Below are 113,020 nucleotides of genomic sequence, written 5' to 3'. Positions count from 1 at the left end.
AGCCCTTGGCCTGCCCCGTCGGCGCGTACCACCGGACGGCCGCCCGCAAGCGCCGCACGGCGCTGGTGCGGCGCGTCAGCAGCTTGCGCAGATGGGCGAGGTCGGCCTCCGCGGCGTACGCGAACGCGGCCGCGACCAGCTTCTCCTTGGTCGAGAAGTGGTAGAGCACCAGCGCGTTGCTCACCCCGAGGACGGACGCCACATCGGCGATCCGCACGGCGGACACGCCACGTACCTCGATCTGTTCGACGGCAGCGCGCAACAGCTCCTCGCGTCGCTCCGCCACGCCCAACCGCACTCTCGCCACGCGGTCAGCCTAACGAACCGGCCGCCCGCGTCCAGGGCGGGGCGGACCGGGAGTGATCTTGACTAGCGGAACGGCCGCTGTCCAACGGGGGCCGAGGACGCGTTCACGCGGGTCACCGGTACCAGCCGAACCGCTCCGCCATCACCGGCAGCCGGTCGGCGACGAGGGCGTGGGCCGCCGCCCGCGGGGTGGAGCCGTCGGCCTCGGCCCGGCCCAGCATCAGCTCGATCAGCGCACGCATCGAGCGGCGGGTGTGCGCGAACGCCTGCTCGGCATCGGCGCCGATGTCGCCGAACAGGGTCCACCACCACCAGGCGTTCGTACCGGAGTTGACGACCACGTCGGGCAGTACAGTGACGCCGCGTTCCGCGAGCAGCAGCTCCGCATCCGGGAGTACGGGCATGTTCGCCGCCTCGACGACCCAGGGGGCCGTGATCTGTGCCTGGTTCGAGGCATCGATCGCGTACGAGACGGCTGCCGGGACCAGGATGTCGGCGTCCGCGGCCAGCCAGGCGTCGGCCGGGAGCTCCCGGTCCGCTTCCCGGAGTACGGAGCGGTCCACCGTGCCGTACGCGTCCCGCGCGGCCAGCAGCGCTTCGACGTCCAGGCCGGCCGGATTGGCGAGGGTGCCCTTGATATCGGCGACGGCGACGACCTTCAGCCCGGCCCGGGACAGGAAGCGCGCGGTCGCCCCGCCCATGGTGCCGAGCCCCTGAACGGAGACCCGCGCCCCGCGGTGGGCCACTCCCGCCCGGTCCAGTGCCGCGAGCGCCGACTCCGCCACTCCGCAACCACCGACCAGCTCGTCGAGTCCGATGCCGTCCACCGTCACTGCGAAGGCGTCCGCCAGACGCCGTCGCGCCGCCGACTCGTCGTCGAGCAGCGGGTAGACGGCCTGAATCGACGACACGAGTCCCGCCTCCGCCGCCGCGCGGTCGACCAGGTCCTGAGTGAGTCCGAGATCCTCGCCGGTCGTCCAGACGCTTTCGATGTACGGGCGCACCGCGCGGAGATACCGGACCAGGACGCCGTACGCGTCCGGGTCACGCGGGTCGCAGTCGATACCGCCCTTGGCGCCGCCGAGCGGGATGTACCGGGCCCGGTCGTCGTCGGCGTCGAAGTGCAGGGCCTCCTTCATCGTCATGCCGCGGGCCAGGCCGGTCACCTCGTCGAGGGTGCATCCCTCCCGCATCCGCAGCCCACCACTGGAGACGCCGCGCACCAGCCGGTCGACGACCAGATGCCCCTGACGGCCGGTGACGTGGTCCGTCCAGGTCAGCGAGATGTGGGGGGCGGGCAGGGGATGCGGTGGGTTCGTCGCCGGCATGGGGCGGGCTCCTCGGTCGGGCCCCGGGGCACCCCGTGGACCGGGATACTGAATGGCCAGTTAGTATCGGGAGGCGGGGCCGCCCCTGTCAAAGGGGCAGGCGTCCCCCGGCTCCCCGCAGCGGCCGGCGGACCCCGGGACCTCGCGGTGGTCCTTGAACCCCTGGCTGGTCAGGCCCAGCGCGGAATCGGTCCGCGCCCCCATGTTCTCCACGGAGATCATGGTGTTCCAGTGCCTTCCACCGGGCGGCCCGGCGGCGTGTGTGCGCCGCGGTTCACCCCCGGGACGGCCGGTGGCCCGCCGGATGTGACATACGGCCGTCCGTGCGCGGAATCCTGTGGCGCGCAGGGACGTTGGATCCGGTATGACAGGACTCGAATCCGGGCACGACGCGCTGCTGCGACTCATCGGTGAGCACGACTCCGGGGTGCTGGTGACGCTCAAGCGGGACGGCAGGCCGCAGCTGTCGAACGTCAACCACGCCTACGACCCCGAGGAGCGGCTGATCCGCGTCTCCATCACCGAGGGGCGGGCCAAGACCCGGAATCTGCGCAGGGACCCGCGGGCGAGCTATCACGTCACGAGCGAGGACCGCTGGGCGTGGGCGGTCGCGGACGCGAAGGCCGAGCTGACCCCGGCCGCGGCCGACCCCCACGACGCGACCGTGGAAGCGCTGATCGCGCTCTACCGGGACGTCAAGGGGGAGCACCCCGACTGGGACGACTACCGGCAGGCCATGGTCCGTGATCAGCGGGTGCTCCTGACCCTGCGCATCGAACACGTATACGGTCAGCTGCGTCCGTAGTTCCCGTGCGGCCGGGCTGCCTGTGGCGCGGTTCGTATTGCTCCGTTCACCGCCCCGATCTCGCCGCGACGGGCGGCGCGCACATAATGAGATGACATCCACCCCTCGGGAGACGTTGTGACCGGCGCCGATCATCAGCCCTCGCTCCGTACGAGACTCCGTTCGATGCGCTCCGCTGCATTCGGGGCGGATCCGGCCGGGGCCCGTATGGAACGCATTCTCCGCTCGCCCAACTTCGCCGACGGAGTGTTCCAGAACCCGGCGGGCGTCCGGACACCCACGTCCGGCACCAGGCTGGAGTTCGCGAAGGGCTTCTTCGACAAGGAGCAGCGGGGCCGCAGGTCGCCGGCCGGTGCCGTGCCCGTGCACGCCACCACCGCCGCCGATCTCGCGAAGCCGCCCGTCACCGGCCTCCGGCTCACCTGGATGGGGCATTCGAGCGTGCTCGCGGAGATCGACGGCCGCCGGGTGCTCTTCGATCCGGTCTGGGGCGAGCGCTGTTCCCCCTACTCCTTCGCCGGGCCCAAGCGCCTGCATCCGGTGCCGGTGCCGCTGGCCGCGCTGAGACCCGTCGATGTCGTCGTGATCTCCCACGACCACTACGACCACCTCGACCTGCCGACGATTCGCGCGCTGGCCGGCACGGACACGGTCTTCGCGGTTCCGCTCGGTGTCGGCGCCCATCTGGAGCGGTGGGGCGTGTCCGCCGACCGGACGCGCGAGCTGGACTGGAACGAGACCACCGAGGTGGCGGGAATCAGCCTCACGGCCACGCCCGCGCGTCACTTCTGCGGCCGTGGACTGCGCAACCAGCAGCACACGCTCTGGGCGTCCTGGGCGGTCGCGGGACCCGAGCACCGGATCTACCACAGCGGTGACACGGGCTACTTCCCGGGCTTCGCGGACATCGGCGCCGAGCACGGCCCGTTCGACGCGACGATGATCCAGATCGGTGCGTACTCGCAGCACTGGTCCAGGGAGCACACGGCCACGACGCCCCTTCCCGGCCTGTGGCCGGACATCCACATGACACCCGCGCAGGGGGTGCGGGCCCACCTCGACCTGCAGGGACACACGCCGCACGGGGTGCTGATCCCGATCCACTGGGGCACGTTCAACCTTGCCCCGCACGCCTGGGCGGAGCCGGCGGAGTGGACGAAGGACGCTGCCGAGGAGGCCGGTCAGGCGGTCGCGTTCCCCCGGCCGGGGGAATCGTTCGAGCCCGGCGGGGCCCTGCCCGTAGACCCCTGGTGGCGGGCCGTCTCCACCCCGCTCGCCCATCCGTGGCGACACCCCGAGCCGGTGGAGGCGACCGAGGCCGCCCCGCGTGGCGATCTCGACCTCGCGGGTGGCCGGTGACAGGCTGACGCGGCCCCGTCCGGCACAGGCGCGCCGGACGGGGCTGGTGCTCGCGCTTCGTGGCCTTCGTGATCGTCACCCGGAGGACCGGCGAGCAGGGCGATGTGCGGGGTCCTCGACCGCAAGCCCGGCCGGCCAGGGCCCGCCAGGACCGGCGCCTACGACGTCCGTGCTCATACGCGACGTGCGACCGAATCCGCCGTCGCTGGTCACCCGGACGTCCACCTGGGCCGTTCCCGGCGCGCTACCGGCGCACGGGCGTCCGGCAGCGCGGCACGGCGACGCCCTCAGTTGCAGGTGGTGGCTGAGCGAACGGCGTTGATGAGGTACGTGGTGGAAGCGGAACTTGTCTTCATGAGCGCGGTGACGTTGCCGCAGCCGCCCTTGGACTGGAAGACGGGGCCCGCGTACTGAGAGAAATTGCCTTCGTCGGTCGTGCAGGCGACGGCTGTGTAATTCGAGCACAGCTTCAGCTTCATCCACTTGGACGTACTGGTGTTGTTGTCGAAAATGGCGCACGTCGGCTGGTCGTTGATGCCCCCGGAGTACGGCTCCTTTCCGTAGGTGAAAAGAGTGCCCTTCCGGTCCGTGGACGTGGGCAGAGCGGAAGCGTTCTCCAGGACGTATCCCGTGCCGCAGAGGGTGGCCGCGGCCTGGACCGCTTCGGGATTCGCCGCCGCTTCCGCGCGAGTTTCACTGTTCGCGACCGACGACACGAGCGGGGTGCCGGCCAGGGGCCGCGAGCCGTCCGACGCGTGTGCCGGTGCTACGGCGAAACACAGGGACAAGGCTGCGCTGATCGCGATGAACGCGTGCGCGAGCGGTCGCATATGTCTGGGCACCGTTGATCTCCTGGTATCGATCGGGAGGGGTATGCGGGCAGCGACGGCGAGATCTGCGTCGCGGACGCGCGTGCAGTCGGGTGCCTCGCCGCAAGGGAAGTTATGTGAAAGCCCCGTGTGTGATCAAGAGTTCGAATTCGGCCATGGCGGCTTCCCCGTCCGGGCTGGTGTCAATCGTGCGTATTCGTCCGCGCGTGCGAGAGGTCATACCAGGGCGGGACGCAGGGCGGGCAAGTTCGACAACTGCACGTCGCGCATACGCGGTTGACGACTACCGTGTGTGCTCGGCGATCAACGGTGGGCTCATGTCTCTCGAGCCTGCCCAGCCATTGACCCGAGCCTGACCGACTGCCGTAGGTGTCACCACTGAACGCCGATTCCTGGTGCCCCACGTACCGAGGACGCTGATGTCTCAACTTCGCGCACCCGCCGCGCGACCGGAACGCCGAGAGAGCGGGCGGCACGGACGCCCGGGCGCCCGCTCCCACTCGGCCACGGCCAGGCCGCGCCCTGTTCAGCCGGCACCCGATGCCCGCATACGCCCCCAACTGCTCCGGACCGCGCTCCTGCCGACGATCGCCGCCGTGCTGAGTGGCGCCGCAGCCGTCATCTTCACCATCCGCGCCTCCGGCGAACGTCCGTCCGCCAGTCTCTGGGCCGCGCTCGGCGGCTCGGGAGCTCTGGCCGTCGCGGCCGTGGCAGCGGCGTTTCTCGGTGCTGGCCGGGTGGCCTCCGGGGTGCTCGACCGCTGCCAGGCACTGCGGCGCTCCAGCGCCCAGGGCCAGGCCGACCTGCAACGCCTCGTGGAACAGCTCCGCAACGGCGAGCCCGTGCCGGCCCGCCGCCCGCGGCAGCCCAACGACCCGGGGTCGGACGCCTTCGACCTGCTCGCCCAGGAACTGGGGCGCTCGCAGGACGGGGCCGTGGCGGCCGTCGTGCAGGCGTCCCGGCTCTTCAACAACAACGGAAACGAACAGAAGGTCGAGGTTTTCGTCAACCTCGCCCGGCGTCTCCAGTCCCTCGTCCACCGAGAGATCCAGATCCTGGACGAGCTGGAACACGAGGTCGAGGACCCCGACCTGCTCAAGGGCCTCTTTCACGTCGACCACCTGGCCACCCGCATCCGCAGGCATGCCGAGAACCTCGCCGTGCTGGGCGGAGCCGTCTCCCGGCGGCAGTGGAGCAACCCGGTCACCATGACGGAGGTGCTGCGTTCGGCGATCGCCGAGGTCGAGCAGTACCCACGGGTCAAGCTCGTGCCGCCGATCGACGGCACACTGCGCGGCCACGCCGTCGCCGACGTGATCCACCTGCTGGCCGAACTCGTCGAGAACGCCACCGTGTTCTCCGCCCCGCACACCCAGGTGCTGCTGCGCGCCCAGTACGTCACGGCGGGCCTCGCCCTGGAGGTGGAGGACCGGGGGCTCGGCATGCCGGGCCCCGAACAGAAGCGTATGAACGCCCTGCTCGCCGATCCCGACCAGGTCAATGTCGGCCATCTGCTGCAGGACGGCAGGATCGGTCTCTTCGTCGTCTCCGCACTCGCCAGGCGTCACGGCATCGCCGTACGTCTGCAGAGCAATATCTACGGTGGCACGCAGGCCGTACTGATCCTGCCGCACGCCCTGCTGGGCGTCGACGGCGATACCGACGGGGCGATGCGCCCCGATGCCGCACCGGTCCCGCCACCCGGAGCCGTTCACCGGCCGCCCGCCGATGACGTCATCGGACAGGCGCGGACAGGGCATCCGCAGACACCCCAGCCGCCCACCGTCCAGCCGCACACCTCTCCACTTCAGCCGCACACTCCTCCGCTTCAGCCGCACGCATCCTCGCTTCAGCCGCACACCCCTCCGCCTCAGCCGCACGCATCCCCGCTTCAGTCACCTCCGCCCCAGCCGCTCCGTGCCGAGCGCGTCGACCGTCCGGACACGGCCGGATTCCACCCGGGCGGCCGGACACCCGAAGAGCCCCGGGGACGACTCGGCGCCGGCACCGGAACGGCCTCCGCAGCGGGCGGCGCAAAGGATCGGCCGCAGCTCCCCAGGCGCAGCAACCAGGAGCATCTCGTCCCGCAGCTGCGGGAGGCTCCCGTTCCCCGCGTCGAGGACGAACACGCCGTGCACGACCCCGGTCTCGTCGCCGCGTTCCGGCGCGGAGTCGATCTGGCCGAGGCGCGGTCGTCCGAGGACACGGAACCCGGCACCACCTACGGTGCGAGCCTCGAAGTCCCCACGGCGGTCGCGCCGGTCCCCGGTACGCAACGGGACAACGGCCCGGCGCCGCTCCCCATCCGTGGACCGGGACCACGCAGAGGACCCGAGCCGCTCCGGCAGACGTACCCCGAGCCGGTGCACCCCGAGCCGCACCTGCTCGACCCGCACCTGTCCGACCCCCTTGTGCCGGACCAGCACCACACCGACCTGTACGTGCCCGACCCGCGCCCGTCCGACGCGCACCGCGCCGACCCGTACGTGCCCGGCTACGCGCCCGCACCGGTCAGCACCGCAGAGAACACCCCCAAGGAGTAGATGCACCATGGCGAGCGAAATGCCGTCCGGTCAGGTCGCCGACCTCGACTGGCTGTTGGGCGGGCTGGTCCAGCGCGTGCCCTATACGCGCAGCGCGGTCCTGCTCTCGGCCGACGGGCTGGTGAAATCCGTCCATGGCATGGACCCCGACAGTGCCGACCACATGGCGGCCCTGGCCGCCGGCCTCTACTCCCTCGGCCGCAGCGCCGGAGCGCGCTTCGGTGACAACGGTGACGTACGGCAGGTGGTCGTCGAACTCGACTCGACGCTGCTCTTCGTCTCCACCGCCGGGTCCGGCACCTGTCTGGCCGTACTGGCGGGGCGCGAGGCGGACGCGGCCGTGCTCGGCTACGAGATGGCCATGCTGATCAAGAGCGTCCGGTCCTATCTGATGACCCCGGTACGGCAAGCGGCCGGGGCACCGTACAGCCCGGGGCTGTGAGGATGCCGGCCCCGCAGGACGGGCCCCTGCTCGACGACGCGGCCGGCCGGCTCATCCGCCCGTACACCGTGAGCAACGGCCGTACGCGGCCCTCCACCGTGCTCGACCTGCTTTCTCTGGTGATGGCCACCGGCAGCACACCCCAGATCCATCTGGGACCCGAACACTCCGTGGCCCTGGGACTGTGCGACGGCCCCACGTCCGTCGCCGAGATCGCCGCACACCTCCGGCTGCCCGCGGTCGTCACCAAGGTCCTCCTGTCCGACCTGGTCGACTGCGGCGCGGTCACCGCGCACGCCCCCGCTTTCCATGACACGCCCACCGACCGATCCCTGCTGGAGGCAGTGCTCGATGGTCTACGACGACAGCTCTGACAGCCCCGGAAGCTCCGAGTTCTTTCCCGTGGCCCTCAAGGTCCTGGTCGCGGGCGGGTTCGGCGTCGGCAAGACGACGTTCGTGGGCGCGGTCAGCGAGATCGCACCGCTGAGCACGGAGGAACTGCTGACGCAGGTCAGTGTGGCGACCGACAGCCTCGAAGGCATCGAGTCCAAGACGGCCACCACCGTTGCCATGGACTTCGGCCGCATCACGCTCTCCGAGCACCACGTCCTCTACCTCTTCGGTACCCCCGGCCAGGAACGGTTCTGGTTCATGTGGGACGAACTCTCCAAGGGGGCGCTGGGCGCCGTCGTGATCGCCGACACCCGGCGGCTCGCGGAGTGCTTCGCCGCCGTCGACTTCTTCGAGCGGCGCGGTATCGGATTCATCGTGGCGGTCAACGAGTTCGACGGCGCCTACCGCTACGAGCCGGACGAGGTGCGGGCCGCACTCGATCTGGGTCCCGAGGTGCCCGTGGTCCTCTGCGACGCCCGTATCGCCAGTTCGGGCACCGGAGCCCTGGTCACCCTGGTGCAGCACCTCATCAACGCCACCGCCGCTCCGGCGTCGCAGGCACCCGTCGCCGGCTTCGGAGCCCATCCGTGACCCGTTACGCGACCGGCCGCCTGCTGCTCACACCGGTCGACCCGGACGGGTCGGCGCGGGCCGGGCGGCTGCACAGGCTGGATCTGGGAGAGCGGGCCGACGCCTCGTTCGAGAGCTTCGACGCCTTCGCCGACAAGGTGGCCGAAGTGACCGCGACGCCCTACTCGATGGTCAACTTCATCGACGAGAACAGACAGTTCTTCGCAGGTCTGCACACCCCCGCGGGGACGCAGAGCGGCTCCGACCTGGGTGCCGCGGCGGCGGGCAGCGGCCGGAGCGGGCGCCACATGGCCCGCGACCACGGCTACTGCCCGCATGTGCTCGTGCGCCGCAAGGCCCTCGTGCTGGACGACGTCTGCGACTATCCGCGTTTTGCCGGGAATCCCGTCGTCGACGAAATAGGCATCCGTTCCTATCTCGGGGCGCCGCTCATCGACCGTACGGGCATCGCCCTCGGCACGGTGTGCGCGGTCGACACCGTGCCGCGTCCCTGGGGCCGGGCAGGGCTCGACACGATCAAGTCCCTGGCCCAGGAGCTTGTCGGCCACATCGACCGCAGGGAGCGCCGGCGCGGCTGACGCGAGCCGCGCCGGCTCCGGGCTCCCTGGCGGTCGCGGTCACACCTCCACCGTCGTCCCGTCCAGGAAGGTCAGCGTCACCGAGGTGTCCCCGGCACCGGCCCGTACGGACACCGCGTCGCGCAGGGCCCGCGGATGGATCGTGTCGCGGGACAGTGCCAGCAACGAGACCCCCGAAGTTCAGCGAGTTCACGGTGAGCCTGAGCGCGTTGGTCGAAAGTCCCGCTGAGGTGGCGGGAGTCGCCCGGAGGGACGGGCCGTCGACCGGGGAGCGGCTCGCCCGCGCGGGCGAACAGAGCCGGCGTCCCCTCGCCTGTCTCGTCCCCTCGCCGGGTCGCCGGGTGCGACGCTCGATGGACTCACCGCGGCTTCGGCGCACGACTGACGGGGACGCGCGGCCGGTGGCCGCGCCATCCCGCTCACGCGAGGGCGAACGCGTCCGCCAGCATGTCCATCTGCGTGGCCAGCAGCGTCTCGCCGCGATGTTCCATGCCGGCGAACTGGCCGGCGGCTTCGAGACCCACCGCACCGTGCAGCTGCGACCACGCGAGCACCCCCCCGGCCAGCGCCCGGGCGGACGCTTCCCGGTCCCCGGCCGCATCCGGTGCGTAGCGGGCCACCCACCCGCCCACGGCCGCGTCCGCGCCGAGCCAGGCCGACATCTCGTCCACGACCGGGACGACCCCGGCGCCGGGCGCACCACCGGCGAAGACCGGCAGGAACGGGCCCAGCACCGCGCGGGCCCGTTCGCGGGTGTCGTCCGGGGCCACATAGCCGGGGACCGGTGCGCCCTGGATCAGGAGATAGCGGTGCGGCTCGCCCACCGCCCACGTCCGGTAGGCGTTCGCCAGTGAGTGCAACTGCTCCCGGGGGCCTTCCGACGCGCCCGCGGAAAGCGCGGTCGCGGCGGCCACGGCGGTCGCCGCGTCGTCGTAGGCATCTCTGATCAGCGCGTTCAGAAGATCGTCGCGGCTCGCGAAGTAGCGGTAGAGCGCCGGGCCCGAGAGGCCCATCTCCTTGGCGATCCGGGTCAGCGCCAGCCCCGCCACCCCGCCGTCGGCGAGCTGCCGCAGCGCCATCGCCTTGATCTCGGACCGGTTCTGCTCCTTGTACCGGGCACGCGGTCCCTGCTGGCTCTGGACCATCACCGGCCCCCTTCGCTAGGCAAGCTCACTTCAGTTACGGAGTCTAACAGCGGCTATTGCGAGAGGGCATCGCAAGAGTTACTGTCCCTAACAGAAGTAAGACGACATAGCTGAATGACCCAAAGGGGAATCGCCATGACCGCCGTACGCACCCTTCAGACCGTGCTCGGCTCCGGACCCGCCGGTACCGCCCTCGCCCGCGAGCTCGCCGCCCGGGGCCACCGGGTCCGGCTCGTCGACCGCTCGGGCAACGGACCCGCGATCCACGGCGTCGACCGGCTCGCCGCCGATGTCGCCACCCTGGAGGGCGCCCGGACAGCCGTGGCGGGATCGGCGGTCGTCTACCACTGCGTCAACGTCGGCTACCACCTCACGGTCGAGGTCATGCCGCGGGTCCAGCAGGCCGTCCTCGCGGCCGCCGAGGCGGTCGGCGCCCGTCTCGTCGTCCTGGACACCCTCTACCCGTACGGCGAGACGCACGGCGCGGTGATGACCGAGGACACCCCGTGGAACGCGACCACCCGCAAGGGCAGGATGCGCGCCGAGCTGGACACCCGCTATCTCGCCTCGCACGCCGAAGGGCGGCTGAGCGTCGTCCTGGGCCGCTCCGCCGATTTCGTCGGCCCGTGCGTCCTCAACTCGACGCTGGGCGGCGCCGTCTTCCCGGCCGCGCTGACCGGGGGAGAGGTCCCGGCCCTCGGCGACATCGACCTGCCGCACAGCTACACGTACATCGGGGACGTCGCCACCGGACTCGCCACCCTCGGAGAGAACCCGGACGGAGACGGCCGGGTCTGGCATCTGCCCACCGCCCCCGCGCTCACCACGCGGGAGATCTTCACGATGATCGAGGCACGCGTCGGCCGTCCCCTCGACCTCACGGTCGTCGCCGAACCGCGCCCCTTCGGCCCCTTCGACGAGGTCTTCATGGCGGAGTACGCGGAGATGTTCTACCAGCACACCGAGCCGCAGATCATGGACTCCTCCGCCATCGAGAAGACCTACGGGCTCGTTCCCCGCTCACTCCCCGAGACGGTGGACGCCACGCTCGCCTGGTACGAGGAGCTGCTCGCCGCCCACTGAGTACGGCCCGGCCGCCGGACGGCCAGCCACCCGGCATGTGCAGCGACCTGGCAGGATGGGTACGACGATCCACTTGCCACCGAGGGCGTGTACGTCCTCCAGCGCCCTCGGCAGGACGTCGTCCCCGAAGTCACAGTGGATGAGGCAGTTGTGCGGCCCGACCGTCGTACCCGGCGCCTCCTGGACGGTACGAGCACCCGTCGGTTCCCGGTGATTGTCAGTGCCGGGCGCTACGGTCGGCTGCGACCCGCCTCGCATCCGCCGGGGCCACGGCAAGGGACAGGGCGGGTCACGGCGAGGCCCCACCCACCCCACCCACTCCGTCCACCTCACCCGGCCGGCTCCTCACCGTCGTACGAAGCCGCTGATCCGCTCCCGCAACCTCCGCGGATCCAGCCCGTGCGCCACGAGGTGCTCGTCCATCCGTCCGTACCGGCGAAGCTCCGCCCGGCCCACACCGAGCCCGAGCACACGGTGCGGCAGCTCGGCGAGCGCGTCATTGGCCGCCGCCGTGGATGTGCCTGCCAGGTAGGGCTCGACGACCACCACGTCCGCGGCCTCGGTGGCGCCCACCGCCCGGCGCAGCCCGGCCGCGTCGAAGGGGCGCACGGTGGTCGCGTAGAGCACCGTCACGTCCAGGCCCTCGGTCGCCGCGAGCACGTTGTCGAGCATCGGGCCGACCGCGATCACGACACCGCCGCGCCCTTCGCGCACCGTCGCGAATTTGCCCCCGTCGACGGGGCGGCCGACCCGGTTCGACTGGAGGGAGAGCCGGACGTACACCAGGTCGTCCCCGGTGGCCGCGAGCCGCAGCAGCGCTTCGGCCTCGTCGGGGTGGCCCGGCACGTGCACCGTCCAGCCATCGAGTGTGTTGAGGAGCGCGACATCACCGGGCGACATGTGAGTGAAGCCCCCGGCCGGCCAGTCGTACGAAGCCCCGGCGCTGACCAGGACACCTCCCACCCCCTGGTGCCCGAGGTCCAGCTTCACCTGCTCGAAGGGCCGCTCCACCAGGAAGCTGGCGAAGGTGTGCATGATCGGCCGCATCCCGGTCAGAGCCATCCCGGCGCCCGCGCCGATCAGCAGCTGCTCCCGGATGCCCACGTTGATCACCCGGTCCGGATGGGTGCGCGCGGCCGGGGTGAAGCCGTCCCAGCTGATTTCGGCCAGTACGAGCGCCAGCCGGGGATCCTCGTCGAGGAGCTGCGACGTGGTGGCGATGAAACGGTCACGCATGGTGTCCATGAGAAATCCTTCTCCGTGGTCCGGTGTCTGCGGGGCGCGCTACTTGGGGGCGACCGTGGCCACCACGGCCCGGGGCCGGCCGGGGTGCGGCGCGGTGAAGGCCGCGTACAGCGCCCCGTGGTCCCGGCCGTCCACGGTCTCGACGGACCATCCGGCGCTCTCGAACCTGGAGGCGATGCCACCGGGCCGGCCGTAGGTGGCCGAGGCGTTGTCGATCACGAGGGTGTGCAGCTGCTCCAGCCCCGCAGGACCGGCGTAGGCGATCGCCTCGTGGTTGCTGCCCTCGTCCAGCTCGGCGTCCCCGATCAGCACCCAGACCCGAGGGTCGGTAAGCCCCTGCGCCCGCAGACCCAGCACGCTGCCCACGGCCAGCGGCAGCCCGTGCCCCAGCGACCCGCTGCCGATCTCGGCCCCCGGCACGAGCGACCGGTCAGGATGGTGCCCGAGCGGCGAGTCGTACGACCCGAAGCCCGGCAGCAGTGCCTCGTCGAAGAATCCGTGCGCGGCCAGAACGGCGTAGTAGGCCATCGGCCCGTGCCCCTTGGAGAGCAGGAACCGGTCCCTCCCCTGGTCGTCGACCGTGCCGGGCGTGACGCGCAGCACCCGGTCGTACAGCACCCAGAGGGCGTCCAGCGTGGAGGTGGCGGCGGGCCCGTGCTTCTCGTCACCCGTCATGAGGCTCATCAGCCGGTTCAGCTCGCGGTAATCGGGCGCCGGCCCGACGGTGGTGTTCGTCATGGAGACGAGCGTCGAACATCAAGTTCGGTTGAGGTCAAGGCCCCAAAGGTGTTCGTAACCACCGGTCCAAGTGCGGTATTGTTCTCATGCGCGTTCGGCCCAGGGGAAACCCCAGGTCAGACGGGCACCGGGACGTGGCGCAGCTTGGTAGCGCACTTGACTGGGGGTCAAGGGGTCGCAGGTTCAAATCCTGTCGTCCCGACGGTGCTTTTCGCATACGGAGGCCGTTCTCTCGTTCGTGAGAGGACGGCCTTCCGTGCGTCCGGCGCCGGTCCGTCGCGCAGCACGTCACTCGGTCTTCGCGCACGCCTCGCTCGGAGCGGGAGCGGGTGGTCCTCGCCGTCGTCACCCCGCGCCCCGGCACCGAGGCGGGCGGCGACGGCTTCGTCTTGGCCAGCAGCACGTCGTCCGCATCTTCGCGGTGATGACACCCTCCCGCAGGTCCAGCCAGGGGCCGCCGGTGCCGACGGCGGTCTCTTCCCTCTCCGCGCGGCCATCTTCACGCGCACAGCGGCCAGTTCCCCGCACTCCGTATCCGGCTCCGGTGGACCCCTTGAATGATCAAAGGGGGGTCGGGTTAGCATATGAGCGCCGCCTAGCTCGAAAGATAAACCTGTGACTGTCAATGACGACTCGTTCACCAACTGGAAGATCCGCGAAGAGATCGCGGAGTCGATGATCCCCGTCATCGGGAAGCTGCACCGGGAGCGGGACGTCACGGTCCTGCTCCACAGCCGCTCCCTGGTGAACAAGTCGGTGGTCAGCATCCTCAAGACCCACCGGTTCGCCCGCCAGATCGACGGTGAGGAGCTCTCGGTCACCGAGACGCTGCCCTTCCTCCAGGTCCTCACCACGCTGGATCTCGGTCCTTCGCAGATCGACATCGGCATGCTCGCCGTGACGTACAAGGCCGACGACCGCGGTCTCTCCGTCGAGGAGTTCACCGCGGAGGCCGTCGCCGGTGCCACGGGTGCCAACAAGGTCGAGCGTCGCGAAGGACGCGACGTCGTCCTCTACGGCTTCGGCCGCATCGGCCGCCTCGTCGCCCGGCTGCTCATCGAGAAGTCCGGTTCCGGAAACGGTCTGCGCCTGCGCGCCATCGTCGTCCGTCAGGGCGGCGAGCAGGACATCGTCAAGCGCGCCTCGCTGCTGCGGCGCGACTCGATCCACGGGCAGTTCCAGGGCACGATCACCGTTGACGAGGCGAGCAGCACGATCATCGCCAACGGCAACGAGATCAAGGTGATCTACGCCAACGACCCGTCGGAGGTCGACTACACGGCGTACGGCATCAAGGACGCCATCCTGATCGACAACACCGGCAAGTGGCGTGACCGCGGGGGTCTGTCGAAGCACCTGCGTCCCGGGATCGACAAGGTCGTCCTGACCGCTCCGGGCAAGGGCGACGTCCCCAACATCGTGCACGGTGTCAACCACGACACGATCAAGCCGGACGAGCGGATCCTGTCCTGCGCGTCGTGCACCACCAACGCGATCGTTCCGCCGCTGAAGGCGATGGCGGAAGAGTACGGCGTCCTTCGCGGCCACGTGGAGACGGTGCACTCGTTCACCAACGACCAGAACCTGCTGGACAATTACCACAGCTCCGACCGCCGTGGCCGTTCGGCACCGCTCAACATGGTCATCACCGAGACGGGTGCCGCCGCCGCCGTGGCCAAGGCGCTTCCCGACCTCGACGCGCGGATCACCGGCAGTTCGGTCCGCGTTCCGGTACCGGACGTCTCGATCGCGATCCTGAGCCTGCGGCTCGGTCGTGAGACGACCCGCGAGGAGGTCCTCGACTACCTCCGCAACGTGTCGCTGACCTCGCCGCTCAAGCGCCAGATCGACTTCACCACCGCTCCTGACGCGGTATCGAGCGACTTCATCGGTTCGCGCCACGCCTCGATCGTCGACGCCGGGGCCACCAAGGTCGAGGGCGACGACGCGATCCTCTACCTCTGGTACGACAACGAGTTCGGCTACTCCTGCCAGGTCATCCGGGTCGTCCAGCACGTCTCCGGGGTGGAGTACCCGACCTTCCCGGTCCCGGTCGTCTGATCAGGGTGGATCGTCGTCCCGGCTCGGGTGCGTGACGAGTCGCAGACCAGGAGGCCGTACCGGAGCGATCCGGTACGGCCTCCTCTGCGTGTGGCTGTGTGGACGTGGCTAAGCGGTCTCGCCCGGCCCGGTGCCGGCGTTCGAGGCGGCCTTGATGCCCTTCGTGATGTCGTCCAGGACGGAGAGCTTCGGCGCCTTGTCGCTGATGTCGAAGCCGGACCGGATGACGACCAACTGGCCCTTGGCGGTGGGCGAGGGGAAGGCCAGCGACTCGACGTACCCGTCGTCGCCCTTCTTCGTCACCACTTCCCAGCGCACCAGATAGCCCTTCTGGCCGGCCACGGTGACCGCCTCGGACTTGAGCGTCCGGTGCGAGGTGATCCCTTCGTAGATCTTCTCGCCGTACGACTCCTCCGCGTTGGCCGCGATGTCCTTCTTCGCCGCCTCCTCCGCCGTGGCCGCCTTCAGACCGAGAGCGGCCGCCGGCGCGGAGAACACCCCGCCGCGTACGCACTTCTGCTCGGCGTCGCCGGGGCAGGCGTGCTCACCCGTGGTGAGCCCGGCGCCGACGACGGCGGACGAACCGGTCCAGCCGTCGGGAACCGGGATGCTGATCCCGCTCGCCAGGTCCGTCGCGTATCCCTTTTCGGTCTGCGGCATCTGCCCGTCCGGGGTTTGGCCGCCGCCCTCCTCGCCGTCCTCGGGTACACCGGGCCTGCCGGGTGCGCCGTCGGACGGGCCGGAGGGGGAGGGCGTGGCGGCGGCGCTGTCCGGCTGGTCGCTGGAGTCCTGCCCCAGCAGAAACGCCCCGCCTCCGACGGCGGCGAGCAGCACCACACCGGCGGCGATGCCGGCGCCGACGCGCATCCGGCGGCGCCGGACCGTCGCGGGCGGCACGCGGAGCTGGTCCGTCCAGCGGCTCCCGTCCCACCAGCGTTCCTGGGCGGGGCCGATTCCTGAATGCCCGGGATCTGGATGCCAGCCGGGCGGGCTCATCTGGGTCACGGTGTGCACATTAAGCGGGCAGCGTGAGAATCACATGAATTGGGGTTCGACGGCGTGGGGGCGGGGGCGGCATCGGCAACTGTGCCCCCGTGGGGACTACTTGACCGGTGCGGTCGGGCCGCAGGTGTTAGGCGTCCCGGCGTACGCGCGAGAGCGTGGGTGTGTCTGCGGGGACGTATCCGCTTTGGTCCTACCACACGGCTTGTGTGACATAGTCGGATCATGCGTATCGCCAGGACCAGGGAGTAGCGGATGCCCGTCGAGTGGCAACCCGTACGGCAGTCCCGCACCCACGAACTCGTGCTCCAGAGCATCGAGGAGCGGGTCTTCGCCGGAGAGCTCAAGGCGGGCGACCGCCTGCCGCCCGAGCGTGAACTGGCGCCGGTTCTCGGCGTCAGCCGGTCCGCGCTGCGCGAGGCGCTACGGGTCCTGGAAACCATCGGTGTGCTGGCGGCCCAGCCCGGCCGGGGCCCGGATTCCGGGGCGCGGATCGTGCGCAACCCGGACGACGCACTCGGCCGGCTGCTGCGGCTGCATTTCGCGCTCGGCAGCTACAGCCTGCACGACGTGCTGGAGGCCCGCGTCGTACTGGAGCGGTCCAGCTTCGAGGCCGCGGCGCGGCACGCCTCGGCCGAAGACCTGGATGCGGCGGAGCAGTTGCTCGTACGCATGGGGGAGCCGGATATCGGCGTGCCCGAGTTCAACGATCTGGACACCCGCTTCCACGTCCTGATCGCCCGCAGCTCCGGCAACGAACTGACCTCGACCCTCACGTCCGCCGTGCGCGAGTCGGTGCGTCCGCTGATCCTGCGGGCGCTGGAAGAGGCCGAGGACTGGTTCGCCACGGCCACCGCACTCAACGCCCATCATCTGGAGCTGCTGCGGCTGGTGCGCGACGGGCGGGGCGGCGAGGCGGCCGACCTGGTGGAGCAGCACATCCGCGGTCTCCACGGAACGCTCGTCGACGAGAACGCCGGGGACTCAAGGGACTGAGATCGCCCACAGGCGGGGCGGCCATGGTCGCACGCAGGGCAGGGCAGGGCAGGGCAGGGCGGGGACGGTGCACGACGCACCGTCCCCGCCTTCGTGTTCCCCGCACTTCCTCGTACGGCCCGAGGCTAGTATGGTCCGACCATACAAACGATCGGGGAGGCCCCATGCGCATCGGACTCTTCGCCACCTGTCTGGGAGACACGCTCTTCCCCGGGGCGGTGAAATCCACCGCGATCCTGCTCGCCCGCCTGGGCCACGACGTGGTGTTCCCGCCGGAGCAGACCTGCTGCGGCCAGATGCACGTCAACACCGGTTACCAGCGCGAGCCCGTCCCGCTGGTGCGCAACTTCGCCGACCAGTTCGGCGACTCCTCCATCGAAGCCGTGGTCATGCCGTCCGGGTCGTGCGCGGGCTCGGTCCGTCATCAGCACGAGATCATCGCCGAGCGGTACGGCGACGCCTCGCTGCGTGCCGCGGTCGCCACCGTCAAGGCCAAGACGTACGAACTCTCCGAGTTCCTCGTCGACGTCCTCGACGCCACCTCGGTCGGCGCCCACTTCCCGTACCGCGTCACCTACCACCCCACCTGCCACTCCCTGCGGATGCTCCGGGTCGGTGACAAGCCGTTGCGGCTGCTGCGCGCCGTCGACTCCATCGACCTCGTCGAGCTCCCGGAAGCGGACTCCTGCTGCGGTTTCGGCGGCACCTTCGCCATCAAGAACGCCGAGACCTCCACGGCGATGCTCCAGGACAAGATGCGCAACATCGCCACCACCGCGGCCGACGTCTGCACCGCGGGCGACTCCTCCTGCCTGATGCACATCGGCGGCGGACTCTCCCGCATCAAGGCGGGCACGCGCACCCTGCACCTCGCGCAGATCCTCGCCTCCACCCGCACCTCGCCGTACGTCCTGACGGAGGCCGCCGCATGAGTACGTTCCTCGGTATGCCCGCCACCCCGCCCCGCTCCCCGTACGGGACGGGCAACCTGCGCGGCGAGCGGACGTTCCCCGAGGCCGCCCACGGCGAACTGCGCAACGAACAGCTGCGCCGCAACCTCGGCAGGGCCACCCGCACCATCCGCGCCAAACGTCTCCACGTCACCGGTGAACTCCCCGACTGGGAGGAGCTGCGCGACGCCGGCTCCGCCATCAAGACCGACGCCATGAACCGGCTGCCCGAGCTCCTGGAACAGCTGGAGCGGAAGGTCACCGGACGCGGGGGCACCGTCCACTGGGCGCGGGACGGCGACGAGGCCAACCGGATCGTCGCCCGGCTGATCCAGGAGACGGGCAGCAGCGACGTCATCAAGGTCAAGTCGATGGCGACCCAGGAGATCGGCCTCAACGAACACCTGGAATCGCTCGGCATCACCCCGTACGAGACCGACCTGGCCGAGCTCATCGTGCAGCTCGCCCACGACACGCCCTCGCACATCCTGGTGCCCGCGATCCACCGCAACCGTGACGAGATCCGGCAGATCTTCCTCGACGAGATCCCCGGCGTCGACCCGGGGCTCGACAACGTGCCCGCCCACCTCGCCGCAGCGGCGCGCGCCCATCTGCGCGAGAAGTTCATGACGACGAAGGTGGCCGTCTCCGGCGCCAACTTCGGTATCGCCGAGACCGGCACCCTGTCCGTGGTCGAGTCCGAGGGCAACGGCCGCATGTGCCTGACGCTGCCCGACACCCTCATCACCGTCATGGGCATCGAGAAGGTGCTGCCCCGCTTCCAGGACCTCGAAGTCTTCCTCCAGTTGCTGCCGCGCTCGTCGACCGGCGAGCGCATGAACCCGTACACCTCGATGTGGACGGGTGTGACACCCGGCGACGGACCGCAGGACTTCCATCTGATCCTGCTCGACAACGGACGCACCGCCGCGCTCGCCGACAGGATCGGCCGCGAGGCACTCAACTGCATCCGCTGTTCGGCCTGTCTCAACGTCTGTCCGGTTTACGAGAGGGCCGGCGGGCACGCGTACGGTTCGACCTACCCCGGACCGATCGGCGCGGTCCTCACCCCGCAGCTCGCCGGGATGCACGCGGCCAAGGACGACCCCAACAGCTCGCTGCCGTACGCCTCCAGCCTCTGTGGTGCCTGCTTCGACGCCTGCCCGGTGAAGATCGACATTCCCTCGCTGCTCGTCGAACTGCGTCATCAGAACACTGAGGAGTCCGGCACGACGGCCGAGAAGCTCGTCATGAAGGCCGCGGCCGGTGTGATGCAACGGCCGAAGCTGTTCACGGTGGCCCAGAAGGCTTCGGCCATCGGCCGGGCGGTCGCCGGACGGGACGGCACGATCTCCCGTCTGCCTGCCCCGTTCAACGGCTGGAGCGCCAGCCGGGACACCCCGGCCCCGCCCAAGCAGACCTTCCGCTCGTGGCTGGCATCCGACGAAGGCATCGCGACGATGCGTGCCGCCGCCGACGAGTACCGCAACCCGGTCCAGGAGGACGAGAGATGACTGACCCTCAGACGGGTGCGCGGGAAGCCGTACTCGGCCGGGTCCGCGACGCCCTCGCCCTGGCTCCCACACCCGCGATCACCATCCCGCGCGGTTACCGCACCGGGCGCACACTGCCCGACGACGAACGCCTCGCCCTGCTGACCCACCGGCTCGTCGACTACAGGGCGCAGGTGCACACCTGCACCGCCGACCGCACCGCCGACGTGATCGCCGACGTCCTGCGCGAGCTCGGCGCCCGGCGGGTCGGTGTGCCGGACGGGCTCGACGAGGCGTGGCTCGGCCGCTACGACGGAGAGGTCCAGCGAGACTCCGCCGACATCCCCGCGCCGAGTCTCGACGCGCTGGACGGTGTGGTCACGGCCTCCGCCGTCAGTTGCGCCGAGACCGGCACGATCTTCCTGGACGGCTCGCCCGGCCAGGGCCGGCGGGCGCTCTCCCTCGTCCCCGACCTGCATGTGTGCGTCGTCGACCTGTCGTCGGTCGAGGCCGGAGTGCCCGAAGCGGTCGCCCGGCTGGTTCCGGAACGGCCGACCACGCTGATCAGCGGCCCCTCGGCCACCTCGGACATCGAGCTGGAGCGGGTCGAGGGTGTGCACGGCCCGCGCACGCTGGTCGTGGTGATCCGCACGGACGTATGACGCGGCGAGCCCGTCCGGCGACCGCGGGAACCGGTCACCGGACGGGCTCGAACGGGCTGTTCAGGCGCGCGCGACCGTCAGCGGCCCGAATGCGAGACCGTCAGCGGTTCGAAGTCGATGCGTGTCGTGGAACCGTCGTCCGCCCAGTCGACCTCGATCCGGCCGTCGTCGACCCGCACCCCGCTCACCGCCGCCGCGAGCGGCTCCGGGGCGCCCTGTCCGGTGAGCGAGGCGAGCGCCAGCAGGATCACTGTGCCCTCCGCGTCCGCGGCCAGCCGCGGCACCACCGCCCACTTCGTGTACGCCGTGCCCTGTGGAGCCCGTATCTCCTCGTGCGTTTCCCAGCCGTGCAGGCCGTGCAGCGCGGACGTCAGCGCGTCGTCGCGACCGGTCGCCCACCCCGTCTGCTCGACCCGGGACCCTGCAGGGACACCGAGGGCGCGGTGGGCCCGGAGCTCGTAACGCCCCCGGACCACGGTCACGCTCTCCACCCGCATCCCCGGCACCATCGGCGCACCGGAGGCGAACACCGGCAGATGCCAGGACGCGGCCCACCCCCAGCCGTCGCCCCCGCCCGCGCCCAGCGGGCGAATACGGCGCCGGTGGCTGCGTCCGCCCGCGACGACCACCGCCAGGTGGTTGTCCGCCTGATTCGCCTTCGCCGTGGGACCGGTGACGGTCGAGTACGACTGACGGCCGTAGAGGGGGTCCTCCTGCGTCGCCGACTCGCCCTCGTGCGGCCGGACATGGTCGCTGCCGTGGTTGTGCAGCCGCACGATGCCGTCCGCCCGTGTGGACTGCACGAGGAAGCCCGGAGCGGGCAGCGCCAGCACCCGGTCGGGCCCCTCGCTCGGCGCTGGTTCCTCGGTCGCCGTCCACAAGGGGTGACCGGCGGGAGCGAGCAGTGAGACGAAGCCCTTGGACGCCCAGTACGGCGAGGCGGGCCCCGAGTACGTCTGGAGCGTCGCCTCGTGCGGTCCGTGCCAGCCCAGACTCAGGAGCCCGTCCTCGCCCACCGCGCCCCGGTCCAGGAAGTAGCGCAGCGACCCGCTGATCAGCCGGCGCGACGCACCGGGGGTGAGCGGGGTGTGTCCGGTGAGCGCACCGAGCCCGACGGCGGAACCGGCCGCGAAGCGGTACGAGAGCGACCGGCCGAAGTGGACAGGTGCCCCGTCCGAGCCGAACAGCAGCGAAAGTCCTTCGAGATGCTCGCGCAGTCGCTCGCCGTAGTGCGCGGACAGTGCCGGGTCGCCCGCCAGATGGGCGTGCAGCACCGGATACAGGTGCAGGGCCCAGCCGTTGTAGTGGTCGAACGCCCGGCCGTCACCGTCGGCGTACCAGCCGTCCCCGCGGTACCAGCCCTCCATCAGCTCGTGCGCCCGGTCCATCGCGCGGGCCGTCTCCGCGTCGCCGCGGCCGACCGACTCCAGGAATCCGGCGACGGCGTGCGGGAAGAGGTACCAGTTGTTGGGGGACGGCGTGTGCCGCAGCGCCCCGCGCAGCCATTCCTCCGCACGGTCCTGCACCCCGGTGTCCAGCCGGTCCCAGAGCCAGGGCCTGGTGAGCCGCAGCCCGATCGCGACGGACGCCGACTCCACCATCGGCTGACCCTGCACATGGTGATCCAGGATCAGCGGCCAGGACTCGGTGTCGTCGCGGCCCGGCGTCCGCGTACCCGCGGCCAGCCCGTCCGCGTACCGGTCGAGCCAGCCGTGCGGGTCCTTGCCCTCCGCGCCCGCCACCCGGAATCCGGCCGCGAGGAACGTACGGGCGTACCCTTCCAGTCCGTCGGAGCGGACACCGGAGGCGGACGGGCGGCCCGGCAGGTCGAGCAGAGCGCGTCCGGGGGTGGCCCACCGCCAGGCCGCATCGAGCAGACCGTCCGCGGCGGCTTCCCAGTGTGCCCGGGTGTAACCGGTGTACGGGCTTGATTCACGGTCTTTGGCGGGGAGTGCGAAGGGGAGGGTCATACGAGGGCGCAGCCTTTCTCGGGACACCCGAATCCTGATCGCCTGATCGGTGGGGGTCAAGAGATCGCTCAGAAGAAGATCGAAACGGTCAATCGATCAAATGGCCAAAGGCTGCTCGGAGTCGGAGGCTTCGTACCGACCGGTGAGCTCACTGCTGGACGCGGCCGGCCGCCGAAGAGCGGCGGTGTCTACCATCTGATCCGGCATGGACACTCTCACCCTGTGGCAACTGGCCGCCCTCGCGGCGGCATCCACCCTCGTCGGCTTCTCCAAGACGGCCGTCAGCGGAGCCAACACGATCAGCCTCGCGGTCTTCGCGGCCGTGCTTCCGGCCCGCGAATCGACCGGAGTGCTGCTGCCGATCCTGATCGCCGGTGACCTGCTCGCCGTGGCCGTCTACCGGCGCCACGCCCACTGGCCGACCCTGCTCCGGCTGTTCCCCGCCGTCGGCGTGGGCGTCGTGGCGGGAACCTTCTTCATGATGTGGGCCGACGACGAGGCGGTACGCACCTCGATCGGCGCGATCCTGCTCCTCATGTCGGGAGTCACCATCCGGCGCCGGCGCACCGCCGCCGGGAGCGGTGCGCACGCGCCGGAGGAGGAACCCGCCGGGGGACCCTCGCGCGCCGCACGCTTCAAGGCCCGGAGTTACGGAGCGCTCGGCGGATTCACGACCATGGTCGCCAACGCGGGTGGCCCCGTCATGTCCCTCTATCTGCTCTCCGCCGGATTCCGGAAGCTCGGATTCCTGGGCACGTCGGCCTGGTTCTTCCTCATCGTCAACGTGTCCAAGGTGCCGTTCAGCGTGGGCCTCGGTCTCATCGACAGGCACTCGTTGCTGCTGGATGCCTGCCTGGTGCTCTTCGTCATCCCGGGTGCCTGCGTCGGCCGCAGATGCGTGGACCGGATCAACCAGACGCTCTTCGAACGTATCGTCCTCGGCGCCACCGTGCTGGGCGGGCTCCAACTGCTGCTGCGCTGAAGGAGCCCGCCCGGACGGAAGCGACGGGTGGGTCAGACGATGCCCTCGGCGATCTCCGCCTGCTCGCGGGCGTTCCCGTACGCCTTCGGAGTCCCGTACGAGCGCCGTGCGACGAACCACCAGACGGTGGCCAGGACCAGCACGGCGACCAGGGCGATCGACGCGTAGTTCATCGACTCCATCGTGACCGGCGCCGACTGCGGGAGCAGGAACAGGACGGACACGATGCCGACCCAGACCACGGCGATCCAGCCGATCGGCTTGGACCAGCGGCCCAGATGCCACGGGCCGCGCTCGAAGCGGTCACCGGCCCGCAGCTTCAGGTAGATGGGAATGGCGTAGGCCGGCGTGATGCCGATGACGTTGATCGCGGTCACCGCCCCGTACGCGGTCGCGGAGTACAGCGACGGCAGGGCGAGGAGAGCGGCGACACAGACGGACAGCCACACGGCCGGGACGGGCGTCTGGGTGCGCGCGCTCACCTTGCGCCACAGGGCCGAGCCCGGCAGCGCGTTGTCACGGCTGAACGCGAAGACCATCCGGCTGGCGGCGGCCACTTCGGCGTTTCCGCAGAACAGCTGGGCGGTGATGACGATGAGCAGCATGGCCGTGGCGCCCGCCGTGCCCAGCGCGTCGATCAGGATCTGGGCGGGCGGCACCCCCGTCGCGCTGTTCTGCGTACCCGCGTAGTCCTGGATGGCGAAGGTGAGACCGGCGAGCAGGAAGAAGCCGGCCACCCAGGAGACCCAGATCGCCCGGACGATGCCCTTGGCCGCCGTGACGGACGCGTTGGACGTCTCCTCGGACAGATGTGCGGAGGCGTCGTAACCGCTGAACGTGTACTGGGCCAGCAGCAGCCCGATCGCCGCCACGTACAGCGGGTTCTCCCAACCGGTGTCATTGACGAACTCGGTGAAGACGAACGACGGCGACTGGTGGTCGGACGGCACGATCGCCAGCACGCCCACGATCACGGCGACACCCGCCAGGTGCCACCACACGCTGATGGAGTTCAGCACGCTCACGAGGCGCACACCGAACAGGTTCAGCACGGCGTGCAGCAACAGGATGCAGAGGAAGATGACCATCGTGGAGCCGGGTGTCGGATCGAAGCCCCACTGGAGGTTGAGCAGCGCTCCCGTGAACAGTGCGGCGCCGTAGTCGATTCCGGCGATCGCACCCAGCAGTCCGAGCAGGTTCAGCCAGCCGGTGTACCAGCCCCACTTGCGGCCGCCGAGCCGGTCGGCCATGTAGTACAGCGCCCCGGACGTCGGGTACGCACTCGTGACCTCGGCCAGAGCCAGGCCGACGCAGAGGACGAACAGACCGACACCGGCCCAGCCCCAGAGCATCACCGACGGGCCGCCCGCCGACATGCCGAAGCCGTACAGGGTCATGCAGCCGGACAGGATCGAGATGACGGAGAAACTGATCGCGAAGTTGCCGAAGCCGCCCATGCGGCGGGCCAGCACCGGCTGGTAGCCCAGCTCGCGCAACCGTTGTTCTTCGTCCTTGGGGGGAGCCGCCTGTGAGCTCGAACGGGTCTGGGCGGGTATGGACATGGAGAATCCTCTGGTGGGGCGACGGAACAGGGACAACGGTCGACGGGACGGGTGAGCCGCTCGCGGGTTCAGCCGTGCGGGCCGCGGGCCGGATCGTGTGCGGCGGTGAGGCATCTGCCGCGGGCCCGCAGGAACACCTCCTCGGCCCCGGCGGGGTCGCCGGGTGTATGCGTGCGGTACGCCCAGGGAGCCGACGTGTAGTACGGGCCGAGCGCACGGAACACCGGCGCCGCGTCGGCGAACCGGAGCGCGCCCCACAGCGCGTGCGCCAGGTGGTTGAGGTCGAGGAGCGACCGGGCGGCGGGCTCCGTCCGGTGGAACCAGAGATGCAGTGCCCGCTGGGCGTCCCGTTCCCCGTCCTCGGTGACCCAGTGCAGATCGAGCGCCTTCTCGTGGCCGTGCTCGCGGCGGTAGCGCTCCACCCTCACGTACAGCGGAAGTACGTGGAGTGCGGAGCCCTCGGGAGCCGACGAGGCCGCCCACTGGGCGAAGTCGACCGCCTCCGAGAGGGTTCCGCCGGCCCGGCGCGCGTACACGAACTGGAGCATCCGGTGGTACGCCTCGCGGTTGTACGGATCACGCTTGTCCGCCTCCGCGAGGAGTCCCCAGGGGCCGGGGAAGAGCATCGGCCCCGGCGGCGGCAGCCGGTGCTCCTTCAGCCGCTGCCGCACGTCGAGCTGGGAGAGGGCGAGCAGACAGATCCACGGCACCGGGTCCGGGGGAGCGGCGTGTGCGGCGGACCGGCAGCCCTCCCACGCCTCCTGCCACAACTCCTGTGCCCTGGAGTGACCTTCGCGGTGGGCGCGCACAGCTCGCTCGACGACGACCCGGGCGTGCATGACGGTGGCGGCGACACTCCGCGGCTCCTCGGCCTGCCAGGCGTCGACCGCATCGGAGCCGGCGGCCGCGGTCGCGAGCACCTGGGTCCGCTGGGTCCACAGAGACCAGTCGGGCGTGTTCTCCAGCAGGTCACGCATGGAGAGCCAGCGTCCGGTCTTCAGCTCCTGCAACGCTCCCCGCAGCCCGTGGTCGTGACCGGCGGGGTGGTAGACGGGCCGGAATTCACTGGGGGGCATCGGCTTGCCCCGCCCCGGTGCGACCTGGCGCGGCGAGGCGATGCGCCGGGCATCGGGATAAGGGGCACGGTCTGGTCGTCATGAATCCTCAAGGCGTGGGGAGTCGGCCTGGCTGCGGGCAGCGAACTGCCCTTGAGCGTCCGCTTGTTGCTCGGTGATGAGCGTGGAGCCTGTCGTGGCACTCCCCGGGCGGACTCGTGGATCTTAAAGGGTCGGGCACTCAAGTCGCCCGTCGCTCAGGGAAGTTGCCCAAGATCGTGGGTCCTTCGTCGCAGGGTTGACGTGAGCCGTGGTCTGCACAATTCTGTGTGCGGACGGCCAGTGATCACGATTGCGGCGGATTGCGTACGACTGGAGTGGTGATGACAGGCCCGGTGCTCGCCGTCGACCAGGGAACCTCCGGTACCAAGGCGCTGGTGATCTGCCCGGAACGTGGTGTGATCGGTTCCGGTTCGGCTCCGGTCCGGCCCCGCTACGGAGCCGGGGGCGTGGTCGAGGCGGACCCCGCCGAGCTGCTCGGCTCGGTCCTCGACGCGGGCCGCCAGGCCCTGCACGAGGCCGCTGAGCCGGTATGCGCCGTGGGCCTCGCCAACCAAGGTGAGACGGTCCTCGCCTGGGACCCCGCCACCGGCCGCCCGCTCACCGCGGCCATCGTCTGGCAGGACCGGCGGGCGCAGCAGGTCTGCGACGAACTCGCCGTTCACGACGACGAGTTACGCCACCTCACAGGACTGCCGCTCGACCCGTACTTCGCCGCTCCCAAGATGGCCTGGGTACGGCGCGAACTGACCCGCGAGGGAGTCGTCACCACCAGCGACTCCTGGCTCGTCCACCAACTGACGGGAGCCTTCGTCACGGACGCGTCCACCGCCGGACGCACCCAGCTCCTCGACCTTGACCGGGTCGACTGGTCGCCCGCCGCACTGGAGGTCTTCGGTCTCTCCGGGGAACGGCTCCCGTCCGTCGTCGACGCCGACGGGCAGGTCGGCACCACCACCGCCTTCGGCGCCGGCATCCCGCTCACCGGACTCCTCGTCGACCAGCAGGCCGCCCTCCTGGCTCAGCACGCCCTGGAGCCGGGCACCGCCAAATGCACGTACGGCACAGGGGCCTTCCTCCTCGCCCAGACCGGGCCGGAACCGCGCCGGGGCTCCTCCGGCCTGGTCAGCTGCGTCGCCTGGCGGCTCGCCGGCCGCACGAGCTACTGCCTCGACGGGCAGGTCTACACCGCCGCATCGGCCGTGCGCTGGCTCACCGGCCTCGGAGTGATCACCGGCGCGGCCGACCTCGACCCGGTCGGCCTGTCCGTACCCGACGCCGGTGGCGTCACCTTCGTACCGGCGCTCGCGGGCCTCGCCGCCCCCTGGTGGAGAGGCGACCTGCGCGGCTCGGTGACCGGCCTCGGCCTGGACACCACCGCGGGCCACCTCGTGCGCGCCCTGTGCGAGGGCGTCGCCGCCCAGGTCGCCGAACTCGCCGACGCCGCCGCCGCCGACCTCGGCTCGCCCTTGTCGGTGCTGCGCGTCGACGGCGGCCTCACCCGCTCGGCGCTGCTCATGCAGACGCAGGCCGACCTTCTGCAACGGCCCGTGGAGGTGTCCGCCCGGCCGGACGTCACGGCGCTCGGCGCCGGCGCCGTCGCCCGCCTCGGCCTGGACCCGCGCCTCTCGGTCAGGGAAGCCCTGCCCGCGTGGGAACCCTCGGCCCGCTACGAACCCCGGATCGGCGCGGACGAGGCGGCGACACGCCGCGCCCGTTTCCGCTCGGCGGTGAACACCCTGCTGGAGCACTCATGACCGCCAGGGCCACCGGGGGCGGAGGGGCCGCGCGGGGTGGCGCGCACGACGGGACGGCCGCCGGGGCCGGATGCCGGGCGAGCCGCGACGCGTACGACGCCACGATCACCCGGGCCGGAGCCCCTGCCGGGCCCACGGCGCCCGACGACACGTACGACGTGACGGTCATCGGCGCCGGCGTCGTCGGCACGGCCATCGCCCGTGAACTCGCCCGCTACCGCCTGCGTACCGCGCTCGTCGACGGCTCCCACGACATCGCCAACGGCACGTCCAAGGCCAACACCGCGATCCTGCACACCGGTTTCGACGCGGTCCCCGATTCCCTGGAAGCCCGGCTGGTCCGCGAAGGCCGGCATCTGCTGGCCGCCTACGCGGCCGAGACCGGCATTCCCGTCGAACGCGTCGGCGCCCTCCTGATCGCCTGGGACGGCGAGCAACTCGCCATGCTGCCGGCGCTGTTGGCGAAGGCGGAGCGCAACGGATACCACGCGGCGCGCATGCTCGACGCCGAGGAACTGGCGGCGCGCGAACCGCACCTCGGCCCCGGTGCGCTGGGGGCACTGGAAATCCCCGACGAAAGCATCATCTGTCCCTGGTCGACGCCGCTCGCCTACGCCACCCAGGCCGTCCGGGCAGGCGTCCACCTCCACCTCGACTGCCGTGTCCAGCACATCGCCGACGACCACGGCACGCATCTCCTCACCACGTCCCGTGGCACCCTGCGCACCCGGTACCTGGTCAACGCGGCCGGACTGTACGCCGACGAGATCGACCGGCGGTTCGGGCACGAGGTCTTCACCGTCACCCCGCGCCGCGGCGAGCTCATCGTCTTCGACAAACTCGCCCGCGACCTGGTGCGCCACATCCTCCTCCCCGTGCCCACCGCCGCCGGGAAGGGCGTTCTGGTGGCACCGACCGTCTTCGGCAATGTGCTGCTCGGCCCGACCTCCGAGGAGATCGACGACAAGAGCGCCACCGACTCCACCGCGGACGGCATCGCCTTCCTCCGGGAGAAGGGCCGGCGGATCCTGCCCGCGCTGCTCGACGAGGAGGTCACCGCCGTCTACGCCGGACTGCGGGCCGCCACCGGAAGCGAGGACTACCGGATTCAGGACCACCCCGCCCTGCGGTACGTCGCGGTCGGCGGCATCCGGTCCACCGGACTCACCGCGTCCATGGCCATCGGCGCGCATGTCACCGGGCTCCTCGCCGGGGCCGGGCTCGACCTCGGCACGCCGCACGACCTCCCGCCCGTCACCCTGCCCAACCTGGGCGAAGCCTTCCCCCGCCCGTACCGGAGCGCCGAACTGATCGCCGAAGACCCCGCGTACGGCACACTCGTCTGCCATTGCGAACAGGTCACCCTCGGCGAGATCCGCGACGCCCTGCACTCCACGATCCCGCCCGGCTCCCTGGACGGCCTCCGGCGCCGTACGCGCGCCGGGAGCGGCCGCTGCCAGGGGTTCACCTGCGGGGCCGAGGTCCGCGCACGGTACGAGGAGGCCCGGCCGTGACCCGGCTCGAACGGTCCGTGGACGTACTCGTCGTGGGCGGCGGCCCCGCGGGGCTGAGCGCGGCGGCCGAACTCGCCGCCTCGGGCGCCGGCCACGTCGAGCTCCTGGAGCGCGAACGGGAAGCGGGCGGGATGCCGCGCCTCTGCCTCCACGGCGGATTCGGCGGACGGGGTACGGGAAGAGGCCCGGCAACAGGGCCGAGAGGCGGAATGACCGGTCCCGCATTCGCCCAGGGGTGTGTGGCGGCGGCGATCGGGGCCGGAGTCGCCCTTCGCACCCATGTCAGCGTCACCGGCTGGGACGGGCCGCGCACCGTCGAGACGACGGGACCGGCCGGGCTGGAACGGATCACCGCCCGCGCCGTCGTCCTCGCCACCGGCGCCCGCGAACGCCCGCGCACCGCCCGCCTGGTTCCCGGCAGCCGCCCGGCGGGTGTCTACACCACCGGCGCACTCCAACGGGCCGTCCACGTCCACGGACAGCGCATCGGCACCCGCGCGGTGGTCATCGGCAACGAGCCCGTCGGCCACGCCGCCGCGGATACCCTGCGCACCGCCGGACTGGAGATCGTCGCCATGGTGACCGACCAGCCGGCGACCCCGCTCCCCGCCCTCGTACGCGCACGTTCCGGTTTCCCTCTCCTCACCGGCACGACCGTCACCGGCCTGACCGGCAGGACCCGGCTGTCCGGAGTGGAGCTGCGCCACGGCGACGGCCGCACCACGACCCTGCGCTGCGACACCGTCGTCTTCACCGGCGACTTCGTTCCCGAGCACGAACTGGCCAGGCGCGGCGGGCTCGTGCTCGACCCGGGCACCCGAGGCCCCGCATACGACTCCGGGTACCGCACCTCGCGGAGCGGGGTGTTCGCCGTCGGGAACCTGCTGCACGCCGCGGAGAGTGCGGCGGTGGCCGCGGCCGAGGGCCGCGCCGTCACCGCGCCCGTACTCCGCTTCCTGGCAGGCCAGGACAGACCCGCCGACCGCCAGGTCCCGCTGGAGGTGGACTCCCCGCTCCTCTGGGTGGCACCGAACCGTGTCGCCCCCGAAGCGGCTCTCCCTCTCGGCGGCCGCTTCGTCCTGCGCACCGGACGGCGGCTGCCGCGCCCGCACCTCGTCGTCAGTCAGGACGGACGTGAACTCCACCGGCAACGACTCCTGCTGCCCGCCCTGCCGGGCCGTCCGTTGCATCTGGGCGCAGGCTGGCTGGAGCGGATCGACCCGCACGGCGCGCCCGTGCGGATCACCGCTCTCTGAAAGCACCTGCCGGCACCACGCACCCAGATCTCACAACTGCCCCTCCAGCCCGTCGAGAATCAGGTCGAGTCCGGGCTCGAACTCGTTCGCGTAGGCATAGCCCGGCCGAAGGGCATGATCGGTGATCATCTCGGTGAGGTGGGGATACGTGTCGGCCGGCAGCTGCTCCATGATGGTCTCCGCCACGTCCTCCAGATCCTGCGACGTATCGAACGGCAGGCTCGATTCCTGCAGAACGAACCCGTACACGTAACTGTCGAGGGTGGAGAACGCCTGGGCCGCCTCCGCGATCGAGAACCCCGCGCCGCGCAGCCGCCCGATGACCCAGTCGTGGTGCCGCAGCGTCGCCGGCCCCGGATTGCGCCGGGACTCCAGCAGCCCCAGCGCCCAGGTGTGACGTGAGAGCACCGCACGAGCGGAGACGGCGCGTCGGCGCATGGCGGACTTCCAGTCGGCCGCGTCGTGAGGCAGCTCGATCTCACCGAAGACCAGATTGACGATGCCGTCGAGGATCTCGTCCTTGTTGGCCACGTGGTGGTAGAGCGACATGGCCTCCACCCCGAGCTGCTCGGCCACCTTCCGCATGCTCACCGAGGCGACTCCTCGCTCGTCGGCCACGCGCACGGCGGCCTGGAGGACGAGTTCCCTGCTCAGGGCGCGCCGGTGCTTCTGTTCTGCTCCGGGGGTCTCTGCTCCGGGGGTCGATGCCACCTGTCATCTCCGGGGTCTCTCCGACGTTTCGCCGCCTCTGCCGCTTGACGGCCTTACAGCTGTAAGGATAATAGCTCCAAGCACTCCCTTACAGGCGTAAGGGAGTGGCTTGCGAAGGTGTCGGCCCGCCGGAACATCCGGCAGCCGGCTGGAAGGGGGCACGCGTGGACACGCGACAGGCACAGGAAATGGCCGACGACCAGAGGCGGTTGAAGGTCTGCATCGTCGGAGCGTCGGGCAAGCTCGGCCGGTACATGGTCCAGCACGCCCTGGACCGGGGCTACGAGGTCGTAGGGGTGTGCCGTGAGCAGAGCGTCGGCAAGCTGGCCGACTTCGAGGGCCGCATCACCGTCCTCCCGGGAGCGACGGACGACAGGGAAGTCATCGCGCGCGCAGTAGCCGGCTGCGACGGAGTCCTGACGGTCCTGGCCCCGTGGGGCGTCCACGGCTACTCGACCGGAACGGCCCAGGCGGTGCTCGACCACGCTCCGGCTGGGGCGCGGCTGGTCTTCTCGTGCGGCTGGCACATCACGCGGGACGGCAAGGACGTGTACTCGCTGAAACTCCGCGCCTTCCTCAAGATCTTCGGCCCGCTGGCACGACTGATCCGCGTGGGAGACATCGACGATCAAGTGGAGGCGTGCCGCCGGGTGTTCGCGAGCGACACCCGCTGGACAGTGGTACGCGGCAGCAACCTCGAAGAGGGCGCGAGCCAGGGACTACCGGTCTGGACCCGCCGCGTCGGCGACCCGGTCCTCGCCGACAACATCACGCGCCGGATCGACTTCGCCCTGTTCATGGTGGAGGCGCTCACCGACGACGAACTGATCTGCGAGGCCCCGGCGATCGTCAGCTGCCGAACGACGTCGGCCCGCACACACGCCCCGTCGAGGTGACCTGCTGACGCGCGCACGGAGACCTCCGGCAAGTGCGGCCGGAGGTCTTCGCGGTCGGCTCCGGCAGGGCGCGAATCCACGACACCCGCCCCAGGAGAGCGGGTCTCAGGGGATCAGCAGCCAGTCCGCGCCCACCGCCGCGGCGAGGCCCGTGCCCAGGAGCCAGCTGGCGAGGCGGGTGCGGCCGTTTCTGCTGAGTTCGATCACGATGCCGCAGAGGATGAGCGCCAGCCCGTACACGCCGACGACCAGGACGGAGGACCGGCTCGCGATGCGCAGGGCGAGGACCACGGCCATGGCCGCCATGCCCACCGATGAGAGGGCGATCCGGAGGTGGCGGGCCTGACGTGGTGTCAGTCTGCCGGACTCGGTGTCCGGTTCGGATATCGGTGCGTCCGCGTCCGTGCCCTGGTCCTGCTCTTCGTGCTGGTCCCCGTCAGAAATGCTCATGACGACGGATCGTAATCGTTCACCGATTCGCCCGTGGACGGCACCGGTCCGGCCTACTCCAACAGGCGCGGTGCCTCCGCGGCCGCGTCCACCGCCTTCGGGCTCTCCGCCTCGACCCGGTCGGCCAACTCCTCGGCCCACGTGATCAGGGGGCCGACGCCGATGCCGTGCGCACCCGCGTCCCGGTAGGCGGAGACCGCCGCCGCTCCGCGTCGCAGCAGTCTCGCTCCGCCCGACGCGTTGCCCCGGGCGGAATGGGTCAGGCCCACGGCCAGCTGGGCCAGGCCGCGCCACAGCTCGCGCTCGGCGGCCGGGCCCGATTTCCAGGCGTCCTCGAACACTTCGTGTGCGTGGAACGGCATTCCCGCGTCCAGGAGTCGCTGCGCCTCCCGCACCGTTTCCTCGGGGGTGCGCACCACGCCCTCGGGCTGACGTTCCACCCCCGGAGCCCCGTAGGGCAGGGGGCGCCCCAGCCCGTCCCGGGGGCGTGCGCTGCGCGCCCGGCCTTCGGAATCACGGTCCCTGCGAGTCTCGTCCACCCTCCGATTGTGCCTCGCACCTGCAAGGAACTCTCAGAACCCTGTCCGCGAGGCGCCGCGCGCGACTAGTCTCAACAGTCGTCATAGCCAGACTTTGGGAAGGGTAGGCATGAAGCCGTCCCGGCCGTTGTACGAGCGCGAACCGGAACTCGCCGCTGCCGCACAAGCCGTGGACGCCCTGTGTGGCGCCCAGGCGTCCGGCGGGCTGCTGGTCTTCAGCGGGGAGGCGGGTATCGGCAAGACCGCGCTGCTCGCCGAGGTCCAGGCCATAGCGGCCGGCCGCTGCACCGTCTGGTCCGCACGCGGCGGCGAGACCGTCACCTCCGTACCGTTCCATGTCGTACGCCAGCTGCTGCAGCCCGCGCTGGACCGGTTCCCCGAGGACGAGACCCGGGCCCTGTTCGGCGACTGGTACGAGATCACCGCTCCCGCGCTCGGCCTCGCCGAGCCGACCGGACCGCAGCCCGACCCGCAGGGTGTCCGGGACGGCCTCGACTTCGTCGTGGGCCGGCTCGCCTCGCGGCTCAGCCACCGGCCGCTGCTGCTCATGGTGGACGACGCCCACTGGGCCGACGGCGAATCCCTCGCCTGGCTCGCCTCGTTCACCGCGCGTCTGAGTGAACTGCCGGTCCTCGTCGTCCAGGCGCACCGCCCGCAGGAGCTGGCCGAGCGCAACGCGGCCCTGACCGCCGCGCACGGCGAGCCCGCGGGGCACAAGGGCCTCGTCCGGGTCGCCCTGCGCGCACTCACCCCGGACGCCACGGCCGAACTCGTCCGCGCGGGCCTCGGTGACCACGCCGACGACCCCTTCTGCCGCGAGGTGTGGGCCGTCACCGGCGGCAACCCGTACGAGGCCGTCGAACTCGTCGCCAAGGTGCAGGACCGTGAGCTGCCGCCGGTCGAGGAATCCGCAGGCATGCTGCGTGAACTGGGCGCCTCGGCGCGCGGCAGCGGGCTCGTCGCCCGGCTCGAACGGCTGGGTACCAATGCCAACCGGTTCGCCTGGGCGGCCGCCGTCCTCGGTACCGACATCTCCCAGGAAGTGGCCGCCACCCTCGCCGGGATGAGCTCGGCGGAGGCCGCTGACTGCACCGCACGGCTTCGTGACGCCCGTATCGTCAGCGGTTTCGACCCGCTGGAGTTCGTCCATCCGCTGATCGCCACCGCCGTGTACCGCTCGATCCCGCCGGCCACGCGCACCGCCTTCCACGGCCGGGCCGCCTGGGCGATCACCCGGGCCGGCCTCGGCGCCGCCGCGGCCTCCCGCCACCTGCTCGAAGTCCACCCGGACGACGATCAGGAACTGGTCGCACAACTCCGCGAGGCCGCAGGCCAGCACCTCGCGGTCGGCGCCCCCGAAGCGGCCAGGCGCTGCCTCGAACGGGCCCTGGAGGAACCCCCGCGCCCCCAGGACAAGGCGGCCCTGCTGTACGAACTGGGCTGCGCCACGCTGCTCAGCTCGCCACCCACCACGGTGCAGCACCTCCGCGCGGCCCTCGACATGCCAGGGCTCAACGACGAAGTGCGGATCGACGCCACGTTCCGGCTCGCGGCAGCGCTCGCCCACAACAACCAGCTGAAGGAGGCGGCGATCTCACTCGCCGCCGAGGCGTCCCGTACCGCCCCCGGGCCCGGTCTGATGCGCCTGCAGGCCGGGCACTTCCTGTGGGAAGGCATGCAGGCGGTCGAGGACGACGGGCCCGCACGCTCACGCAGGCTCTCCCGCAACGCGGACCACCTGACCGGCCGGGACAACGCCGAACGGGCCCTGCTCATCCTGCGCGCCTTCGACGCCATGCTCCGCGGCGAAAACGCCCAACTCGTCGTCGACCTCTGCGAACGCGCCCTCGTCAACGGACATCCGGCCCGCGGTCTCGGCTGGACCGACACGGAGTGGGGATTCGAACTCCCCACCCTGGTCGGCATCACCTACGCGTTCACGGACCAGCTCGACCGGGCCGAGGAGCTGTTCGGCGAGGCCGTGCGCGCCTTCGAGATCTCCGGCTGGAGCGGTGCGCACCTCGCCTTCGCCCACACACTCCTCGGACTCGTCCACCGCCGGCGCGGACGCCTCGCCGAAGCCGAGGGGTTCCTGCGCGAGGGCCTGCGCCTCGCCGACCGTGTCGGCAGCGGGCTGCCCGTCCACTGGGACGCGGCCTGTCTGCTCATCGACACCCTTCTCGCCCGCGGCCGGATATCCGAGGCCCGGCTGGTCGCCGACCGGTACGACTTCGGTGCGCCCTATCCCAGCGCGATGGTGCTGCCCGACGGCCCGTGCGTCCGGGGCCGGCTGCTGCTCGCCGAAGGCCGTACGAAGGAGGCCATCGCCGAACTCGAAGCCGCGGGCGTCGCGATGGAGGCCCGCGAACGCTTCAACGTCGTCTGGGCGCCCTGGGCCTGCGACCTCGCCCGTGCGCTGGTCGACGTGGATCCGGTCCGCGGCGCCCAGCTCGCCGCCAGAGCCCGCGTCCACGCCGAGCGGTTCGGAACGGACACCGCGATCGGCGGGGCTCTGCGCTGCGTCGCCCTCTTCGCACCGGCGGAGGAGGCGGAGCACCTGCTGTCCGAAGCCGTCCGCCATCTGGAGATCACCCCGACGACATCGGCGTACGAGCACGCACTGGCCCGGTTCGACTACGGGGTCGCGATCCGTTCCGCACGGGAACTGGCGAGGGCCCAGAAGATGGCCACGGCGTGCGGAGCCGAGGGCCTCGCGACCCGCGCCCAGCAGGCACGGGCGTCATTGCGGACCTCGGAGTGAGGTAATGTTTCCCATGCGCGGCCACCCGGGGCAACCGGAGGGTAACGCATCGGGACGTGGCGCAGCTTGGTAGCGCACTTGACTGGGGGTCAAGGGGTCGCAGGTTCAAATCCTGTCGTCCCGACTGGAGACAGTCGCATGTCAGGGCCGGTTTCGGAGAAATCCGAAACCGGCCCTTGGCCGTTCTTGGGGACCGTCGCGGTGTTTGCGCGCGCTGCTACCGGTTACACGAGGAGTGTTCCTGACGCCGAGCAGAGCAAGGGTGAATGACATGGCTGCCGATGAGAAGACCCAGGCAAAGACCGAGCAGGCCAAGGGCAAGGTCAAGGAGGCCGCCGGCCGCGCGACCGGGAACGAACGCCTCACCGCCGAAGGCCGGGCCGACCAGACCAAGGGCGACGCCCGCCAGGCCAAGGAGAAGGCGAAGGACGCCTTCAAGCACTGACTCCTGCGAGAGCGCGACGCGATCTCTCCGCGATGTGTGTGGCCCGGCCCGTGCCGGGCCACACACATGTCGGGCAGCGCGGGCGTGAGGCGTGCGCCGGGTCGGACCGGTCGCCATTCCTCCGGCTCTCCTCCCGCTCCGGGTCGCTTCCGCCCGGTGCTCAGCTGACGTCCCCGCCGTGCCGGGGCTTCGGAGCGCCCGGTGGTACGAAGCAGGCGGTGATGGTCTTGCCCGATGCCTGCGGATGCGTGGCCCAGCCGTCGGCAAGCGCGTCGACGATGGCCAGTCCGCGCCCTCCGGTCGTCGTGAGGTCTTCGGGCTGCTTGGCGGGGGGCAGTGGGTCGGAGTCGTGGACGCTCACGTGCAGGCAGTGGCCGTCCCAGGTGAGGACCAGTTGGGCGTCGCTGTGCGCGTGCACGTGTGCGTTGGTGATCAGTTCGGAAACGCTGAGCAGTATCGCGTCCACCATCTCGGGGGCGTCCTTGGTCCACTCCAGGAACGCCAGGTGCTCCCGCGTCCACCGACGGCCGGCCCGCACCCCTTGCGACACCGGAAACGACTGCGCCCATCCCATCGCGCGCAGCGACGTGTCCTTCGTCATCGGCCCTCCCTCACTCGGCTCTCCTCTCCGCCTACCCCCGCCTTCGAGGCATACCCCCGCAACCCCGGCACGCAGCCCGGCCGGCGTTCCGAAGTCGAAGCGGAAACGGGGCCTGTTCCTGGGAGGTCGGGGCACATGCACCTCACCCCCTTCGAGAGGAGCACCCCATGCTCGGCATAGCCGCGGCCGTCCTGTTCGCCATCGCTTTCCTGATCAACGCAGCAGACATCACCACCAACGACGTCTTCTCCTCGGTGAACGTCATGCTCCTGGGCCTGACACTTCTTGCCCTGCACGTCGCGGGAATCGGAGCCGGCCGCCCCTCCCGCAGACGCTGACGACCCCGGCGGGAAACCCGGCGCGGGCGAGCGCTCATCGAGCTTTCCTTCTCTCCCGCACCACGCAGAACAGCCCTGGCCCCGAGTCGATTCGGGGCCAGGGCTGTTCTGTCATCCAGGGCCTGGAACTACTCGCACGCTTTCCGTCCTCCTGCCAACAGCTGCTGCATCCGGGGACGGTGGGCCCCGGCCACCCCACCGACACGTGCCCGGCGACGGTCTGCCCCGCGAACACCGGAGCCACCCACGCAGGAGTCGTGGACCGGAGGGGCCGTACCGGAGTGATCCGATTCGGCCCCTCCGGATGTGCGGGACTGGTTCAGGCAAGCAGCTTTGCCTTCGCCTTCTCGTACTCCTCCGGCGTGAGGTCGCCCTTGTCCTTGAGCTGGGCGAGGTTCGCCAGGTCGGTCACATGGCTGCTGCCGCCCCCGCCCTCGCTGCCGGCGGCCTGCCGCACGTACTGCTTGAAGGCGGCTTCCTGGTCCCTGACCTGCTTCACATCGCGTTCGCCCATGCTCCGGCCCCTGGCGATGAGGTAGACCAGCACGCCGAGATAGGGCAGGAGGATGACGAGGATCAGCCAGGCGGCCTTGCCCCAGCCGCTCAGCGAGTGGTCCCGGAAGATGTCCGTGACCACCTTGAAGAGCAGGAAGAACCACAGCACCCAGAGAAACAGGTACAGCATGGTGAGGAAGACGTTCAGGAGCGGATAATCGTCCACGGGTGACTCCGATCACACGATTCGTTCCTTATTCATACATCTGTGCCGAATGTCCCGCATCCCGGAGCGGCCGAAAGGCGTACGTGCTCAGCCGGCCCGGTGCGCCACACCGATGGGCAGGTGGTGCGCCGCCGGGTGCTCGATGGCGAGGTCCGGGCGCCAGGCCGTCAGGACCTGAGCCGAAGGGTGGAACAGCGGCTCCGGGATCTCGTCGAGGCCGGTCCACCGCCAGGCGCTGATCAGCTCCGGCTCGGTCACCTCGGGGACTCCGGACCCCACCGTCACCACGGCCCCCATGGAGATGCGGTTGATGCCGCCGACCACGTCGTGCAGCATCGCGAAGACCGTCACCGCGTCCTCGGAGACCTCCAGCCCGGTCTCCTCGCGCAGTTCCCGCACGGCCGCGGCGGCGATGGACTCGTTCGTCGGGTCGACCTTCCCGCCCGGCAGCTCCCACGTGCCGCTGTGGTGCCGGCCCAGCAGAATCCGGCCCTCCTGGTCCTGCACGATGACGCCCACGCCGAGCGCCGCCTGTGCCACCGGGGGACGGGTGTTGCGGGTGTGACGGTCCACGGAATCAGTGGTCATGCTGCTCTGCTCCCTGCGCGTGCGGAACGGGGGCGCCGCGCCCGGTGACGGACGCGGCGCCCGGAATCGTCAGCGGTCCTGCGACAGCGCGTACAGCTCGGCGAAGAGTCCGCCCGCGTGCGCCAGCTGCTCGAAGGTCCCCTCCTCCCGGATGCTGCCCTTGTCCAGGACGATGATCCGGTCGGCCATCCTCACATTGTCCAGGCGGTGGGTGACGACCAGGGTGATCCGGTCCCGTGCCATCCCGCGCAGCTCCGAGAAGATCCGGTGCTCACCCCGGGCGTCCATCTCGCTGGTGGGCTCGTCGAGGATGAGGAAACCGGGCTTCCGGTACATCGCACGGGCGCACGCCAGCCGCTGCCACTGACCGCCGGAGAGCTCGTGGCCGCCCCACAGGGAACGGGCGAGCAGCGTGTCCAGGCCATCGGGCAGTTCCCGGATCGCCTCGTCCATGCCGACCTGTTCGGCGGCCTGCCACACGAGGTCGTCACCGTGCCTCCGGGGCTGACCGAGGTCGATGTTCTCGCGCGCGGCGAGCGGCCAGTGGCCGTTCTGCTGGGGCACGAGGCCGACATGGCGCCACACCGATTCGGCGTCCGCCGAGGCCAGGTCGGTGCCGTCCCAGTGCACCGATCCCGCGGTGGGGAGCGTCAGCCCGGTCAGCAGGCGTACGAGTGTCGACTTGCCGGCCCCGTTCTCACCGACCAGCGCGACGACCTCGCCCCGGCGCAGCGTGAGGGAGACCGGGTGCAGGGCGGGCGTGGACTTCTTCGGGTAGCTGAAGGCCGCCTGTGTCAGGCGGATTTCGGCGGGGGCATGCGGCGTCGCGGTGCCGCGACGGGTGGTGAGCTCCCGGGCCCGGCCGAGGAAGCGGTGGTAGTCGTCCAGATAGAGGGCGTGGTGGAACATGGCCGCGCCGTAGCGGATCACCGCGTTCAGTGAGCGTCCCGCCGTCTGGGAGGCGACGATCGCGGTGCCCGCGATGGCGAGCGTCATCCGGTCCGACACGACGAGCGCCGCCAGCGAACCCCACATCCCGACGGTGAACACCCCGCTCAGCGAGGCCGCGAGGGCGTTGACGCGGAGGTGGAGCGGCGCCGCCGCCAGTGCCCGGCCCTCGACCCGGTCGCACATCGTGCGGTACCAGAAGTGCAGGTAGGGCCGCATGGTGTTGGCGCGCAGCTCGTCGGCGAGTGTCGGGGTCGTGAGGAACCAGCGCATCATGCCCCGGGTGTTGCGGGCCGAGACCGAGGCGTCGAACACCCGGTAGTCGATCCGGGCGCTGATCACCCCGCCCATCCCGCGCGGCACCACGGACAGCAGCAGTACACCGAGGAGCAGCGGGTGCAGCACCGTGAGCACGGACGCCGCCGAGAGCAGCTGCACGAGGCCGTTGGTCATGTTCTTGGCGTCCTCGGCGAGGTCGACGGCGCGCAGGGCGCCGATCTCCGCGGCCTGACTGCGGTCGGTGAACCCCTCCTCGTCGTACGCGGAGAGCTCGACCCGCATGAGCAGGTCCACCATGGCGAGATCCGTGGCCGAGGCGACCTGCGGGTTCAGCCTGCGGGTGGCCCAGTCGGCCACGATCCAGGCGCCCGAACCCACCCCCAGGGCGACGCCCGCCACCAGCAGCGAGGGCCCGGCCTCGCGCAGACCCGCCGCCGCGCCGGGGGCGCCGAACAAGGGACCCATGGCCTGCGCCACGGCGGCGAGCATCACGGCGGTCCCGATGCCCGAGAGGACCTGGCACACGAGCACGGTCACGACCATCCGCCGGTCGACCGACCAGGCGAGCCGGAAGGTGCGCCCGAGCGCGGCCGGGATACGGCGCGCCATGTCGGCCAGTGACGCGTCCTCCATGGCGTTGGAGTGCACCCGGCCCACGAAATTCAGCTCGGGTGCGGAGGGACGCGGGGTCCCGGACTTCTGTTCCTGGCGTGGCAACGAGGCAGCGGCGTGATCGCCCCGCAGGGCTGAGGAGGCGTCAATACCGGGTGCCGACCGGCCGAGGGCAGAACGGATCGCATCGAACGCGGGATGAACGCGCAAACGCCCAAGGCGGGTGCGGACAGGGCTCATTACTCCTCCTGGAGTGGTGTCGCCGGACACGAGCGCCCGGACAACGCCGCTGATCAAGCGGCCGTAACGGAGGAGCGGGGACTACCTGTCGAGAGGATGTGCGTACGGGGTCGCGAAGCCCGTGGAGCGTCCGGCGCGGCGGTCGTAATCCTGCGTTCGAATCACTCGTGCGGTGGGAAGACGCTCGATCGGGGGATTGCATTGCGTTGGTGAAGTGCGAGGGGGCCGCGCTCTCCCGCTGTGGCCGCGCATGGGTCGCGGGGGCTTGCGAAGGCATACGCGTACGGGGGCGGCGGCCGCCCCCGGCCTTGTCATGGCCCGTGCCCGTGGGCCTTGTCATGCACGGTGCCCGCGCTTCGGGGGCCTCGTCTCGGACCGGACGGGACGGGCGGGACAGGGCGGAAGGGTGGGGCAGGCCGGCCGGATGTCACACGGCGAGCCGCAGCGACGTGGCGCAGATGCCGAGCCGGACGGTCTGGCCCCAGGTCAGTTCCAGGGCGTCGGCCTCCATCCCGTCGCCGAACACCATTAGCCGGTCCGACTCGACGGTGAGTTCGAGGCCCTGCCCGCGCCCCAGTTCACCCGCCACCAGTGACGTGCCGGTCGCGGGCGACGGCCATGCCTCGCGTACGAACCAGAGCAGCCGGGGATCGGACGGTGCGGGCAGACTCAGTTCGCTGCCGCGTTCCAGCCAGAGCGAGCGGAGCCAGCCCGTCGCGCCCGTGCCGGTGCCGACGAGGACGCCCGACGACGCCTGGGCCTCCCCGGCGCGCGGGGCGCCGTCGGCGGCCAGGTGGTAGCGGGCGGTCTGGTGGCCGGGCGGCCCGAGGTAGATCTCGTTCAGTGCGATCAGCCGTTGGGTGTCGTCGGCCACCGCCTCAACCATGGTGAGGGTGTCCACCTGGGCGCCCGGCGCCGCCGCCGACCGGAGCAGGGCCGCGGCGTCCCGCGCGCGGTGGCGTACGAGGACACCCGGATTGCGCCCGGGATCGGTGTCGATCCCCACGACCGGCTGACCCGACAGATACTTGGCGGCATTGGCGACCAGTCCGTCCTGGCCGACCACGATCACCACGTCCTCGGGGCCGAAGAGGAAGCGGTCGAGATCCTGGCGCTCCACCCGGGACCGCCGCCACTGGAGCGGGACGGCAGCCGCCACGTCGTTGAGTGCCTGCTGGGTGCGGTGATGACGCAGGGCCACCTCCTCGATGGACCGGCCGCGCCCGGAGAGGAAGAACGCGGCCTGGCCGTGTGTGCCGTGCCGGGCCAGCAACTCCTCGTACTCCGTCGTGCGGTGGACGAGCACGGCCCGCGGCGCGAGGCTCACGGCCGGGTCCCGGTCTCCGGGCGGCCGAGCTTGGCGAGCAGCCCGGTGAGGACGTCGGGGGAGAGGGTGAGGCTGTCGATGCGCGGCAGGTTCTCCGCCAGCCGGGTGGCCGCCAGGGCGTGCAGGGTCCCGGGGTCGACGTCCGCGTGCACGCGGAGCCAGGCGGCCTGGGCCTCGGCGCGGGCCGCACCGATATCGCGGGCCGCCTCCGCTTCCGCGCGGGTGAGGCGCACCTTGCGGGCCGCCTCGGCCTCCGTGCGCACTCCGTCCGCCGCCGCCTTCTCCTCGGCCTCCCGTCGCGCGTTGGTGCCCCGCTGGTCCACCAACTGCTCTTCTCTGCGGGCCAGTTCGATCTGGCTGGCGAGCTCGTTCTCGGCGATGGTCCGTTCGCGCTCGACCGCCACGGCCCGGCGTTCGTAGGTGGCCCGGTCGGCCTCCTGCTGGATCTGTTCCCGGGCCGGGGTCCGCAGCGCGCGCTCGACCTCCGCCTCGGGCCGGATGGCCACCACGCGTACGGCCACGACGTCGATGCCGGTGTCGGGCAGGCGGGGTTCGGCGGCGAGGCCGGTGGCGACCCGTTCCCTTACCGTCGCGACGCCGTCCACGAGCGCGACGGCGAGCGGCGTGCGCGCCAGGGCGTCGAGCGTGTGCTGCTGCGCGGTCTCGGTGAGCAGGGTGCCGATCTGCTCCAGCGGTGCGCTGCGCCAGGCACCGGTGTCGGGGTCCACGGAGAAGTCCAGCCGGGCCGCCGCTCCGGCGGGGTCGCTGATCCGGTACGTCACGGTGGCCTGCACGGTGACGTCCTGGAAGTCGGCGGTGCGGGCGTGGAAGGCCATGGCGAGCTCGCGGTCGTCGACGGGTACCTCGGAGAGCGCCGCCGTCAGTGACCGGTACCAGAAGCTGAGCCCCGTGCCGTCGTGGCTGAGCTTGCCGCGCTTGTGGTGGCGGATGTGCGCGGTGGGCGCGGAGCGCAGGTGGCGCCAGCCGAAGCGCCTGGTGATGTCGGCCATGTGTATCCCGGTCCCCTCTTTGTCGTCACCTGGACGATAACGGGGGAGGGGCTATATCGTCAAGGGGACGAAAAGGGAATCCGGACTCCCCCTGCCGCCAGGTAGCGGGCGGGCAGCTCCCCGCCGCCGTGCACCGCCAGATCAGCGCCGTTGACATAGGCCGCCAGGCCGCTCGCCAGATACAGGCAGGCGTGCGCGACATCGCCGGGGACCGCCATCCGTCGCATCGGGACGACTTCGGCCACCGCTGCCCCGCCGTCCTCGCCGTAGACCTTCGCCGCGCTCTCGGTGCGGATGAGGCCGGTGGTGATGTGGTTGACGCGCACCCGTGGGGCCCACTCCAGGGCCAGGGCCCGGGTCAGTCCCCATAGACCCGCCTTCGCCGCCGTGTACGCGGCGGTGCCCGGCTGCGGGGTGCGGGCGGCGACGCTTCCGATGTTGATCACGCAGCCGCCTTCGTCCTGGCTCTGCATGACCCGGTTCGCGGCCTGCGACACGTAGAACGGGGCGAGCAGGTTCAGAGCGACGATCTTCTCCACGAAGCGCGGGGACGCGGTGGCCGCGTCCGCGGCGGGCGACCCTCCGGCGTTGTTGACCAGCACGTCCAGTCGCCCGAACCGTTCGACGGCGGTGTCCACGAGCGCCGCCGCGGCCTCAGGATCACGGACGTCCGTCGCCCTGAACGCGCACCGCCGCCCATCACTCCCCGGCAGGGTGCCCGGGGCGCTCCGGCCGCAGACGAGGACGTCCGCGCCCGAGGCGAGGAATGCCTCGGCGATGGCGGCGCCGATGCCCTTGGTCCCGCCGGTGACGATCACCACTCGCCCGGTGAAGTCGATCGGGTTGCCGACGTCCATGATCCGCCTCTGCCGCTGTCGGGTTACGGGGCTGCCCGGTGGGCGGGAATCTACCAACTGTTTGTTTGATTGAGGAGGGGCAGGGGATGGGCGGGATCGGTGAGGTGCGGGAAACGCGGCCGGCCGGTGACCTCGCGAGAGGACACCGGCCGACCGGACGGTGCGCCGCCCCCGTCCCCACGGTGCGGCGCAGGCGGGCCGTCGTCCTCCGCTGGGGACGACGGCCCACGTTCATCAGGCCCCGGGCGGGGCGGCCTCGGCTCCGATTCCCAGCGCGGGAAGGACCGAGCTCTCCACGAAACGGGTGAGATACGCCTCGTCGGCGTACCGCCCCTCCAGCAGGGGCCGGGCCCGCATGACGCCCAGGAGCTGCGTGGCCACGAACTCGGCGGCGGGGGCGTCCGCGGCGATCTCGCCGCGCTCCCGGCCGCGCCGGACCATGTCCTCGATCGCGGCGATCTGCGGCAGGATCAGCGCCTCGCGCAGGGCGCACAGCAGTTCCGGGTTCTGCAGGGCGGCGTGGCTGAGCGCGTGCGACAGCGGGGTGTCGTGCCCCGAGGCCGCACCGATGGCCCGCGCGGCCTCCCGCAGGTCGTCGGCGAGCGAGCCCGTGTCGATGGGCGGAAGCAGCATGCGCCTGGTGCCGTGCAGGGCGGCCACGACCAGCTCCGGCTTGGAGCCCCACTGCCGGTAGAGCGTCGACTTCCCGCACCGGGTGCGGGAGGCGACTCCCTCCATGGTCAGCGCCTCGTAACCGCTCTCCCGGATCAGATCCAGCACCGCCGCGTAGAGCTCCTGTGCCCGCTCCGGCGTGATCTTCGATCGGCGGGAGGTGGCTGCTGACTCCTGTGCGGGCTCGTGCGACGACATGGGCTTTCCCTCTCAGCGACGGTGCGACGAGGTCCTTCGATACGCCAGTGTACCGATACGCGGGTGTACCGATACGTTCGCGTATCGGTACACTGGCGTATCGATACGGCATGGAGTGGACCATGCCGCCGTAACAGCGCTTCGTCAGCAAAGGGGCACCGGGTGATACACGCCCGCAGAGAGCCTGCAGAACGGGAGCCGGACACTTCTGCCCGACCGCCCCTCGTCCGCGAGCTTCTTCTCGTCGTAGGACTCTTCCTCGTCTACAAACTCGGCCGCCAGGCCGCGAACGGACATGTCGAGGAGGCGTTCCGCAACGCCGGACACGTCTGGGACTTCGAGCGCGCCGTGCGTCTCCCCGACGAAGGAGCGGTGCAGGGGCTGCTGCTGCACGGCGACACTCTGATCCACCTGGCGAACACCTACTACGCGACGGTCCACTTCCCCGCCACACTGCTGTTCCTGGTGTGGCTGTACTGGCGCCGCCCGCGCCACTACGTCTGGTCGCGCCGCATCCTCGCCGTGCTCACGGGTGCCGCGCTCGCGCTCCACCTGGTGTTCCCGCTCGCCCCGCCCCGCATGCTGGACGCCGCCGCCCTCGTCGACACCGGTCAGGTGTACGGCCCGACGGTGTACGGAGCCACGCCCGCGACCGACTCCATGGCCAACCAGTTCGCCGCGATGCCCTCGCTGCACTTCGGCTGGGCCGTGATGGTCGCCGTCGGCCTTATCGTTGCCACCCGCTCCCGGTGGCGCTGGTTGTGGCTGCTGCACCCCGCGGCCACGCTGCTCGTCATCGTGGGTACCGCCAACCACTACTGGCTGGACGCGATCGTCGTATCCGCACTGCTCGCCGTCGCGCTCGCCGCGCTCCGGCTGCCCCGCCCCGGCCGGGCCAGGGTCCACCTCCCGTGGCCCTCCGCCGCCGGAACGGTGTCCGGGGTGCCCGGTCCCGCCACGGCGGGGATGGCCGCGGCGGGTGCCGCGGCGCCCAGCGGGGCGACGGTGCTCGTCAGGTCCGGAGGCCCGCGATGAACGCCACGCTCACAGCGGTCGCGCTGTCCCTCGTCTCCGCCGCCGCCTACGCGCTGGCCGCCGTCGCGCAGGCCCGGCTCGCCGGACGTACCGAACCGACCGACGGTGTGCTGCGCATGCTCGGCCGGGGCGCCTGGTGGTCGGCGGTCGGTCTGAACGCCGGAGGCGCCCTGCTGCACGTGGTGGCGCTGAAGTACGGCCCGCTGACGCTGGTCCAGCCGCTCGGAGCCCTCACGCTCGTCGCCGCGGTGCCGCTCGGCGCACGCTCCGCGGGGCGCCGTGTCACCCGTACAGAATGGCGCGGCACGGTCCTCACCCTGCTCGGCCTCGGCGCGCTGCTGCTCGCGGCGGGCGGTGGCGCCGCGCACCAGACGCTGACGCTGCCGGAGGCGCTCGGGGTGGGAGGGGCGACGATGGCGATCGTCGCCGTACTCGGCAGGCCCGGCACGCGGCCGGGGCTCCGGCACGCGACGGCGGCCGGCATCACGTCGGGTGTCGCCTCGGCGCTGACCCAGACCCTCACGGTCGCCGTCACCGACCACACCACGGGGCCGCTGATCAGCTGGCGGCTGGTGACCGTCGCGCTGTTCGTCTCGGTGTTCGCGATGGGGGGTCTGCTGCTGGCGCAGATCGCGTTCCGGGGCGGACTCGGCGCCCCGCTGGCGGTCGTCACGCTGGCCAACCCGGTGGCTGCCGCAGCCGTCGGCATGGCCCTGCTGGGAGAGCGGCTCCAGGGCGGGGCGATCAGCCTGATTCCCGCGCTGCTCGGCACCACGGCTGCCGTACGCGGTGTGATCCTGCTCAGCCGGGCCACTGCGGAGGCGGCCGGGCCGAACCCGTCGGCCGCCCCTTCGCAGGCAGCCCCCACGCCGTCGAGAGTGATCATCGGCAGCCCCCGCGCACTGGACCGGCAGCCGCTCGGCGCCGAGGCGATGACCTCTTCGGTGGGCGGCGCGTAGGGACTGCCGTCCGGATCGTGCCGGGCCTGATTCCGTCAGGCGGGCTTCAGTCCTCCGCGAGGACCGGCTCGTCGGCGAGGGCTCTGGTCAGCCAGCCGATCCAGAAAGTCTCCATGTCGATTCCGCCGCGCAGCACGAGGTGCCGCAGCCGGTCCTCGTCGGCGGTCCGCTCGGGCGGGAAGTCGCGCTCCTCGATCCGCAGGTACTCCTCCAGCTGACGCCGGTGCAGAGCGAGGTGGCGGCGCAGTTCGGCACCCAGCCCCGCCGCCCCGACGACCGCTGCCGCACGCATGCGCAGCAACAGCGGATCGCGGACCGGCCGGGGGTCCTCGGGGAGGGCGACCCAGGCCGCCAGCTCGTCGCGGCCCGCGGGCAGGACCTCGTACTCCTTCTTCTGCCCACGGGCCGGCTGAGCCGGCGGCAGGGCCCGGATCTGCCCGGACTGCTCCAGTTTCCCCAGCTCGCGATAGATCTGCTGATGCGTGGACGACCAGAAGTAGCCGATCGACCGGTCGAACCTGCGCGTCAGCTCCAGCCCCGACGACGGCTTTTCGAGCAGGGCGGTGAGGATCGCGTGCGGGAGTGACATGGAGTGCATCCTAGGGAGGGGCGGGCCCGGCGGGTCACAGGGCTGCGGCGAGCTCCGTGCCCTGACGGATCGCCCGCTTGGCGTCCAGCTCGGCCGCCACGTCGGCGCCGCCGATCAGGTGCACCGGCCGGCCCGCTGCGGCCATCTCCTCGTACAGGGCGCGACGCGGTTCCTGCCCCGCGCACAGGACCACGGTGTCGACGGCCAGCACGTGCTGCTCGCCGTCCACGGTCAGGTGGAGGCCCTCGTCGTCGATGAGGTCGTAGGACGCGCCCGCGATCATCGTGACGCCGCGGTGGCGCAGTTCGGTGCGGTGGATCCATCCCGTGGTCTTGCCGAGACCGGCCCCGACCTTGCTCGTCTTGCGCTGGACCAGGTGCACGGTGCGCGGCGGCTTCGGCCGCTCGGGGGTGCGGAGACCGCCCCGGTCCGCGTACGAGGTGTCGACGCCCCACTGCCGGAAGAACACCTCGGCGTCCAGCGAGGCCGCGTCGCCGCCGTCCGTGAGGAACTCGGCGACATCGAAACCGATACCGCCCGCACCGACGATCGCGACCCGGTCGCCGACCGGCGCCCCGTCCCGCAGGACGTCCAGGTAGCTGACCACGCTGGGGTGGTCCACGCCCGGGATCGCGGGGGAGCGGGGCTCCACCCCGGTCGCGATGACGACCTCGTCGAAGGCTTCGAGCATCTCCGCCGTCGCCCGGGTACCCAGCCGGACCTCGATGCCCTGCTCCCTGAGCCGCGTACGGAAGTAGCGCAGGGTCTCGTTGAACTCCTCCTTGCCGGGGACCCGGCGCGCCACGTTGAGCTGGCCGCCGATCTCGTCGGCCAGGTCGAACAGCGTCACCGCGTGGCCGCGCTCCGACGCCGTGACCGCGCAGGCCAGACCGGCAGGGCCGGCGCCGACGACGGCGACGCTCTTACGGGTCCTGGTCGGGCTGAGCACCAGCTCCGTCTCGTGGCAGGCGCGCGGATTGACCAGGCAGGAGGTGATCTGGAGGCTGAAGATGTGGTCCAGGCACGCCTGGTTGCAGCCGATGCAGGTGTTGATCGCGTCGGCGCGGTCCGCCGCCGCCTTGGCGACGAAGTCGGGGTCCGCGAGGAACGGCCGGGCCATCGACACCATGTCCGCCCGGCCGGAGGCCAGGATCTCCTCGGCGACCTCGGGGGTGTTGATGCGGTTGCTGGTCACCAGGGGTACGGAGACGGCGCCGCGCACCTTCTCGGTCACCCAGGTGAAGGCGCCGCGCGGCACCGACGTGGCGATGGTCGGGATGCGCGCCTCGTGCCAGCCGATACCGGTGTTGATGATCGTGGCGCCGGCCGCCTCCACCTCGCGGGCCAGCTGGACGACCTCCTCCAGCGTGGAGCCGCCGGGCACCAGGTCCAGCATGGAGAGCCGGTAGATGAGGATGAAGTCGGTGCCGACGCGCTCGCGGACACGGCGCACGATCTCCAGGGGCAGCCGGATGCGGTTCTCATAGCTGCCGCCCCAGCGGTCGGTGCGGTGATTGGTGGCGGCGACGATGAACTCGTTGATCAGATAGCCCTCGGAGCCCATGATCTCGACCCCGTCGTACCCCGCGCGCTGCGCCAGTTCGGCGGCCCGGACGAAGTCCTCGATGGTCTCCTCGACCTCGTCGTCGGTCAGCGCGTGCGGGGTGAAGCCGCTGATCGGAGCCTTGAGCGCGCTGGGCGCGACCAGGTCGGCGTGGTGGGCGTACCGCCCGAAGTGGAGGATCTGCATCGCGATCCGGCCACCGGCCTCGTGCACCGCTTCGGTCACCTGCCGGTGCTGATCGGCTTCCGCCTCGGTCGTCATCTTCGCGCCGCCGGGGAACGAGCAGGCGCGGGCACTGGGCGCGATGCCACCGGTGACCATGAGGCCGACCCCGCCACGGGCACGGGCCGCGTAGAAGGCGGCCATGCGCTCGAAGCCGCGCTCGACCTCCTCCAGACCGATATGCATCGATCCCATGAGCACTCGGTTGGGGAGGGTGGTGAACCCGAGGTCCAGCGGGCTCAGCAGAGTGGGGTACGGGCTCATCCGGCGTCTCCTCGCGCAGTGTCGTCGAGCCAGTTGTAGACCACACCGGCGGCATTGTGCAACAAGTTGCATAATGACGTACGTCGCACTGGCGGCGGGCGCCGTGCCCGGACGGCGTAGTACGGCCGCACACCGAGGGCCGGGTGCGACGACAGTGGATGCGTACTGGTTCACACCCCACCTCTGGGAGACACCCATGGTTTGCCTCAGCCGGCGTGACCTCGGCCTGCTCGTCCTGCGTGTCGGCACGGGCGCGGTCCTCGCCGCCCACGGCACGCAGAAGCTGACCGGCTGGTTCGGTGGAGGTGGCATCCAAGGCACCACGGCCGCCATGGAGGCCATGGGCTTCCACCCGCCCAAGCACAGCGCGGTCGCCGCAGGTCTGGGCGAGACGGGCGGCGGTGTCCTGCTCGCCCTCGGCCTCGCCACTCCGGCGGCGGGAGCCGCCGCCGCCGGTGCGATGGCGGGTGCCGTCGCCGTGCACGCACCCGCGGGATTCTTCGCGCAGGGCGGGGGATACGAGTACCCGGCGTTCCTCGGCTTCACCGCCGCCGCGATCGGGCTCAGCGGTCCCGGCCGCTACTCGCTCGACGAGGTCACCTGGCACGTCCTCGACCGGCCTTGGGTGGTGGCCCTGGCCTTCGCGAGCAGCGCGGTGGCCGCGGCGGCCGTCGTCGGCAGGCGCGCGAGGGGGCAGGCGGCCCAGGCCGAGGAGGAGTAGGCCCTACGGGGCCGGCGAGCTGCGTCATCGCGCGGACGGGGAACACGACGGCGTGCTCCGGCCGCGCGTCGCCATGCTCCCGCCGCGGCCCGCCCCCGTAGGGCCGCGAGCTCTCGCCCTCGCACTTTGCGCGGATGGTATTGACCTCGGACTCTCCCGGTGTCAGGCTCTGCCCTGTCATAAATGCTCAGTGCACTGAGCATTTCTGCCGCGGTGCGGCACACAACGGAGCAGGGCGAGGGAGGGGCGGGCATGGACAAAGTGGTGTCCTCGGCCGACGAGGCCGTCGCCGATGTCCGCGACGGCGCGACGCTCGCGGTCGGCGGTTTCGGTCTCAGCGGTGTGCCGAACGCACTGATCCGGGCGGGCGGCACGGGCACACCCGCCTTCTACACCCCGGCCGGCGTCGGCACCCAGGTCGCGGACGGCGGTCTGCCGTGGCGTTACGACGGCGAGGGCGGCGTCGCGCCGGCCTCCCCGCCCAAGGAAGTGCGCGAGTTACGACGTCCCGTACATCCTGGAGCGCGGTATCCGTACCGACTTCGCGCTCGTACGGGCCGCCAGGAGCGACCGGCACGGCAACCTCGTCTTCAACAAGCCGGCCCGCAACTTCAATCCGCTCGCCGCCATGGCCGGCACGGTGCGCTCCCGGAGCCGGCGCCGCCGAAATCGTGGAGCGGACGGCCGCCGAGGTCCGCCACTGAGCCCCCGGGCGTGACCGCATCGTCCGTACCGCCCCGCCCCGGGCCGACACGCAGAAAAGGAGTTCACAGACTCATGGCACTCACCCAGGCCGCCATCGACCAGGAGATGGCGCAGCAGCGCCAGGCGTACGAGAGGGCCGTGGCCGAAGGTGCTCCCCGCGCCCACCACCCGGCCCGCGACTACGCCCCGTACCGGTCGAGCCTCCTGCGCCACCCTCAGCGGCCCCTCGTTCCGATAGGGGTCAGGCAGGACCCCGAGACCGTCGAACTGGCCTCGCCCGCCTTCGGCGAGACGGACATCACCGAGCTCGACAGCGACCTCACCCGTCAGCACCAGGGCGAGCCGCTCGGCGAGAGGATCACGGTCAGCGGCCGACTGCTCGACCGCGACGGCAGGCCCGTGCGTGGCCAGCTGATCGAGCTGTGGCAGGCCAACTCCTCGGGGCGGTACGCCCATCAGCGCGACCAGCACCCGGCGCCCCTCGACCCGAACTTCACCGGGACCGGCCGGACACTGAGCGGCGACGACGGCAGTTACACCTTCACCACGGTCAAGCCGGGCGCCTACCCGTGGCGCAACCACACGAACGCCTGGCGGCCCGCGCACATCCACTTCTCGCTGTTCGGACCGGCCTTCACCCAACGGCTGATCACCCAGATGTACTTCCCGAACGACCCGCTCTTCGCCTACGACCCCATCCTCCAGTCCGTCACCGACGCGGCCGCCCGCGACCGGCTCGTCGCCACCTACGACCACGAGCTCTCCCGGCCCGAGTGGTCGCTCGGCTACCGCTGGGACATCGTGCTCGACGGCCCCGCCGCCACCTGGATCGAGGAAGGACGCTGACATGACTACCTCACCTCCCGCGCTCCCCACGCCCTCCCACACCGTGGGGCCCTTCTACGGATACGCCCTGCCCTTCCCCGGCGGCGGAGACATCGCCCCGGCAGGTCACCCCGACACGATCACCCTCCACGGTGACGTCCGCGACGGCGCCGGACATCCCGTGCCCGACGCCCTGCTGGAGTTCTGGGGGCCGGGGCCGGACGGTGAACTGCCTCAGCGCGGCGGCTCGTTGCGCCGCGAACCGGTCACCGGAGGATTCCTCGGCCGGGACGGAGTGACCTTCACCGGCTTCGGACGGGTCCCGACCGACGCGGACGGCCGCTGGACGGTCCGCACGCTCCGGCCGGGCGCCCGCGGCGCCAACGCCCCGTACCTCGGAGTCTGTGTCTTCGCCCGCGGCCTCACCCACCACCTGTTCACCCGCGTCTATCTGCCCGAACCGGCCGACGCGCTGTCCGCCGATCCGCTGCTCGCCGGCCTTTCGCCCGAGCGGCGTGCCACGCTGGTGTCGACCGCCGAACCCCACGGCAGGTACCGGTTCGACATCAGACTCCAGGGGGAGTCCGAGACCGTCTTCCTGGAGTTCCGATGACGACCAACGACGATGCGGGCGGCGACCCGGAAGCCCACGCGGACGACGGGACCCGGGCGGCCGACGACGGCCCGGACGTCGGCCTGCTGGCGCCGGGCCGGGCCGGCTCGCCCGCCGAAGCCGCCACCTCCGACGCCGCGTTCCTGCGCGCCCTGCTGTACACCGAGGCCGCCCTGACCCGCGCGCAGGCGGCGCTGGGCCTGGCGCCCGGGGAGGCGGCCGAGGCCGTCACCGAGGCCGCCCGTGACAGCCGGTTCGACCTGCGGGACCTCGCGCTGCGGGCGCGCGACGGCGGCAACCCCGTCATCCCGCTCGTGGCCGACCTGACGGCCGCGGTGCCCGAGGCGCACGCGGCGTACGTCCATCGCGGGGCGACCAGCCAGGACGTTCTCGACACGGCGGCGATGCTCGTGGCCTCCGGGACACTGGCGCTGATCCTCGACGACCTGGACCGCACGGCCGCGGCGCTGGCCCGGCTCGCGGCCGAGCACCGTGACACCCCGATGCCGGGACGCACGCTCTCCCAGCACGCCGTCCCCACGACCTTCGGGCTGAAGGCCGCCGGCTGGCGGAGCCTGGTGCTCGACGCCCGGGACCGGCTGGCCGTCGTACGTGCTTCACTGCCCGCTCAACTCGGCGGAGCGGCAGGGACGTTGGCAGCCTTCGACGCCTACGCGCAGGCGGAGGGCGCCGGCCTGCGGCTGGTCGCCGCGTTCGCCGCCGAACTCGGCCTGGCCGAGCCCACGTTGCCCTGGCACACCCTGCGCACTCCCGTCGCCGATCTGGCGGGAGCCCTCGCCTTCACCGCCGGGGCGCTGGGCAAGATCGCCGCCGACGTACTGGTCCTTTCCCGCACCGAGACCGGCGAGGTGAACGAGGGCGCGGGCGGCGGATCGTCCGCGATGCCGCACAAGGCCAATCCGGTACGGTCCACGCTCATCGCGGCCGCCGCACGGCGGGCGCCCGCGCTGGCCGGGGTGTTGTACGGCTCCGTCGTCGCCGAGGACGAGCGGCCCGCAGGCGCCTGGCACGCGGAATGGGAAACCCTGCGTGACCTGCTGCGGCTGGCAGGGGGAGCGGCCCGGGACGCCGCCGAACTGGCCACCGGTCTGCGGGTGCACCCGAGGCGGATGCGGGAGCACCTGGACCTGACCGAGGGGCTGATCGTCTCGGAGCGGCTGACCGCGGTCCTCGCGCCGCGACTGGGCCGCGCCCGCGCCAGGCAGCTGCTCGACGAGGTGGCCCGCACCTCGCGTACGACGGGGGAGGGCCTCGCCGACGTACTCGCCGGGGCCCTGGCCGGCGAGCCGGACGTGAAGGACCTGGACCCGCACGCCCTCACCGACCCGACCCACTACACCGGCGCGGCCGGGGCGCTCACCGACCGCGCTCTCGAACGTCGCTGAGCCACGAACGCCACTGAGTCACAACGACGCTGAGCCAGGAACGCGCTGAGCGACAACGCCGCTGAGCCATGAACACACAGGCAGAGGTCATGACCGGAACACTGCACCACCGCACGGAGGGCCCGGCCACCGGACCCGCACTGCTCCTGGGCCCCTCCCTGGGCACGTCGACGGCCCTGTGGGACGCGGTCGCGCCCGAGCTCGGCTCCGTCTTCCGCACCGTCCGCTGGGACCTGCCGGGGCACGGGGCATCCCCGGCCTCGCTGCTGGAACCCGGCGCGACGGTCGGTGACCTGGGCTCGCTGGTCCTGGATCTGGCGGACGCGCTCGGCCTGGAGCGCTTCCACTACGCGGGCGTATCGCTCGGCGGGGCCGTCGGCCTCTGGCTGGCCGCGCACCACCCCGGACGGATCGGCAGGCTCGCCGTCGTCTGCTCCTCCGCGCACTTCGGCCCGGCCGGCCCCTGGCACGAACGGGCCGCGCTGGTGCGGGAGTCGGGGACACGGTGGCTCGCGGAGACGGCGCCGAGCCGGTGGTTCACCCCCGGTTTCACGGCGCCCGCGCTCGTCGAGGACCTGCTGCGGGCCGACCCGGAGGCGTACGCCGCCTGCTGCGACGCTCTCGCGGTCTTCGACCTGCGCGGCGAGCTGCCCTCGATCACCGCTCCGACCCTCGTGCTGGCAGGCCGCCAGGACCCGGCGACCCCGCCGGAACACGCCCGCGAGATCGCCGACGCCGTACCCGGAGCCACGCTCACCGAACTGGCCGGCGCCGCCCATCTGGCGCCCGTCGAACGGCCCGCGGCCGTGCTCGCCGCGCTGCGCGAACACTTCGGCGCCCCGGGCCCCGGGGCAGGGATCGCGATGCGCCGCGCGGTCCTCGGGGACGAGCACGTCGACCGTGCGCAGGCCCGTACGACAGCCTTCACCGCCCCGTTCCAGGACTTCATCAGCCGCTACGCCTGGGGCGAGATCTGGACGGACAGCACGCTCAGCCGACGCGAGCGCAGCCTCGTCACGCTCACGGCCCTGGTCGCCCACGGGCATCTCGACGAACTGGCGATGCACGTACGGGCAGCCCGCCGCAACGGGCTGAGCGTCGAGGAGATCGGCGCCGTCCTGCTCCAGACGGGGGTCTACTGCGGAGTACCCGCGGCCAACTCGGCCCTGGCGGTGGCGCAGTCGGTGTTCTTGGAGGACGGGGAGCTGTGAGCGTGCCCATGCCCATGCCCCCTCACACCAGCTGATACGCCGAGGCGCCGGGCGGGGGCGGGGCGGGGGCATGGGCCACCCGCGCGACGGTCACGGCGCCGCGAGCACGCCCAGCAGCCTGGCGACCTCGGACTCGACGGCCCGACGGGCGGGTCCGAGGTACTTCCGCGGGTCCGCGACGTCCGGCGCCGCTTCCAACTGCTCGCGCACCGTGCGGGTGAAGATCTTGTTCAGGTGCGTGGATATGTTCACCTTCGTCATCCCCGCTGCCACCGCCTTCGCCAGGTCCGTGTCGCCGACGCCCGACGAACCGTGCAGGACCAACGGAACGCCGACAGCGTCCCGGAGCCGCTCGATGAGCGCGAAGTCGAGCACGGCGTCCCGGGTGAGCATGGCGTGCGAGCTGCCCACCGCGACGGCCAGGGCGTCGACGGCCGTCGCGGCCACGAACGCGCGGGCCTCGTCGGGGTCGGTGCGTACTCCCGGGGCGTGGGCGCCGTCCTTGCCCCCGACCTCACCCAGCTCGGCCTCGACCCGGACGTCCGCGCGGTGACAGTGGTCCGTGATCTCCCGGGTGGCGGCCACGTTCTGCTCGTACGGGAGCTTGGAGGCGTCGAACATGACTGAGGTGAAGCCGAGTTCGACCGCCTCGTGAACCAGCTCGGGCGACTCCGCGTGGTCGAGGTGCACCGCCACGGGAACGCGCGCGGCCCTGGCCAGCGCGAGGGACGCGAGGCCGATGGGGGCGAGGGAGCCGTGGTAGCGGGCCGTGTTCTCGCTGATCTGGAGGACGACGGGCAGGCCGGCGCGCTCCGCCCCGGCGACGATGGCCTCGGCGTGCTCGATCTGGACCACGTTGAAGGCGCCGACACCTGACCGCTGCGTGTACGCGGAGCCGGTGATGACGTCGGTCGGGGTGAGGGGCACGAGTTCTTCTCCACGGAAGCGGTGAGCGGCACTTCGTACGGGCCGGCTGCCTGCTCAGTACGGTGTCGCAACGCTCGCACGATGTCAATATCTGCTCGATTGCGGCTAGTTTCAAACAAGTGCGAGCAGAGTGTGGAGTGTCGGGAAGTCCTGCGGAGTAACGCAAGCCACTTGCGGAATTTGCGCTAGTCTTGCGTTTATGACGCGACGACTTGCTCAAGTAGCCAAGAAGGTGGGGGTCAGCGAGGCCACGGTCAGCCGGGTCCTCAATGGCAAGCCCGGGGTCTCCGAAGGCACCCGGCGGTCCGTGCTCACGGCGCTGGACGTGCTCGGCTACGAGCGGCCGACCCAGCTCCGGGGCGAGCGTGCGCGGCTCGTGGGACTGGTCCTGCCGGAGCTGCAGAACCCGATCTTCCCCGCCTTCGCCGAGGTGATCGGCGGCTCCCTGGCGCAGCAGGGCCTCACTCCCGTCCTGTGCACCCAGACCAAGGGCGGCGTCTCCGAGGCGGACTACGTCGAACTGCTGCTCCAGCAGCAGGTGTCGGGCGTCGTCTTCGCCGGCGGCCTCTTCGCCCAGGCCGACGCCCCGCACGAGCACTACCGCCTCCTCGCCGAACGCAAGATCCCGGTGGTGCTCATCAACGCCCCCATCGAGGGACTCGACTTCCCCTGCATCTCCTGCGACGACGCCGTCGCCGTCGAGCAGGCGTGGCGGCACCTGGAGTCCCTGGGGCACCAGCGCATCGGCCTGGTGCTCGGTCCCGCGGACCACATCCCCTCCCGTCGTAAGCTCGCCGCCGCCCGCCGGGCGGCCGAGGTGTCGGGTGCCGGACTCCCCGACGAGTTCGTCGAGCGCACGATGTTCTCCCTGGAGGGCGGTCACGCGGCGGCCTCGCGACTGCTCGCCCGCGGGGTCACCGGCATCATCTGCGCCAGCGATCCGCTCGCCCTCGGCGCGGTGCGCGCGGCCCGCCGGCGCGGGCTCTCCGTACCCGGTGAGGTGTCCGTGGTGGGGTACGACGACTCCGCCTTCATGAACTGCACCGAGCCCCCGCTCACCACCGTGCGCCAGCCGATCGAGGCGATGGGGCGTGCGGCCGTGGAGTTGCTCTGCACCCAGATCCAGGGGGGCGAAGTGCACCCCGGCGAGCTGCTCTTCGAGCCCGAACTCGTGGTGCGCGGCTCCACCGCGCAGGCTCCCCGGTAGTCACCCGGGCATCCCGCCACGACGCCGCCAGGGCCCCGTCCGTCGACGGGGCCCTTCGTGCGTCCCGCCCTGTGCGCGGGGCTGTCAAGGATTTACGAAATCAGCGCGAGATATTGCGTTCATCTGAGGGTGGTGGTTGAGTGTGCCGCGCCCCCACGACGCATCGGCGGTGGGGCGACCTCCACGTTCTTGCCCGAAGGGGACCACCCATGAGAACTGCCCGGTTCCGTCGTACGCGCCGCGCCGGCGCGCTCACCCTCGTCTCCGCTCTCACGCTCACCGCGCTCGCCGCCTGCGGCACGAGCAGCAGCGGCGACGGCAGCGGTGGTTCCAAAGGCGGCGGCGGGTCCTCGGACCCCACCGCCCCGCTGGACCCGAAGGCCAAGGTGACGCTCACGATCGACTGCATGCCGCCCGCGGCGAAGGCGGCCGAGCTCAAGGAGTGGAAGGAGGACGTGGCCGAGTTCAACAAGACGTATCCGAACGTCACCATCAAGGGGCGCTCCACGGCCGGCCAGTGTCTGGAGCCGCCGCGCTTCACGGCGATGCTCAAGGCCAAGTCGCAGCCGGACGTCTTCTACACCTACTTCACCGACCTGCCGCAGGTGCTCGACAACGACGGCGCCGCCGACGTCACCGCGTACGTCAACGACAGGAGCGTGCCCCTGCTGAAGGACATCGACCCGGATGTCCTCGGCTCGCTCAAGCGGGACGGCAAGCTCTACGGCCTGCCCACCAGCAACTACACGATGGGCCTGCTCATCAACCGCAAGCTGTTCGAGGACGCGGGACTGGACCCCGACGCCCCGCCACGCACCTGGGACGAGGTCCGCGCCGCCGCGAAGAAGATCGCGGGCCTGGGCAAGGGCATCGCCGGCTTCGGCGAGTACAGCGCGGGCAACACCGGCGGCTGGCACTTCACCGCGCAGATGTACAGCGTCGGCGGAGAGGTCGTCGACGCGAGCGGCACCAAGGCGGCGTTCAACAACGAGCTCGGCGAGCAGGTCGCCGAGAACCTCCACGCCATGCGCTGGCAGGACGACAGCATGGGCCGCACCCAACTGCTCAAGTGGGGCGACCTGCAGAAGCAGATCGCCACCGACAAGCTCGGCATGTTCCTCGCCGCACCCGACGACATCGCGTACATGGTCCAGCAACTCGGCGCGAAGTACGAGAACTTCGGAATGGGGCCGATGCCCGGCGAGAAGAACACCCTGGCCGGCGGCAACAGCTACATGATCAAGAAGGGCATCCCCGGCGACCGGATCAAGGCCGCCGTCGCCTGGCTGAACTTCAAGAACCTCACCGTGGCCAAGGGCCAGTTCGACTGGGCCCGCACCAAGGCCGACGGTCTGCCCGTAGGCATTCCGCAGCCCAACTTCTGGCTGAACGAGTCCAAGGCAGAGGACGACGCCGCACGCGTGGAGCACGCCACCATGCCGGTCGCCAACTTCAAGTCCTTCATGGACAACCCCGTCGCGGGCAAGGCCGAGCCGCCGAAGGCCCAGGAGGTCTACAAGGTCCTCGACAACGTCATGTCCGGCATCCTCACCAACAAGGACGCCGACATCGACAAGCTGCTCGCCACCGCCGAGTCGCAGGTCAACCAGGTCCTGGCCGGCCAGTGACACCCCGGGGGCCGGGCCCGGCCGGCCCCCGTGACCGTCTTCCCTCCAGCGCACCGCACCAAGGAGCGACGATGACGGCCCCCACTCTCACCACGACCACCACGAAGGAACCCGGCCGGACACCCGCACCGGACACGGGCGGGAAGCCGGGCCGGGGGGCGTTCACCCACGCGCTGCGCCGCAACCTGACGGCCCACGGCTTCCTGATCGGCGCGGTCCTCTGCTTCGCGTTCTTCTCGTGGTACCCGATGGTCAGGGAGTTCGTCCTGGCCTTCCAGAAGACCGAGGACGGACGGACCACCTGGGCCGGCTGGTCCAACTTCACCACCGTCTTCAACGACCCCGCCATCTGGCAGGCATGGCGCAACACCCTCCTCTTCACCCTCCTCGCACTGCTCCTCGGCTTCGTCGTCCCGTTCGTCGTCGCGATCGTCATCAACGAGTTCCGGCAGGGCCAGGGATACCTGCGGCTCCTGGTCTATCTGCCCGTGATGCTGCCCCCGGTCGCCTCCGTCCTGCTCTTCAAGTACCTCTACGACCCCGGATACGGCCTGCTCAACGAAGTCTTCCGACTGCTCCACCTGCCCGAACAGCAGTGGCTCCAGGACCCGGACCTCTCCCTGCTGTCCGTCGTCGTCGCGTCGACCTGGATGAACATGGGCGGCGCGGCCCTCATCTACCTCGCGGCCCTCCAGGGCATACCGGGCGAGCTGTACGAGGCGGCGGAACTGGACGGAGCCGGACTGCTTCGCAAGATCTGGCACGTCACCATCCCGCAGACCCGGCTCATCCTCCTGCTCATGCTGCTCATGCAGATCATCGCCACCATGCAGGTCTTCGTCGAACCCTTCCTGCTCACCGGCGGCGCAGGCCCGGAAGGCTCGACCACCACGGTCGTCTACCTGATCTACCAGTACGCCTTCAACTTCAACAACTACGGCGCCGCGGCGGCGCTCGGTCTGGTCCTGCTCGTACTGCTGGCCGGATTCTCGGCCGCGTACGCGAAGTTCAGCCGCACCGACGAGGAATAGGACCGGGGGAGACCACGGATGTCCACACGCACACTCATCTCGCCCGCCCAACTCGCCAGACCGCGCGGGAAGTTGCTCTACCGGGCGATGTTCACCCTGGTCGTCGGCACCTTCACGCTGGTGTTTCTCGGGCCCCTCTACTGGATGTTCTCCGGCGGACTGAAGAGCACCCAGGAGGCCGTCCAGACGCCGCCGACGCTGGTGCCGCACAGCTTCGAGCCGCAGAACTACGCGCAGGCGTGGGAGGTCATGGACCTCTCCGGGCTGCTGTTCAACACGATGTACTACGCGTTCGGCGCGCTCGCCTTCCAGCTCGTCCTGGACGTGGCGGCGGCCTACTCGCTCTCCAGGCTCCGGCCCGTCCTCGGCAAGGCCGTGCTCGGCATGATGCTGGCGACCCTGATGATCCCGGCGACCGTCCTGATCGTGCCGCAGTACCTGACGGTGCTCGACATGCCGATCGTGCAGCGCAACCTGCTGAACTCACCCTGGGCGATCTGGCTGCCCTCCGTCGCGAACGCCTTCAACATCTTCCTGCTGAAGCGCTTCTTCGACTCGATCCCGAAAGAACTGCTCGACGCGGCTTCTCTCGACGGCGCGTCCCCGATGCGCACCCTGTGGTCGATCGTGGTGCCGATCTCACGCCCGATCCTCGGCGTCGTCTCCATCTTCGCGGTCGTGGGTGTGTGGAAGGACTTCCTCTGGCCGATGCTCACCCTCCCTGATCCGGCGGTGCAGACGCTCAACGTCGGCATCTACTCGCTGTCCAGCGGAGTGCCGGAGAACGTGCTGATCGCCGCTCTGGCCATCGCGTCCCTCCCCACCCTCCTGCTCTTCGTCCTGTTCCAGCGCAACATCATGAGCGGCCTCACCGCGGGCGGCCTGAAGGGCTGACACGGCCCGCGCGCATGCGCCTTCCGGCCCACGGCCGCCCTTCCTCCCGCCCCGCTTCCCGTCCGCCCCACCCAGCCCTCGCCGCCGGTCCCGCCCCGACGACCCACTGCCGGGGCCGGCGGCAGGGCCCGGCACTGCCCGAAAGGACCGTCACGTGGCAGCCCCTCACTCGCATCGCACCGACGACTGGTGGCGCAGCGCCGTCATCTACCAGGTCTACCCACGCAGCTTTGCCGACGGCGACGGCGACGGCACCGGGGACCTCGCGGGCGTCCGGGCGAGACTGCCCCATCTCGCCGAACTAGGCGCCGACGCACTGTGGTTCACCCCCTGGTACCTCTCGCCCCTCGTCGACGGCGGCTACGACGTGGCCGACTACCGCACCATCGACCCCGCCTTCGGTACGCTCGCCGAGGCCGAGAAGCTCATCGCCGAGGCCCGCGAGCACGGCATCCGGGTGATCGTCGACATCGTCCCCAACCATGTGTCGGACCAGCACCCGTGGTTCCGCGCCGCGCTGGCCGCCGGGCCCGGCAGCGCGGAGCGCGAGCTGTTCCACTTCCGCCCGGGCCGGGGTGAGAACGGCGAACTCCCGCCCAACAACTGGCCCTCCCAGTTCTCCGGGCGGACCTGGACCCGGGTCGAGGACGGAGAGTGGTACCTCCACCTCTTCGCCCCCGAGCAGCCCGACCTCAACTGGGCGCACCCGGCGGTGCGCGAGGAGCACGAGGACGTGCTCCGCTTCTGGTTCGAGCGTGGAGTCGCCGGCGTACGGATCGACTCGGCCGCACTGCTCGCCAAGGACCCGGAGCTCGCCGACTTCGTCGAGGGCGTCGACCCCCACCCGTACATCGACCAGGACGAACTCCACCACATCTACCGCTCCTGGCGCACCATCGCCGACGCGTACGGGGCCGTCTTCGTCGGCGAGGTCTGGCTGCCGGACTCCGAGCGCTTCGCCCGCTACCTCCGCCCCGACGAACTGCACACCGCCTTCAACTTCACCTTCCTGGCCTGCCCGTGGGACCCGGACCGGCTGCGGCGGGCCATCGACGACACCCTGGCCGAGCACGCCCCGGTCGGCGCCCCCGCGACCTGGGTGCTGTGCAACCACGACGTCACCCGGACCGTCACCCGCTACGGCCGGCAGGACACCGGATTCGACTTCGCCACGAAGACCTACGGGACCCCCACGGACCTCGCACTGGGCACACGGCGCGCCCGCGCCGCCGCCCTGCTCACGCTCGCCCTGCCCGGCTCGGTCTACCTCTACCAGGGTGAGGAGCTCGGCCTGCCCGAGGCCGACATCCCCCTGGACCGCATCCAGGACCCGATGCACTTCCGCTCGGGCGGCACCGACCCGGGGCGCGACGGCTGCCGCGTACCGCTGCCCTGGACCGCGGACGCCCCGCACGCCGGATTCGGCGCAGGCGCCGAACCGTGGCTGCCGCAGCCCGAGGGCTGGGCGCGGTACGCGGCCGACCGGCAGCGGCTCGACCCGTCCTCGATGCTCGCGCTCTACCGAGGGGCCCTGCGGCTGCGCCGCTGCGAAGCCGGGTTCGGCGACGGGCCGCTCCACTGGCTGCCCGCCGCCGACGGCGTGCTGGCATTCGCCCGGGCCGAAGGGCTGATCTGCGTCGTCAACCTCTCCCCGCTGCCCGTCGAACTCCCCGGGCATCGCTCGCTCCTGCTCGGGAGCGGTCCGCTCGGCACGGACGGACGACTGCCCCCGGACACGGCGGTCTGGCTCCGCGTCTGACCGGCGGCCGCGCCCCTCCGACCTCACCACCCACCCCCACCTGCCCCCCATGGAAATGAGGACACCATGAAACGGAAGCCAACCGGCCGACGGCTGATCACCGGCCTGGTCATGGCCTGCCTGATCGCCGTCGGACTCGTTCCGGCCACCGCCCACGCCGCCGCGGAACCCGGGCCCAACCTCGCGCTCGGCAGAGCGGCGACCGCGAGCGCCTCCCACGGCGGCTACCCCGCCGGCAATGTCACCGACGGGAGCCAGCAGTCGTACTGGGAAGGACCCGTCAACGCCTTCCCGCAGTGGGTGCAGGTCGACCTCGGCACCCGTACCAGCATCAACCGCGTGGCTCTGAAGCTGCCCACCACCTGGGAGAGCCGGGGCCAGACCCTCAGCGTGCGGAGCAGCACCGACGGCAGCGCCTTCACCACCCTGGCCGCCTCCGCCACCCGTACGTTCACTCCGTCCGCCGCGAACACCGTCGTCCTCGACTTCGCGAGCACCGACGCCCGGTACTTACGCGTGCAGGTGAGCGCCAACAGCGGCTGGAACGCCGCGCAGCTCTCCGAACTGGAGGTCTACGGAACCGGCGGCGGTGATCCGGGGAATCCGCCCGCCGACGGCACCAACCTGGCGCGCAACAAGCCGATCGAGGCGTCCTCGACGACCCAGACGTACGTCGCCGCCCACGCCAACGACGACAGCGTCACCACCTACTGGGAGTCGGCCGGCACTCCCGCGACCCTGACGGTGAAGCTCGGGGCCGACGCGGACATCGAGGCCGTCGTCGTCAAGCTCAACCCCGATGCCGTGTGGGGGCCGAGGACCCAGGCGATCCAGGTGCTGGGACGTACGCAGTCGGGTTCCGCGTTCACCTCCCTGCGGGAGCGGGCCGACTACTCCTTCAGCCCTTCCGGCAACCGGAACACCGTCACGATCCCCGTCTCGGGCCGCGTCGCCGACCTCCGGCTGGCCTTCTCCTCCAACACCGGAGCCCCGGGCGCCCAGGTCGCCGAACTCCAGGTCGTCGGCACCGCCGCACCCAACCCCGATCTGACGCTCACCGACCTGACCTGGGCCCCTGCCGAGCCGTCCGAGACGGACGACGTGACGGTCCGGGCCACCGTCCGCAACTCCGGCACGGCGACCTCGGCCGCCACCTCGGTCGCCGTGAGCGTCGAGGGGGTCGTGGCCGGCTCCGCCGCCGTGGGCGCGCTGTCCGCAGGCGCTTCCCAGACGGTCGCGGTGGACATCGGCCGACGCCCGACGGGCTCGTACACCGTCTCGGGCGTCGTCGACCCGGACAACACAGTCGTCGAGCAGGACGACACCAACAACAGCCGGACCGCGGCCACGCGGCTGACCGTCGGCCGGAGCCCGGGGCCGGACCTGGAGGTCCGGTCGATCACGACCCACCCGGCCAGTCCCGCCGTCGGCGCCGCCGTCACCTTCACCGTGGCGGTGCGCAACAACGGCACCACCGGCGTCCCCGCGGGAACGGTCACCCGGCTCACCGCCGGAACCACCACCCGGAACGGGACCACGGGGGCGATCGCCGCGGGACAGACGGCCGACGTGCCCATCACCGGCAGCTGGACGGCCACCAGCGGCGGCGTCACACTCACCGCCACGGCCGACGCGACCGGCATCGTCACCGAGACCGACGAGAACAACAACGTGTTCGCACGCTCCCTCGTCGTCGGACGCGGGGCGGCGGTGCCCTACACCGAGTACGAGGCGGAGGAAGCCCGCTATCAGGGGACGCTGTTGACCGCCGACCGCAAGCGCACCTTCGGGCACACCAACTTCGCCACCGAGTCCTCCGGCCGCAAGTCCGTACGGCTCGACTCCTCGGGCCAGTTCGTGGAGTTCACCTCCACCAACGCCGCCAACTCCCTCGTCGTCCGCAACTCCATCCCCGACGCCCCGGCCGGTGGCGGTACCGAGGCGACGATCAGCCTCTACGTCAATGACACCTTCAGCCGGAAGCTGACGCTGTCCTCCAAGCACAGCTGGCTGTACGGCAACACCGACAGCCCCGAGGGACTGACGAACCAGCCCCAGGCCGACGCGCGCCGGCTCTTCGACGAGTCGCACGCCCTGCTGTCCCAGTCCTATCCGGCGGGCACGAAATTCCGGCTCCAGCGCGATGCGGGCGACACGGCGGCCTTCTACATCCTCGACCTGATCGACCTGGAGCAGGTGGCCCCGCCGACCGCACAGCCCGCCGGGTGCACCTCGATCACCGCCTATGGCGCCGTGCCCAACGACGGCATCGACGACACGGACGCACTACAGCGTGCCGTGACGGCGGACCAGAAGGGTGAGATCGGCTGCGTGTGGATTCCCGCCGGCCAGTGGCGGCAGGAGAAGAAGATCCTCACCGACGACCCGCTCAACCGGGGCGAGTTCAACCAGGTGGGCATCCGTGACGTGACAATCCGCGGCGCGGGCATGTGGCACTCCCAGCTGTACACGCTCACCCCGCCGCACCAGGCCGGCGGCATCAACCACCCGCACGAGGGCAACTTCGGCTTCGACATCGACCACAACACGCAGATCTCCGACATCGCGATCTTCGGCTCGGGCACCATACGCGGAGGAGACGGCAACGCCGAGGGCGGCGTAGGCCTCAACGGGCGGTTCGGCAAGGACACCCGGATCAGCAACGTCTGGATCGAGCACGCCAACGTCGGCGTCTGGGCCGGGCGCGACCACTCCAACATCCCCGAACTGTGGGGCCCCGGCGACGGCCTGCGGTTCAGCGGCATGCGCATCCGCAACACGTACGCCGACGGCATCAACTTCGCCAACGGCACGCGCAACTCGACCGTCTTCGACTCGTCCTTCCGTAACACCGGCGACGACGCGCTGGCCGTCTGGGCCAGCCGCTACGTCAAGGACACGTCCGTGGACATCGGGCACGACAACCACTTCCGCAACAACACCATCCAGCTGCCTTGGCGGGCCAACGGCATCGCGGTCTACGGCGGTTACGGCAACACGATCGAGAACAACATCATCTCCGACACGATGAACTACCCGGGGATCATGCTGGCCACCGACCACGACCCGCTGCCCTTCTCCGGGCAGACCCTGATCGCCAACAACGCGCTCCACCGCACCGGCGGGGCCTTCTGGGGCGAGGACCAGGAGTTCGGTGCCATCACGCTCTTCGCGGCGGCCCAGGACATCCCGGGCGTCACGATCCGCGACACCGACATCCACGACTCGACCTACGACGGCATCCAGTTCAAGGGAGGCGGTGGCGCGATGCCGGGGGTCAGGATCGAGAACGTCCGCATCGACACCTCCGTCAACGGTTCCGGCATACTCGCGCAGGGCGGCGCGCGCGGCAGCGCCACCCTGACGAATGTCACCATCACCGGCTCGGCCGAGGGCAACGTCCTCGTCGAACCCGGCTCCCAGTTCGTCGTCAACGGCTCACCCACCAGCACACGCTGACCCACCCACCCGGCCGACGGCGTCCATGACCGGCACCACGCCGGTCATGGACGCCGTCATGCGGCTGTGCGGACACGGCCTACTCCGGCCGCAGTGCCGTCAGTTGCTGCTCGAAGGGAACCACCGGCTCCTCCCTGTGCCGTCCGGCACCGTCCGCGCGAAGGCGCATGAGGTCGACCAGTTCGCCTGCCGCGCGTGCGATCCGGTTGGGCAGGGTGTCGGTGAGGGCGTCGCCGCTGCCGCCCCAGTCCTCGGAGGCCGCGTAGACGGTGGTGGGTACGACGACCGTCCGCAGGAAGGCGAACAGCGGGCGCAGAGCGTGTTCCAGGGCCAGCGAGTGACGGGCCGTGCCACCGGTCGCCGCGGCCAGCACCGGGGTGCCGGTCAGGGAACCGTTGTCCATGACGTCGAAGAAGGACTTGAACAATCCGCTGTAGGACGCTGAGAAGACCGGCGTCACGGCGATGAGCCCGTCCGCCCCTGTCACCGCATCCACAGCCGCTGTCAGGGAGCGTGAGGGGAAGCCCGTCACCAGGTTGTTGGCGATGTCGACGGCCACGTCGCGCAGTTCGACGACCGTGACCTCGACTTCGCGGTCGCCGTCCAGTCTCTGCCGTACGGCTTCGGTGAGCCGGTCGGCGAGCAGCCGGGTGGACGAGGGGACACTCAGACCGGCCGACACCACCGTAAGCCTCAGCGGCTGGGCCGAACCCGCTCGGTGCTTCACCTGGCCATCTCCTGCTTCAGGTCCTGGTGGGCCTGGAGCGCCCGCGCGTCACGGTCGGCGACCAGTGAGGCATGAGTGGGCGCGTCCGGGACGTCGGCCGGGCGGCCAAGGGCGAACTCCTTACGGAGTACGGGCAGGACGTCCTCGCCGAGTAGGTCGAGCTGGTCCAGGACGGTCTTCAGGGGAAGTCCGGCGTGGTCCATCAGGAACAGCTGGCGCTGGTAATGACCGAACGTGTCGCGGAACGTCAGCGTCTTGTCGATGACCTCCTGCGGGCTGCCCACCGTCAGCGGCGTGTCCCGGGTGAACTCCTCCAGCGACGGCCCGTGTCCGTAGACAGGGGCGTTGTCGAAGTACGGACGGAACTCCCGTACCGCGTCCTGGGAGTTCTTCCGCATGAAGATCTGGCCTCCGAGGCCGACGATCGCCTGTTCCGCGGTGCCGTGGCCGTAATGGGCGTAGCGCTGCCGGTAGAGGTCGATCAGCTTCCGGAAGTGGTCCTTGGGCCAGAAGATGTTGTTGGCGAAGAAGCCGTCACCGTAGTACGCGGCCTGTTCGGCTATCTCGGGGCTGCGGATGGAACCGTGCCACACCAGGGGCGGTACGCCGTCCAGCGGGCGGGGTGTGGAGGTGAAGCCCTGCAACGGGGTTCGGAAGCGGCCTGCCCAGTCCACGACGTCCTCACGCCACAGCTTGTGCAGCAGCGCGTAGTTCTCCACGGCGAGCGGGATGCCCTGGCGGATGTCCTGGCCGAACCACGGGTACACCGGTCCGGTGTTGCCCCGGCCGAGCATCAGCTCGACCCGGCCGTCGGCCAGGTGCTGGAGCATCGCGAAGTCCTCGGCGATCTTCACCGGGTCGTTCGTGGTGATCAGTGTGGTGGCGGTCGACAGGATCAGCCGCTCGGTGCGTGCGGCGATCCAGCCAAGCATGGTGGTCGGCGACGAGGGTACGAAGGGCGGATTGTGGTGTTCACCGGTGGCGAAGACGTCCAGCCCGATCTCCTCGGCCTTGACCGCGATGGCGGTCATCGCCTTGATCCGTTCGCCTTCGGTCGGCGTCCGGCCCGTGGTCGGGTCGGCTGTCACGTCCCCGACGGTGAAGATACCGAACTGCATGAAGTCCCACTCTCTTGGTTGGTCGCAGATGCGACGGGATGCTGCGGCGTCACGGCAGGGGTGCCGGACGGCAGGGGGCGGACGGAACGGCTCAGCCGCGGGCGGACCGCCGCGCGAGGAGTGCCGTTACGACCAGCAGTACGCCGGCGAAGACCAGCACCGCTTCCGGGACCGGAACCGTCTGCACAGCCAGTCCGAGGCCGAGCACGGGAAGGGACAGCCCTAGGTAGGCCGCGAGGAACAGTCCGGTGAGGGTTTCCCCGCGCCGCTCCGGCACGGCCAGCGACAGCACCGTGGTGACGCTGCCCTTGAAGGCCGTGCCCGCGCCGGCGCCCGAGACCGCGCCGCCGACGAGGAACAGGGGCAGGCTCGCCACCCCGACCGCGATGGTCAGGACGACCAGGCCGGCCGCCAGGAGCGACAGCCCCAGCAGCAGGTGGGCACGGGGGCTCGGACGGGCGAGCAGGATCTGGGCCAGCGTCGCCGAACCGAATACCAGGGCGGCCCCGAGCACCAGCAGAGCCAGAAAGACCGTTCCGCGGCGTGTTCGGCGAACAGCCCCGAGACCAGGGGCCCCAGCCCCAGACCGCCGAGGTTCGCACCGGTTGCCACCACATTGGCGCGGGTGCGGGAGGCACCGGGCCGGGCGCGCTGATGGAGGTCGGCCAGGAGCGCGGTCGCTGTGGCCGTGAGCAGGCCCACGCTCAGTCCGGACAGCAGCCGGGCCACGAGCAGCGCGGGGAGGGACGTCCAGCTCGCGAAGACCAGCGCGGAGGCGATGCTGAGCACGATCGCCGGAAGCAGCACCGTCCTGCGCCCGTACCAGTCCGACAGGTGTCCGGCCAGGAAGAGCGCGACGAGCACGCCGACCGCGTACGTGGCGAAGACGATCGTGACGACGAAGGGACCGAATCCGTCCGCGCGCTCGTACAGCGGGTAGAGCGGGGTGGGCACGGTGGAGAAGGCCATGATCAGGGTGAAGACCGTGGCGACCAGCCAGAAGCCCAGATGGTGCTGGGCCGGTGAGTGGCGGAGCCCGGTGCGGTGCCGGTCCCCAGCGGCCCGGCCACCGGCTGTCCTCATGTACGGACGAGGGGGGTGTCGACCAGGTGCTCGGCCAGGAACCACGCCTGGAGTTCGCTGGTCCGGATGACTTGGGAGACGAGCAGGTCGCTGGTGCCGTCGTCACCCAGTTCCACGGTGCGCGCCGCCGCGTCGTGGGCGTCGGCGAGGATCGTCTCGTGGGCCTCCAGCAGCCGCGACAGCATGGCCGGGACCTCCTCCACACCGTTCGGGGGCCGCGGGATGGCAGTGATCTCGGCTACGTGCCGCTGATCACCCACGGCCACCCCACCAAGGGTCTGCACGCGCTCGGCGAGCGTGTCGACGATGTCGAGCTGCTCCGTCGCGTGCTTGTCCAGGACCAGGTGGAGTTGGTAGAAGGTAGCCCCGCGCATCAGCCAATGGTGCTTCTTGTAGAGGCCGTAGAGGATCTGCGTGTCGGCCAGCACCTGGTTCAGCCGCTGGCAGGAGTACATGCGGGCCTGGAACGACAGACCGATCGGGAACTGTTTCACGGTCCCGAACTCCTGGATCACTGCACCCTTCTGATGCAGCCACGGCTGGCTGCCCGAGGGCGTGGTGTCGGTGCTCATGACGTACCTCCTGGATGTGCTCGGCTTGCTTATGGGAACGACGCTAGGGGCCGTGACGGGGCCCGGGTTGCCCAGGAGCGCATGCGGTGATGCTCATCAGCGCACGGCCGGACGCGGCACGTCCCGGGCGTTCGCTCGTGGACAAGATCCCGTGCGCCGGCGGACACGGTGCGGGGGCTGAACGGCTCTACTCGCCGCGCACAAGAGCGATCCAGGAGCGGATCACACGGGAGTTCACCTGCTGAACGGGCACCTGTACGGCTTCCTCCAGGCGCTCCATCGTCAGGAATCCGGCGTCGGCGTCGTCGAGCCTGCCGAGCCCCAGGTGCTGCTGAGCCTGTGCCCAGAGCATCATCGCCTGGCGGAGCGACCCGTCATGGTCCGCCGCCCGCAGGAGCAGCCGCTCACTGGACCCGAAGTCGTCCACGTGCTGGTGCGCGACGATCTCTTCGGGAAGGAAAGCGGAATCGATGGCACTGAGCGCGGCGAACCGCTCCAGTGCGACGGCGTTCTCGCCGGCGTTGAGCGCGATCTCGCCGAGCCCGGAGAGGGCCAGGACGTGCGCCTCCCGGTCACCGGTCTCGGTGGCGGCACGCAGGGCGGTCTCGCCGGCCTCACGCGCCGCGACAAGATCACGGCCGTTCCGCAGTCCCGCGAGCATCTCGACAGCCAGGAACGGGTTGCCGCCGGCTCCGTCGAGCAGGTCCCGGACCCGTTCGTCAACCGCTGTACCGAGCGTGTCACCGGCCACTTGGCCGATGGCCGCGCCGGAAAGCGGCCCCACGGGCACAGTCACCGTGGGGAGTGCGTCCGTCGCAGCCGCGACGATCTCCTCCGCCGGACCAGCGGGCTCCGGCCGTCCGGCCAGCATCCACAGAACCGGCGAGGTCCGCAGACGTGTCGGAAGCTGCGTCAGGGCGAACCGGCTCAGCGGGTCGGCCCACTGCACGTCGTCCAGGGCTATGAGCACCGGCACGCTGCCGGCTCTGGCCTCCATCGCCTCCGCCAGGCGCTCGACCAGCCAGATCCGCTGGTCGTGATGGCGCGCAAGATCGGCAAAGGCGTCACCGGACAGCAGCGGCCGATCACCGTGCAGGACGCAGGCCGCCAACGACGAGAGCGGCACGATGTGGTGGAGCTCGTCGGCCTTGCCGAGGCCGACGGAGAAGCCGGCTTCCCGGGCCCCGGTGACGGCTTCGGCGAGCAGCGTCGTTTTGCCTATGCCGGGTACCCCCTGGATCAGGGCCAACCCGCCGCTTCCCGTGCGAGCCACCGAGGCGATCAGCGTGTGCAGCTCCTGGATCTCGGACTCCCGGCCGCGCAGACCACTACGGGACAGCGCCCCGCCCGACCCCGCCACTCATGCGCCTTCCTGTCCGCTCTCGCCGGCGAAGCCGGGCTCAGCCCATGCCGGCTGGTGGCTCCGCGCTTCGACGTCGTCTGCCGCTGCCGGAAGGAGCTCCGGCAGCGGCAGAGGGACGCGGCGAGTAGGTCCAGTATCCCAAGAGCCGCAGCTCAGTGCATACGCGGTGGGCGCCAGTGACTCCGGCCACACCGCCGGCGGGCAGAGCGCCCCGTCGCTCGGTCAGTCGTTGCGGTGGGCCCGCCGCCGTAGGGTCAGGCCGCGTCGGGTGACTGCTGACGGCTCATCCGTTCCCGCATGTGCCCGAAGAACTCCTCGGGCGGTGTCACCCCCGCTGTGACTCTGACGAACTCGTCGCGTGCCGAGGGGCTCCGGGACACGGCGAGGAGCAGCTGCTGCATCTCAGGGGGCGGCGGCTCCATCGCCGCGAACTCGGCCGTGAACTCGTACATGCTCGTGACCTGGGCGTCCCTGGCTTCCTGGGTGGCCCGCATCGCTTCGTCGAAGGACCGACTGCCGGCGAGTACGTTGTCGAGTGCGTGGGTGCACCGCTCCGCGTCCCGGAAGGCGTCCTGGATGCCCTGGGCGGTGATGGGGTCCTTCAGGTATCCGGCGTCGCCGACCAGAATCCAGCCGGGGCCGTAGGGCTTGCGGAAGTAGTTGGGAACGGCCATGCCGACGAACCGCTCGGCCCGGGTCGCCTGCGCGACCCTTTCGGCGAAGGCCGGCGCCCGGGCCAGCGTGGCGTGGTAATTGCCTTCGACGTCCCCCCGGCGGGCCTGGAAGTCCCGCATGGGCCAGCCGCATATGACCATCGTCAGGTCGTCGTTGGTGGGCCACGCGGCGAAAGCGCAGTCGCCGCGGTCGTACGCCTCGAAGGTGCCGTGCATGGGCAACCCGGCCCAGTACGTGTAGTAGTAGGCGTTGATCTTCGGTTTCTCCGCGTAGCCGACGGCGCCCGTCGCCCTCGCGACGGATGAATGCAGTCCGTCCGCGCCCACGACGATTCGCGCGTGTTCCGTCGCGGTGCTGCCGTCCTTGCCATGACCCTTGATCCCGGTCACGGTCGGCCCGTCGAACAGGAGCTCCTCGACCGTGAACCCCTCGCGCACCTGGGCGCCGGACTCCGCGGCGGCGTCCACGAGGATCTTGTCCAGGACCGTGCGGCGCGGCGCGTAGGAGGCTTCGAAGCCCTCTCCGGCCGGGGACCCGATGATCGCGAACGGTCCGAGGTCGAACGCATACGTGTCGATCGGCGGACACCCGGTCGCCACGACCCGCTCCAGCAGTTCCCACCGGTCCAGCGCGGCCAGTCCGGGGGGATGGATCAGATGGGTGGAGATCGTGTCGCTCGGGAATGTCGCCCGGTCGACCAGGAGGACCCGGTGACCGAGGCGGGCCAGAAGCATCGCGGCGGGCGCACCCGCGCAGCGCGCGCCGACGACGATCACGTCGTGGTGGTGGTTTCCGCCGCCGGCTGAGCCTGCTCTGCCGCTCATTGCCCTCACCTGCCGATCGGACGCATCCCCCGTAGGCGGCCGGCCGGACGAAATTGCAGGCCCCGGCCTTCGCCACTGACGGTGCATGTCCCTCTCCACGCTAGAACACCTTCGCAATCCGGTCTCGGCAGAAGGCGGTCCCTCGACGTGCTCGCCACCGGGGGCCGGTCACTTCGCGTGCGGAGGCTCCGCGGCCGGCCCGCCACCCACAGAGACAGCAGGAGGAAGTCGCGGTAGCGGCCGCAGCAGCCGCCGGCCCGTCCTCGTCCGTCTTCCAGGGGTACCGGGAGACGGCCGGCCACTTCGTCCTGCTCAGCCGGGACCCCGACATCATGTGCCTGGACGTCCTGCCCAAGCAGGGCGTGCACGAGGCCGGCGGCGTCGACCGGCTGCGGGCCCTCCTGGACCAGCACACCACTCGCGTGTGAGGCGTCGCACTCCGCAGGGGTGCGCGCCAGGTGAGGCGCCTGGCACTGACCTCGCTTGTTCCGGGGAAACACGTACCGGGCCGGGGACGCGTTGAACCGGTCCGCCGGGCCGGTTCACGCAGTCGGGTCGAGCGGAGTGGTCTGGTCGAGCGGAGTGGTCTGTTAAGGCGCTGAGTCGAGCCGCACCGCTGCCCCACCTGGCCCCGACGGTGTGGAGCCATCCCTCCAACGGCCCTCGCCACCTGCGAAGGCACCTACATCCATGCCTATGTTCGCTTCGGTGTGTCCGACCGAAAGGCTCCCCATGGACCAGCACATCGTGCAGGTGAAGATCCATCCGGCGATCGGTGTCGCCCGGGTCGGCAACAGTTCCGCGGCGCCGTTCACCGGCCCCGAGTCACCGCACCAGAAGCCGCTTCCCCCCGGTTCTCACAAGGACGCGTCAGGGGCGGTCATCAAGCAGGCGGCCCGATTCCGGGTCTACGGCTACAACCAGGCGGGCGAGGTCGTCCGCGAGCTGAATCTCGGCCAGGACGGCGTGAGCGAGATCCGCTGGTCGGTGCACCTGGCCAACAAGAAGGCTGCCTGGTACCGCTTCCACATTCCGCTGGACATCCCCGAAGCGGCCTCCCTCACGCCGGAACAGCGAGGCAGGCGAAACGCCGGCGTGACCGGCGCCGAGCGCCGGAAACTCGTCATCGACCCCGGCGTCCGCACCGTCCGCGCCTCCCTGCACGACGTGGGTACCTTCGACACCGGCACGATCATGGGCCGCAAGGTCCCGCTCGGCAGGATCTCCACCGAGCCCACCGGTCGCCTGCTGGTCGTCGGCGGCAACGGGAAGTCGGCCTCCTTCGCCACCCCGGAGAGGCCGATCACCGGCGTCACCAACAACGACACCTGGTACGACGACGTGTCCGACGGCCCCGTGACCGCGGAGATCGCGATCGGCGGACAGACGATGACGGCGACACCGGCGTGGATCGTGGTGGCCCCACCGCACTACGCCCCCGGCGTGAAGACCGTCCGCACCCTCTTCGACGTACTCCAGGACGTGTTCACCCCGGAGGGAACACTGCCGGGCCAGGACGTCGTCTCCTACGCCGACCACATCGAGCCGATCCTCAGCAGGTTCTGCGGGCTCCAGTGGACCAACCACGGCTTCGCCACCCAGTTCGGCTGGAAGGGCCCGCACGACTTCCTCGACCCCGCACTGCGCGCACGCCTCGCCGACCCGGCCGGCAGCAGCCAGGAACTGCGCCGCCAGATCTACGTACAGATGCGCGACCACGCACGGGACGGAACGTCACCACTGCCATGGCCCTGGCTGTACGGCGACGCGATGTCCAGCGGCAGGGGCTCCTCGGAAAGGCAGCACATCTGGCTCTCCCCGACCCAGGACCTGCTGCTCGCCCGTTGGGCCGAGGGCCGCTTCCAGCCCGGCCCGCTCCATGCGCACCACGAGGACGTCGACCAGGCACCCGTCCAGGAGCAGCCGGCCCTGCTGGACCGGGCCGCGCTGGAGAACTGCGCCGCGGACGCCTTCCACCCCGGCTGCGAAGTCACCTGGCCCGTACGGAACAAGACCATGTACGCCGAGCCCTTTCGCATCCTGCACCGCGCGCCGGACAACCCCGAACGAGAGTACGGCGACGTACTCAGCGACCAGCAGGTCAAGTCCAAGGACGGCCCGCTGTACGCGCAGGGCCCGGGAGACCTGACCCGCTGGATGGCCGCCCCCTGGCAGTGCGACGCCGCCAGCTGCCGCTCCGGCTACCAGGTGCTCAGCGGTCTGGGCCCGCGCTACAGTCCCTACCTGCCCACCTTCTGGCCCGCCCAGATCCCCAACCACGTCCTGAAGCGCTCGGACTTCGACATCGTGAACGACCCCGGCGCCGACCTCCGGGCCAGAGAGCGGGCCTTCGAACGGCGCGCCGTGTGGCTGCGCGGCCTGACCGGCTCCGACTTCAACAAGCAGCGCCGGCAGATGATCGACGACTGGCCCGACTTCGGCATCGTGGAGACCCATAAGTACGAGGGCGGGGACGGCAGGTTCCCGGATTTCATCCAGGTCGAGTCCGTCCCCGGCGAGCAGCTGCGACAGGCACCCGACCACGCCAACCTCGTCAACGTCCAGGTCCCGCAGGCGGCAAGCCCCCAGCTGGCCGCAGAGGCCGGCACCTGGAGTGCGGAACTGCCGGCCGAACAGGTGGAGGCCGCCCTGGTGACCCAGGCCATCGGCGAGGCCATGCGCGCCACCGGCCACGACGAGGCGGCGATCGCCGCCGGCTACCTGGAGAAGCTCGACCCGCTCCGCGAATCCCAGTGACCTCCCCGACGGCGACGTACAGACCGCCACGCGACCACTACGACGTCGTGGTCGCGGGCGGTGGCCCCGCCGGCTGCGCCGCCGCCCTCGCCCTGTCCAGGGCAGGCCGTACGGTGCTTCTCGCCGACTCCGCGACCGGTCCGCCGAAGACCGGCGAGGCCCTGGTGCCGGTGGCGCGCCTGCTCCTGCGCGACCTCCAGGTCCCCGACACCGTCCTGACCACAGGACATCTGCCGTGCCACGGCAACCAGTCCGCCTGGGGATCCACCGTCCTGCACACCGTCGACTTCATCCGCGATCCCTACGGCCACGGCTGGCACCTGGACCGACCACTGTTCGACCGCACCCTGCGCGCCGCAGCCCGCGCGGCGGGAGCGGACGTGGCCGAACACACCGCCGTACGCCGGCCCGTGCGCCACCGCGACGACACCTGGCGGCTGACCCTGCACGCCGCACCCGCCGGACCGCGCACCGTCACCTGTCGCCGGATCGTCGATGCCACCGGCAGACGCGCCGCGATCGCCGTCACCGCAGGTGCCCGCCGGCACGTGGAGGACCGGCTGACCGCCCATCACTTCACCCTCGACGCCCTGCCCGATGCCACCGACGGCCACTCCCTGGTCGAATCCGCCCCCGACGGCTGGTGGTACACCACCCTGCTGCCCTCCCGCCGCCGCCTCGTCACCTACTTCACCGACCCCGACCTGTTCACCCCAGCGGACTTCCGCCGCCGCCTCCTCGCCACCCGGTACGTGGCACCTACCGCCCGCCCCCACGGACTCGGCACACCGGACCCTCCCCGCCGCGCCCCCGCCCACAGCGCCCACCTGGACCACGTCCACGGCGACGGCTGGATCGCGGCAGGAGACGCCGCCCTGGCCTTCGATCCGCTGTCCTCCCAGGGCATTCTCACCGCCCTCTACACCGGACTCGGCGCGGGCCAGGCGATCGACGCGGACCTGCGCGGCACCCCGGGCGTTCTGGACGCGTACACAGCGAAGGTCACCACCGCCCGCACGGCGTACCAGCACGCGCACCGGACCGCCCACGCCCAGGAAACCCGCTGGCCCGACCACCCGTTCTGGTCCCGAAGACAAGGGACGGCCGCGGCACAGGCGGGCTACGGCTCCCGCGCCATGCCGCTGCCGTCGGTGCCCACGAGGGCCTGGCGCACCACTGCGTGGACCTCCCCTTCGCCTTCGACCTCCTGACCGCCCCTGGTGTCATCGAGGCAGAGGCATTGGGAGAACATCTGGCGTCTCGGCATATGTGCAGGTCGGAGTCGTGCTGTCCGGCCGCTTCTGCGGAGCGGGGAAGCGCGGGCGACGGGTAGCGGGGCGGGTGAGCGCGACGGGAGCCCAAGCGGTACGGCATTGCTCGCCGCGCGAGTGTGCCGTCGAATGCTTACTGTGGGTGGTGAGCTCGTCACGGTAGGCTACGCCGCCTTCCCCTTCCTCGTGCGGGCCTGGAGGGACGCCATGCCTGAGCTGTTCATCGGTGGCCGATGGAGCGCTGCGATCGAGGGCGGAACACGTGAGATCCGTTGCCCTGCGGACGGTGTCCTGGTCGCGACCGTCGACGAGGCGGGGCCGCAGGACGCAGCCGCGGCAGTGGCCGCGGCGCGCGAGGCGTTCGATCGGGGGCCGTGGCCGCGCACGTCGGCCGCAGAGCGCGGCCGGCTGCTGCTGCGTGTCGCCGACATCATGGAACGGGACAAGGACGCGTTCGCCAGAGCCGAGACCCTGGACACAGGGAAGCGGCTCGTGGAGAGCGAGTACGACATGGACGACATCGCGAACTGTTTCCGCTACTTCGGAAACCTGGTCGCCTCCGGCGGCACCGACCGCATCGTCGACGCGGGTGATCACGGGATCGACAGCAGAGTGGTGCACGAACCGGTCGGCGTCTGCTCGCTGATCACGCCGTGGAACTATCCGCTGTTGCAGACGGCCTGGAAGGTGGCCCCCGCGGTCGCCGCGGGCAACACCTTCGTTCTCAAGCCCAGTGAGCTGACGCCACACACCGCGATCCTCCTGATGAAGGCGCTCACCGAGGCCGGACTGCCGCCCGGTGTCGCGAATCTGGTGCTCGGTGCCGGGGCCACCGCGGGCGCGCCGCTGAGCTCGGACGCGCGCGTGGACATGGTCTCCTTCACCGGCGGCCTGGTCACCGGACGGCTCATCATGGCGGCGGCCGCGCCCACCGTGAAGAAGATCGCGCTCGAACTGGGCGGCAAGAATCCCAATATCGTGTTCGCCGACACCGAGTTCGACACCGCGGTCGACTACGCGCTGATGGCGGTGTTCCTGCATGCCGGGCAGGTTTGTTCGGCCGGTGCGCGGCTGCTCGTGCAGGACGATCTGCACGACGCGTTCGTCGACGAGTTGGTACGGCGTGCCCGGGGCATCCGGCTCGGTGGACCGTTCGACGCGGACGCCCGCAGCGGGCCGCTGATCTCGGCCGCGCATCGTGCCAAGGTCGAGGCGTACGTGGCCGCGGGCCTGGCGGAGGGCGCCGTACTGCGCTGCGGCGGTGCCCGCCCGGACGACCCGGCGCTGCAGAGCGGCTTCTACTACCTGCCGACCGTGCTCGACGAGTGCACGCCGGACATGACGGTGGTACGGGATGAATCGTTCGGCCCGGTCCTGACCGTCGAGCGGTTCCGGGACGAGGCCGAGGCCATCGCCCTGGCCAACGACACCGTCTACGGCCTGGCGGGGGCCGTCTGGACGCAGGACGCCGAGCGCGCCCACCGGGTGGCCGCCGGGCTTCGCGCCGGGACCGTATGGATCAACGACTTCCATCCGTATGTGCCGCAGGCCGAGTGGGGCGGAATGAAGCAGTCCGGTGTCGGCCGTGAGCTCGGCCCGGCCGGTCTCGCGGAGTACCAGGAGGCCAAGCACATCTGGCGCAACACCGCAGCCCGGCCGCAGAGGTGGTTCGAGTGAGCACTTCCGACCCGACAAGCCCCGACCCGACGAGCACCCCGCGCCCCGGCACCCGGGCCGACGGCATCCATGATGACGACTCACTCGCTGAGCTCGGCTACAAGCCCGAACTCAAGCGAACCCTGGGCAACTTCCACACCTTCGCCGCGGGCATCAGCTACATCTCGATCCTGACCGGCACCTTCCAGCTGTTCTACTTCGGCGTGAGCTTCGGCGGCCCGGCCTACTGGTGGTCCTGGCCCATGGTCTTCGCCGGCCAGCTGATGGTCGCCCTGTGCTTCTGCGAGCTCGCCGCCCGCTACCCGGTGGCCGGCTCGATCTACAACTGGGCCAAGAGCATGGGCGGCCGGCACGTCGGCTGGCTCGGCGGCTGGATGATGATGACCGCCACCATGGTCACGCTCTCAGCCGTGGCGCTCGCCTACCAGATCACGCTGCCGCAGATCGACAGCTGGTTCCAGTTCGTGGGCGACGGCACCGGCAAGAACGACGCGGCGGCCAACGCCGTTCTCCTCGGCACGGTACTGATCCTCTTCTCCACCCTGGTCAACGCCTTCGGGGTCCAGCTCATGGCCCGGATCAACTCCGCAGGTGTGTTCATCGAGCTGATCGCCGCGGTCGCCCTGATCATCTTCCTGGCGGCGCACATCACCCGCGGCCCCAGCACCGCCCTGACGGAGACGTACGGGCTCGGCGACGGCCGGACCCTCGGGTACTTCGGCGCGTTCCTCACCGCGTCGCTCGCGTCCGCGTACGTGATGTACGGCTTCGACACGGCGTCGTCGCTCGGCGAGGAGTCGCACAATCCGGGCCGCAACGCGCCCCGCGCCATCCTGCGGGCGCTCATCGCGTCGTTCCTCATCGGCGGACTGATCCTGCTCTTCGCACTGCTGTCGGTGCCGGATCTGGCCGCTGAGGAGCTGTCGACGGGCGGCTTGCAGTACGTGGTGCTGGAGACGCTCGGCTCGACCGTCGGTGAGATCTTCCTGTGGTGCGTGGTCGTCGCGATCACGGTCTGCGTGCTGGCTGTGCAGGCCGCCGGCATCCGGCTGATGTTCGCGATGGCACGCGACAACAACCTTCCTGCGGGCTCAATTCTGGCCCGGGTCAGCCCCCGCTACCAGACCCCTGTGGTGCCTGCCGTCGTGATCGGTGTGGTGGGCGTCGTCATCCTGGTGATCAACATCAACCAGCCGCAGATCTTCTCGGTGATCACGAGCATCGCGGTCATCATGATCTATTTGGCCTATCTGATGGTCACGACCCCCATGCTGATCCGCCGGCTGCGAGGCACCTGGCAGCCCGTGGAGGGCAACTTCTCGCTCGGTCGGCTCGGCTTGCCGATCAACATCGTCGCCGTGCTGTGGGGAGCGGCCATGTCGCTCAACCTCGCCTGGCCGCGCGCCGAGGTCTACAACGCGACGGGAGCGCAGCACTGGTATCTGCGCTGGGGCGCATTCATCTTCATCGGCATCGTCGGGCTCGGCGGATTCGCCTACTACTGGTTCGTGCAGCGGCACAAGACCGGCGTTCTTGAGGGCCACCGCGCCGAGGAGCACGCCCCGCCGCGCGGCTAGCCGCAGCCCCACACCCCATGATTTCTGGAGACACAGATGCCGGCTGAGAGTCAATTGCAGGACCTCTTCGACTATGTGGTGGTCGGCGGCGGTACGGCCGGGGCGGTCGTCGCCGCCCGGCTGTCCGAGGACCCGTCCGTCACCGTCTGCGTACTGGAGGCGGGTCCCTCAGACGTGGGTGACGACAACATCCTGCGGCTCGACCGGTGGATGGGGCTGCTGGAATCCGGCTACGACTGGGACTACCCGGTGGAGCCGCAGGACAACGGCAACAGTTTCATGCGGCATGCCCGTGCCAAAGTCCTCGGCGGCTGCTCGTCCCACAACTCCTGCATCGCCTTCTGGGCGCCGGCCGAGGACCTCGACGAATGGGGTGCTCTGGGGTGCGAGGGCTGGAGCGCCGCGGACTGCTTCCCGCTCTACCAACGGCTGGAGACCAACGACGCACCCGGCGACCACCACGGGCGCAACGGCCCGGTGACCATCCGCACGATCCCGCCGAACGACCCGTGCGGAGCGGCCCTGCTGGAGGCATGCACCGCGGCCGGAATTCCCACCACGCCGTTCAACACCGGTACGACGGTCACTCGTGGAGCGCACTGGTTCCAGATCAACGCCCGCCCCGACGGGACGCGTTCGTCCGCCTCCGTCTCCTACCTGCACCCGGTTATCGGACAGCGTCCCAACCTCGAAGTACGCACCGGGCTGCAGGCCAAACGACTGGTTCTCGACGCCGAACAGCGGTGCACCGGCGTCGAATACCTGACACCCGACCTCATCCATACGCGTACCGTCGGCGCGCGACGCGAAGTTGTCGTGTCCTGCGGCTCCATCGACGCGCCGAAACTGCTGATGCTGTCCGGGATCGGCCCGGCGGACCATCTGCGCGAGACCGGTGTGGACGTCCGCGTCGACTCACCGGCGGTCGGTGCCCACCTTCAGGACCACCCCGAGGGCGTGATCATGTGGGAGGCGCGGCAGCCCATGGTCACCACGTCCACGCAGTGGTGGGAGATCGGCATCTTCGCCGATACCGAATCCGGCCTCGACCGTCCGGACCTGATGTTCCACTACGGGTCTGTGCCCTTCGACATGCACACCTATCGGCGCGGGTACCCGACCTCCGAGAACGCCTTCTGCCTCACTCCCAATGTCACCCGCGCCCGTTCCATGGGTACTGTCCGGCTGCGCACCCGTGACTTCCGTGACAAGCCACGGGTCGACCCGCGCTACTTCACCGACGAGCACGACGTACGGGTGATGACCTACGGGCTGCGGCTCGCCCGGGACATCGTCTCCCGGGCGCCGATGGCTTCCTGGGCCGGCCGGGAACTGGCGCCGGGAGCCGACGCCGTGACTGACGCGGAGCTGCTCGACTACATCCGCCAGACCCACAACACGGTCTATCATCCGGCGGGCACGGTACGGATGGGTGCCACCGACGACGCGGAGGCCGTCCTCGATCCGCGACTGCGCGTGAAGGGGGTGCGGGGACTGCGGGTGGCCGATGCGTCCGTGATGCCGTTCCTGCCTGCCGTCAACCCCTGCATCACCACGATGATGATCGGGGAGAAGTGCGCAGACATGATCCGAGCGGACCGGAACTGACTGGGCGTCCTGATCGCCCGTCCCGCGATGTTCCTCAAAATCTTCGAGTCCAATGCGTGCACGTGTAGAGTGAAAACTGCCCTTGACCTGCGTGAAGTAGGCAGGGAGCAAACAAATCGGGAGCATTCGCATGCTTCGTGCCATGTTCAAGTCCAAGATCTAGCGTCTGGGCATTTGTGCAGGTCAGATGCATGAGCGGGTCGCTCAGGTCAGCAAATGGTCAGCATCGCGCGTGCGAGCGTCCCAGCTTGCTGACCTGGTGGCCGCCACGAGCGGGGGACCTGGACACAGGTGCCTGGCTCCCGCTTGGGAGGTTCGCTGCGTGACTCGTCAGATCTTCCGCGGCATGGGCCTCGGCTGCGGCACCTTCGTCATTCCCTACACTGAGGCCGAAGCCGACTCCACCGGGGCGGCCATCCGCGTGACCTGCCGCGTCATGATCACCCACGCCCGCGAGCGGGGCCGGTCCCGGGTCGCAGGGCAGCCGGTTGCCGCGCCACCTGGGGGCTGCACGGGTAGGCCATGATGCGCTAATCGCCCACTGGGCGAGATGTCCGAGGGAAGGGCGGGCGGCGCCCAACCCGTACGTACGACAGGGAAGCCCCGTAGCCGCCATGCCGCCGACTCCCAGCAGCGATACTGGATGCATGGACACGACGATCACCGCCCCCCGCGCCGAGGTGCTGCGGGACCGCTACCGCAGCCGACTGCCCGAGCGCTTGCAGGAGCTGGCCGGCCCCGTCGAGGGCAACGTGGACCTGCCGCTTCACATCGTCTGGTCCGGGCGGACGAGCTACAGCCTGGACCGTCCGAAGTCCCGCATGACGCTCTACCGGACCGTCCTCGCCGAAGGACTGAGTGAGGACCTGGTGGCCCTCCTGCACCACCGGCTGCTCACCGAGCAGTGGCCCGTGCTGCGGCGCTTGATCAGTCTCTACATCCGCGAGGTCTGGGAGGATGCCTTCCCCGAGCTGCTCCGCACCGCTCCGGCCGACACGACCGCCGCGTGAAGCTCACTCCGCTCCACGAGCGTCTCCTCGCCGACATCCTCGACCTCGGCTCCCCCTACCCTCTGGTCCTCACCGGCGGATACGCCGTGCAGGCCCACGGCCTGGTCGAACGTTTCAGCCGTGACCTCGACGTCGCCACCGAGAACCCCGCTCCGATGCAGGAGATCGTCGCCTCACTCACAGCAGGCCTCAGCGCGCGCGGATGGCGGACCACGCACGTCCAGACCGATCCGCTCAGCGGCCGGTTCCTCGTCACCGATCCGGACACCGGCGAGGAGTGCGAGGTCGACGTCCTCAAGGAGGCGTTCTGGGCTCCGCCTGCCCAGACCCCCTACGGCCCCGTTCTTTCCCTCGACGACGTGATCGGCACCAAGGTCCGTGCCCTCGCCGACCGCGGCACCGTCCGCGACCTCATCGACGTCCAGGCTGCCTCCCGCCACCGCTCCACCGCCGACCTCGAATCCCTGGGCCGCCGTCGCGCCCACGACGAGTTCAGCCTCGAAGACCTCCGGGACCGGCTCATCGGCTCGGATTGGTACGAGGATGAGGACTACACCGCGTACGGGCTCACCTCCCGGCAGATCGAAGAACTCAAGGCGTGGGCGCTGGGGTGGGCGGAGGATCTGGGTGCGCGGATCCATGATGAGAACGCTTGAGAGGCAGTCATCGCGTCCATCACCCCTATACCGCCGTTGCAACGAGAGGATGCGGTGTAGCCAGCAGGTTCCAACCCGGAGCCGTTCACGGTGGGTGGCTGCCCTGCACGGCGGATGTGCAGGGCAGCCGAGCGATACCCCGCAGTGGACTCACGGCGAAACCGGGCTGCGGTAACGGTCAAACACTGCATCCCGCTCCCTCTCCCATGTCCAGTCCGGGTCCCGACGGTGGAACTCGGTAACGGCCAGCTCGAAGAATTGGTCGGAAGGCTTTCGGCTGGATCCATTGACTACCAGTGCTGACAGCATCGGCTCGGGACCGGTGCTGTCCCTGCGGCAGACGTCTGCCAGCAGAAGCGACATCATCCGGCTGTGGTAGTGCACCCGGTGCTCCGGTGCCACGGCCTCGCTCAGCGCCTTGTAGGTGTCGGTCCGGCCCTCTCGGGCCCACCCCTTCAGAATCGCAACCATGGCGTCCCGGGCAGCCATGTAGTCCGCATCTCCATACTTCATGTGAGGCCCCTCCAGCCGACTGGAGCGACACGGTATCCAGTCGGGGCGGCCCTGAGGTCGCATCTGGAGAAGTTGCCCGGGCGCCGCCTCAGAGGCGGGGAGCGGGGACGTCCGGCTCGCCTTCGATCGTCAGTGCGGTGGCGTCCAGAGAAGTGGTGTGCGGGTTCGGCCGGATCCGGGAGTTGGTCCGGCGTTGGGTTGAGACCCGCATAGATGCGGCCACCGGCTGATCTTCGAGGTGTCGAGTCACGAAGGAGATCAGCACGATGACCACACCCGACAGTCTGCCCCTCCACGCGCTCGCGGAAGGCAATCTCGCCGCGACGAGTCCCGATCTGCTGCGAGTGATGATCAAGACGTTCGCCTGAAGGTCCGTAATCTTCTGAATCAAACATGTAGGCCACGTCTCGGGTTTCCAGGGGAGGGAAAGCCGAGGGAGTGGCGCGCCTACCTCGTCACCGCGGCCGAGATGGCCGGTCTTTCGTCCGGGGAGGCACGTGGGGCCATCGTCTGCCTGGAGGCCCTCCAGGTGTTCGACCGGGACGGGACGCGCCTGCGCGTGGAGCCGGTCCTCCATGCGGCGCTGGGCGTACTTGAGGACAAGGTCTGACCAACCGTTTGGGGCCGGGGTTGCTCCTGGCCCCACCGAGACTCGACCGGCACACCCGCGTCCTGTCGGCGGCCACAATCGAGTACACCGACGAGACGATCTACCGTTGCCCCCTTTTCGAGCTCGCTGCCGAGCTTGCTTTGCCATGGGAGATCCTTGGCGCTGAGTGTGATGACCGGGGAGAGGGTTAAGCATTCGGTCGGCCCCCGTCGTGGCAACGGAACGAGACGGCTCACTGGTCGCGAGAGCGTCGGGGCCTCCCAGTCGTAGAACTGAAGATTCCGGAAAACTACTGTCGCGACGCGAAGGCCGTGCGCCTGACGCCGACTGTGTGAGCTCCTCGCGGATCATTCGGACTGCAGTGCGTGCTCCCGGGCAGCGAGTCACCCTGTGACCCGCATGCACCTGATGCGGCGTCAGGCAAGTCGGCATCTGGTCAGCATCAGTTCGCGAACATCCTGAAAAGGCTGTCCGAACAGGCACCTGGTCGGTGGCGTCACAACAGCCTGATTGGCGCGGAAGCACAGGCGGGGAGCCCTATCCCCAATGAGAAGCGATGTTCCTCACAATCATCGACTTCGACGCGTGCCCGTGTAGGGTGAAGACCGCCCTTGACCTGCACAAAGCAGGCAGGGAGCCGTCTTCCAGGAGTCCAAAGTGCTGCGTACTCTATTCAAGTCCAAGATCCACCGTGCCACCGTCACCCAGGCCGACCTGCACTACGTCGGCTCCGTGACGGTCGACGCCGCGTTGATGGAAGCCGCCGACCTGCTGCCCGGCGAGCTCGTGCACATCGTGGACATCGACAACGGCGCCCGCCTGGAGACGTACGTCATCGAGGGCGAGCGCGGCTCCGGTGTCATCGGCATCAACGGTGCCGCCGCCCACCTCGTCCACCCCGGCGACCTGGTCATCCTGATCAGCTACGCCCAGGTCGACGACGCCGAGGCCCGTTCGCTGACCCCGAGCGTCGTCCACGTCGACGCGGACAACCGCATCGTCGCGCTCGGTGCCGACGCCTCGGCGCCGGTCCCGGGCACGCGCACGGAGCGCAGCCCGCACGCGGTCCCCGCACGGTCCTGACCCGCCCGGCCGGACGAACGCACGAGGGCCAGGGAGTCGCGGGCGCCCTCGTGCGGGAGTTCCGCGACCTGGCGGCAGGTGAGGGTGTCGCGGTCGTGCCGCTATGTCCGTACGCGGCGAAGTGGGCGGCGCGCCATCCCGGCGAAGCCCCCGAGGCGCCGGCCGAGCTCGTGCGGGAGGCGGAGCGGCAGCTCGGGTCGCACCCCGAAATGTTCTGAAACCGCCGTTCGGACGTATGGACTCGGCAGGCGCGGGCAGCCGCTCCGGGAGACGGTGGAGCTTGCGTTCCACCCGTACGACTTCGGAGGCTGGAGGACCGAGATGACCCACCCCTACCCCGACCCGCTGCCGCCCCCGCCGACGCCCAACCCCGTTCCGGGGCCGCCCGGGCCGCTGCCGGGACCGCCGCCCGCACCGCCCGCTCCACCGGCTCCCGGGCCGCCGGCCCCCGGCCCCGTGCCGCCGGGTCCTGCTCCGGACCCGATTCCGCAGCCGCCCACGCCGAATCCCGAGCCGGTGCCGGACCCCGAGCCCTCACCTCAGCCGGCCGGCTGAGAGGAAGGCGCCGGCCGGTCAGGCGGCGTCGGCGAGTTCGGCATTCGCCCGGGCCGTCACCGCGGTGAGCACGCGGCCCGCTGCCGCCAGTTCGTCCGCCGGGAGACCGGCGTACAGGCGTGCGCTGATGGCGGCGGACCCCGTCCGGATGTCCGTCTGGCGTTCGCGGCCGGCCTCGGTGAACACGAGACGGGAGTCGTCGCCCGGTGCTTCTTCGAGCAGTCCTGCGCTGGTCAGCTCCGTGAGTACGGTGTCGGCCGTCGCCCGGTCGATCCTGAGCGTGCCGGTCATCCGGGCCACGAGTGCGGCGCGTTCGGTCGTGCCGCCGTTCTCCGCGGTCGCGTTGAGCGCCACGCACTGGTGGAACGTCGTCCCGGACTCCGCCAGCAGGCGTTCGAGAACGGCCCGGGTGGCGTAGTGGGCCTGGCCGATGATCTGGCCGTTGACGGTGACGGTGCTGGACATGGCTACTCCTCGTTCGTCGATGACGCGTGCAGAGGTGCCGCGTGCAGGGGTGCCGCGTGCAGGGGTGCCGCGTGCAGAGGTACGTCGAGCAGGGCGTTCAGATCGCGGGTGAAGGCGGCGGTGTCGCTGCCGCCCAGCCCGCCCAGCGGCTCCAGGAGCCGTTCCATGAGCTGCTTGACGAGCACGATCGCGCGCGAGGTGAGCGCGCGCCCGTGCTCGGTGAGTGACAGCTGCACGGCGCGGGTGTCGGCCGGGTCCGGAGTGCGCTCCAGAAGGCCGGCGCTCTCCAGGGTCCGGGCCAGCTTCGAGACGTAGAGCGGTTCGAGGCCCGTGTGGTCCGCCAGGCGGCGCTGGCTGGGCCGGGTGCCGTCCCGCTGGAGATCCATCAGGGAGCCCAGCAGCGAGTACTGCGCGTGCGTCAGCCCCAGCGGCGTCAGTTCACGGTCCACGGCGACGCGCCACTTCATCGAGAGGCGCCACACGAGGAACCCCGGCGTTGGACCTGCGGGTGGCCGACTCGTGTCGTCAGTACCGCGTGTGCTGTCGGCGTTGCTCATGAAAAATAGAGTACATGGATACTATGTACATGGCTACTAAATAGTGGTCGCTCCCGCGCCGAGCCGGGTCAGGGCGTCGGCATGCGCCAGACCGCTCTCCCTCGCGATCGAGTCCAGGGACTGCGCGTCGCGCACCGGGGCGAAGCGCACCCCTTCGCCGTCCGCCCCGCGCCTGAAGCCGTACACGGCGGGCCTGGGCAGGCTGTTGTACGCCCACGGGGTGGAGAAGTAGTACGCCCCGGTGTCGTACAGCACGACGAAGTCGCCCTCCCGCAGCTCGGGCAGCTCCCTGCCGTGTGCCACGACGTCTCCCGCGAAGCAGCACGGTCCGGCGATGTCCTGCACGACGAGCGGCCCGGTGCGAGGGCGCCCCTGTGCGTCGAAAGCCCCGACGCGCAGCGGCCAGGCGTCGGGCATGAAGACCGTACGGGTGGCGGTCTGGGCGCCCGCGTGGGTGAGGGCGATCCTGCGGCCGCCCGCGTCCTTCGTGTACTCGACGAGGGCTCCGATGAAGCCGTTCTTGGCGAGCAGCGACCGGCCGAATTCGGTGACCAGCGCATAGCGGCCGTCGAAGAGCCCGGGCACCGCTTCCCGCAGCGCGGCCACGTACGCGGCGTACGAGGGCCGCACCGTGTCGTCGGCGAAGTTGACCGGCAGCCCGCCGCCGATGTCGATGCTGGTGATCTGCTGGGTGCCCAGCACGCCGTTGATCTCCTCGGCGAGCTCGTACGTCTCCGCGATCCCTCGTGCGATGAGCTCCAGCGGGCAGCCCTGGGAGCCGACATGGGCGTGCAGCCGGGTCATCCACGGCCGCGCGGTGAAGGCCCGTACGACCGCTTCACGAGCGCCCTCGTCGCGGAGCGCCACACCGAATTTCGAGGTCGCCGTCGCGGTGCTCATCGCTCCGATGGAACCGCTCCCCACCTGCGGATTGACCCGCAGTCCGAGGACGGACACCGAATCCGCGGTGCGCAGTTCGTCGATCCGCCGCAGTTCGTCGAAGCTGTCGGCGTTCACGGCCACCCCTAGGGCGAGCGCCAGCCGGATCTCCTCGCGCGTCTTGGCGGGGGAGTCGAGCACGATGTCCGCGGGGGCGAATCCCGCGTCGAGCGCGAGCCGCAGTTCACCGGGGCTCGCGACCTCGCACCCCATGCCGCAGTCGGCGAGCAGGCGCAGGACGGGGACGAGCGAGGACGCCTTGGCGGCGAAGGTGTGGAGGGTGCCGGGCATGGCGGGGAAGGCGTCCCACAGCGCCGCCACGGATTCACGTACTCCGTCGGTGTCGATGAAGCCGGCCACGGGCTGCTGTTCGCCCAGCAGGCCGTCGGCCACGGCCTGGCGGACCGCTTCGGCGAAACGGGCGGAACCGGCCGGAGCGACGGGTGTCGGGGAAGTCGTCTGCGTCATACCGCGAGAGTCGTTGATGGCGGCCCCACAGGTCTTTGTCGAACGGGCCAAGACTCGCGCCGAACCTTGGCCGGACGGGCAACTGCCCTATCAAATCGTACCGAAACGCTCAGCACTCGGCCGTGAGGCGGACGGCGAGCGTGAGGAGCAGCCGGGTGTCGGGGTCGTCGATGTCCACACCGAAGCGTTCCCTGGCGCGCCGCAGCCGGTAGCGCAGGGTGTTGGGGTGCAGGACGAGCCGTCGCGCCGCCCGGGCGACGTCGCCGGAGGTGTCGAGGTAGGCGGCGAGTGAGCGGACGAGCTCGCCGCCGGCAGCCAGATCGGCCCGTACGAGATCGTGCACCGGCCCGCTGCCCGCCTCCCACAGGGGCCGTGCGGCGTCCAGGACCCGCAGGACGTCGAGCGAGGGGCCGACCTCGGCGGCCGTGGCGCGGCGCGGCTCGCCCTCCGCGCGGCCGCGGCTCTCGCGCTCGCGCAGCACCCGCAGGACGAGGAGCGCCTCCTCGTACGAAGCGGCGGCGCCGAGCGCGGAAGGGGCGACGGAGCCAGCCCCCACCCGGACCGGGACACCTCCGGGCAGTGAGACCGCGAGCGCGTCGAGTTCCCTGGTCAGCCGCGCGACGTCCCGGGCCTGGGCGTCGCCGACGGGAAGGAGGATCAGGAGCCGGTCCCGTTCGCTGAGCACCAGCACCGTCGAGCGGTACGAGGCGGCCTGGAGGGCCAGCACGTCCAGGGTGCGGTCGGCGGACGGCGGGGCGCCGTCGGCCCGCTCGACGGCCAGCACCGCGCACGGGGCGTCGGGGGAGAGGCCCAGCGACCAGGCGTGCGTGCGCTGATCCCCCCGGCCGTGCAGCAGTCCGCGCAGGGCGTGGTCCCGGCGGCGTACCGCCGCGCTCTCGCGCAGCCGGTACCCGACCAGGTGCGGGGCGGCGACCTCCGCCGCCCGGCGCAGGGCGTCCGGTGCCTGTGGGGAGAGGCTGCGGCCGTCGGCGGCCACCCAGATCGAGCCGAGCACCTCCGGCCCGCTGCGGACGGCGATGACCAGACGTTCGGGGCTGTCGCCCTGGGCGGGGCGGTGGATGACGTCCCGTGAGGTCCACAGCGCGTGCAGGATGCCGCTGCGACGCAGCTCGGCCACCCGCCACTCGGGGACCCGGCCGCCGAGAATCGTGGAGCGGCGCACCCCGTCGGCCTCGGGCCGGGTGGCGGAATGCGCCAGCACCCGGAACCGGGTGTCCTCGATGGTGATCGCGCCACCCGTGTACTCGGCGATGGCCGAGGCGAGCGCGCTGAGGCCGCCGGCCATGCCACTGGACTCCTCCGGCGGCTCCCCGGCGCGTTCCGTCCCCGCGTACGACAGCGCGGACCGCAGCAGCGCCGCGGTGTCGGTCCAGTCCGCCCACGCCGCCCGGGTCAGCAGGGTGAGCCCGGACTCCTCGGCCGCCGCCAGCACCTCGGGCGCCGGGGGCATGCCCTCCGTCTCGCGCAGCACCACGGCGCCTGCCCCGCGCCCGGCCGCCCCGCGCACCGCGGCCACGGCCTCGGCGGAGGAGACCGGCGGCCCCACCGCGAGCACGGCGCACGCCTCGGCCGACCGCGTGCCCTCCTCGTCACCGAACACGACGCCCCGCACGGCGACATCCTGGCCGGCGGGCGCGAGCAGGAGCCGCAGCGTCCCACTGTCGTCGAACGCGAGGATGTCGCGCAGCGTGCTGCCCCGCACCGGCACGTCGTGAGGCGGTTGGCTCGTCACGCGCCCGAGCATACGAGCGCGGCGGGCGCCGGGGGAGAGCGGCTGCGTCGGCGGCCGAGGGGGAGCGTCCGCGGGGTGCGGGGCGGGCCGCGGCAGTCAGGGAGAGCTCTGGGACCGCTCCTGGTGCGGGCGCACGGGGGCGGGGCCCAGCGTCGTGCTCCCCGGTGACGCCCGGTGGCCGAGTCCCGTGCGATAGGCGTCGAGCGCCGCCTCCGTACGGCCCGCCCTGCGCAACAGGTCGCCCAGCAGACGGCAGATGTCGGCGAGATCGCCCGCCGCGCCCGCCCGCTCCAGCAGCGCCAGCGCGTTGACGTAGTGTTCCTCGGCCGCTTCGAGCGCGCCCTTCTCCTCGCAGATCAGCCCGAGGAGCCGGTGTGCTCCGGCCGCGTGGACCGATCCCCGGTCCGGGTGGAGTTCGCCGATCAGGCGCTCCAGCAACTCCTCGGCATCCTGCGCCCTGCCCTGTCTGCGCAGCACATCGGCCAGCTCCACCTCGACCTGGGCGGTGTAGAGGGCGGCGCGCTTGGAGGCCAGCATGTCGCGGGCGGCGCGCAGTTCGCTCTCGGCGCCGTTCAGATCGCCGTCCTGCGCGCGGACGTAGCCGCGCATCCAGTGGCAGTGCGCCATCTCCGTGCGGATCTGGAGCTGTTGGTAGATCTCGGCGGCCCTGGCCAGTGAGGCGTCGGCCTCCGCGATGCGGCCTGCCGCGATGAGCGTACGGGCGACCCCGCGGTGCAGTCCCGCGACCAGCTCGGGGTCGGAGACCCGCGGAGCGAGCGCCAGCGCCAGCTCGCCCGCCTGGGCGGCGCGGGCGTGGGCGCCCATGTCCATGTACGGCGCGATCGCCGCCGTGTAGAGCAGCAGGAGGGCTCCGGGGTCCTGGAGACCGGAGTGGTTGAGCTCGTCGATGGCGCTCTCCAGCAGATAGCAGGCGTACCGGAGTTCACCCGCCAGCAGATGCGCGACGGCCCGGCCCCGGACGGCCGGGGCCCGCTGCGGGAGCGGCGCGTCCGAGAGCGCCTTCTCGGCCGCCTCGAAGTGCCTGCGGGCCGCGGGCAGATCCCCGGTCTCCAGCGCGCACTGTCCGAGTCCCAGCAGCGCGGTGGCCCGTTCGGGGCCGAGCCCCAGGCGGCCGGCCTCGCCCAGCAGCTCCGTGTACTGCTCCGCCGCGTCCTCGGCCGCTCCGGTGGCCAGGGTGCGCTGGGCCTCGACGAGTCTCAGCCGGAGGCCGGTGGCGAGATGGGCGGGCCGGCCGGTGGCCAGCTCCTCGTACGTCACGCCGAGGCGCTCGGCGAGATGGCGGACGGCCGCCTCCGAAGGGCGGACCCGGCCGGCCTCCAGGGTGGAGATGTAGGCCGGTGTGTACGAGGGTTCGGCGAGCTGCCGTTGCGTCAGGCCCCGCTCGGCGCGCAGGCGCTGCACCCGCCGGCCGATGACTCCGGGATCGTCGGACTGCTTGTGCCCGGGTCCCTTGCCCGCCGCCTGCTTCTCGCCCACTGCGTCACCCTCTCCGCCCTGCTCCGCGTCCCGGCCCCGGGCGGAGACACCGTTTCGGGTGTCAACCCCCTTGCTCCCGGGTCTTGTTCCGCATCGCCGCGACCCCTAGGTTAAGCGGCACATTAATTGAGTTTAACTCTTGCGTTAAATGCCGGGCTTCCCGTCGCCCGCACCCCCATACCGCGCCTAACACCGCGGGGACTTGAAGGAGTTGTACATGCGCATACGCCTCGGCACGCGCCGAACCACAGGATTCATGTCGGGACTCGCCCTCGCCGGCCTGCTGGCCACGGCCGCCGTCACGGCCGCCCCCGCCGCTTCGGCTCTCCAGGCGGACCGTACGGCCCCAGCCGCCGGTGACGAGCCGGACCGGCTCAGGGCCGAGTACTTCCCCGAACCCGGCGGCGAGGGCCGCACCGTACAGGTTCCGGCGGAGGGGCACGGACCGAGCCGGCAGGGCGCGCGCACCACCGCACCGCTCTCCGCGGCGGAGACCGCCGCTGACGGCACGGCGGGCGAGCTCGCGGTGACCGGCAGCACCGAGGACCGCCTCGACATCGTGATCGTCGGAGACGGCTACACGGCCGGCCAGCAGGGCGACTTCCACGCGGACGCCACCGCCAAGTGGGCCGCCATCACGGCCATCGAGCCGTACAAGAGCTACCAGGGACTCTTCAACGTCTGGACCGTGGACGCGGTCTCCAACGAGTCCGGGATCACTGGTGACCCGACCGCCGGCCAGGTCAGGGACACCGCACTCGGCAGCTACTTCTGGTGCGAGGGCATCGAGCGGCTCATCTGCGCCGACATCGACAAGGTGGCGTCCTACGCCGCCAAGGCCCCGGCCGCCGACCTCGTGGTCGTCGTCTCCAACTCCACCAAGTACGGCGGCGCCGGTTACTCCGGCCTGACCGACGAGGGATACCCGTTCAACGGCGTGTCCACCCTCTCCTCCGACCACGCCTCGTCCAGCCTGATCGCCGCCCACGAGATAGGCCACTCCGTCGGCCTGCTCGACGACGAGTACACCTACGACGCCTACGGCACCTGGACCGGCGGCGAACCGGCCGGGATCAACTCCACCACCTACGACCCGGCCCAGCTCACCGCGAAGCGGGCCAAGTGGTACCGCTGGCTGGGCCGCCCCGATCCCACCGGCGGCACGGTCGGTACGTACGAGGGCAGCTTCTACCACCCGTACGGCATCTACCGGCCGACCGGGACCTCGATCATGCGCGAGCTGAGCAGCAAGGAGTTCAACCTGCCGGGACGCGAGGCGATGATCGCGGGCTTCTACCGCGCGGGCAACGCGCTGAGCAGCCCCGTCGGTACGGACTCCGCCCTCGGCGCCGCGGACCGGATCACGGTGGAAGTGGCCCGGCTCGGCACCCTGTCCAGGACCGAACTGCGCTGGTACGTCGACGGCGTCGAGAAGTCCGCGGCACGGGGCCGTACGACCGTCACCCCCGCCTCGCTCGGCGTGCGCAAGGACGGCCGCGGCCACCGGGTGACCGCGAGACTGACCGACCGCACCGACGCGGTACGCGACCCCGCGGTCCGCGACCTGGCCACGGACCGGCTCAGCTGGACCGTCGCACCGGGCGCCCGCCGGGGCTGAGCCCCCGCACGGCCGTGGTCCTCACGCGATGAGGGGGACCACGGCCTCCGGCGTCAGCATGCGGAAGGTGAACGCCTGGTGGAAGTAGAGGTGGACGCTGGTCGCGTCGTGGCTCGCGTAGCCGATCGACAGGTCCTGGGCGAGGCGCAGTTCGAAGTCGCCGCCGCGCGTGGACAGCAGCACTCCGCCGGTCACGGCGGGCGCCCACAGGATCTGGTCGTCGAGCAGCCGGCCCAGATGCGTCGCGACCGGGTACCCGTGGTCGGAGGTCTCCGTGGCCTCGGTGAACGCGTCCGCGCCCAGCAGCAGCCGGTACGGACCGTCGACCCCCGCGAGCCGCAGCCGGGTCAGCGCCTGGCTCACCGCCGCCGGGTAGTCGCGGGCATCGGCGGGCAGCGGCTGCGGGTCGTGCGAGGAACCGCTGCGCAGACCGGTGATCCCGCCGGCCCCGTACCCGTCGATGACGGCCATGTCCTCGGCGAACGCGCAGGTGCGCGCCGCGTCCTTCACCGGCTGCCAGTCGCTGTCGTCCGAACCGCGCTCGACATCGTCCACGGCCGCCCGGGTCACGGTGAACGGCACCCGCCATTCCACGACCGGCGTCGAGGTACGGGCCCTGGCCAGCACATCGGGAGCGGGCGGATCGATGTCGCGCAGATGGCCGTCGCCGACGGCGGCCAGCGTCGGACCGTCGGGCCCGGTGACGTCGACGACCCGGCGGCCGGCCACATGACGGCTGAAGGTCCGCCGGGCCTCCTCCTCGATCTGTTCCCAGGCGGCTTCCGTGACGGGGGCGAGTTCGCGGTGGAGGTTGTTCATCGCGGGGCGCTTTCTTGCAGGCTGCCGATTCGCAGCGAGCCCTCGTCCGGCACCATCGCCGGGTCCGTGGCCCGCGGGGCCGGCGCGGACGCCGGTTCCGGCAGGACCTCGGCACCGGCGAGGGCGGGCGCGGGCGGCGGGGCGTCGAAGAAATCGGCGCCGGGAGCGTAGAAACTGGAGCCGGTGATCGCGGTCGAGAAGTCGAGAATGCGATCGTGCGTGGCCGGCGGACTCCCCAGGAACATGTTGCGGAGCATCTGCTCGGTGATACCGGGATCGGCCGCGTAGGAGATGAAGTACGTCCCGAACTCGCCCTCCCCGAAGCTGCCGAACGGCATGTTGGCGCGCAGGATGTCGCGCTCGGTCCCGTCCGGACCGGTGATGGTGTTCAGGGCGAGATGGGAGTCGGCGGGCTTGACGTCGTCGGGCATCTCGATGTCGGTGAACTTCGTGCGCCCGATGACCATTTCCTGCTGTTCGGTGGTCAGTGAGTTCCAGGACGCGAGGTCGTGCACGTACTTCTGCACGATGATGTAGCTGCCTCCCGCGAACTCCGGGTCACTGTCGCCGACGAGGGCCGCCGAGCGCGCGTCGGCACCGACCGGATTCTCCGTGCCGTCCACGAAACCGAGCAGGTCGCGGTGGTCGAAGTAGCGGAACCCCTGCGTCTCGTCGACGATCCGCACGGCCCCGCCGAGCCGGTCGAGCAACTGCGCCGCCCACTCGAAACAGACGTCCATCCGCTCGGCCCGGATGTGGAGGATGATGTCGCCCGGAGTGGCCGGGGCATGGTGACGGGGGCCCCGCAGCTCACGGAACGGATGCAGTTGCGCGGGCCGGGGACCCGCGAACAGCCGGTCCCACGCCTCGGAGCCGAACCCCATCACACAGGCCAGACCCGCGTCCGGGTACCGGAAGCCGAGCGAACGGGCCACCGCGGGGAGATCCGGCAGCATGTCGCGTACGGCGTCCTCGCCGCCCGGTTCGATCGTGCCGACCAGAATCAGCGCGGCGTTGGTCAGCGGGGCTACCACGGGCTGGACCGCGACGGGGTCCGGGACGGCGTCGGGCATGCGCGCACTCCAGGGGGTGGTGTCGGCGGTGCGGGAAGGCAGGGACTCGTCTGCCACTAACGCACGCCCGCGGCCCGCCCGCACTCCGGGCGGGCCACCCGGGCGAACCTCAGCCGGCGGAGACCTCCGAGCGGTCACCGCCCCAGAGCGTGTGGAAGGAGCCCTCCCGGTCCGTGCGCCGGTAGGTGTGCGCACCGAAGAAGTCCCGCTGGCCCTGGGTCAGCGCCGCGGGCAGCCGGTCCGCGCGCAAGCCGTCGTAGTACGAGAGAGCGGCGGCGAAGCCCGGCGTCGGCACACCCTGGCGCACCGCCTCGGCGATCACCGCCCGCCAGTCGTCCTGGGCGGCCCCGATCTCCTGGGCGAACTGTTCGTCGGAGAGCAGGCTCGCCAGCTCCGGGCGCGCGTCGTACGCCGCCCTGATCCGGTCGAGGAACGCCGCACGGATGATGCACCCCGCCCGCCAGATCGCCGCGACGCCACCGAGGCCGATGTCCCAGCCGTACGCCTCGCCGCCCGCCCGGATCTGGTGGAAGCCCTGGGTGTACGACACGATCTTGGAGGCGTACAGCGCCTGCTCGACCCGGTCGGCGAAGGCGGCGGCCTCCGCCCCGCTCAGCGGTACGGCCGACGGCCCCGCCAGACCGCGGGCGGCCCCACGGAGATCCGCGTGACCCGAGAGCGAGCGTGCGAAGACGGCCTCGGCGATCCCGGACACGGGTACGCCCAGGTCCAGCGCGATCTGCACCGTCCAGCGGCCGGTGCCCTTCTGCTCGGCCCGGTCCTGCACGATGTCGACGAAGGGCTTGCCGGTCGCCGCGTCCGTGTGGGCGAGGACATCGGCCGTGATCTCGATCAGGTACGAGTCGAGGCGTCCGGTGTTCCAGGTGCGGAACACCTCGGCGATCTGCGCGGGGGAGTAGCCCGCGACGGCCCGCAGCAGGTCGTACGCCTCCGCGATCAGCTGCATGTCCGCGTACTCGATGCCGTTGTGGACCATCTTCACGAAGTGCCCGGCGCCGTCCGGCCCGATGTGGGTGGTGCAGGGGGTGCCGTCCTCGGCGCGCGCGGCGATCTTCTCCAGCATCGGCCCGAGGGACGCGTACGACTCCGTGGAGCCGCCCGGCATGATGCTCGGGCCGTTCAGCGCGCCTTCCTCGCCGCCCGAGATGCCAACTCCCACGAAGTGGATGCCCCGCTCGCGCAGCTCCTTCTCGCGACGGCGGGTGTCCTCGAAGTGGGCGTTGCCTCCGTCGATGATGACGTCGCCCTCGTCGAGGAGCGGGGCGAACTCCTTGATCACCGCGTCGGTCGGATCGCCCGCCTTCACCATGATGACGAGGCGGCGCGGGCGCTCCAGGGCGGCCACGAACTCCTGCGGCGTGTGCGCGGGAACGAACGTGCCCTCAGCCCCGAACTCCTTGACCAGGTCGTCGGTCCTGGCGGTCGTGCGGTTGTGCAGGGCGACGGCGAAGCCGTTCCGGGCGAAGTTGCGGGCGAGATTGCGGCCCATCACCGCGAGCCCCGTGACGCCGATCTGCGCAGTGCCGGTCATCTGTGGTGTGCTCCTGAACTCTGTGAGTACCCCGGTGGGGTGGGTCGTACCGGGACGATGGATACGTGCGGCGGCGCCGACGGGTTCAGCGCGTCGTCACTTCTCCCGCGGGCGGGGACTCGTCGTCCAGAGGAGTCCCTTCGAGCGGTTCCTCCTCGTCGTCGACGAGATGCATGGCGGCTTCCTCGGCCGAGGCGGCCGCTCCGTCGATTCCCACGTCCTGAGCGGTCAGCGTGTAGGGCACGCTGCCGTCCGCCTGCTGGGTGAGCCGGCCGGCACGGACGATTCCGACCTCGGCGTCCCAGAGCTCCCCGTCGCCCTCGGACAGGTCGCCCGGGCCCTCGTCCGCGTCGTCGGGGACATCGGGCAGCTCCCGGGTCAGCCGCCGGTCCAGGGACTCCCCGTCGTGCTGCTCCGCCGCGGTGGTGCCCTCGTCGTCGACGGCCCACGGACGCTCCGGCGGGGAGTACCCCGCATCGAGGGGATCGGTGACGCCCGAGGTGTCCAGGGTGTCCTCGACATTGAGCAACTCGTTCGGGTCGGAGGCTTCCGGTTCCTGGGGCTGGTAGACATCGTCCCCCCGTTCGCTGTCAGTCATGGCGTGTCCTTTCGGTCCGGGGGCGACGTCCCCCTGTACGCAATTCCACTCCGGTCCGCGAGGAGCCGCCAACGGAAGGGCTCGGCATCGCCGGTTCCGGGGGCGGCGGAACGGGACCAGGGGGCGGAACCGGAAGGGTCCGACCGGACGTACACTCGGCCCATGGGTCGTACACGTGCCACGAGGGAGAGCCTGCCGCAGGCCACCTCCGTGCTGCGCCCGGCCATGGCCCGTCCGGTGGGCACCGGACCGGTGAGCACCGCCGGCATCGGCGCGCCCGGTACCGGCCGTACCGCTCTGCACGGTCACGGCTAGCGATCTTCTCCATCCGGTCACGGTCAGTGACCGCCAGCGGTTCCGGCAGGGGCTCCGCCCCTGACCGCTGCCCCTCCCCGAACACGGCGGGCCTCCTGCCCCGCTGAACTTTCGCGTCCCGTTCTTCCGGACGCGCGATGCACCCCGGTTCCACATCACCACGCAGCCCCCGGAACACCGCCGGTGCTGCTGTCCGGCGACGGCCGCACCACGGGCCGAGCCACTTCGAAGGGATCACTGTGAAGCTGAGCGAGCTGCTGGCCGGACAGGAACACCAGATTCTCCAGGGCGACCCCGAGCGGACGCCGATCACGGCGGGCACCACCTTCGACGCCGAACTGGCCGCGCCCGGCTCGTTGTTCGTCGCGGTACCCGGCTACCAGGGCGGGGGCCCCGAAGCCGTCGCGCCGGCGGTCGCCCGAGGTGCGGCGGCGGTACTCGTCGGCCCCGACGTACCCGAGCACCCGGCCCCCGCGGCGGACGTGTGCGTGGTCAGGGTGCCCGACATCCGGGCCGCCGCGGCCGTCGTCGCCTCGCGCTACTTCGGTGAGCCCGGCCGCCAGATGGACATGATCGCGATCACCGGAACCAACGGGAAGACGTCGGTCTCCTACATGGTCGAGTCCGTGCTGCGCATCGCCGAAGGCGCGAAGGCGGGCGTCATCGGCACGGCGGGCAGCCGGATCGGCGACGAGCTGATCCCGATGCCGCAGTCGGTCCTGACCACACCGGAGACCCCGGACCTCCAGTACCTGCTGGGCTGCATGCGCGACCGCGGTGTCGGCACCGTGGTGCTGGAGGCCACCTCGATGGGTCTGCTGACGCACCGGCTGGACCGCACCTTCATCGATGTCGGGGTCTTCACCAACCTGACCCAGGACCACCTTGACGACCACGGGACGATGGAGAACTACCGCGACGCCAAACTGCGGCTGTTCCAGGGACTGTGCCGGCATGCCGTGATCAACGTCGACGACCCGGTCGGCGCGGCGATCCGGGACGCGGTGCCCGGCGCCGTGACCACGTACGCCCTCGACGCCGAGGCGGACTACCGGGCCACCGACCTCACGGTCGACGCGTCGGGCACACGGTTCACCCTGCATCACGGCGGCCGCAAGTACCCGGCGGCGATCCCCTCGCCGGGCCGCTTCTCGGTGGCCAACGCACTTGCCACGGTGGCCGCCTGCCACGTCCTCGGCCACGACCTGGCCGCTCTGGTCGCCGCCCTCGAACAGATGCCGCAGATCCCGGGCCGTTTCGAGCGGGTCACGACCCCGTCCGGGACCTCGGTGATCGTGGACTACGCCCACTCCCCGGACTCCCTGAGCAAGGTCCTGACGACCATTCGCGGATTCGCCCGTGCCCGGGTCATCACCGTCTTCGGCTGCGGCGGCGACCGCGACACCACCAAACGGGCCGACATGGGAACGATCGCGGGCGCCGGCTCAGACCTGTGCGTACTCACCTCGGACAACCCCCGCCACGAGGACCCCGAAGGCATCCTCGACCAGATCGCACCGGCCCTCACGGCGACCGGAACCCCCTTCGAACGGTTCGTGGACCGGCGCGAGGCGATCGCGTTCGCCCTCTCCGCCGCAGGACCGGACGACATCGTGCTGATCGCGGGGAAGGGCAGCGAGCCGCACCAGATCGTCGGCGACGCACTCCTTCCGTTCAGCGACATGGCGACCGTCCGCGAACTCACCGACGTGTAGGGAACGCGACGCCCAGCCGACCCACTCACATCCCGGATGCGTCAATCGCGACGATCAAGGTGTTGGCCGCCGGGACAGGCCCCCTGACATGCTGAACCCGTGCCCCGGGGAGGCGCACGAGGGCGAGTGGGGGAGCGGCGATGACGGTGTTCACGACGGAGACCGGACGGGTACGGGGCAGGCCGGCCACCACGGGGCGCGGGATCGTCGCCGTGCTCGGCATCCCCTACGCCGCGCCGCCGTTCGGCGCCGCCCGCTTCCGGGCGCCAGGCCCTGCCGCCGCCTGGGAAGGCGTACGGGACTGCACGGAGTTCGGCCCCGTCGCACCGCAGTCGGCCGAACTCCCCGGCGCGCCCTGCTGGTCGCCCGGCGACGAGGACATCCTCACCGTCAACATCTGGACCCCGGGAGGGCGGGGCGACGCGCTCCCGGTCCTCGTCTGGATGCACGGAGGCGCCTACGTCTTCGGCTCCTCCGCGCAGCCGGACTTCGACGGGGCCGCGCTCGCCGGGCAGGGACTGGTCGTCGTCACCCTCAACTACCGCCTGGGCTTCGAGGGATTCGGTCATGTCCCGGCTGCCGGAGGCGAGGAAGCCTGCCCGGACAACCGGGGACTCCTCGACCAGATCGCCGCACTGGAGTGGGTACGCGACAACGTCGCCGCGTTCGGCGGAGACCCCGGCCGCGTCACCGTGGCCGGCCAGTCCTCGGGTGCGACAGCGGTTGCCTGCCTGATGGTGACGGACCGGGCTCGCGGACTGTTCCACCGCGCGGTCGCCCACAGCGCCGTCAATGCCTGCGCCCCGGTGGAGACCGCCGCGCGGACCACCGCCGAGGTCGCCGCAGCGGCGGGCGTCTCCCCGTCCCGGGCGGGCCTCCTGTCCGCGTCCCCGCAGGAACTCGTCGCCGCCTCCGACAAGGTCGTCGACGCCTACCGCCAGGATCCGGGGTCCGGGCAGCGCCACTACGACCCGGCGATCTACGGACCGGTCGTGGACGGCGACACCCTCCTCGCCGACCCTCTCACCGCGATCGCCGCGGGAGCCGGCCGCGAGGTGGACCTGATGGTCTGCCACACCACGCAGGAGTACTGGCTGCTCGATGCCGTCGGCAGCAGCGCAAAGATCGCCACGGGCAGCCAACTCGCTGCATTCGCGGCCGACTTCGGCCTTCCGGCAGCACTCGTCGACGGCTACCGCGCACTCATGCCGAGCGCCCCGGTCCTCGACGTCTTCCTGGCGGTGTACGGAGATCTGCTCTTCGCCGAATACAGCAGCAGGCTGGCCGAGTCCCACGCCCGCGCCGGCGGCACGGCGTACCTGGCCCGCTTCGACCGCCGCCGGGGCGGCGAGGGCCGGCCGGTCCGCGCCTGGCACTGCGCGGACGTCCCCTTCGCGTTCGGCACCCTCGACGAAGCGAGCGTCCACTTCCTGATCGGCGGCCCGCCCGGACCGGCCGACCGTGCGCTGTCCGCGCGGATGATGCGGGCCTGGGCGGACTTCGCCGCCACCGGCGACCCCGGCTGGCCACGGATCGGCGCCTCCGCCGGCGCGGTGTTGGTCTGGGGCGCCGGAGAAGGCGCGAGCGAAGCGCCCGCCGACGCCTTCCGTGAACTGTGGCGCACCGCCGGATATCCGCTGCTCGCGCCGTAGGTGCCGTGTGCGCCGCCGGGCGCGGCAGGCGCTCCGAGGAGCGGGGGCGTGCGGGGCTTCGCCCCCTGCGCGCCCCCGACTCCCTTGTCATCACCCGCCCGCTGCACCTAAGTTGGCCGATTGCGACGTGTCCAACTGCCAGTGGGGGAGCCGAATCATGGCCGCGAACGGACGGCACCGCAGATATCAGCCCAGCCGCATCAACCGTGCCTCGCTCACGGTGACGGCGGGCGGCGCGGGCATCGCGCTCCCGCTCATCACCGCCGCGTCGGCGGGTGCCGCCCCGACCGATGTGTGGGAGAAGGTCGCCGCCTGCGAGTCGACCAGCAACTGGCACATCAACACGGGCAACGGCTACTACGGCGGCCTGCAGTTCTCCGGGTCCACCTGGGCCGCGTACGGCGGCACGGCCTACGCGCCGCGCGCCGACCTCGCCACCAAGGACCAGCAGATCGCGGTCGCGGAGAAGGTGCTGGACGGGCAGGGGCCGGGCGCATGGCCGACCTGTTCCGTACGCGCGGGGCTGACCCGCGGGGGTGACGCCCCGGACATCGCTCCCCAGTCGCTGGGAACCAGGCCGGTCGACGCGCCGGAGAAGACAGCCCCCCGCGCGCAGCCGAAGGCCGCGGCCCCCGCGTCACCGACGACGGTGCCGGGTCAGCGGGAGTCGTACACGGTCGCCCGCGGCGACTCCCTGTCCGGCATCGCCACCGCCGAACAGGTCCGCGGCGGCTGGCAGCGCCTGTACGCGGCGAACCGGCAGGTCGTCGGGGACGACCCCGACCTCATCCTTCCCGGGCAGCGGCTCAGCCTGGACGTGGCCAAGGCCCTGGGCGCCGCCCCGAAGCCCGCGGGGGCCGCCCCGAAGCGGTCGGCCGCACCCGAGGCGAAGGAGCGGGCGAAGCCCGCCCCCAAGGCCGAGCCGAAGCGGGAAGCGAAGCCGCAGCCGAAGAAGGAAGCCAAGCAGGAAGCCAAGCAGGAGCCGAAGAAGAGCCCCCGCTCGGACCGGTCCACGGAGCGCGCGGAGAAGCAGTCCGGCCTCACCGCGCCGGTGGCGGCCCGCACGGGCACGCCGTACCGCCAGTCCGGCTCATGGGCCAGCGGCTACCACACGGGCGTCGACTTCCCCGTTCCCACCGGTACATCGGTGAAGGCGGTGTCCGCGGGGAAGGTCGTCTCGGCCGGCTGGGCGGGGGCGTACGGCTACGAGGTCGTCATCCGGCACGGCGACGGCAGGTACAGCCAGTACGCGCACCTGTCGGCGCTGCACGTACGCGCGGGCCAGCAGGTCAGCAGCGGCCAGCGGATCGCCCGCTCGGGCTCCACGGGCAACAGCACCGGTCCGCACCTGCACTTCGAGATCCGTTCGGGCGCCGGTTACGGCTCCGACGTCGACCCCCTGGCCTATCTCCGGGCGGGCGGCGTCAGGATCTGAACCGAGCCGGTCCGCCGGGTGCTTCCGCACGCGGGTTCACCGGACTTCACGCTTCCCACCACGCGTCCCTGCGGCAGCGTCAGGGTCAGCGGCAGAGAATTCGGCGCCGGAAATGAAGCCGTGGCCGCCACCTCGGCGGACGTACGGCCGGAGGCCGCGGGGCGAGCTCCGACGGGTGACGACGGCGCTGGCGGGCTCACGGACTCCGGCAGACGACCGGCACGGCTCCGGGGCGTGGGCCGGACCTCGGCCCCTTCGCCCGTCTCGTCCGGTGCCGCGTGCCGTACCGGGTCCGGTACCGCGCGCGTCCGTTCCGCCCCGAGCCGCTCCGTGGTGAGCAGGACCAGCCCGCCCGCCGTCACCGCGCCGCACACCAGCGCGAGCAGGGTGCCCGTCATGCCGTAACGGAACTGCTCGCCGAAGAGGGTGATCCCGACCGCCGCCGCGACCACCGGATTCACGACCGTCACGATCGCCAGCGGTGCGGTCAGACCGGCGCCCCGGTACGCGGACTGGGACAACAGGAGCCCGGCCGACGCGAGACCCGCGATCACCAGCAGGGTCGGCAGCCCGGAACCCACCGATCCGGAGGTCCACTCGACGGCCACGGTCTTGGTGAACACCGAGCCCATACCGAACGCGATCCCGGCGCCGGTGGCCAGCAGGACACTGCGCACCATCGCGCCGCGGAGCCCCTTCGCGACGAGGAAGAGCGCCGCCACCACGCCGAACGTCACCGTCGCCAGCGCCAACCGCTCAGGACCGCCCAGCGCGTGCGACTCGCCGCTCCCCGTCAGGGCCAGCAGCCCGGCGAGGCCGACGGTGGCCATGACGGCGCCGCGCCAGGCCGTGGACCCCGCCCTGCGGCGCACGAACAGCGCGGCCATGGGCAGGGCGAAGACGATCGTCAGGGCACCGAGAGGCTGGACGAGGCTGAGGGGCCCGTAGGCCAGCGCCACCACGTGGAGCACCGCACCCACGCCGTTCAGGGCGACAGCGGCCCACCAGGCGGCGTTGCGCAGGAGTGCGGCGTACGAGCGGCCGTCTCCGCCTGCGGCGACGCGCTCCTGGACGATCGCCCCGGCCGCGTAGGCGACCGCGGAGACCAGTGACAGCAGCACAGACAGCGCGAGGGAGCTCATGTAGACCACGATGTCCTGTCGGGGCCGCCGAGTCGTCGTCCCAGAGGCGGCGATTCGACGTACTGCTCTAGTAGTACGTAAGTGCGTCCGGCGTCCTCCTCCCGACGGTAGTCCTCCTGGCCCAGGACCTCAGAAGTTCCGCTCCCGGCGGGTACGGTGAGCTCCGGACCGGGCACGGCGGGTGGCCGAACGGGGCCGACGGGCGGGAAACGGTCCGAGGGGGAGCAGACGATGAACCGGACCGGTGTGCCGGAGCCAGGTGGCTTCTTCGCCCTGCGTACCGCGCCCGTCCCGGGCGGCGGCCACCGCCCGCTGGCCGGCCTCTACGCCGGGGATCTCGCGCCCCTCACTGCCCGAGTCGACACGGTCGCCCTCCGTCTGAACACGCCGGAGCGCAGAGTCGCCGCGTCCATCGCGCACCTGGGGCTGGCGGCCCGGCTCTGGTCCATCGCGCTCGGCCCCGCCGCCCTGCACGGCCGGCTGCCGGACCTCTCGCCCGGCCGGCTCTTCTGGGACCCGGCGCACACCTCGCCCGACGATCTCTGGCTGGAGGACACCGCGTCACTGGAGGGCACCGCCGACCGGATCAGGGAGGCCGTCCAGTTCGGGCACCTCGTGCCGCTCGCCGACGCGCTGCGCGCGCAGGGGACGGTCTCCACGCGACTGCTGTGGGGCAACGCGGGCTCGGCGCTCGCCGGAGCCGTACGGGAACTCGTCGGGTGGGCGCGCACCCACGGGCGCCCCGACGTGGCCGGGCGGGCGCGGGCCCTGGCAGCCGAACTCTTCGACCACCCGGACCTGTCCACCACCGGCGCCCCGCACGGCCCGGCGTTCCGACGGCGCAGCTGCTGTCTGTACTACCGGTGTCCGGGCGGCGGACTCTGCGGCGACTGCGTCTTCGACCGCGTGCCGGGGTCCGCGGCGAGGACCGCGCCCGAGTGACCACCCGGGGAAACGGGAGGCTTCGGGAGCGGTCGGCTCAGGTGCTGAGCTGGAACTCGGCGCGGATGCGCTTGCCGACCGGCACGCGCTCGGCGGTGAGACGGTCGCACAGGGCGACGACGATCTCCATGCCGTGGCCGCCGAGGCGTGCCGGGTCGGGTGCGTAGAGGACGGGAAGCGCCGTGCTGCTGTCGTACACCGTGACGCTGATGCTCTCCGCGGTGCCTTCCAGCTCCAGCAGGTAAGGGCCGAAACTGTAGCGTTCGGCGTTGGTGATCAGCTCGCTGACCGCCAGCATCAGATCGCTGCGGGTGTGCTCACGCAGCACCGCGAACCACTCCGCGACGAGACGGGTCAGGAAACGGTCCGCCAGTGCGCGGGCCTGCGCTATGCAGCCCGGCTCACCCGCGAACACCTCGGCGGTGTGCAGTACCTCCGTGCACCGGAACCCCTGAGCGGGGTTGTCCGGCCGGGAGGTGGCCTGTTCATTCATAGCTCCAGCCAAGGCGCCGCAGGGAGGTCGGAGACCTTTTCTCGCCGTTCGTCTACCCGCGTCGAGAGATCCCACTCCGGGGGATGTCCCCAGATCTTAGACGCTTCGCACTCCGCCGCGCGGCCGTTCAGGCATCCACGCACATTCCGGTGCGCAGCCGCTGCACGATCCGGTTCAGCAGACGCGACACGTGCATCTGGGAAACCCCGAGACGCTCACCGATCTGGGCCTGCGTCATCTCCTGGCCGAAGCGCATCTGCACGATCTTGCGCTCACGGTCGTCGAGCTTCTCCAGGAGAGGCGCGAGCGTCTGGAGGTTCTCGACGCTCTCCATGCCCGGGTCCGTCTCGCCCAGCAGATCGGCGTACGCCCGCTGGTCCTGACCGGACTCGCTGTCCGCGGAGGGGGTGTCCAAAGAGCCCGCGGAGTAGCCGTTGGCCGCGACGAGACCCTCGATGATCTCCTCCTCGGGGAGGTCGAGGTGTGCGGCGAGCTCCGCGACCGTGGGGTCGCGGTCCAGTTCCGCCGAAAGCTGCTCCTTGGCCTTCGCCAGGTCGACCCGCAGCTCCTGGAGGCGGCGCGGCACATGCACGGCCCACGTGGTGTCACGGAAGAACCGCTTGATCTCGCCCACGATGTACGGCACGGCGAAGGTGGCGAACTCGACCTCGCGGGAGAGGTCGAACCGGTCGATGGCCTTGATCAGGCCGATCGTGCCCACCTGGATGATGTCCTCGGCGTCGTCACCGCCGCGGTTGCGGAAACGGGACGCGGCATAGCGCACCAGGGAGAGATTCATCTCGATCAGGGTGTTGCGCGCGTACTGGTACTCGGGCGTCCCCTCTTCGAGGGTCTGCAACTCGTCGAAGAACATCCGCGACAGTGCGCGGGCGTCCTGCGGAGCCACCTTTCCGGTGTCCTCGATCCACGGAAGTGTGCCCGTACCGGCAGCTGTTGCGGCATATGTCCCGGAACCGACCTGGTGGCCCTGCGGAGCCGCTGTGGCGACCGCTCCGGTGGTTCGCACTGACATCGCCGTCATGGTGTCACCCTCCTGGTTGCTGTTGGTGTGGAACCTCGTATGCCCCGTTCAAACGAAGTCATGCCTTCCGGATTCGATGTTCTTTCGGAGGGGGAAACGGGGCCGCGCCGGACCATGGCAAACTTGATCGGGGCGTTCGGCCCGTAGTAACGCGGCCTGGCGCAGCCTGTGGCCGGCATCTTCGAGTAACAGAGGAACGGCCATGACGGTGACAGTTGACAGCCCGGAGCTCGATCCCGGAGCCGGTGAGTTCGGTCCCGGCATCGACCCGGAGCGGCTCGCCGTCTGCCTGAGCGTGCTCGACGAGCTCGACACCATCGACATCGACCACCCGGACGCGATCGCGGTGCGCCGGGCCACCGCGGGCGTCTACCGCACGGTGAAGCAGCGCCGCCGCCAGGAGCGCAGGGCCGCCAAGACCGCGCACGACAAGGCGGTCACGGAAGCGACCGCGACCGGCTCCGCCGAGCGCATCGACGACGAGACCCAGGGCGTCCTGCCGTCGTCGTCCGCCGCCGCCGAGATCGCCGGAATACTCCAGCGCCCCCGCTCCTGCTACATCTGCAAGACGCGGTACGTCGAGGTCGACGCCTTCTACCACCAGCTCTGCCAGCCCTGCGCCCATGAGAACCGGGCGCGGCGCGACGCCCGCACCGACCTCACGGGGCGCCGGGCGCTGCTCACCGGCGGCCGGGCGAAGATCGGCATGTACATCGCCCTGCGGCTGCTGCGCGACGGCGCGCACACCACCATCACGACGCGCTTCCCCAACGACGCGATCCGCCGCTTCAAGGCGATGCCGGACAGCGCGGAGTGGATTCACCGGCTGAAGATCGTCGGCATCGACCTGCGTGACCCCGCCCAGGTCGTCGCGCTCGCCGACTCGGTCGCGGCCGAGGGCCCGCTGGACATCCTGATCAACAACGCGGCCCAGACGGTGCGCCGCTCCCCGCAGGCGTACAGCGAACTCCTGAACGCCGAGTCGGCGCCGCTGCCCGCCGGGGAACTCCCCGCCGCCGAGGTCATCGGCACCTTCGGCAGCGGAACGGTCGACCGGGTCGCCGCGCTGCCGTCCGCCCGCAAGGAGGGGCTGACTGCTCAGGACGTCACCGAGCTGGCGCTCGTCACGGGCTCCGCGTCGCTGGAGCGGATCGCCGCGGGCACCGCGATCGACGCCGGCGGACTGGTTCCCGACCTCCACGACACCAACAGCTGGATCCAGACCGTGGAGGAGGTCGAGCCGATCGAGCTCCTGGAGGTGCAGCTCTGCAACTCCACCGCACCGTTCATCCTGATCAGCCGGCTCCGCCCGGCCATGGCGGCGACGGCGGCGAAGCGGGCGTACGTGGTGAACGTGTCCGCGATGGAGGGCGTCTTCGGCCGCGGCTACAAGGGAGCGGGTCACCCGCACACCAACATGGCGAAGGCCGCCCTGAACATGCTGACCCGGACCAGCGCCCAGGAGATGTTCGAGAAGGACAACATCCTGATGACGGCGGTGGACACCGGCTGGATCACCGACGAGCGCCCCCACCCGGACAAGATCCGCCTCGCTGAGGAGGGCTTCCACGCCCCGCTCGACCTGGTCGACGGCGCCGCCCGGGTCTACGACCCGATCGTGCGCGGCGAGGACGGCGAGGACCTGTTCGGCTGCTTCCTCAAGGACTACGCGCCCGCGAACTGGTAACACCCGGCGCGGCGATTACGCGACGACGGCGGCCCGTGTTCCACGGGTCGCCGTCTTTGTGTCCCGGTTTGCCCCGTTGAGGCCCCGCTGCGGCTCCGCCGGAGTGAGATCGTTGGCTGAAAGTGACCCAGGCCATACGTTCTGTCGAGCGCGGGGGCGCTCATTTGGTTAGGCTGGGGTCAACGGACGCCACCAAGGAATCCACAAAGATTCCTCGGCCGTCCTGGGACAGGTCCGTAACCGGGCCGCCGTCCCGCCCCCTACGGGCGCCACCGCGACCGAGCTGTTCCTGCCCCTGCCCGGGGCGGTCGACGCACGGTTTCGGCCGCGCAACGCCTGCCCGGGGTTACGCGACACAAAGGAGTGCGCGGTGACGCCAGAACTGACGAAGCACGAGAAGCGACCGGACGAACGGTACGGAGAGCGGACCCGCAGGCCCGAAGCGCTCCGGAACATCGAGGTCTGGGCCAGGTCCGCGCCGATCCGGCTGGCCGGCTACGAGGACGACCTCGCGGAGCCGCACATTCTCCCCGGCATCGACTGACCCCTCGCACCGGTCCTCCGTGTACTGAGCCCCGCCCTTCCGCATCAGCGGGACGGCGGGGCTCAGTGCTGGGCGCCCTTCGTGCCGGCGAGCGAGACGGGCCGCATGAACTCGCGCACATGGTCGCGGTGCCACCAGCTCCCGGTCTCCCGCAGTTCGCGCCAGGTGGTGAACCGGTAGCGGTACACACGGGCCCGTACGTGTACGGGCGGGGTGTCCGGGAACGGGTTGTGCCGCAGCAGCCGCAGGGTGTCGCGGTCGTTCTCCAGGAGCCTCTCGACGAAGGGTCCGAACCAGGACCGGGCGTACGCCGGGGAGAGCGCGGCGAACCACATCATCCAGTCGAGCCGCAGGTGGTACGGGGCGAACTGGCGCGGCAGCCGTCTGGGATCGCCGGGCTTGCCGCGGAAGCCGTACTCCTGCCAGCGCGTGCCCTCGTGGATCACCGGTTCGGCGGTGCCCTCGACGACGACTTCCAGGCGCACCCGGCTGATGCTCCCGAACGCCCCGTAGGTGTTCACGAGGTGGAGCGGGTCGAAGGACCGGTTCATCACCTGGCGGCGGGAGACCAGATTGCGGGCCGGTCGGTAGCTGAGGGCCAGGATCAGGACCGTGACGGCGATGACCACCACCTCGTACCAGAGGGGCGGAGCGGACTGTGCGGGCGGCTCCCCGGCGATGAAGGACCAGTCGACGGCCGCCAGGGCGAGCGTGATGGTGAGCCAGTTCAGCCATGCGAAGTTCCCCGACAGCACCAGCCACAGCTGGGTGACGATCATCAGCCCCGCGGCCGTGCCCGCCACCGGCTGCGGGGTGAAGAGCAGGAACGGCACCAGCAACTGGGTGACGTGGTTCGCGGCCACCTCCACGCGGTGCACGGGCTTCGGCAGCCGGTGGAAGAACCAGCTCAGCGGGCCCGGCATCGGCTGGGTCTCGTGGTGGAAGTCCAGGCAGGTCAGCCGCCGCCAGCAGGAGTCCCCGCGCATCTTGATGAGCCCGGCGCCGAACTCCACGCGGAACAGGAGCCAGCGCAGCAGCCACAGCACGAGCACCGGCGGCGCCGTGTCACCGCTGCCGAGGAAGACGGCCAGGAAGCCCGTCTCCAGCAGCAGCGACTCCCAGCCGAATCCGTACCAGACCTGACCTACCTGGACGATCGACAGATACATCACCCAGGGCAGCGCCCACAGGAGCATCGCCGCCCAGAGGGGTACGTGCGCGTCGACGCCCGCGATCAGGGCGAGGGCGAGGGCGCAGCCGGTCCAGGCCACGACGGCGAAGGAGCGGTCCGAGTAGTGGAGCCGGAAGAGGCCCGGGGCGGCGCGCCAGTGGGTGTGACGCAGGAGGGCGGGAACGGGCAGCATCCCGCGCTCGCCGATCAGCGCCCGGAACTGGAGCGCCGCAGCGAGGAACGCGATCAGGTACAGGACGGCGAGAGCCCGCTGGAAGATCAGCCGGCTCAGCCAGTAGCCATCCGCTGTGAACCACTCCATCGCTTCCAGTATCGGCCCCGGCCGTGGTCAGCGGGTGGCGACGATCCGGCGCAGGGTGCGTCCGAGGCGGCGGGCGTACCAGTGCTGGACGGGCGGGACGAGCGGTCCCGCGAGGCGGGCGTACCAGCAGGCGGGCCGGGAGAAGGCCATGACCGTGAACCACACCGTTCCGTCGTCGGCGAGGTCCACCACGAAGCACTCCTCGCCGCGCTCCGGGTGCCGCTGCCGGGTGCCGTAGGCGAAGCCGGTGCGCCGGCTCTCGTACGCCGTCCAGACCACCTCGCAGGGGGCGGTGACCCGGAGCCTGCCGATGCCCAGGGAGACGGCGACCCGGGTTCCGGTCTCGGCCCGCGCGGTCGTCGCGTGCACTCCCGCTCCCGAGGCACGGTGCATGCGCCAGCCGGTGACGGCGGCCCCCGCCGCCTCGAAGTCCTCGCGTCCCCTGCCGACCGGGGTCCGGTGATGGAGGTGGTGGTAGCCGTCGGGGAGCGGGCCCAGGAGGGTGGCGCCGACCTCGGGATACGTGAGCGTGTTCATGCGGTCCTGCCTTCCGGAGGGGTGCGGTCCTGGAGCCGGCGCCAGGCGAGTACCGAGCAGAGCGCGAAGCCCAGCGCGTTGCCGAGGCCGTGTGTGGCGGCCATCCAGGTCAGAGTGGGGTGGGCGATTCCGGTGGCCTCGCCGAGCGCCCAGCTCAGCGCGAGCACCATCGAGGCGACGAGGACCGCGGCCGAGGTGAGCAGCAGTACCCGGGTGGTGCGGTCCGGGCCGCCGGTGCGGACCGTGCGCAGGGTGAGCAGCGCGACCGCCCACATCCCGGCCGTCAGGACCACTGCCCCGGCCAGCTCGGCCCAGTCCCCGATGAAGTAGCCGATGAGGACGAGCAGGGTGCCGAGCGGCACGCTCAGTGCGGCGAAGCGGCCGGCGGGTGTGTCTGTGGCCCGGCAGAGGAGTCCGGCGACCAGTGCGGCGGCGAATCCGGCGAAGTGGAAGTGCGGCACGGTCAGCGCGAGGATTCCGAGGTCGAAGCCGAAGAGTTCGTGTCCCGAACGCTCGGCGACCAGGGCGAGCGCGGCGACGGAGGGGGCCGCCAGCGCCGTGTGGAGGGCGATCTCCGTGGGGTGCGCGCTGCGGGTACGGGCCGCGCGGAGCGGTGCGTGCAGCGCGAGGGCCACGGCGCCCAGGGCGTAGACCGCGGCGAGCGCGGTGGCGGGAAGGCCGCGCGGCAGCCAGAGCGCGACGGCGCCCGGAGCGGCGAAGAGCGGCCACAGCCGCCGTATGCGGTCGAGCTCCGGGGCGTCCATCAGCCGCAGCCCGGCGGGCACGACGGCGAGCATGCCCAGCATGACGATCAGGTTCACGAGCACGGACATGACCTGCCCCACCAATTCTTGAACGCGTTCAACCGATGTGGGTGAGACTAGAGCCTTTCTTGAACGCGTTCAAGTCTGCCCCGGTGTCTGGGGCCGAGTGATCGTTCCGCTTGCGAAGGGGCGCGCTGTGCGGCAGAGATGAGGGGACTCAATCGCTTCGAGGTGAACAGGCAGGAGAGCTCAGTGCGCTCACCCCAACGTCCGCGGTGTACCGCGTTCGCCGCGCTGTCCGTCGGTGTTCTCTTCGTCTCGGGCTGCGCCCAGGCGTCAGGAGGCGGCGAGAAAGGCACCCCCGGCACGGCGGTGGTCAAGGAACTCTTCCTCCAGTCGGCTGCCGCACCCGGTCCCGGCCCGTTCACCGGGTCGACCGCCGGGTCCCCGCCCCCCGCTGCCACCGCGTCGCCCGCCGCCGTCGCGAGGATGACGACGCGCACCATCTCCGGGGCCACCCCCGGGCTCTACGGCGGCACCCGGTCCGTGGCGAGCTGTGACGTCGAGGAGCAGGCGCGTCTCCTGGCCGGGGACCGGGCCAAGGCCCGCGCCTTCGCCCAGGGCGCGGGGATCAGGGAGATGGAGATTCCGGCATTCCTGCGTGGACTCACCCCCGTACTCCTGCGGACCGACATCCGCGTCACCGGTCACGGATACGCCGAGGGGGTGCCCACGGCCTTCCAGTCCGTGCTCCAGGCGGGCACCGCCGTGCTGGCCGACACCCAAGGGGCGCCCCGCGTCCGCTGCGCCTGCGGCAACCCGCTCGGCGCACCGGTCGTCATGAAGGGTTCCCTGGTGTACCGCGGCAAGGAGTGGGCGGGCTACGACCCCAACCGCGTCCTGGTCATCGAGCCCAGCACCCACGCGATCACGAACTACGTCCTCGTCGACGTCGCCGACAACACCTGGATCGAGCGGCCGGCCGGCGACGACGGGGCGCAGGACGGGAACCCCGACGATCCGCCCCCCTTCGAACCGGAGGAGGGCATCGTGCCCTCGCCCGCCCCCTCCGCGGCCACGTCGGAGCCTTCGGCGCCCACGCCTTCCGTGGAGACCGGCAGCAGCCCACGCCCTTCCGTGCCGCGGAGCGAGCCGACGGCGGAGGACGTGGAAGCGCCCGTGGACGCGCCGCGGGAGGAAGCCGTGGACGCGCCTGCCGTCGAGCCGCAGGACACCCCGTCCGACCTGCCCGACCTGACCGGTGAAGCGGGCGGCGAACTCTCCGACAGCGGCCAGTACCCGGACGGCGCCGCGCCGCCGATGTCCGACGTGCCCGACGCCGCCGAGTCCCTCGCGGGATGACGGCGGCCGGTCGGGTGAGGAGGGGCGATGGGGCGCCGTCGGCCGAATCGCTCGAAGAATCGGACAATTGATGGCAGAGTGACCCGTATGGATGATCGGGTAGCGGGTGCCCTGTCACTCCCGGAAGACTGGCCCGCCCACCCGGACCTCAGCCTCGCCCTGAACCGAATGGGCAGCTTCGACTGGGATCTGGACAGCGGACTCATGCACATGGACGAGCCCGCCCTCGAGGTGTTCGACCTGCGGGCCGAGGAGTACGACAACCGGCCGGTCAGCCTGTCCGCCCGGGTGCCGACGGACGAAGCCGTCCGGCTCGACGGGATGGTCTCGCAGGCACTCAAGGGCGGGCTGACCAACTACGGCGCGTACTTCCGCATCCTGCGGCGCGACGGCACGCTCCGCTGGACCCACACCCAGGGCTTCATCCGCCGGGACGCCACCGGCCGGCCCCGCCGCATCATCGGGATCGTCCGCGATGCCACCCAGGAGCTCTCCGACTCCACCGCCCGCAGGGAGCTGGACGACGAGCGGCGGAAGCGGACCAGCGTGGTGGAGGGCACCACGGCCGCCCTCGCCCATGCCCGGACGGTCAAGGACGTCACCGACGTACTGAAGAACTCGCACGGCGGCCTGGCCAACCTCGGCGCTGCCAGCCTCGTCATGGGACTGCTGGAGTCCGGGCGCATCCATCTCGTGGCCGACGGACCCGAGGGCGCCTATGTGCCGGGCACCCGGTACACCCGTACGGACGAGCCGTACCCGATGAGTGAGGTCGTGCGCACCCTCGCACCCCGATTCATCGAGTCGGCCGACGACTTCGCCGACTCGTACCCCATCCTGTGGCCGCACATCAGCCACCTCGGCATCACCGCGGCGGCCTATCTGCCCCTGATCGCGCAGGCCCGTCCCATCGGGGCGCTCGGGCTCCTCTACCGCGACAAGGCGGGGTTCACCGCCGACG

General features: G+C 71.0%; 101 protein-coding genes, 2 tRNA genes and 2 pseudogenes (2 of these 105 running past the window's edge). 57 read left to right on the top strand and 48 right to left on the bottom strand.

Annotated features, from left to right (window positions below):
• Together ACFWSK_RS05795 and ACFWSK_RS05790 are read right to left on the bottom strand one after the other, a co-directional pair.
• A protein-coding gene (locus ACFWSK_RS05795) for a TetR/AcrR family transcriptional regulator (protein WP_383782377.1) crosses the window boundary here: on the bottom strand, positions 1–307 show its 5' portion. The gene continues 305 nt to the left of window position 1, outside the view; only the first 307 of its 612 coding nucleotides appear in the window; the start codon lies at positions 305–307; its stop codon lies beyond the left edge, outside the window.
• A 112-nt stretch (positions 308–419) separates the two neighbouring features.
• Positions 420–1,634, bottom strand: coding sequence for a Glu/Leu/Phe/Val dehydrogenase dimerization domain-containing protein (locus ACFWSK_RS05790; protein ID WP_383782375.1), 1,215 nt, complete (start codon positions 1,632–1,634; stop codon positions 420–422).
• Positions 1,635–1,998: 364 nt separating this feature from the next.
• Here ACFWSK_RS05790 and ACFWSK_RS05785 point away from each other — a divergent pair, with 364 nt between their 5' ends.
• The gene (locus tag ACFWSK_RS05785; protein WP_383782372.1) at positions 1,999–2,439 is read left to right on the top strand and encodes a PPOX class F420-dependent oxidoreductase; all 441 of its coding nucleotides are present in this window, start codon (positions 1,999–2,001) and stop codon (positions 2,437–2,439) included.
• A gap of 117 nt (positions 2,440–2,556) precedes the next feature.
• Positions 2,557–3,798, top strand: coding sequence for an MBL fold metallo-hydrolase (locus ACFWSK_RS05780; RefSeq protein WP_383782370.1), 1,242 nt, complete (start codon positions 2,557–2,559; stop codon positions 3,796–3,798).
• A 287-nt stretch (positions 3,799–4,085) separates the two neighbouring features.
• Here ACFWSK_RS05780 and ACFWSK_RS05775 read toward each other — a convergent pair whose 3' ends face one another.
• On the bottom strand, positions 4,086–4,640 hold the full coding sequence (locus ACFWSK_RS05775) for a hypothetical protein (RefSeq protein WP_383782368.1): 555 nt from the start codon (positions 4,638–4,640) through the stop codon (positions 4,086–4,088).
• Positions 4,641–5,047: 407 nt separating this feature from the next.
• Between ACFWSK_RS05775 and ACFWSK_RS05770 the strand changes: the two genes are divergently transcribed.
• The 5 genes from ACFWSK_RS05770 to ACFWSK_RS05750 are packed head-to-tail and all read left to right on the top strand — an operon-like array spanning position 5,048 to position 9,175.
• Positions 5,048–7,171, top strand: coding sequence for an ATP-binding protein (locus ACFWSK_RS05770; protein ID WP_383782366.1), 2,124 nt, complete (start codon positions 5,048–5,050; stop codon positions 7,169–7,171).
• 7 nt (positions 7,172–7,178) lie between these two features.
• Entirely contained in the window at positions 7,179–7,613 is a 435-nt protein-coding gene (locus ACFWSK_RS05765) for a roadblock/LC7 domain-containing protein (RefSeq protein WP_383782364.1), read from the top strand.
• Between the two features lie 2 nt (positions 7,614–7,615).
• Entirely contained in the window at positions 7,616–7,987 is a 372-nt protein-coding gene (locus ACFWSK_RS05760) for a DUF742 domain-containing protein (protein ID WP_173318220.1), read from the top strand.
• The gene (locus tag ACFWSK_RS05755; RefSeq protein WP_383782362.1) at positions 7,965–8,597 is read left to right on the top strand and encodes an ATP/GTP-binding protein; all 633 of its coding nucleotides are present in this window, start codon (positions 7,965–7,967) and stop codon (positions 8,595–8,597) included. The genes ACFWSK_RS05760 and ACFWSK_RS05755 overlap by 23 nt, the downstream gene beginning before the upstream one ends.
• Complete coding sequence (locus tag ACFWSK_RS05750) at positions 8,594–9,175, top strand: GAF domain-containing protein (protein ID WP_383782360.1); 582 nt, start codon at positions 8,594–8,596, stop codon at positions 9,173–9,175. Before ACFWSK_RS05755 ends, ACFWSK_RS05750 begins: the two co-directional genes overlap by 4 nt.
• Before the next feature lie 39 nt (positions 9,176–9,214).
• Here ACFWSK_RS05750 and ACFWSK_RS05745 read toward each other — a convergent pair whose 3' ends face one another.
• Together ACFWSK_RS05745 and ACFWSK_RS05740 are read right to left on the bottom strand one after the other, a co-directional pair.
• The gene (locus ACFWSK_RS05745) at positions 9,215–9,340 is read right to left on the bottom strand and encodes a hypothetical protein (protein ID WP_383782358.1); all 126 of its coding nucleotides are present in this window, start codon (positions 9,338–9,340) and stop codon (positions 9,215–9,217) included.
• Between the two features lie 254 nt (positions 9,341–9,594).
• A complete protein-coding gene (locus ACFWSK_RS05740) occupies positions 9,595–10,320 on the bottom strand; it encodes a TetR/AcrR family transcriptional regulator (RefSeq protein ID WP_383782356.1) in 726 nt (241 codons plus the stop codon).
• A 135-nt stretch (positions 10,321–10,455) separates the two neighbouring features.
• Here ACFWSK_RS05740 and ACFWSK_RS05735 point away from each other — a divergent pair, with 135 nt between their 5' ends.
• Positions 10,456–11,403, top strand: a complete 948-nt coding sequence (locus ACFWSK_RS05735; RefSeq protein WP_383782354.1) for an NAD-dependent epimerase/dehydratase family protein — start codon at positions 10,456–10,458, stop codon at positions 11,401–11,403.
• Between the two features lie 345 nt (positions 11,404–11,748).
• On the opposite strand, the gene ACFWSK_RS05730 is transcribed toward ACFWSK_RS05735, so the two are convergent.
• Together ACFWSK_RS05730 and ACFWSK_RS05725 are read right to left on the bottom strand one after the other, a co-directional pair.
• Complete coding sequence (locus ACFWSK_RS05730) at positions 11,749–12,648, bottom strand: transketolase family protein (protein WP_383782352.1); 900 nt, start codon at positions 12,646–12,648, stop codon at positions 11,749–11,751.
• 39 nt (positions 12,649–12,687) lie between these two features.
• The gene (locus ACFWSK_RS05725; protein WP_383782350.1) at positions 12,688–13,386 is read right to left on the bottom strand and encodes a transketolase; all 699 of its coding nucleotides are present in this window, start codon (positions 13,384–13,386) and stop codon (positions 12,688–12,690) included.
• 128 nt (positions 13,387–13,514) lie between these two features.
• On the opposite strand from ACFWSK_RS05725, the gene ACFWSK_RS05720 reads away from it, so the two are divergent.
• Both ACFWSK_RS05720 and ACFWSK_RS05715 read left to right on the top strand, forming a co-directional pair.
• Positions 13,515–13,588 (top strand) — tRNA-Pro (locus ACFWSK_RS05720).
• 413 nt (positions 13,589–14,001) lie between these two features.
• Positions 14,002–15,447, top strand: a complete 1,446-nt coding sequence (locus ACFWSK_RS05715) for a glyceraldehyde-3-phosphate dehydrogenase (RefSeq protein ID WP_383782348.1) — start codon at positions 14,002–14,004, stop codon at positions 15,445–15,447.
• Positions 15,448–15,555: 108 nt separating this feature from the next.
• On the opposite strand, the gene ACFWSK_RS05710 is transcribed toward ACFWSK_RS05715, so the two are convergent.
• Positions 15,556–16,443, bottom strand: a complete 888-nt coding sequence (locus ACFWSK_RS05710) for a DUF2510 domain-containing protein (protein ID WP_383782607.1) — start codon at positions 16,441–16,443, stop codon at positions 15,556–15,558.
• A gap of 261 nt (positions 16,444–16,704) precedes the next feature.
• Between ACFWSK_RS05710 and ACFWSK_RS05705 the strand changes: the two genes are divergently transcribed.
• The 4 genes from ACFWSK_RS05705 (at position 16,705) to ACFWSK_RS05690 (ending at position 20,550) form a co-directional block, all read left to right on the top strand.
• A complete protein-coding gene (locus ACFWSK_RS05705; RefSeq protein WP_383782346.1) occupies positions 16,705–17,445 on the top strand; it encodes a FadR/GntR family transcriptional regulator in 741 nt (246 codons plus the stop codon).
• Between the two features lie 164 nt (positions 17,446–17,609).
• Entirely contained in the window at positions 17,610–18,377 is a 768-nt protein-coding gene (locus tag ACFWSK_RS05700) for a (Fe-S)-binding protein (RefSeq protein WP_383782344.1), read from the top strand.
• On the top strand, positions 18,374–19,909 hold the full coding sequence (locus ACFWSK_RS05695) for a LutB/LldF family L-lactate oxidation iron-sulfur protein (RefSeq protein WP_383782342.1): 1,536 nt from the start codon (positions 18,374–18,376) through the stop codon (positions 19,907–19,909). The genes ACFWSK_RS05700 and ACFWSK_RS05695 overlap by 4 nt, the downstream gene beginning before the upstream one ends.
• Entirely contained in the window at positions 19,906–20,550 is a 645-nt protein-coding gene (locus ACFWSK_RS05690; RefSeq protein ID WP_383782340.1) for a lactate utilization protein C, read from the top strand. The genes ACFWSK_RS05695 and ACFWSK_RS05690 overlap by 4 nt, the downstream gene beginning before the upstream one ends.
• A 77-nt stretch (positions 20,551–20,627) precedes the next feature.
• Here the strand turns inward: ACFWSK_RS05690 and ACFWSK_RS05685 are convergent, their stop codons facing one another.
• Positions 20,628–22,520: a DUF2264 domain-containing protein gene (locus tag ACFWSK_RS05685; protein ID WP_383782338.1), complete on the bottom strand. Its 1,893-nt coding sequence runs from the start codon at positions 22,518–22,520 to the stop codon at positions 20,628–20,630.
• A 205-nt stretch (positions 22,521–22,725) separates the two neighbouring features.
• Between ACFWSK_RS05685 and ACFWSK_RS05680 the strand changes: the two genes are divergently transcribed.
• A complete protein-coding gene (locus ACFWSK_RS05680; protein WP_383782336.1) occupies positions 22,726–23,502 on the top strand; it encodes a sulfite exporter TauE/SafE family protein in 777 nt (258 codons plus the stop codon).
• Positions 23,503–23,534: 32 nt separating this feature from the next.
• Here the strand turns inward: ACFWSK_RS05680 and ACFWSK_RS05675 are convergent, their stop codons facing one another.
• Both ACFWSK_RS05675 and ACFWSK_RS05670 read right to left on the bottom strand, forming a co-directional pair.
• Positions 23,535–25,064 (bottom strand): amino acid permease, encoded by a 1,530-nt coding sequence (locus ACFWSK_RS05675; RefSeq protein WP_383782334.1) that lies wholly within the window; start codon positions 25,062–25,064, stop codon positions 23,535–23,537.
• Between the two features lie 68 nt (positions 25,065–25,132).
• Entirely contained in the window at positions 25,133–26,140 is a 1,008-nt protein-coding gene (locus ACFWSK_RS05670) for a hypothetical protein (protein WP_383782332.1), read from the bottom strand.
• 362 nt (positions 26,141–26,502) lie between these two features.
• Here ACFWSK_RS05670 and ACFWSK_RS05665 point away from each other — a divergent pair, with 362 nt between their 5' ends.
• Genes ACFWSK_RS05665 through ACFWSK_RS05655 form a run of 3 tightly spaced genes read left to right on the top strand, consistent with a single transcriptional unit; the run spans position 26,503 to position 30,706 of the window.
• Positions 26,503–27,936: an FGGY family carbohydrate kinase gene (locus ACFWSK_RS05665; RefSeq protein ID WP_383782330.1), complete on the top strand. Its 1,434-nt coding sequence runs from the start codon at positions 26,503–26,505 to the stop codon at positions 27,934–27,936.
• Positions 27,933–29,450, top strand: coding sequence for an NAD(P)/FAD-dependent oxidoreductase (locus ACFWSK_RS05660; RefSeq protein ID WP_383782328.1), 1,518 nt, complete (start codon positions 27,933–27,935; stop codon positions 29,448–29,450). The genes ACFWSK_RS05665 and ACFWSK_RS05660 overlap by 4 nt, the downstream gene beginning before the upstream one ends.
• Positions 29,447–30,706, top strand: a complete 1,260-nt coding sequence (locus ACFWSK_RS05655; RefSeq protein WP_383782326.1) for an FAD-dependent oxidoreductase — start codon at positions 29,447–29,449, stop codon at positions 30,704–30,706. The genes ACFWSK_RS05660 and ACFWSK_RS05655 overlap by 4 nt, the downstream gene beginning before the upstream one ends.
• 30 nt (positions 30,707–30,736) lie before the next feature.
• Here ACFWSK_RS05655 and ACFWSK_RS05650 read toward each other — a convergent pair whose 3' ends face one another.
• Entirely contained in the window at positions 30,737–31,417 is a 681-nt protein-coding gene (locus ACFWSK_RS05650) for a TetR/AcrR family transcriptional regulator (protein ID WP_383782324.1), read from the bottom strand.
• Between the two features lie 164 nt (positions 31,418–31,581).
• On the opposite strand from ACFWSK_RS05650, the gene ACFWSK_RS05645 reads away from it, so the two are divergent.
• Positions 31,582–32,313 carry an NAD(P)-dependent oxidoreductase gene (locus ACFWSK_RS05645; protein ID WP_383782322.1) on the top strand — a complete coding sequence of 244 codons (732 nt, stop codon included), beginning with the start codon at positions 31,582–31,584 and terminating at the stop codon, positions 32,311–32,313.
• 105 nt (positions 32,314–32,418) lie between these two features.
• Here the strand turns inward: ACFWSK_RS05645 and ACFWSK_RS05640 are convergent, their stop codons facing one another.
• A complete protein-coding gene (locus ACFWSK_RS05640) occupies positions 32,419–32,904 on the bottom strand; it encodes a hypothetical protein (protein WP_383782320.1) in 486 nt (161 codons plus the stop codon).
• The gene (locus ACFWSK_RS05635; protein ID WP_383782318.1) at positions 32,817–33,302 is read right to left on the bottom strand and encodes a DUF309 domain-containing protein; all 486 of its coding nucleotides are present in this window, start codon (positions 33,300–33,302) and stop codon (positions 32,817–32,819) included. Before ACFWSK_RS05635 ends, ACFWSK_RS05640 begins: the two co-directional genes overlap by 88 nt.
• Before the next feature lie 109 nt (positions 33,303–33,411).
• Between ACFWSK_RS05635 and ACFWSK_RS05630 the strand changes: the two genes are divergently transcribed.
• The 3 genes from ACFWSK_RS05630 (at position 33,412) to ACFWSK_RS05620 (ending at position 36,508) form a co-directional block, all read left to right on the top strand.
• The gene (locus ACFWSK_RS05630) at positions 33,412–36,063 is read left to right on the top strand and encodes an ATP-binding protein (RefSeq protein WP_383782316.1); all 2,652 of its coding nucleotides are present in this window, start codon (positions 33,412–33,414) and stop codon (positions 36,061–36,063) included.
• A 50-nt stretch (positions 36,064–36,113) separates the two neighbouring features.
• Positions 36,114–36,187, top strand: a tRNA-Pro gene (locus tag ACFWSK_RS05625).
• Between the two features lie 147 nt (positions 36,188–36,334).
• On the top strand, positions 36,335–36,508 hold the full coding sequence (locus tag ACFWSK_RS05620) for a CsbD family protein (RefSeq protein ID WP_383782314.1): 174 nt from the start codon (positions 36,335–36,337) through the stop codon (positions 36,506–36,508).
• A gap of 160 nt (positions 36,509–36,668) precedes the next feature.
• Here ACFWSK_RS05620 and ACFWSK_RS05615 read toward each other — a convergent pair whose 3' ends face one another.
• Positions 36,669–37,109, bottom strand: coding sequence for an ATP-binding protein (locus ACFWSK_RS05615; protein ID WP_383782312.1), 441 nt, complete (start codon positions 37,107–37,109; stop codon positions 36,669–36,671).
• Between the two features lie 167 nt (positions 37,110–37,276).
• On the opposite strand from ACFWSK_RS05615, the gene ACFWSK_RS05610 reads away from it, so the two are divergent.
• Positions 37,277–37,447 (top strand): hypothetical protein, encoded by a 171-nt coding sequence (locus ACFWSK_RS05610; protein WP_383782310.1) that lies wholly within the window; start codon positions 37,277–37,279, stop codon positions 37,445–37,447.
• Between the two features lie 319 nt (positions 37,448–37,766).
• On the opposite strand, the gene ACFWSK_RS05605 is transcribed toward ACFWSK_RS05610, so the two are convergent.
• The 7 genes from ACFWSK_RS05605 to ACFWSK_RS05575 all read right to left on the bottom strand — a co-directional run bounded on the left by ACFWSK_RS05605 (position 37,767) and on the right by ACFWSK_RS05575 (position 44,899).
• On the bottom strand, positions 37,767–38,168 hold the full coding sequence (locus ACFWSK_RS05605) for a PLDc N-terminal domain-containing protein (RefSeq protein WP_383782308.1): 402 nt from the start codon (positions 38,166–38,168) through the stop codon (positions 37,767–37,769).
• An 87-nt stretch (positions 38,169–38,255) separates the two neighbouring features.
• On the bottom strand, positions 38,256–38,756 hold the full coding sequence (locus ACFWSK_RS05600; protein WP_383782306.1) for an NUDIX hydrolase: 501 nt from the start codon (positions 38,754–38,756) through the stop codon (positions 38,256–38,258).
• Positions 38,757–38,825: 69 nt separating this feature from the next.
• Positions 38,826–40,616, bottom strand: coding sequence for an ABC transporter ATP-binding protein (locus ACFWSK_RS05595; protein ID WP_383782605.1), 1,791 nt, complete (start codon positions 40,614–40,616; stop codon positions 38,826–38,828).
• 646 nt (positions 40,617–41,262) lie between these two features.
• Positions 41,263–42,162 carry a hypothetical protein gene (locus ACFWSK_RS05590; RefSeq protein WP_383782304.1) on the bottom strand — a complete coding sequence of 300 codons (900 nt, stop codon included), beginning with the start codon at positions 42,160–42,162 and terminating at the stop codon, positions 41,263–41,265.
• A complete protein-coding gene (locus ACFWSK_RS05585) occupies positions 42,159–43,172 on the bottom strand; it encodes an SPFH domain-containing protein (RefSeq protein ID WP_383782302.1) in 1,014 nt (337 codons plus the stop codon). Before ACFWSK_RS05585 ends, ACFWSK_RS05590 begins: the two co-directional genes overlap by 4 nt.
• A 59-nt stretch (positions 43,173–43,231) precedes the next feature.
• Positions 43,232–44,029 (bottom strand): SDR family oxidoreductase, encoded by a 798-nt coding sequence (locus ACFWSK_RS05580; RefSeq protein ID WP_383782300.1) that lies wholly within the window; start codon positions 44,027–44,029, stop codon positions 43,232–43,234.
• A gap of 234 nt (positions 44,030–44,263) precedes the next feature.
• A complete protein-coding gene (locus tag ACFWSK_RS05575; protein WP_383782298.1) occupies positions 44,264–44,899 on the bottom strand; it encodes a TetR/AcrR family transcriptional regulator in 636 nt (211 codons plus the stop codon).
• Between the two features lie 162 nt (positions 44,900–45,061).
• Between ACFWSK_RS05575 and ACFWSK_RS05570 the strand changes: the two genes are divergently transcribed.
• Both ACFWSK_RS05570 and ACFWSK_RS05565 read left to right on the top strand, forming a co-directional pair.
• Entirely contained in the window at positions 45,062–45,934 is an 873-nt protein-coding gene (locus ACFWSK_RS05570) for a phosphatase PAP2 family protein (protein ID WP_383782296.1), read from the top strand.
• A complete protein-coding gene (locus tag ACFWSK_RS05565; protein ID WP_383782294.1) occupies positions 45,931–46,893 on the top strand; it encodes a hypothetical protein in 963 nt (320 codons plus the stop codon). Before ACFWSK_RS05570 ends, ACFWSK_RS05565 begins: the two co-directional genes overlap by 4 nt.
• Positions 46,894–46,939: 46 nt before the next feature.
• Here ACFWSK_RS05565 and ACFWSK_RS05560 read toward each other — a convergent pair whose 3' ends face one another.
• Both ACFWSK_RS05560 and ACFWSK_RS05555 read right to left on the bottom strand, forming a co-directional pair.
• Positions 46,940–47,482, bottom strand: a complete 543-nt coding sequence (locus ACFWSK_RS05560; RefSeq protein ID WP_383782292.1) for a PadR family transcriptional regulator — start codon at positions 47,480–47,482, stop codon at positions 46,940–46,942.
• A 34-nt stretch (positions 47,483–47,516) separates the two neighbouring features.
• Positions 47,517–49,532 carry an FAD-dependent oxidoreductase gene (locus tag ACFWSK_RS05555; RefSeq protein WP_383782290.1) on the bottom strand — a complete coding sequence of 672 codons (2,016 nt, stop codon included), beginning with the start codon at positions 49,530–49,532 and terminating at the stop codon, positions 47,517–47,519.
• A 196-nt stretch (positions 49,533–49,728) separates the two neighbouring features.
• Here ACFWSK_RS05555 and ACFWSK_RS05550 point away from each other — a divergent pair, with 196 nt between their 5' ends.
• The 6 genes and pseudogenes from ACFWSK_RS05550 to pcaD all read left to right on the top strand — a co-directional run bounded on the left by ACFWSK_RS05550 (position 49,729) and on the right by pcaD (position 55,013).
• Complete coding sequence (locus ACFWSK_RS05550) at positions 49,729–50,253, top strand: DoxX family protein (protein ID WP_383782288.1); 525 nt, start codon at positions 49,729–49,731, stop codon at positions 50,251–50,253.
• A gap of 252 nt (positions 50,254–50,505) precedes the next feature.
• A pseudogene (locus tag ACFWSK_RS05545) lies at positions 50,506–50,896 on the top strand (CoA transferase subunit A); the annotation flags it as partial.
• Between the two features lie 134 nt (positions 50,897–51,030).
• Positions 51,031–51,804: a protocatechuate 3,4-dioxygenase subunit beta gene (gene pcaH, locus ACFWSK_RS05540; RefSeq protein ID WP_383782286.1), complete on the top strand. Its 774-nt coding sequence runs from the start codon at positions 51,031–51,033 to the stop codon at positions 51,802–51,804.
• Between the two features lies 1 nt (position 51,805).
• On the top strand, positions 51,806–52,396 hold the full coding sequence (gene pcaG / locus ACFWSK_RS05535) for a protocatechuate 3,4-dioxygenase subunit alpha (protein WP_383782284.1): 591 nt from the start codon (positions 51,806–51,808) through the stop codon (positions 52,394–52,396).
• Positions 52,393–53,802 carry a 3-carboxy-cis,cis-muconate cycloisomerase gene (pcaB, locus tag ACFWSK_RS05530; protein WP_383782282.1) on the top strand — a complete coding sequence of 470 codons (1,410 nt, stop codon included), beginning with the start codon at positions 52,393–52,395 and terminating at the stop codon, positions 53,800–53,802. Before pcaG ends, pcaB begins: the two co-directional genes overlap by 4 nt.
• Positions 53,803–53,891: 89 nt before the next feature.
• Positions 53,892–55,013: a 3-oxoadipate enol-lactonase gene (gene pcaD, locus ACFWSK_RS05525; RefSeq protein WP_383782603.1), complete on the top strand. Its 1,122-nt coding sequence runs from the start codon at positions 53,892–53,894 to the stop codon at positions 55,011–55,013.
• A 90-nt stretch (positions 55,014–55,103) separates the two neighbouring features.
• Here the strand turns inward: pcaD and ACFWSK_RS05520 are convergent, their stop codons facing one another.
• Positions 55,104–55,940 carry a ketose-bisphosphate aldolase gene (locus ACFWSK_RS05520; RefSeq protein WP_383782280.1) on the bottom strand — a complete coding sequence of 279 codons (837 nt, stop codon included), beginning with the start codon at positions 55,938–55,940 and terminating at the stop codon, positions 55,104–55,106.
• Between the two features lie 199 nt (positions 55,941–56,139).
• On the opposite strand from ACFWSK_RS05520, the gene ACFWSK_RS05515 reads away from it, so the two are divergent.
• The 6 genes from ACFWSK_RS05515 (at position 56,140) to ACFWSK_RS05490 (ending at position 65,918) form a co-directional block, all read left to right on the top strand.
• Positions 56,140–57,147, top strand: coding sequence for a LacI family DNA-binding transcriptional regulator (locus tag ACFWSK_RS05515; protein WP_383782278.1), 1,008 nt, complete (start codon positions 56,140–56,142; stop codon positions 57,145–57,147).
• A gap of 209 nt (positions 57,148–57,356) precedes the next feature.
• The gene (locus ACFWSK_RS05510) at positions 57,357–58,775 is read left to right on the top strand and encodes an extracellular solute-binding protein (RefSeq protein ID WP_383782276.1); all 1,419 of its coding nucleotides are present in this window, start codon (positions 57,357–57,359) and stop codon (positions 58,773–58,775) included.
• A gap of 71 nt (positions 58,776–58,846) precedes the next feature.
• Positions 58,847–59,806, top strand: a complete 960-nt coding sequence (locus ACFWSK_RS05505; RefSeq protein WP_383782274.1) for a carbohydrate ABC transporter permease — start codon at positions 58,847–58,849, stop codon at positions 59,804–59,806.
• A gap of 18 nt (positions 59,807–59,824) precedes the next feature.
• Positions 59,825–60,700: a carbohydrate ABC transporter permease gene (locus ACFWSK_RS05500; protein WP_383782272.1), complete on the top strand. Its 876-nt coding sequence runs from the start codon at positions 59,825–59,827 to the stop codon at positions 60,698–60,700.
• A gap of 154 nt (positions 60,701–60,854) precedes the next feature.
• On the top strand, positions 60,855–62,459 hold the full coding sequence (locus ACFWSK_RS05495; RefSeq protein WP_383782270.1) for a glycoside hydrolase family 13 protein: 1,605 nt from the start codon (positions 60,855–60,857) through the stop codon (positions 62,457–62,459).
• A gap of 66 nt (positions 62,460–62,525) precedes the next feature.
• Complete coding sequence (locus ACFWSK_RS05490; RefSeq protein ID WP_383782268.1) at positions 62,526–65,918, top strand: CARDB domain-containing protein; 3,393 nt, start codon at positions 62,526–62,528, stop codon at positions 65,916–65,918.
• 79 nt (positions 65,919–65,997) lie between these two features.
• Here ACFWSK_RS05490 and ACFWSK_RS05485 read toward each other — a convergent pair whose 3' ends face one another.
• The 7 genes from ACFWSK_RS05485 to ACFWSK_RS05455 form a co-directional block, all read right to left on the bottom strand.
• Positions 65,998–66,645: an FMN reductase gene (locus tag ACFWSK_RS05485; protein ID WP_383782266.1), complete on the bottom strand. Its 648-nt coding sequence runs from the start codon at positions 66,643–66,645 to the stop codon at positions 65,998–66,000.
• Positions 66,642–67,763, bottom strand: coding sequence for an LLM class flavin-dependent oxidoreductase (locus ACFWSK_RS05480; RefSeq protein ID WP_383782264.1), 1,122 nt, complete (start codon positions 67,761–67,763; stop codon positions 66,642–66,644). The genes ACFWSK_RS05485 and ACFWSK_RS05480 overlap by 4 nt, the downstream gene beginning before the upstream one ends.
• Positions 67,764–67,854: 91 nt before the next feature.
• Entirely contained in the window at positions 67,855–68,139 is a 285-nt protein-coding gene (locus ACFWSK_RS05475; RefSeq protein ID WP_383782262.1) for a hypothetical protein, read from the bottom strand.
• Positions 68,140–68,153: 14 nt separating this feature from the next.
• Positions 68,154–68,846: an MFS transporter gene (locus tag ACFWSK_RS05470; RefSeq protein ID WP_383782260.1), complete on the bottom strand. Its 693-nt coding sequence runs from the start codon at positions 68,844–68,846 to the stop codon at positions 68,154–68,156.
• Positions 68,843–69,418, bottom strand: coding sequence for a Dps family protein (locus ACFWSK_RS05465; RefSeq protein WP_383782258.1), 576 nt, complete (start codon positions 69,416–69,418; stop codon positions 68,843–68,845). The genes ACFWSK_RS05470 and ACFWSK_RS05465 overlap by 4 nt, the downstream gene beginning before the upstream one ends.
• Positions 69,419–69,605: 187 nt before the next feature.
• Positions 69,606–70,778 carry an AAA family ATPase gene (locus ACFWSK_RS05460; RefSeq protein WP_383782256.1) on the bottom strand — a complete coding sequence of 391 codons (1,173 nt, stop codon included), beginning with the start codon at positions 70,776–70,778 and terminating at the stop codon, positions 69,606–69,608.
• 257 nt (positions 70,779–71,035) lie between these two features.
• Positions 71,036–72,280: an NAD(P)/FAD-dependent oxidoreductase gene (locus tag ACFWSK_RS05455; protein WP_383782254.1), complete on the bottom strand. Its 1,245-nt coding sequence runs from the start codon at positions 72,278–72,280 to the stop codon at positions 71,036–71,038.
• A 732-nt stretch (positions 72,281–73,012) separates the two neighbouring features.
• On the opposite strand from ACFWSK_RS05455, the gene ACFWSK_RS05450 reads away from it, so the two are divergent.
• The 7 genes from ACFWSK_RS05450 to ACFWSK_RS05420 all read left to right on the top strand — a co-directional run bounded on the left by ACFWSK_RS05450 (position 73,013) and on the right by ACFWSK_RS05420 (position 82,836).
• The gene (locus tag ACFWSK_RS05450) at positions 73,013–75,037 is read left to right on the top strand and encodes a LodA/GoxA family CTQ-dependent oxidase (protein WP_383782252.1); all 2,025 of its coding nucleotides are present in this window, start codon (positions 73,013–73,015) and stop codon (positions 75,035–75,037) included.
• Positions 75,034–76,248 (top strand): FAD-dependent monooxygenase, encoded by a 1,215-nt coding sequence (locus tag ACFWSK_RS05445; protein WP_383782250.1) that lies wholly within the window; start codon positions 75,034–75,036, stop codon positions 76,246–76,248. Before ACFWSK_RS05450 ends, ACFWSK_RS05445 begins: the two co-directional genes overlap by 4 nt.
• A gap of 267 nt (positions 76,249–76,515) precedes the next feature.
• Positions 76,516–77,985, top strand: a complete 1,470-nt coding sequence (locus ACFWSK_RS05440; protein WP_383782248.1) for an aldehyde dehydrogenase family protein — start codon at positions 76,516–76,518, stop codon at positions 77,983–77,985.
• A 65-nt stretch (positions 77,986–78,050) separates the two neighbouring features.
• Positions 78,051–79,562, top strand: coding sequence for an APC family permease (locus tag ACFWSK_RS05435; protein WP_383782601.1), 1,512 nt, complete (start codon positions 78,051–78,053; stop codon positions 79,560–79,562).
• Positions 79,563–79,598: 36 nt separating this feature from the next.
• Complete coding sequence (locus ACFWSK_RS05430) at positions 79,599–81,170, top strand: GMC family oxidoreductase (protein ID WP_383782246.1); 1,572 nt, start codon at positions 79,599–79,601, stop codon at positions 81,168–81,170.
• A gap of 647 nt (positions 81,171–81,817) precedes the next feature.
• Positions 81,818–82,180: a hypothetical protein gene (locus ACFWSK_RS05425; RefSeq protein ID WP_383782244.1), complete on the top strand. Its 363-nt coding sequence runs from the start codon at positions 81,818–81,820 to the stop codon at positions 82,178–82,180.
• Complete coding sequence (locus ACFWSK_RS05420) at positions 82,177–82,836, top strand: nucleotidyl transferase AbiEii/AbiGii toxin family protein (RefSeq protein ID WP_383782242.1); 660 nt, start codon at positions 82,177–82,179, stop codon at positions 82,834–82,836. The genes ACFWSK_RS05425 and ACFWSK_RS05420 overlap by 4 nt, the downstream gene beginning before the upstream one ends.
• A 150-nt stretch (positions 82,837–82,986) precedes the next feature.
• On the opposite strand, the gene ACFWSK_RS05415 is transcribed toward ACFWSK_RS05420, so the two are convergent.
• Positions 82,987–83,349 (bottom strand): hypothetical protein, encoded by a 363-nt coding sequence (locus tag ACFWSK_RS05415; protein WP_383782240.1) that lies wholly within the window; start codon positions 83,347–83,349, stop codon positions 82,987–82,989.
• A 469-nt stretch (positions 83,350–83,818) separates the two neighbouring features.
• Between ACFWSK_RS05415 and ACFWSK_RS05410 the strand changes: the two genes are divergently transcribed.
• From ACFWSK_RS05410 to ACFWSK_RS05400, 3 genes and pseudogenes are all read left to right on the top strand, one after another.
• Entirely contained in the window at positions 83,819–83,959 is a 141-nt protein-coding gene (locus tag ACFWSK_RS05410; protein WP_383782238.1) for a hypothetical protein, read from the top strand.
• Positions 83,960–84,616: 657 nt separating this feature from the next.
• Complete coding sequence (panD, locus tag ACFWSK_RS05405) at positions 84,617–85,042, top strand: aspartate 1-decarboxylase (RefSeq protein ID WP_383782236.1); 426 nt, start codon at positions 84,617–84,619, stop codon at positions 85,040–85,042.
• 17 nt (positions 85,043–85,059) lie between these two features.
• Positions 85,060–85,260: pseudogene (locus ACFWSK_RS05400) on the top strand (GNAT family N-acetyltransferase); the annotation flags it as partial.
• A 355-nt stretch (positions 85,261–85,615) separates the two neighbouring features.
• On the opposite strand, the gene ACFWSK_RS05395 reads toward ACFWSK_RS05400, so the two are convergent.
• The 5 genes from ACFWSK_RS05395 to ACFWSK_RS05375 form a co-directional block, all read right to left on the bottom strand.
• On the bottom strand, positions 85,616–86,062 hold the full coding sequence (locus ACFWSK_RS05395) for a MarR family winged helix-turn-helix transcriptional regulator (RefSeq protein ID WP_383782234.1): 447 nt from the start codon (positions 86,060–86,062) through the stop codon (positions 85,616–85,618).
• Positions 86,063–86,064: 2 nt separating this feature from the next.
• Positions 86,065–86,619, bottom strand: coding sequence for a MarR family winged helix-turn-helix transcriptional regulator (locus ACFWSK_RS05390; protein ID WP_383782232.1), 555 nt, complete (start codon positions 86,617–86,619; stop codon positions 86,065–86,067).
• 36 nt (positions 86,620–86,655) lie between these two features.
• Positions 86,656–88,026, bottom strand: coding sequence for a diaminopimelate decarboxylase (locus ACFWSK_RS05385; protein ID WP_383782230.1), 1,371 nt, complete (start codon positions 88,024–88,026; stop codon positions 86,656–86,658).
• Between the two features lie 109 nt (positions 88,027–88,135).
• Positions 88,136–89,779, bottom strand: coding sequence for a PucR family transcriptional regulator (locus ACFWSK_RS05380; protein ID WP_383782228.1), 1,644 nt, complete (start codon positions 89,777–89,779; stop codon positions 88,136–88,138).
• Positions 89,780–89,875: 96 nt separating this feature from the next.
• On the bottom strand, positions 89,876–91,276 hold the full coding sequence (locus ACFWSK_RS05375) for a tetratricopeptide repeat protein (protein WP_383782226.1): 1,401 nt from the start codon (positions 91,274–91,276) through the stop codon (positions 89,876–89,878).
• Positions 91,277–91,493: 217 nt separating this feature from the next.
• Between ACFWSK_RS05375 and ACFWSK_RS05370 the strand changes: the two genes are divergently transcribed.
• Positions 91,494–92,894, top strand: a complete 1,401-nt coding sequence (locus ACFWSK_RS05370) for a M64 family metallopeptidase (protein WP_383782223.1) — start codon at positions 91,494–91,496, stop codon at positions 92,892–92,894.
• Positions 92,895–92,915: 21 nt separating this feature from the next.
• Here ACFWSK_RS05370 and ACFWSK_RS05365 read toward each other — a convergent pair whose 3' ends face one another.
• The 4 genes from ACFWSK_RS05365 to ACFWSK_RS05350 all read right to left on the bottom strand — a co-directional run bounded on the left by ACFWSK_RS05365 (position 92,916) and on the right by ACFWSK_RS05350 (position 96,936).
• Complete coding sequence (locus tag ACFWSK_RS05365; protein ID WP_383782221.1) at positions 92,916–93,713, bottom strand: family 1 encapsulin nanocompartment shell protein; 798 nt, start codon at positions 93,711–93,713, stop codon at positions 92,916–92,918.
• Positions 93,710–94,786 carry a Dyp-type peroxidase gene (locus ACFWSK_RS05360; protein ID WP_383782219.1) on the bottom strand — a complete coding sequence of 359 codons (1,077 nt, stop codon included), beginning with the start codon at positions 94,784–94,786 and terminating at the stop codon, positions 93,710–93,712. The genes ACFWSK_RS05365 and ACFWSK_RS05360 overlap by 4 nt, the downstream gene beginning before the upstream one ends.
• A gap of 109 nt (positions 94,787–94,895) precedes the next feature.
• Entirely contained in the window at positions 94,896–96,338 is a 1,443-nt protein-coding gene (gndA, locus tag ACFWSK_RS05355) for an NADP-dependent phosphogluconate dehydrogenase (RefSeq protein WP_383782217.1), read from the bottom strand.
• A gap of 85 nt (positions 96,339–96,423) precedes the next feature.
• Positions 96,424–96,936, bottom strand: a complete 513-nt coding sequence (locus ACFWSK_RS05350) for a DUF5709 domain-containing protein (RefSeq protein ID WP_383782214.1) — start codon at positions 96,934–96,936, stop codon at positions 96,424–96,426.
• A 162-nt stretch (positions 96,937–97,098) separates the two neighbouring features.
• Here ACFWSK_RS05350 and ACFWSK_RS05345 point away from each other — a divergent pair, with 162 nt between their 5' ends.
• The 4 genes from ACFWSK_RS05345 to ACFWSK_RS05330 all read left to right on the top strand — a co-directional run bounded on the left by ACFWSK_RS05345 (position 97,099) and on the right by ACFWSK_RS05330 (position 102,053).
• Positions 97,099–97,251: a hypothetical protein gene (locus tag ACFWSK_RS05345; RefSeq protein ID WP_383782211.1), complete on the top strand. Its 153-nt coding sequence runs from the start codon at positions 97,099–97,101 to the stop codon at positions 97,249–97,251.
• Positions 97,252–97,490: 239 nt separating this feature from the next.
• Positions 97,491–98,966 (top strand): UDP-N-acetylmuramoyl-L-alanyl-D-glutamate--2,6-diaminopimelate ligase, encoded by a 1,476-nt coding sequence (locus tag ACFWSK_RS05340; RefSeq protein WP_383782209.1) that lies wholly within the window; start codon positions 97,491–97,493, stop codon positions 98,964–98,966.
• Between the two features lie 140 nt (positions 98,967–99,106).
• Positions 99,107–100,618, top strand: a complete 1,512-nt coding sequence (locus ACFWSK_RS05335) for a carboxylesterase/lipase family protein (RefSeq protein ID WP_383782207.1) — start codon at positions 99,107–99,109, stop codon at positions 100,616–100,618.
• A 157-nt stretch (positions 100,619–100,775) separates the two neighbouring features.
• Positions 100,776–102,053 (top strand): transglycosylase family protein, encoded by a 1,278-nt coding sequence (locus ACFWSK_RS05330; protein ID WP_383782205.1) that lies wholly within the window; start codon positions 100,776–100,778, stop codon positions 102,051–102,053.
• On the opposite strand, the gene ACFWSK_RS05325 is transcribed toward ACFWSK_RS05330, so the two are convergent.
• Positions 102,023–103,195: a DMT family transporter gene (locus ACFWSK_RS05325; RefSeq protein ID WP_383782203.1), complete on the bottom strand. Its 1,173-nt coding sequence runs from the start codon at positions 103,193–103,195 to the stop codon at positions 102,023–102,025. The two genes, ACFWSK_RS05330 and ACFWSK_RS05325, sit on opposite strands and share 31 nt — an antisense overlap.
• Positions 103,196–103,426: 231 nt before the next feature.
• Between ACFWSK_RS05325 and ACFWSK_RS05320 the strand changes: the two genes are divergently transcribed.
• Positions 103,427–104,137: a (2Fe-2S)-binding protein gene (locus tag ACFWSK_RS05320; RefSeq protein WP_383782201.1), complete on the top strand. Its 711-nt coding sequence runs from the start codon at positions 103,427–103,429 to the stop codon at positions 104,135–104,137.
• Positions 104,138–104,174: 37 nt separating this feature from the next.
• On the opposite strand, the gene ACFWSK_RS05315 is transcribed toward ACFWSK_RS05320, so the two are convergent.
• Both ACFWSK_RS05315 and ACFWSK_RS05310 read right to left on the bottom strand, forming a co-directional pair.
• Positions 104,175–104,630 carry an ATP-binding protein gene (locus ACFWSK_RS05315; RefSeq protein WP_383782199.1) on the bottom strand — a complete coding sequence of 152 codons (456 nt, stop codon included), beginning with the start codon at positions 104,628–104,630 and terminating at the stop codon, positions 104,175–104,177.
• Between the two features lie 127 nt (positions 104,631–104,757).
• Complete coding sequence (locus tag ACFWSK_RS05310; RefSeq protein ID WP_383782197.1) at positions 104,758–105,672, bottom strand: RNA polymerase sigma factor SigF; 915 nt, start codon at positions 105,670–105,672, stop codon at positions 104,758–104,760.
• A 202-nt stretch (positions 105,673–105,874) separates the two neighbouring features.
• Here ACFWSK_RS05310 and ACFWSK_RS05305 point away from each other — a divergent pair, with 202 nt between their 5' ends.
• Positions 105,875–107,359 carry an SDR family NAD(P)-dependent oxidoreductase gene (locus tag ACFWSK_RS05305; protein ID WP_383782195.1) on the top strand — a complete coding sequence of 495 codons (1,485 nt, stop codon included), beginning with the start codon at positions 105,875–105,877 and terminating at the stop codon, positions 107,357–107,359.
• A gap of 370 nt (positions 107,360–107,729) precedes the next feature.
• A complete protein-coding gene (locus ACFWSK_RS05300) occupies positions 107,730–107,903 on the top strand; it encodes a hypothetical protein (RefSeq protein WP_383782193.1) in 174 nt (57 codons plus the stop codon).
• Positions 107,904–107,965: 62 nt separating this feature from the next.
• On the opposite strand, the gene ACFWSK_RS05295 is transcribed toward ACFWSK_RS05300, so the two are convergent.
• Genes ACFWSK_RS05295 through ACFWSK_RS05285 form a run of 3 tightly spaced genes read right to left on the bottom strand, consistent with a single transcriptional unit; the run spans position 107,966 to position 110,766 of the window.
• Complete coding sequence (locus tag ACFWSK_RS05295) at positions 107,966–109,396, bottom strand: lipase maturation factor family protein (RefSeq protein WP_383782191.1); 1,431 nt, start codon at positions 109,394–109,396, stop codon at positions 107,966–107,968.
• A 27-nt stretch (positions 109,397–109,423) separates the two neighbouring features.
• Positions 109,424–109,933 (bottom strand): DUF1990 family protein, encoded by a 510-nt coding sequence (locus tag ACFWSK_RS05290; protein ID WP_383782189.1) that lies wholly within the window; start codon positions 109,931–109,933, stop codon positions 109,424–109,426.
• Positions 109,930–110,766 (bottom strand): YndJ family protein, encoded by an 837-nt coding sequence (locus tag ACFWSK_RS05285; protein ID WP_383782187.1) that lies wholly within the window; start codon positions 110,764–110,766, stop codon positions 109,930–109,932. Before ACFWSK_RS05285 ends, ACFWSK_RS05290 begins: the two co-directional genes overlap by 4 nt.
• 183 nt (positions 110,767–110,949) lie before the next feature.
• Here ACFWSK_RS05285 and ACFWSK_RS05280 point away from each other — a divergent pair, with 183 nt between their 5' ends.
• Positions 110,950–112,059 carry a DUF6777 domain-containing protein gene (locus tag ACFWSK_RS05280; protein WP_383782185.1) on the top strand — a complete coding sequence of 370 codons (1,110 nt, stop codon included), beginning with the start codon at positions 110,950–110,952 and terminating at the stop codon, positions 112,057–112,059.
• An 87-nt stretch (positions 112,060–112,146) separates the two neighbouring features.
• Positions 112,147–113,020 carry the start of a SpoIIE family protein phosphatase gene (locus ACFWSK_RS05275; RefSeq protein WP_383782183.1) on the top strand. The gene runs 1,196 nt beyond the window's last position, so only the first 874 of its 2,070 coding nucleotides appear in the window; it begins with the start codon at positions 112,147–112,149; the stop codon falls past the right edge of the window.

The sequence above is a fragment of the Streptomyces sp. NPDC058620 genome, from assembly GCF_042717135.1.
GTDB lineage: Bacteria > Actinomycetota > Actinomycetes > Streptomycetales > Streptomycetaceae > Streptomyces.
The sequence above is the reverse complement of the archived record's forward strand: the minus strand, read 5'-3'. Positions and strand labels throughout refer to the sequence as shown.

Bases quoted from the DNA above. Each gene is read 5' to 3' on its own strand.
- ACFWSK_RS05790 (WP_383782375.1), bottom strand. From the start codon at position 1,634: ATGCCGGCGACGAACCCACCGCATCCCCTGCCCGCCCCCCACATCTCG.
- ACFWSK_RS05785 (WP_383782372.1), top strand. From the start codon at position 1,999: ATGACAGGACTCGAATCCGGGCACGACGCGCTGCTGCGACTCATCGGT.
- ACFWSK_RS05770 (WP_383782366.1), top strand. From the start codon at position 5,048: ATGTCTCAACTTCGCGCACCCGCCGCGCGACCGGAACGCCGAGAGAGC.
- ACFWSK_RS05765 (WP_383782364.1), top strand. From the start codon at position 7,179: ATGGCGAGCGAAATGCCGTCCGGTCAGGTCGCCGACCTCGACTGGCTG.
- ACFWSK_RS05760 (WP_173318220.1), top strand. From the start codon at position 7,616: ATGCCGGCCCCGCAGGACGGGCCCCTGCTCGACGACGCGGCCGGCCGG.
- ACFWSK_RS05755 (WP_383782362.1), top strand. From the start codon at position 7,965: ATGGTCTACGACGACAGCTCTGACAGCCCCGGAAGCTCCGAGTTCTTT.
- ACFWSK_RS05740 (WP_383782356.1), bottom strand. From the start codon at position 10,320: ATGGTCCAGAGCCAGCAGGGACCGCGTGCCCGGTACAAGGAGCAGAAC.
- ACFWSK_RS05735 (WP_383782354.1), top strand. From the start codon at position 10,456: ATGACCGCCGTACGCACCCTTCAGACCGTGCTCGGCTCCGGACCCGCC.
- ACFWSK_RS05730 (WP_383782352.1), bottom strand. From the start codon at position 12,648: ATGGACACCATGCGTGACCGTTTCATCGCCACCACGTCGCAGCTCCTC.
- ACFWSK_RS05725 (WP_383782350.1), bottom strand. From the start codon at position 13,386: ATGACGAACACCACCGTCGGGCCGGCGCCCGATTACCGCGAGCTGAAC.
- ACFWSK_RS05710 (WP_383782607.1), bottom strand. From the start codon at position 16,443: ATGAGCCCGCCCGGCTGGCATCCAGATCCCGGGCATTCAGGAATCGGC.
- ACFWSK_RS05705 (WP_383782346.1), top strand. From the start codon at position 16,705: ATGCCCGTCGAGTGGCAACCCGTACGGCAGTCCCGCACCCACGAACTC.
- ACFWSK_RS05700 (WP_383782344.1), top strand. From the start codon at position 17,610: ATGCGCATCGGACTCTTCGCCACCTGTCTGGGAGACACGCTCTTCCCC.
- ACFWSK_RS05695 (WP_383782342.1), top strand. From the start codon at position 18,374: ATGAGTACGTTCCTCGGTATGCCCGCCACCCCGCCCCGCTCCCCGTAC.
- ACFWSK_RS05690 (WP_383782340.1), top strand. From the start codon at position 19,906: ATGACTGACCCTCAGACGGGTGCGCGGGAAGCCGTACTCGGCCGGGTC.
- ACFWSK_RS05685 (WP_383782338.1), bottom strand. From the start codon at position 22,520: ATGACCCTCCCCTTCGCACTCCCCGCCAAAGACCGTGAATCAAGCCCG.
- ACFWSK_RS05680 (WP_383782336.1), top strand. From the start codon at position 22,726: ATGGACACTCTCACCCTGTGGCAACTGGCCGCCCTCGCGGCGGCATCC.
- ACFWSK_RS05675 (WP_383782334.1), bottom strand. From the start codon at position 25,064: ATGTCCATACCCGCCCAGACCCGTTCGAGCTCACAGGCGGCTCCCCCC.
- ACFWSK_RS05670 (WP_383782332.1), bottom strand. From the start codon at position 26,140: ATGCCCCCCAGTGAATTCCGGCCCGTCTACCACCCCGCCGGTCACGAC.
- ACFWSK_RS05665 (WP_383782330.1), top strand. From the start codon at position 26,503: ATGACAGGCCCGGTGCTCGCCGTCGACCAGGGAACCTCCGGTACCAAG.
- ACFWSK_RS05660 (WP_383782328.1), top strand. From the start codon at position 27,933: ATGACCGCCAGGGCCACCGGGGGCGGAGGGGCCGCGCGGGGTGGCGCG.
- ACFWSK_RS05630 (WP_383782316.1), top strand. From the start codon at position 33,412: ATGAAGCCGTCCCGGCCGTTGTACGAGCGCGAACCGGAACTCGCCGCT.
- ACFWSK_RS05620 (WP_383782314.1), top strand. From the start codon at position 36,335: ATGGCTGCCGATGAGAAGACCCAGGCAAAGACCGAGCAGGCCAAGGGC.
- ACFWSK_RS05615 (WP_383782312.1), bottom strand. From the start codon at position 37,109: ATGACGAAGGACACGTCGCTGCGCGCGATGGGATGGGCGCAGTCGTTT.
- ACFWSK_RS05610 (WP_383782310.1), top strand. From the start codon at position 37,277: ATGCTCGGCATAGCCGCGGCCGTCCTGTTCGCCATCGCTTTCCTGATC.
- ACFWSK_RS05600 (WP_383782306.1), bottom strand. From the start codon at position 38,756: ATGACCACTGATTCCGTGGACCGTCACACCCGCAACACCCGTCCCCCG.
- ACFWSK_RS05595 (WP_383782605.1), bottom strand. From the start codon at position 40,616: ATGGAGGACGCGTCACTGGCCGACATGGCGCGCCGTATCCCGGCCGCG.
- ACFWSK_RS05585 (WP_383782302.1), bottom strand. From the start codon at position 43,172: ATGGCCGACATCACCAGGCGCTTCGGCTGGCGCCACCTGCGCTCCGCG.
- ACFWSK_RS05580 (WP_383782300.1), bottom strand. From the start codon at position 44,029: ATGGACGTCGGCAACCCGATCGACTTCACCGGGCGAGTGGTGATCGTC.
- ACFWSK_RS05575 (WP_383782298.1), bottom strand. From the start codon at position 44,899: ATGTCGTCGCACGAGCCCGCACAGGAGTCAGCAGCCACCTCCCGCCGA.
- ACFWSK_RS05565 (WP_383782294.1), top strand. From the start codon at position 45,931: ATGAACGCCACGCTCACAGCGGTCGCGCTGTCCCTCGTCTCCGCCGCC.
- ACFWSK_RS05560 (WP_383782292.1), bottom strand. From the start codon at position 47,482: ATGTCACTCCCGCACGCGATCCTCACCGCCCTGCTCGAAAAGCCGTCG.
- ACFWSK_RS05555 (WP_383782290.1), bottom strand. From the start codon at position 49,532: ATGAGCCCGTACCCCACTCTGCTGAGCCCGCTGGACCTCGGGTTCACC.
- ACFWSK_RS05550 (WP_383782288.1), top strand. From the start codon at position 49,729: ATGGTTTGCCTCAGCCGGCGTGACCTCGGCCTGCTCGTCCTGCGTGTC.
- pcaH (WP_383782286.1), top strand. From the start codon at position 51,031: ATGGCACTCACCCAGGCCGCCATCGACCAGGAGATGGCGCAGCAGCGC.
- pcaG (WP_383782284.1), top strand. From the start codon at position 51,806: ATGACTACCTCACCTCCCGCGCTCCCCACGCCCTCCCACACCGTGGGG.
- pcaB (WP_383782282.1), top strand. From the start codon at position 52,393: ATGACGACCAACGACGATGCGGGCGGCGACCCGGAAGCCCACGCGGAC.
- pcaD (WP_383782603.1), top strand. From the start codon at position 53,892: ATGACCGGAACACTGCACCACCGCACGGAGGGCCCGGCCACCGGACCC.
- ACFWSK_RS05515 (WP_383782278.1), top strand. From the start codon at position 56,140: ATGACGCGACGACTTGCTCAAGTAGCCAAGAAGGTGGGGGTCAGCGAG.
- ACFWSK_RS05510 (WP_383782276.1), top strand. From the start codon at position 57,357: ATGAGAACTGCCCGGTTCCGTCGTACGCGCCGCGCCGGCGCGCTCACC.
- ACFWSK_RS05505 (WP_383782274.1), top strand. From the start codon at position 58,847: ATGACGGCCCCCACTCTCACCACGACCACCACGAAGGAACCCGGCCGG.
- ACFWSK_RS05500 (WP_383782272.1), top strand. From the start codon at position 59,825: ATGTCCACACGCACACTCATCTCGCCCGCCCAACTCGCCAGACCGCGC.
- ACFWSK_RS05490 (WP_383782268.1), top strand. From the start codon at position 62,526: ATGAAACGGAAGCCAACCGGCCGACGGCTGATCACCGGCCTGGTCATG.
- ACFWSK_RS05480 (WP_383782264.1), bottom strand. From the start codon at position 67,763: ATGCAGTTCGGTATCTTCACCGTCGGGGACGTGACAGCCGACCCGACC.
- ACFWSK_RS05470 (WP_383782260.1), bottom strand. From the start codon at position 68,846: ATGAGGACAGCCGGTGGCCGGGCCGCTGGGGACCGGCACCGCACCGGG.
- ACFWSK_RS05465 (WP_383782258.1), bottom strand. From the start codon at position 69,418: ATGAGCACCGACACCACGCCCTCGGGCAGCCAGCCGTGGCTGCATCAG.
- ACFWSK_RS05455 (WP_383782254.1), bottom strand. From the start codon at position 72,280: ATGAGCGGCAGAGCAGGCTCAGCCGGCGGCGGAAACCACCACCACGAC.
- ACFWSK_RS05450 (WP_383782252.1), top strand. From the start codon at position 73,013: ATGGACCAGCACATCGTGCAGGTGAAGATCCATCCGGCGATCGGTGTC.
- ACFWSK_RS05440 (WP_383782248.1), top strand. From the start codon at position 76,516: ATGCCTGAGCTGTTCATCGGTGGCCGATGGAGCGCTGCGATCGAGGGC.
- ACFWSK_RS05430 (WP_383782246.1), top strand. From the start codon at position 79,599: ATGCCGGCTGAGAGTCAATTGCAGGACCTCTTCGACTATGTGGTGGTC.
- ACFWSK_RS05425 (WP_383782244.1), top strand. From the start codon at position 81,818: ATGGACACGACGATCACCGCCCCCCGCGCCGAGGTGCTGCGGGACCGC.
- ACFWSK_RS05415 (WP_383782240.1), bottom strand. From the start codon at position 83,349: ATGAAGTATGGAGATGCGGACTACATGGCTGCCCGGGACGCCATGGTT.
- ACFWSK_RS05410 (WP_383782238.1), top strand. From the start codon at position 83,819: ATGGCCGGTCTTTCGTCCGGGGAGGCACGTGGGGCCATCGTCTGCCTG.
- ACFWSK_RS05395 (WP_383782234.1), bottom strand. From the start codon at position 86,062: ATGTCCAGCACCGTCACCGTCAACGGCCAGATCATCGGCCAGGCCCAC.
- ACFWSK_RS05390 (WP_383782232.1), bottom strand. From the start codon at position 86,619: ATGAGCAACGCCGACAGCACACGCGGTACTGACGACACGAGTCGGCCA.
- ACFWSK_RS05385 (WP_383782230.1), bottom strand. From the start codon at position 88,026: ATGACGCAGACGACTTCCCCGACACCCGTCGCTCCGGCCGGTTCCGCC.
- ACFWSK_RS05370 (WP_383782223.1), top strand. From the start codon at position 91,494: ATGCGCATACGCCTCGGCACGCGCCGAACCACAGGATTCATGTCGGGA.
- ACFWSK_RS05365 (WP_383782221.1), bottom strand. From the start codon at position 93,713: ATGAACAACCTCCACCGCGAACTCGCCCCCGTCACGGAAGCCGCCTGG.
- ACFWSK_RS05360 (WP_383782219.1), bottom strand. From the start codon at position 94,786: ATGCCCGACGCCGTCCCGGACCCCGTCGCGGTCCAGCCCGTGGTAGCC.
- gndA (WP_383782217.1), bottom strand. From the start codon at position 96,338: ATGACCGGCACTGCGCAGATCGGCGTCACGGGGCTCGCGGTGATGGGC.
- ACFWSK_RS05350 (WP_383782214.1), bottom strand. From the start codon at position 96,936: ATGACTGACAGCGAACGGGGGGACGATGTCTACCAGCCCCAGGAACCG.
- ACFWSK_RS05345 (WP_383782211.1), top strand. From the start codon at position 97,099: ATGGGTCGTACACGTGCCACGAGGGAGAGCCTGCCGCAGGCCACCTCC.
- ACFWSK_RS05335 (WP_383782207.1), top strand. From the start codon at position 99,107: ATGACGGTGTTCACGACGGAGACCGGACGGGTACGGGGCAGGCCGGCC.
- ACFWSK_RS05330 (WP_383782205.1), top strand. From the start codon at position 100,776: ATGGCCGCGAACGGACGGCACCGCAGATATCAGCCCAGCCGCATCAAC.
- ACFWSK_RS05325 (WP_383782203.1), bottom strand. From the start codon at position 103,195: ATGAGCTCCCTCGCGCTGTCTGTGCTGCTGTCACTGGTCTCCGCGGTC.
- ACFWSK_RS05320 (WP_383782201.1), top strand. From the start codon at position 103,427: ATGAACCGGACCGGTGTGCCGGAGCCAGGTGGCTTCTTCGCCCTGCGT.
- ACFWSK_RS05315 (WP_383782199.1), bottom strand. From the start codon at position 104,630: ATGAATGAACAGGCCACCTCCCGGCCGGACAACCCCGCTCAGGGGTTC.
- ACFWSK_RS05310 (WP_383782197.1), bottom strand. From the start codon at position 105,672: ATGACGGCGATGTCAGTGCGAACCACCGGAGCGGTCGCCACAGCGGCT.
- ACFWSK_RS05305 (WP_383782195.1), top strand. From the start codon at position 105,875: ATGACGGTGACAGTTGACAGCCCGGAGCTCGATCCCGGAGCCGGTGAG.
- ACFWSK_RS05295 (WP_383782191.1), bottom strand. From the start codon at position 109,396: ATGGAGTGGTTCACAGCGGATGGCTACTGGCTGAGCCGGCTGATCTTC.
- ACFWSK_RS05290 (WP_383782189.1), bottom strand. From the start codon at position 109,933: ATGAACACGCTCACGTATCCCGAGGTCGGCGCCACCCTCCTGGGCCCG.
- ACFWSK_RS05285 (WP_383782187.1), bottom strand. From the start codon at position 110,766: ATGTCCGTGCTCGTGAACCTGATCGTCATGCTGGGCATGCTCGCCGTC.